Origin of the sequence: Microbacterium phyllosphaerae, from assembly GCF_017876435.1 — a bacterium.
In the GTDB taxonomy this organism is placed as follows: domain Bacteria; phylum Actinomycetota; class Actinomycetes; order Actinomycetales; family Microbacteriaceae; genus Microbacterium; species Microbacterium phyllosphaerae.
Genome location: NZ_JAGIOA010000001.1, coordinates 962,067 through 1,075,449, shown reverse-complemented (window position 1 = coordinate 1,075,449; position 113,383 = coordinate 962,067). Strand labels below are relative to the sequence as shown.

Here is a 113,383-nt window from a genome sequence, read left to right as displayed (position 1 = left end):
CCCGCGCCGCTGAGAAGCGTACGCAGGAGGGTGGTCGCGGCATCCGCGCGGTTCACGATGTCGGCCATCTCAGTGGGTCGATGCCTTGCGCTCGTCGGCGAGGATCGGCTCCCACTCCTTCTCGAGCTCGCGCTCGGCGGGGCTCGGCAGGAACCCGGCCGGGGCGAACCGCCGGGAGGCGACCGGAGTCTCCTCGGTGTTCTCGCCGCCCCCGTTGCGGATCGCCTTGATCGTCACGACGACAGCGGCGACCATCACGATGATGGCGAGCGTCACGAAGATGATCGACAGGGTGCCCTGCACGGCCGTGTTGCGGATGACCGCGTCGAGCACCTCGGGCGCTCCGAGCGAGGTGTCGCCGCTGTCGCGGGCCTCGACGTAGCGGAAGTGGTTCGCCCAGTAGCCGATGGCCGGCATGGGCGAGGCGATCTTGTACAGCGACGCGGTGATCGTGACGACCGCCGTGAACGCGAGCGGCAGACCGATGATCCACAGCCACTTGACGTAGCTGCGTCCTCTCTTGGCCACGATCGCCATCACCACGGCGAGCGCGATCGCCGCGAGCAGCTGGTTCGCGATGCCGAACAGCGGGAAGAAGGTGTTGATGCCGCCGAGCGGGTCGGTGACGCCGAGGATGAGGATCGCTCCCCAGCCGGCCACCATGATCGCGGTGCAGATCCACACACCTGGGCGCCACGAGACGTCACGGAACTTGGGGAACCAGGCGCCGATCGAGTCCTGCAGCATGAAACGGGCGACGCGGGTGCCCGCATCCACCGCGGTGAGGATGAACAGAGCCTCGAACATGATCGCGAAGTGGTACCAGAACGCCATGAGCGCCTGCCCGCCGAGGGCCTGCTGCATGATGTGCGCGAGGCCCAGGGCCAGCGTCGGCGCACCGCCGGTGCGGGAGACGATCGACTCCTCGCCGACGGCCTGCGCTGTACCGGTGAGTATCTCGGGCGTCAGATTCACCCCCGTCAGCCCCAGCGAGTTGACGAAGGCGACGGCCCCTTCGACCGTGCCCCCTGTCGCCGCCGTCGGCGCATTCATGGCGAAGTAGATGCCCTGGTCGATCGAGATCGCGGCGACGAGCGCCATGATCGCGACGAACGACTCCATGAGCATGCCGCCGTAGCCGATGAAGCGCGTCTGGCGCTCCTTCTCGATGAGCTTCGGTGTGGTGCCTGACGCGATCAGGGCATGGAACCCAGACAGCGCGCCGCACGCGATCGTCACGAACAGGAACGGGAAGAGGGGACCCGCGAACACCGGTCCCATCCCGTTCTCGCCGAAGATGCTGACGGCGGGAACCGTGATCTCGGGGCGCACGAGGATGATCGCACCGGCGAGCATGACGATCACGCCGATCTTCATGAAGGTCGACAGGTAGTCGCGCGGAGCGAGCAGCAGCCAGACCGGCAGCACCGCGGCGATGAAGCCGTAGATGATGATGCCCCATGCGATCGTGGTGCGGTCGAGGTGGAAGATCGCCTGACCCCAGTCGGTGCTGGCCACCCAGCCGCCGCCGATGATCGCGGCCATCAGCAGCACGAAGCCGATGATCGAGACCTCGGTGACCTTTCCGGGGCGCAGGAACCGCAGGTAGATGCCCATGAAGATGGCGATCGGGATGGTCATCGCGACCGAGAACACGCCCCAGGGGCTCTCGCCGAGAGCGTTGACCACGACGAGGGCGAGGATCGCGACGATGATCAGCATGATGAGCAGCGAGGCGACGATCGCCGCCGTGCCGCCGATGCGTCCGAGTTCCTGCCGCGCCATCTGGCCGATCGTGCGGCCGCCGCGGCGCATGGAGAAGAAGAGCACCGTGTAGTCCTGCACAGCGCCGGCGAGCACGACGCCGACGATGATCCAGATCGTTCCGGGCAGGTATCCCATCTGCGCGGCGAGCACCGGGCCGACGAGCGGTCCGGCACCGGCGATGGCGGCGAAGTGGTGACCGTAGAGCACGCGGCGGTCGGTGGGGACGTAGTCCTTGCCGTCCTGCTTGACCTCGGCCGGGGTCGCGCGGCGGTCGTCGGGGCGGGTGATGTACTTCTCGATCACCTTGGAGTAGAACCGGTAGCCGATCAGATACGTGCAGACGGCGGCGAACACGAACCAGATCGCGTTCACGGTCTCGCCCCGCACGATCGCGAGCATCGTCCAGGCGACGGCACCCAGCAGGGCGATCGCCGACCAGATGAGGATCTTCGGCCAGGTCCAGCGGTTCGCCTTCTCGTGGTGCTCGTCGCTCAGGGCGACGGGGGGAAGAGAGGGGTCGGTGGTGATCACCGGTTCGTCGAGTCCGGTGCGATCGCGGCCGGTCCCGTCGCGGCGATGCGACGAAGGTGCAGTCATGGGGGTCTCCTCGGGGTGCGCGTCTTTGCGTTCACCCACGCTAGAAAGCATCCGAGTGACCGGCGGGTGCATCTCGGGATGGATGCGACGAACGGCGCAGACCACGCGACGAACGGATGCCGGAGAGGCTGTTTTGCACGGCGACCGACCGCATCCGGTCGACCGGTGCGCAAGTAGGCTGGAAGGGTGGCATCCTCCCCCGTCCTGACGACTCGCGTGCTGCTCGTCTGCGCTGCGATCGGCGTCGCCACCGGCATCCTCGGGGGTATCGCCGGGCTCATCACGCCGGGCGTGCTGCTGCTCACTCCCTATCTCTACGGACTCGTGCTCGGCTCGCACGTGCTGCCGGGCATCATCGCGCAGGAGGTGCTGCGCCGACCGCTCGTCGCGCTCGTCACGCACGTCATCGCCGCCCTCATCTCGAGCGCGTTCAATCCGGCGTGGGCGCTGCGCTTCATCGGCACCGCACTGCTGTTCGGCGCCATCCAGGAGGGCATCGCCGCCCTCACCCGCTACCGGTCGTGGGGCGCCTGGCGGTTCTTCCTCTCCGCCGGCGTGATCGGCGTGATCGTGGCGGTCGTCGTGTTCTTCGCCGCCCACCTGGCGGTGCTGCCCCTGTGGGCGCAGATCGCGTACCTGGTGATCTCGGTGCTCGGCCCCATCGCCTGGACCGCCGTGGGCCTCGCGATCGGCTCGGCACTCAGCCGCGCCGGCGTCGCCCGGCGCTGATCCGGCGCCTATCCCACCCCGATCCCACCCCGATCCCGCGAATGCGGATCAGGTAAGGCTCAGCTAAGTTAGAGCTGTACCGATCCGCCGAAACCCGGGGTTATGCCGTGCGCTCATCTGCGCCTCTCCTCCGCGTGCGTGACCTCTCGATCACGCACGCCGATGCCGCGCGCCCCTCCCCCGACGACGTCACCTTCGACATCCGTCCCGGCGAGGTCGTGCTGCTGCTGGGTCCGTCGGGTTCGGGCAAATCGACCCTGACGCTCGCGCTCAACGGACTCATCCCGCACGCCGTACCGGCGACCATGACGGGGTCGGTCGAGGCCGGCGGGCTCGACACCGCCGACACCCCCACCGCCTCGCTGAGCACGCACGTCGCGATGGTGTTCCAAGACCCGGATGCGCAGATCGTCACCGGCACGGTCTACGACGAGGTGGCGTTCGGCCCCGAGAATCTGCTGCTGCCGCTCGCGGAGGTGCGCACGCGCACCGAAGACGCTCTGCGTCGAGTCGCGTTGTGGGAGCGACGCGACGAGAACCCCGACCGGCTCTCGGGCGGCGGCCGCCAACGCCTCGCGATCGCCTGCGCCCTGGCCATGGGCTCGCTCCTGATCGTGCTCGACGAGCCGACCGCCAACCTCGACCCGCAGGGCATCGACGACGTCTACGCCGCGCTGACCGACGTCGTCGCCGCCGGCGACCGCGCCATCCTGCTGGTGGAGCACAACCTCGACGCGGCGATGGGGTTCCTCACCCGCACGATCGTGCTCGACCGCGCGGGACGCGTGGCGTTCGACGGTCCGCCCGCCGAGATCATCCGCACGCACGCCGCCGACCTCGTGGCGATGGGCGTCTGGCTGCCGGGCGCGACCCTGGCCGCACTGCGGATGCAGGATTCGGGTACGCACTTCGCCGAGCTGCCCCTCACGCCGGACGAGCTCGCCGCGGCGCTGGCCGCAGCCACGAGTCACCACGTTTCGACTCGCTCCGCTCGCTCGACGGCCGAGGAGCGCAACGACGAGAGCACCCGCTCGACGCCCGACGACGGCAGCCGCTCGTTGAGCGACGAGCGCAGCGACGAGACGAAACGCTCCGGCACCCCGATCATCACCGCTCGCGGCCTGACCGTGCGCCGCCACCGCACCGAGATCCTGCACGGCATCGACCTCGACATCGCCCCCGGCTCCCTCACCGCGATCGTCGGCACGAACGGCGCGGGCAAGACCACGCTGCTGCAGTCGCTCGCCGGCGTCGTTCCGCCACCGAAGCGGCAGGTGACGGTCGACGGCATCGATCCGGGGTCGGCGTCGCCGCGCGAGCTCGCGAACCGCATCGGCTTCGTGTTCCAGAACCCCGAGCACCAGTTCATCGCCCACACGGTCTTCGACGAGCTCGCGCACGGGCTGCGGCTGCGGCACACCCCGGATGCCGAGATCACCGAACGCGTCGATGCGATGCTCACCCGGTTCGGGCTCGAGGCCAAGGCAGAGGTGCATCCGTTCCTGCTCTCCGGCGGCGAGAAGCGCCGCCTCTCGGTCGGCACGGCGCTGATCACCCGCCCGCGGGTGCTCGCGCTCGACGAGCCGACGTTCGGGCAGGACCGCGCCCGAGCATCCGAGCTCCTCGCGCTGCTGCACGATCTGCGCGACGAGGGCACGACGATCCTCATCGTGACCCACGACCTGCAGCTGGTCGCCGAGCATGCCTCGCACACCGTGATCCTCGCCGACGGTCGCGTGCACGCCGCCGACCGCACCGAGTCGCTGTTGCGTGATGAGACGGTCTTCGTCGAGGCCGGGCTGCGGCTTCCGGCGCTCCAGCGCGTGCTCGCCGCGGCAGGACGGGCGATCGCATGACCGCGCAGACGTTCGATCCGTACGCGGCGGTCACGGCATCCTCACCCCGTCAGTTCCTCTACGCCCTGAACCCGCTCGCGAAGGTCGCCGGCGTCGCCCCGGCCATGGTGGTGCTGATCTTCGTGCGCGACCTCGCGACCCCTGCCGCCTTCCTGGTGCTGTCGCTCGTGCTGATCGTCGTGGGGGCGCGACTCACTGTCCGCTCCGCCGCGCTGCTGTTCCTCGCACTGCCGGTGGGCATGCTCGCGATCGGTCTCGGGTTCTCGCTGTGGGTCGATGCCGCGCTCGTCGGCGACACCCCGCCCGCGGTGCAGCTCGGCGACTGGACGCTGTACCAGGGCGCTCTCGCGATCGGCTTCGCCACCGCCCTCCGTCTCGGCGCGATCATCTCCCTGGCGCTCATCGGCGGACTCACGACCACCGGCCCCGACCTCGTGCGCGCCGGCGTGCAGCAGCTGCGGGTGCCGTACCGCATCGGCTACACGGCGCTCGCGGCCTTCCGCTTCGTGCCGCGCTTCGGGCATGAGCTGGCGGTGATCCGCGCCGCGCATCGGGTGCGCGGCCACCACGGCGGCAGCGGACCGTTCGCGCGGATCGCCCGCGGGTGGGGCTACATCGTGCCGCTGCTCGCCGGAGCGATCCGTCACGCCGAGCGTGTCGCCCTCGCCATGGACTCCCGCGCGTTCGGCGCCCACCCCACACGCACCGAACGTCACCTCGTGCCGTTCCGCGTGCGCGACACCGTCTTCATTGTCGCCTCGATCGCCGCATCCGCCGTGATCTTCGTGGTCTTCTTCCCCTGGCAGCTGCCCTGAAAGGCGCCCGCATGGCATTCAGCAAACTGGTCAAGCCCGAGTCGTCCGAGCTCATCCACCTCAGCGTGCTCCGCACGGAACGGCTCTCCGAGCACTGGATGCGGGTCACGCTCGGCGGAGGCGAGATCGAGAGGTTCCGCCCGATGGGCTTCGACCAGTGGTTCCGGCTGTTCCTGCCGATCGGCGGGGACGCCGGACTCGAGCGGGTGCCGGCGAAGGCGAACAAGATGTTCGGATACCTCAAGTTCCTCCGCATCCCCGACGGCGAGCGCCCGGTCATGCGCAACTACAGCGTGCGAGCGCATCGCCCCGCGACCGCCGAGACCGGCGCCGAGATCGATGTCGACTTCGTGCTGCACGGGTCGGCGGCCGACGGCACGGCCGGCCCCGCGTCGCGGTGGGCTGAGACGTGCGCACCCGGCGAGCACGTGCTGATCATCGACGAGGGACTCACCTTCAACCCGCAGCGTGGCACCGACCGGGTCGTGCTCGTGGGCGACGAGACGGCGCTGCCGGCGATCGCCTCGATCTGCGCCTCCCTCCCCGCGCATGCCACGGGCACCGCGCTCATCGAAGTGCCCAGCGAGGAGGATGCGCTGGAATTCCCGCATCCCGCCGGCGTCGACATCGTCTGGCTCGTGCGTCCGCATGAGTTCCCGCCGGGTTCATTCGCCCTCGCACGACTGCGCGACCTCGCTCTTCCCGAGGCGCCGTTCCACGCGTACGCGGCGGGTGAGCAGTCGCTCGCCTCGGGCGCCCGCAAGCACCTCGTCGGCGAGCGCGGCATCGACAAGAACGCCGTCAGCTTCTGCGGCTACTGGAAGATCGGCGCCTCCTCTCCGTCGTCGAAGGCCGCCCGCGACGCCGCGGCGGAGCCCCTCGCATGAGCGGGGCGGATGCTGTGAGCGGGGCGGATGCCGTGGGTCGGGCGGATGCCGTGGGCGCGAACCCCTATGCGGAGTCGTCCCCTGCCGCAGTCTCATCGGCCGGTGCGGGGCCAGAAACGCATCCCGCGCCCGGTGCGGGGTCAGAAACGCATCCGACATCGCCTCCTGAGATGCAGAATCGACCACGCACCGGCGGCGGACGCTCGCGCTTCCGATTCCCGACGGCGATCCTCCTGACCTGTGCCGCACTCGGCGTCGCCGGCGGCATCCTGCTGGCTCCCGCCAACTGGATCTCGACGCTCCTGTTCCTCGGCCTGCCGTTCGTCAGCGTGGGCCTGGCCGGGCTGTGGCTGCTGCCCTCGGTGGTCGCCCTGCGCCTGCTGCGACGCCCCCTGGTCGGCCTGCTGGTGGGACTCCTCGCCGGACTCGTGATCGTCCCGTTCTCGGGCTACGGCTTCAGCAGCGTGGCCACCAATCTCTGGTGGGCGGCGTTCACCGAGCTGCCGTTCCTGTTCGTCCTCTGGCGCTATTGGGGAACCTGGTTGCACTACCTCGGCGCGGCGATCGTCGGCGTCGTCTACCCGATCCTCGCGTGGACGTCGTTCAACCTCGGCACGTTCGACCTGAGCCTGCAGATCACGTTCTTCGCGATCACGCTCGCGAGCTGCCTCGGAGGCACCGCCCTCGGCATCCTGATCGCCGACAGGCTGCGCCGCGCCGGTGTCGGTGGGCGTCTGCCTCGCTGAGCGGCGCAGGACCGGCCCTGACTCGCGCCCTGCTGTCTCTCAGAGCGAGAGGTGCAGGCGAAGGGCTTCATCGACCGCCGCGACGAGTTCGGCCGGAGCCCAACCGACCGGACGCACGATCCGACTGACGGCGATGGTGCGCACCTGCTCGGCCTGCGCCTTCGAATCGCGATCGAGGCCCGTGGCGTCAGCGGGAAGCAGTACTTGGAACGGCAACACCCGCGCGATGTTGGACGTGACCGGCACCACAGTCACCGTGGCTCGCGGTGATCGCATCGCCGCGGCATTCGCCGCATTGTTGCTCACGAGCATGGCGGGCCTGGTCTTGCCCGCTTCGGACCCGACCGCAGGATCCAACGAGGCGAGCACGATCTGTCCTCGGCGCAAGAGCGGGATGGACGAGTCAGTCATGCGGATGCGAGGCCATCGGCGTCAGCGGCATCCCACGCGTCGTCGTACCCCTCGGCGAACGCCTCTGCATAGGCATCAGCGAGCCGGCTCTCGCGCAGAAGTCGGACGGCATCCTGCACCGCAGCAGAGCGAGAGGCGTACCTGCCGCTCAGCGTCTCGAGATCGAGGAACGCGACATCACCTTCGCTCAAGCTCAGACTGACTTTGGCGTTTGTCATGCATCGATGCTACTCGAGTAGCAAGGCTTCTCCTACTGTCTGCACAGCGAGAAGGGCCCCGGATGCCGGCATCCGGGGCCCTTCTGCAGCTGATGCGTCAGCGCTTGCCGACGATCTGACGGCCGACGAGGTCGCGCATGATCTCGTTCGTGCCGCCGTAGATGCGGTGCACCCGGGCATCGGTGAAGGCGCGGGCGATCGGATACTCCATGATGTAGCCGTAGCCGCCGTGCAGCTGCACGCCCGTGTCGAGCACCTCCCACTCGCGCTCGGTCGCCCAGAACTTGACCTTCGCGGCATCCTCCGCGGTGAGCGTGCTGTTCTTGTAGGCGAGCAGCGCGCGGTCGATGTACGCCCACATCGCGTCGGTCGTGGCCGCCATGTCGGCGAGGCGGAAGCGGGTGTTCTGGAAGTCGGCGATGCGCTCGCCGAACGCCTCGCGGTCCTTCGTGTAGGCGACGGTCCAGTCGAGGGCGGCCTGAGCGGCGGCGGCCGCGGCGACGCCGATCGAGAGACGCTCGAGCGGCAGGTTCAGCATCAGCTGGATGAACCCCTGACCCTCTTTGCCGCTGATGAGGTTCTCGTCGGGGATGAACACGTCGGTGAAGCTGAGCTCAGCGGTGTCCCAGCCGTGGAAGCCCATCTTGCTGAGCTTCTTGCCCTGGTCGAACCCCTCCATGCCCTTCTCGACGAGCAGCAGGCTGAACGCGTCGGGACGATTGCCCTCGCCGGTCTTGACGAAGGTCACGACGACGTCGGCCGTCGTGCCCGACGAGATGAATGTCTTCGCGCCGTTGAGGATGTACCCGCCGTCGACCTTCTTGGCGTTGGTCTTGATGCCGCGAAGGTCAGACCCCGCACCGGGGTCGGTCATGGCGAGCGCGCCGAGCACCTCGCCCGTCGCCATGCGCGGGAGCCACTTCTCCTTCTGCTCCTGCGTTCCCATGTGCACGAGGTACGGCACGGCCAGATCGTCCTGGATGCCGAAGGCACCGGCGAGCGACCCCGCGCCCGAGGCGATGACCTCTTCCATCACGATGGTGCGGAAGCGGTAGTCCTGCAGCATCCCCGCGCCGCCGAACTCCTCGGGGACGGAGAGTCCGATCAGGCCCGCCTCGCCGGCGGCCAGCATGGTCGCGCGGTCGATCTCGCCCGCGGCATCCCACCGCTCGATCGCCTCGTTGCTCACGTGGCGCTTGACGAAGTCCTTGACGAGGTCGCGGAATGCCTCGTGATCCTCTTCGTAGATGTCGCGTTCCATTGCGTCCTCCCGAACGTTCGTGCGTCTTTGCTCCGGCGATTCTATGCCGGGTCACCGACACGAAGACAGCCCGTTGTGAGAATGCATCCCACAATCGGTGGGACTGGGTACCGCGATTGTCGGATGCCGCAATACGGTCGATGACGCGTGCGCCCGCAGGCGCTCAGTGCGCGCTCAGCGCGTGCTCGATACGCGGTCAGTGCGCGTAATCGGGGGCCGCGGGGAGCCCGAAGAACTCCTCGAGCGTGTGGTACCCGCCGTGGTGATACGCGGCCGCGAGGTCTCGCCCGAGGTAGCGCAGATGCCAGGGCTCCGGCTTGTAGCCGGTGATCCCGGACCCGACCTGCTCGTAGCGCACGATGAATCCGTATTCCCAGGCGTTGGCGGCGATCCACTCCCCCTGCGCGGTGGCGCCGAACGACTCGATCGCTCCGCATCGTGAATCGCACGCCACGAGATCGATCGCGAGACCGGTCTGATGCTCGCTGTGGCCGGCGCGCGCCGAGGACGCGTCCGCGTGCGCCTGCCCACTGCTGCGCACGTGCGAGGCATGCGTCGCGACCTGCAGGTCGTACGAGCGGTAGCCGTTGTTCGCCCCGATGCGCCCTGCCCCCTCGGCCGCAGCCGCGTCGGCCATCTCACCCGCCGCTGACGCGACATCGGCTCGCGCCTGACCGGACGAGGTGGTCATCTGCAGGGGGATGTCGGCGAGCGACCCCGGAGCGAAATCGATCGGAGCGAGCGGGCGCGCCTTGTTCACGACGACCCACACGTGAGCCGGGTCAGCGAGCGCCACGCAGGGTGCGTTTCCGGCGATGACCGCCGCGCGGAAGCTCTCGGCGCCGCCGAAGCCCGCGATGATCGCGTCGTCATCGGCGGCCGTGATCGCCTCGATCACGCTCGGCTCGGAACAGGGGTCTGCGGCTGTGGTCGCGCCGACCTCGACAGCGGGCACGTCCTGCACCACGAGCGGCTGCGGCATCGCCAGCTCATCCCGGCCCGCATCGGCGATGGGCGCGCCCGCCAGCGACAGCAGGATGCCGACGGCGGTCACCGCGAGTCCGAAGGGCAGCGCGGGGCCGCGGATCGGGGAACGCGGCGCCGCATGCTGAGGCTGCGGCGCGAAGGACATCCTCCCATTGTCCCTTAAGTCGACTAGAACACATGTACCCTTCGGGTTGACCTCAGGGTCGTTCATATGTTCGAATATCTGTCATGAGGTGGCAGGGACAGAAGCTCGGCGATGTCGATGACGCTGCCCTGCCCGGTCTCGAAGATCGCTCGAACGTCCTCCGCACGGTGACGACCCCCGAATTCGCGGGCATGACGTTCCACGAGGTGCTGTCGAAGTCCGCGCTCAACCACGTGCCGGGCGCGTCGCGCATGCCGTTCGCCTGGACCATCAATCCGTACCGCGGATGCAGCCATGCCTGCGTGTACTGTCTATCTCCCGACACATTGATCCTCTGCGCCGATGGTCGCCAGCGGCCGCTGAGTACCCTCGAGATCGGTGACGAGATCATCGGCACCGAGCGGCAAGGCAGCTACCGCCGTTACGTCCGCACCACGATTCGGGCGAAGTGGGCGACGCGGAAACAGGCGCACCGGGTCACGCTCGCCGACGGGACCGAACTCGTCGCGAGCGGGGACCATCGGTTCCTCACTGAGCGCGGGTGGAAGCATGTCGCGGATGCCGATTCCGGGCAGCGCCCACATCTCACGACGAACAATCGGCTCATGGGGTTCGGAATCGGATCCGCCGGGTCATCGATCGATGCGCTATCCGCCGGATACCGTCGGGGTTACCTCGCGGGGATGATCCGCGGCGATGCGATGATCTTCCACGGCACGTACCCGAGCGAGACCCGAACCCGCGAGATACACAGCTTCCGCCTTGCACTGATCGATGACGAAGCCCTCGAGCGAACTCGGCGATTCCTCGAAGTTGAAGGCGTGCCGACCAGGACCCGCCCCTTCGCGGTCGCCACCGATACGCGCAGCGCCGCGGACGCGATCCATACTGCGGCCAGGCGTCATGTCGAGACCATCGAGTCGCTCGTCGACACGCCCGATGCTCCGGACGCTGACTGGTACGCGGGGTTCCTCGCCGGCATCTTCGACGCGGAGGGAAGCTGCTCGCGGGGCGTCCTGCGGATCTCGAACAAGGACGCAGAGATCATCGCGTTGATCGAACGGGGCTTGCGGCTTTTCGGGCTTCCGCATGTCGTCGAGGACCCGCGCCCCAACGGCGTTCGGAGCGTCCGTGTCGTCGGCGGCCTCCCCAGCCGCCAGCGATTCTTCGCGATCTGCTCACCGGCGATCACCCGCAAGCTCTCCATCGATGGGACCGCGGTGAAGAGCATCGCCGATCTGAGGGTCACCGAGATCACGCCGATCCCTGAAGAGCAGGATCTGCTCGACATCACGACCGGCACAGGAGACTTCATCGCCAACGGGGTCATCAGCCACAACTGCTTCGCTCGTGGAACCCACGAGTATCTCGACCTCGACGGCGGAGCGGACTTCGACTCGCAGATCGTCGTGAAGGTCAACGTCGTCGAGGTGCTGCAGAAGGAGCTGCGCAAGGGCAGCTGGGAGCACGAGACCGTCGCGCTCGGCACGAACACGGATCCGTATCAGCGCGCAGAGGGGCGCTACAAGCTGATGCCGGGCATCATCGACGCCCTCGCCGCATCGGGCACGCCGATGTCGATCCTCACGAAGGGCACGCTGATCAGGCGCGACATCCCCCTGCTGGTGAAGGCCGCGCAGCGAGTGCCCGTCGACATCCAGATGTCGATCGCGATGTACGACGACGAGCTGCAGAAGGCGATCGAGCCGGGAACGCCGACGACCCAGGCCCGGCTCGACACCGTGCGCGCGCTGCGAGACGCCGGGTTCCGGGTCACGGTGTTCCTGATGCCGATCATGCCTCACATGACCGACTCGGTCGACGCGATCGACACCGCACTGCGGCGCATCAAAGAGGCCGGGGCGAATCGCGTGATCTACGGCGCCCTGCACCTGCGGGCCGGCGTGAAGCCGTGGTTCATGCAGTGGCTCGGCGAGTTCCGCCCGGACCTCGTCTCGTCGTATCGGGGGCTCTACCCGGGCGTCTCGGCCGAGGCCCCGAAGGGGTACCGCCAATGGCTCGCGAAGCGCGCACGGCCGCTGATCCGGCTGCACGGCCTCGACGGGCAGCACGAAGACGACTACCCCGTGCGCGGCATGCGATCGTCCGCGCCGCACGGGCGGCCGGCACCCGCGTTCACCCCCTCGCCCGCCGCTGCGCAGCCGATGCTGTTCTGAGACTGGGCCGGGGGACGACTTGCCGTCTGACGACAGCTGAGCCACCACGACCGCACGTTCCCCGCGCCTGCTGAGGACCCGCATTAGGTTGGACAGCATGTTCCGCGGATACGTCGCCCTGTTGTTCCTCGCCGGTCTCGCCGCCGCTGTCTACGGCACCCTGCTGCCCGGGGGCGGTGGCACGACGCTGGCGATGGTGGGCGCAGCATCCCTGGGCGCATCACTCGTGCTGATCGGGATCGTCCTGCTGCGCGAGGGCGAGCAGGATCTGAAGCAGGCGCGGGCGAGGTCCGACGCCGGGCGCTGACCGTCACGGCGCCCCGGCCAGGGCGCGTAGGCTCGGAAGCTATGGCTACCGGCTCCACGATGCACACCTTCGACGTCCAGCTCGCCGATATGGATCGCGGCGTCTACGACGACTTCTCGCTGCGCGTCGCACGGCATCCGTCCGAGACCGACGCGTACATGCTGACCCGGGTGCTCGCCTACGGGTTGGAGTTCACCGAGGGGATCACGTTCGGCGGCGGCATCTCGCAGACCGATGAGCCCGCCGTGCTCGTGCGCGACCTCACCGGTCAGACCACCGCGTGGATCGAGGTCGGAGCCCCCGACGCCGAGCGTCTGCACTACGGCAGCAGGCTCGCCGAGCGCACGGTCGTCTACACGCACCGCGATCCGGTGAAGGTCATGGCGCCCTGGGCCGACAAGCGCATCCACCGCTCCGAGGACCTCCGCGTCTACAGTTTCGACGCCGGCTTCATCGACTCGGCCGCTCCTCTCATCGAGCGCCGCAACACCATGACCCTGACCGTGACCGAGCAGGTGCTGTACCTCGACCTCAACGGCACAACCCTGACGACGGCGATCCACGAGCACGAGCTCGGCTGAATCGAGCACGCCGCCCGGCGGCATCCGCAGCCCCGCAGCATCGGCAGCATCGGCAGCCCCGCACCCCGCACCCCGGCGGCATCCGGAGCACCGCAGCATCCGCAGCATCCGCAGCCCCGCACCCCGCACCCCGGCGGCATCCGGAGCACCGCAGCATCCGCCGCGTGGCGGCATCCACATCCACGGCCCACAGCCCGGCGGCATCCGCCGCGTCCACAGCCGCGGCGCCGCAGCATCCACTGCCTTGCTGCATCCGCGCCCCACGGTCGCTCATTGAGCGCTCCCCGCATCGCTGCGGGAGGAGGACTGCGCCTCGGGAGGAGATTCCACCCCGAATTCTCCTCCTGAAGAGCAGATCTCCTCCCGGGAGGTGTCGCACTCCGCGCGCGCTCTGATGGAGATCTCACGCTCCGAAGAAGCAATCGGATGCATCCGTCCTTCGGAGCGAGAGATCTCCTTCGCACCGCACCAAGCCCATCCGACGCCACACCATCCCACGCCAGAACGCCGAAGGCCCCGCCCCCGCGATGCAGGGACAGGGCCTTCGAGCGTGACGGATCAGGCCGTGAGGTCTGCCGCGGTCGGCACGCGACCCGCGATCTCCTCGATCAGGTCGTCGTCGATGCGGGCGTTCTCGAACGGGGCATCGATCTCGGCGCGCTCCAGCAGCTCGGTCATGCGGCGCTGACGCTGACGCGTGATCAGCGTGACGACGCGGCCCGAACGACCGGCGCGGCCCGTGCGGCCCGAGCGGTGCAGGTACGTCTTGTACTCGTCGGGGGCATCGGCCTGGACGACCAGGTCGATGTCGTCGACGTGGATGCCGCGGGCGGCGACGTCCGTCGCGACGAGCACGTTGACGCGACCAGAGGTCAGACGCTCGAGGTTGCGCGTGCGCTTGGCCTGGTTGAGGTCACCGTGCAGCGAGACGGCAGGGATGCCGGCGTCGTCGAACTGCTCGGCGAGCATGTCGGCGTACGCGCGGGTGCGGGCGAAGACGAGCGTCTTGCCCTCGCGGTCGACGAGCGAGGTGAGGATGTCGGCCTTGTCACGGTGCTCGATCACGAGCACGCGGTGCTCGATCGTGCTCGAGTCCTGGTCTTCACCGGCGACCTCGTAGACGGCCGGGTCGACGAGGAACTCGTCGACGAGAGCCGCGACCTCGCGGTCGAGCGTCGCCGAGAAGAGCAGCTTCTGGCTGCCGTCGGCGGTGTGACGCAGGATGCGCTGCACGGGCTCGACGAAGCCGAGCTCGCACATGTGGTCGGCCTCGTCGAGCACCGCGATGCGGCAGTCCGAGAGGTCGAGCTTGCCCTGGTTGATGAGGTCTTCGATGCGTCCGGGCGTGCCGATGACGATGTCGACGCCCTTCTTGAGCGCACCCACCTGACGGCCCTGGGGCACGCCACCGTAGATCTGCGTGGTGAAGAGACCGACGCTGCGCGCGATCGGCTGGATCGTGCGGTCGATCTGCAGTGCGAGCTCGCGGGTCGGGGCGAGGATGATCGCGCGCGGCGACCGACCGAACTCACGACGCTTGCCGGCCTGCGACTGCAGCACGCGCTCGACGAGCGGAGCGCCGAAGGCGATGGTCTTGCCGGAGCCGGTGCGGCCACGGGCGAGGACATCGCGTCCCTCGAGAACTGCCGGGATGCTGGCCGCCTGAATCGGGAACGGCGTCGCCGCGCCCATGCCGACGAGGGTTTCGACGATGTTGGATCCGAGACCGAGGTCGCCGAAGGTCACACCATCGACCTCGACGGCAGCGACGGACTTGGCCTCGAGGCGCTCGTGCACGACGTCATCCGTCGGCTCGAACTTCTTGGCGGGTGCCGCGCTCGACGTGGCGTTCCAGTCGTTACGGCTGGGGCGCTCGTTGCGCGACGGCCGCCCGCGGGTGTCCGACGTCAGCGGGCGCGGACGCTCGGTGCGGTACGCGCCACCGGTCGAGGGACGCGAACGCTCGTCGCGGCCACCCTCGATCGAACGCTGAGTGCGGTCACGGTCGAAGGCACGACGCGCACGGTCGGCGTCGTAGGAGCGCTCGGCGCCGCCACGGTCATCACGACGGGGGCCTGCGCCACGGTCGTCGCGACGAGGACGCTCGTCACGGTCGAAGCGCGGACGCTCGGATGCTGCGCGATCGAAGCGCGGACGCTCGAAGCGGTCGCCCGAGCGAGCAGGACGGTCGTCGCGGTTGAAGCGCGGACGCTCGGACGCGCCGCGGTCGTCACGCTGCGGGCGGTCGTCGCGCGAGAAGCGCTGGCCACCGCGATCGTCGCGGAAGCCTCCGGAACGCTGGTCACGGCGGTCGTCACGACCCGGACGTCCGCCATCGCGGTGATCGTTGTCGCGGAAGCCCTGGCGCTGCGTGCCCGCACCGCGGTCGTCGCGGCGCGGACGCTCGTCACGCTGGCCGCCGCGCTCATCGCGGTAGGTGCCGGGACCGGTCGGACGCTGGCCGGCGCGGTCGTTGTAGCGCGGACGATCGAAGCCCGCGGAGGAGCGGTCGTTGTAGCGCGGACGGTCGTCGCGGTTGTGCGGCGCCTCGCGGCGACCCGACTCTGCACGGTTGCGGATGCCGCGCGACTCGTCGCGACCCGCGCGCTCCTGCGCGCTCCAGCGCTGCTTGGGAGCGCCCTCTTCGGCCGGACGGTATCCACGGTGACCGGCGCTGCGGCTGCCGGGGCGGCGGTCGAAACCGGCCGATGCGGTGCGGCGGTCGCCGGCATCCGCGCGTCCGCCGCGAGCATCGCGGGAATCACGCGTGTCGCGACCTGCGTCGCGGCCGCCGGCGTGGCGGTCGTGGAACGAGGTCTTGTTCGCGCCGTAGCGCGGCTCGAAGTTGGCGGCGGGGCGTCCGCCGCGGGGCTTCTTGTTCTTGGGCATGGGTGTGTCCTTCTGAGTTCTCGCACGAGAACAGCGCCGCGCACACGCGCGTGCACCCTGCGCCCGATCGGATGCGATCGAGCAGGGTTCCGGACTGTCAGCGGCCGGGGCCATTCATGTGATGGTTGATCAAGCGTCGAGCGACGCTCACCATCGGCCCCTGGACTCACACTTCTTACACAAAAACGTCCGCGCACTGCGCGGGTGTCCGAAGCCGACCCCTCAAGTGTAGCGGTCGCTCCTGAAAAACCGCCCAGTCCCCCTCGCACTCATCGCTCCCCATACGATTGCGGGGTGAACTCCGCATCCCCCACCGGCACCCAGGTGCACCTCCAGCTCGGCGACGTCAGCGCACAGATCGCTCAGGTCGGCGCTTCGCTCCGCTCGCTTCGCATCGGCTCCGTCGACCTGATCGCGCCCTACCCGCTGGAGTCCCCGACGCCCTCGTGCTCGGGGGTCGTGCTCGCGCCCTGGCCCAACCGGGTCCGCGACGGCCGATGGGACGACGAGGGCACGGCGCGACAGCTCGCGATCACCGAGCCGAAGTTCGCCAATGCGAGCCACGGACTGCTTCGCTTCACGGCCTACGACGTCAAGGAGTCGGCCTCGGCGACGACGCTGAGCGCGACGATCTTCCCGCAGACCGGGTATCCGTACCTGATCGAGACGAGCGTGACCTACGCCCTGCGCGCCGACGGCATCGACGTCACGCACGCGCTGACCAATCGTTCGGCGACCGCAGCGCCGGTCGCGCTCGGCACCCACCCCTTCGTCACGATCGGAGATGTCGACCCGCACGACCTCGTCCTGACCGTGCCGGCTCGCACCGCCTTCGACACGGACGAGCGGATGCTACCCACGGGCACTCGCCCCGCCGATGCCGTTCTTCGCGACGGAGTGCGCCTGGGCGACGTGAGCCTCGACACCGGTTTCACCGACCTCGATCGCGATGCCGACGGACTCGTGCGGCACTCGCTCACCGCGCCGGACGGACGCCGCCTCACACTCTGGCAGAGCGCCGGCTTCGACGTCGTGCAGGTCTACACGACCGACAAATACCCCGGACAGTCGCTCGCCGTCGCGATCGAACCCATGACCGCGCCGGCCGACGCCCTGAACAGCGGCCTCGGCATCCGTCGCCTCGCCCCCGGCGAGACCTGGACGCTGCAGTGGGGCATCACGCTCGACTGATCCCGACGCCACTCGGCCGCGACGGTCGCGTACGCGACTCCGCACGAGACGACCGATGCCCGCCCGGGAAGAGATTCCGGGCGGGCATCGGGCTCAGCGCTGCTGAATCGTGAACGTCGGCTGAGGCTACTCGCCGCGCTCGCGCAGCTCGCGGCGGGTCAGCTGCGGGGCGTGCGGCAGGTCGGAACCGGCACCGCCGGCACCCGCACCCGTACCCGCTCCGGCGAGCACCAGCCCGTCCGCGGGCGCAGGCCCGTCCGACGGGTCAGACCCGTCGACCGGCGCGGATCCGTCGTCGCCCGAGCCCGCCTTGCGGGCCCGGCGCCGCTCCTTCGCACCCTCGACGAGGTTGTAGAGCGTCGGCAGCACGATCAGCGTCAGCACGGTCGACGAGATGAGTCCGCCGATCACGACGATCGCGAGCGGCTGCGAGATGAACCCGCCGTGTCCGGTGATGCCGAGCGCCATCGGCGTCAGCGCGAAGATCGTCGCGAGCGCCGTCATGAGGATCGGCCGCAGACGCTTCTCGCCACCGGCCTTCACTGCGTCGATGGTCGACAGCCCCTTCTCGCGGTACTGGTTCACGAGGTCGATCAGCACGATGGCGTTCGTGACCACGATGCCGATGAGCATCAGCACACCGATCAGCGAGGCGACACCGAGCGGCACACCCGTGACGATCTGGAGGAGGATCGCACCGGTCGCCGCGAACGGCACCGACACGAGCAGCAGCAGCGGCTGACGCAGCGACTTGAACGTCGCCACCATCACGACGTACACGATCAGGATCGCGGCGAGCATCGCGAGCCCGAGCTGCGAGAACGAGTCGGCCTGCTGCGAGGCGACGCCGCCGACCTCGGCGGACGCACCGTCGGGCAGATCGACGGCTGCGAGAGCGTCGGTGACCGACTGGGTCGCCACGGCGAGGTTGTCGGATGCCGGCGGCACGGTGACCGTCGCGGTGCGTCGCCCCTGCTCGGTGGTGATCGAGGTCGGACCGTTGCGCTCCTCGACGGTGGCGATGTCCTGCAGCTGCACGACGCCGGCCGCGGTCGGGATCGCCAGCTCGCGCAGCGCCTGCGCGGTGGTCGGCGGCTCGGGTGCCGCGAGGTACACGGTCAGCGCCGTGTCGTCGATCTCGACGGTGCCGACCTGCTCGGGTCGCATCGTGTTCGACACGATGGATCCGACGGCGACCTCGGAGAGCCCGCGCTGCGCCGCGGCGTCACGGTCGACGACCACCGCGAGGTAGGGCAGAGCCGCCGCGAGGTTGTCGGTGACCTGGCCGACGCCGTCGCGGCCGTCGAGCTCATCGACCACGGCGGTGGTGGCGGTCTGGAGGTCATCGGCGTTCGACGCCGTGATCGTGATCTCGATGTCGCTCGAGCCGAGGCCGGCGGATGCCGCGACCGACACCTCGCCCACGTCGGTGAGGTCTTCGATCGCCTTCTGCACATCGGCCCGGAGCTTCTCCTGGTCGGCGTCGGCGTCGGTGAGCACCGAGTAGGTCACGCCGGCTCCGCCCGAGAACGCATCGCGCAGGGCCGACCCGCTCGATCCGATCGAGGCCTGCACAGTGGTGACGCCGTCGATGTCGAGAAGTGCGTCCTCGACGGCGACCGCCGCCTCCGACTTGGTCTCGAGGCTCGCGGTCGGACCGAGGTCCTGGGTGACCGTCATGGTGTTCTGACCCGAGTCGCTGAGGAAGTTGATCTTCATCAGCGGAGCCGCGGCGAGCGTGGCACCGAGCACGACGACCGCGAGGATGACGGTCACACCCGAGTGCTTGAGCGTCCAGCCGAGGATCGGACGGTAGGCGCGCTGCAGCGGCGTCGGCGGAGCCGCCGGGTCTTCGGGATCGATCTGCACGCCGTTCTCGTCGAGCAGCGGCTTGCCCGGTCGGAGGAACCAGTACGCGAGCACGGGCACGATGGTCAGCGACACGAGCAGTGAGGCCACCATGGCGATCGACACCGTCATCGCGAACGGCCGGAACAGCTCGCCGACCATGTCGCCGACGAACACGATCGGCAGGAACACCGCGACCGTGGTGATGGTCGACGAGGTGACCGCCATCGCCACCTCGCGCACGGCGAGACGGATCGCGTCTCCCTTGTCGGCGTCGCCGACGTAGTGCCTCTTGATGTTCTCGATCACGACGATCGAGTCGTCGACCACGCGACCGATCGCGATCGTGAGCGCGCCGAGGGTGAGGATGTTGAGCGAGTACCCGAATGCCTGCAGGCCGATGAAGGTGATGAGCACGCTCGTCGGGATCGAGATGGCGGTCACCAGCGTCGAGCGGATCGACAGCAGGAAGATGAGGATGACGATCACGGCGAAGGCGAGGCCGAGCAGCCCCTCGGTCGCGAGCGTCTCGATCGACTGCTGGATGAACGGCGCCTGATCGAACACAATGGTGAACTTCGCGTCGGGGAAGGCCTCGCCGATCGTGTCGAGCGCGGCGATCACGCCCTGCGACACCTCGACGGTGTTGGCGGCCGGCAGCTTGGTGATCGAGATCGAGAGCGCGTCCTTGCCGTCGACGCGGGAGATCGACGAGATCGGGTCGGCCTCCTGCACGACGGTGGCGACGTCGCCGACCGTCTCGTTCGTGCCGACGAGCGGGAGCGCGGCGATCTCCTCGACCGAGGTGATCTTCGCGCCGGTCTGCACCGTGAGCGTCTGGCCATCCTCGGTGATGTCGCCACCGGGGAACAGCGTGCCGTTCTGCTGCAGTGCGGTCTTGATCGCCTGAGAGCTCTGTCCGGCTGCCGCGAGCTTGCCGTTGTCGGGCGTGATCGTGATGCGCTGGCCGACGCCACCGATGATCTCGGCGGCGTTGACCCCGTCGACGTCCTCGAGCTCGGGGATGGCCACGCTCTGCAGTTCGGCCTGCGCGTTCTCGGCGTCATCGAAGCCGGTCACCGCGACCTGGATCACCGGGAAATCGTCGATCGATACGGTCAGCACCTGAGGGCTGACGTCGTCGGGCAGCTGGCCTGAGATGCGGTTGATCGCCTGCTGGATCTTCTGCTCGGCGGTCGCCAGGTTCGTGCCGTACGCGAAGGTCGCCTGCACGATCGAGGCGTTGGTCGTGCTGGTGGCCGTGGTGCCCTCGAGCCCCGGAACGCCCTGGATCGCCGACTCGATGGGCGTCGAGACGTCGTTCTCGACGACCTCGGGCGACGCACCGGGGTACGTCGTCATGACCATGAGGTTGGGCAGCTCGAGCGACGGGATGAGCTCCTGCTTGAGGTTCGTCAGCGCGAGTCCGCCGAACACGGCGGCGACGATCGTGATCAGCGCGATCAGTGCGCGGTTCTTGAGACTCAGGACGGCGAGGTTCGACAAGGCGGGTTCTCTCTCGGTCGGATCAGGCGGATGCTGCGGCGGTGGATGCGGAAGGGGACGCCGGAGAGGGAGTGAGGATCCCGGCGAGGGCGTCGCGGATGAGCTCTTCGTCGAGCGGCTCGTCGTGGATCTGAGAGTGCCAGAGTACGCCGTCGATGAAGACGGCGGCCGCTCTGGCCCTGTCGAGTCCGTGCACGGGGGCGATGAACCCGACGATCTCGTCGGACCACTGCCGGGCGAAGGCGCGCACCCGGGGGTCGTGCACGGCTGCGGTGACCACGGCACGGTCGGCCTGGATCGCGCGGGCGTCCGTGAGTCCCTGATGCACGAGCTTCGCCAGGCCCGCGGGGGTCACACCCTCGACCACGACAGCGCGCCGGGTCTCGTCGATGCGGGCCTCGACCTCGGCTGCGAGCGCGCCGATGGCGGCGTCTCGGAGGTCGTCGAGTGTGGCGAAGTACTGCGTGGTCGCCCCGAGCGGCACGCCCGCGCGGGCGGCCACCTTGCGGTGGGTGAGCGCGTCGACGCCGATCTCGACGATCAGCTCGGCGGCCGCGGCGACGATCTCGCGACGGCGCGCCTCAGGGTCGCGGCGGCGACGCGATCCTTCGGCCATGCATACACCCCTCGAACATCCGTACATGTACGTTTGTACATTTTCGGATTGTGAGGATGCTGGGAGGCCGTCACTCAGCTCTCCGCCGGCGCGACCTGGAGCTTCATCCGGATCACGGCGAGCATCCCCGCGAGGGTGAGCGTGATGCCCACGACCTGCAGCGGCCCGGGCAACGCCGAGAGACCGACTGCGGCAGATGCGACACCGACGAGCGGAGGGACCGCCAGTCCCAGGAGTGCCGCAAAGGAGGGTCCGGCGGACAGGATGATGCGGTGCTGCACCAGGTAGGCGGGCACGTAGATGCCGAGGCCGAGCAGAGCGAGGACCCCGATGGTGACGAGTTCGACCCCTTCGCCGGCGCTGACCTCGACGACGGCCCATAGCATCAGCGGGGCGCTCCCCAGGGCGAAGATCGGCAGGATCCGCGGTGCCATCGGTCCGCGGCGGCCCCTGTTGCCGTGAGCGAAGAGCAGTCCGTACGCCGCCATCGACAGCATCGCGCCGACCGCCGCGAGAACACCCCAGGCGGTGCTCGACCCGGGCGCCCCGACTGGGCGGGGAACGACGTAGAGCACGGCGCCGACGATCGCCACGACCGTCGCGACGAGCACGACGGGTCGCACGCGAGCCTTCGTCAGGGCGCTCTCGAGCACCAGGACCACGACCGGAGAGAGCGCGAGGATCAGGCTCGGGACGGCAGGACCCGCGAGCGCGATCGCTACGGTCGAGAGCAAGGTGTATCCCGCGACTCCGGTGACCGACAGCACGGCCAGCTGCCACCGGGGAAGGCGGCGGACCGAGGCGGGCGGATCGGATCGTCCTCCGCCCCGGCTCGAAAGCAGCACCAGGAGGAGGAGTCCGAGCGCGGCGAAGCCCGCGCGCCCGGCCGACACTACGCCGACACCTGCACCCTGCACGGCGATTCCTGCGATCACCCAGGTCGCGGCGAGCAGCACCACGAGCGCGAGCGATTCCCCTACGAGCCGCACGCCGCCCATCCCCGACGCGACCGAGACCGCGGCGACCCGCGAGGGAGTCACACCGATGCGACCTCGACCTGGCCGCGCTCGAAATAGGCGACGAGATCGGCATCCAGTTCGGGGATGGTGATGGCCGAACCGTCTCCGCGCAGCGATTCGGTCGCGAGGATGCCGGCGGCGACCGCCTCACGAGCGGCCACGGGAGACGTCTCGGTGACTCCCCCGTCGCGCACGAACCGCAGGAACTCCGCGACGAGGAGCGCATCAGCCCCGTCGTGGCCCGCACCCTCCGCCTCGGGGACGATGAACGTCTCGTCGGCGTCGGCCGCGCCGCGGTGACGGCGGTTCCACAGTCTGACCTCGCTGCCGGCGGTGTCGCCGACGTTCTCGATGCGCCCCTCGGTGCCGATCACCGTGTAGTTGCGCCAGTAGTCGGGCGTGAAGTGGCACTGCTGGTACGACGCGAGGATGCCACCAGACAGGCGCATGTTGACCATCGAGATGTCCTCGACGTCGATCACGGGATTCAGCCCCGTGAGCGACGTGGGCGGCCAGTTGTCGACGCTGAACCAGTCGGGCATCCGCTCGCCCGTGCGATCACGGCGGTCGGTGATGTCGCCGTAGACGCTGAGCTCGCCCATCGCCGCGACCTGCTCGGTGTAGGCGCCCGCGAGCCAGTGGATGATGTCGATGTCGTGCGCGCCCTTCTGCAGGAGCAGCCCGGTCGTGCGGCGCCGGTCGGCGTGCCAGTCCTTGAAGTAGTAGTCGCCTCCGTGCCCGACGAAATGGCGCACCCACACGGCTTTGACGTCGCCGATCCGACCGTCCTGGATCAGCTGGCGCATCAGGGTGATCACCGGCATGTGGCGCATGTTGTGGCCGATGTAGAGGCGGCTGCCGGTGCGGCGGGCCGTCTCGAGCATGGCGTCGGCGTCGGCGAGGTCGATGGCGAGGGGCTTCTCGCAGAACACCGCGACCCCCGCCTCGAGGGCGCGGATGCTGAGCGCGGCGTGCGTGTCATCGGGCGTCAGCACCATGACGGCGTCGATGCCCGAGGCCAGCAGCTCGTCGAGGGAGTCGGTGACGAAGGCGTCAGGGAGCAGACGCCGGGCGTCGTCTCGCGCCCGCTCCGACGGGTCGCAGATCGCCGTGATGCGCGAGCCGTGACCGGGTCGATGCACCTCCTCGCGCAGTGTGGCGCGCGCGCCGAAGCCGATGATTCCGATGGTGAGGTCCACGGGTGTCCTTCTGAGAGTCGAATCGTGTGTGCGCGGACGCCTGCGTCAGCGTGCGTGAGTGGTGGGTGCGTCGAGGTCGGTCGACGCACCGGGGAACAGCGACCAGGCGAACTCGTGCAGGCGACCAGGGGAGTCGTCTGCGGCGAGCGCGCGGTCGATGATGATGCGCGCCTGCCGGTCGTAGAAGTCGGTCGGGCCGACCGTGGTCAGGGTGGGTGCGATGAGCTGCGCGTCCGGGGTGTTGCCGACGCCGATCACCGCGACGTCGTGGGGCACACGGAGCCCGAGCATGTGCGCCGCATTGATCGCCGCGATGGCCGCGAAGTCCGTCGTCGCGTAGATCGCATCCGGCCGGTCGTCGCGTGAGAGCAGCTGCACGGCCGCGGCGAAGGCGCTCGCCTGGCCCTCGGTGTACGTGACCGTCCACTCGGGGTCGACCTCGAGTCCGGCATCAGCCATCTTCTCGAGGTACGGCGTGTAGCGGGTGACCTGGGTCGGCGCGAGACGCACGGCGCCCTCGGCCGCCAGGCATCCGATGCGCACGTGCCGTTCGAGCAGGTGGTCCATCGCGAGCTCGCACCCGGGGATCGCGTCCGAGCGCACGACGTCGAATCCGGCGGGTTCGAGGTGCTCCGAGAACACCACGAGCCGCTGGCCGCGCTGCACGAGGTCGGCGAGCTTGCGCTCGGCATCCTCGTCGATCCCCACGCCGTCGAGGTAGGCGACATCGCTCTCGACCCGGTCGAGGGCCGCGTGCCAGTCTCCGTCGGCGAGGATGAGCGTCGTGAGGCCGTGCCTGTTGGCCTCGACGTTCACGGCATCCGCCACGGCGAGCGACCACGGGTCGCTGAGCATGTGCAGAGAGAGCTGCACCATGCCGCTGCGACCGGTGCGGATCGTCCGCGCCGCGATGTTGGGCCGATAGTTGAGCTCGTCGGCGGCGGCGAGCACTCGGGCGGCGGTGGCCTCGGCGACGCCCGCCCCCGACGCCGCACCCGAGCGACCCGAGAACACGTACGACACCGTGGCGGTCGAGACGCCCGCGCGCTCTGCGACCATCCTCAGGGTCGGGCGCCGTGAGGTCGTCGACTGCTGCCTGCGCTCTGCCATGGTTCAGCCCTTCGATCCGCTGAAGGCGATGCCCTGGATGAACTGCCGCTGCAGGATCATGAAGGTCACCAGCATCGGCAGGGTCGCGAGCAGCGCTCCGGCCATCAGCACCGGGTAGTCGGTGCCGTGGATGCCGACGAGCTGCGAAAGCCCGACCGACAGCGGCATCTTGGCGGGGTCGGTCGTCACGATCAACGGCCAGAGCAGATCGTTCCAGGACCACAGCACAGTGAACACCACGAGAGCGATGATGCCAGGCTTCGCGAGCGGAACCATGATCCGCCAGAAGGTCTGCCACGGATTCGCACCGTCGATGCGGGCCGCCTCTTCGAGTTCGGCGGGCATCGACATGAAGAACTGACGCATCAGGAACGTGCCGAACGCGCTGAAGATGCCGGGCACGATCAGGGCCTGCAGGGTGTTCAGCCAGCCCAGCGACTGGATGATCTCGTACTGCGGCAGCAGGTACAGCTGCGACGGCACCATCAGCACCGAGAGGAAGACGACGAACAGCGCGTTGCGGCCGGGGAACGGGATGCGGGCGAAGGCGTAGCCGGCCATGGTGCACAGCACGACCTGACCGACCGTGCGTCCGACCGTGAGCAGCACCGAGTTGGCGAACATCTGCGCGAACGGCATCGAGTCGAACACCTCGGCGAAGTTCGTGAACACCCACTCGCGCGGCAACAGGCTCGGCGGCACCTGCACCGAGTCGGACAGCGTCTTGAACGACGTCAGCAGCTGCCAGATGAACGGGAAGACCATGAGGATCGCGCCGACGAGCAGCACGGCGTGGACGATCCAGATCGCCCGGTTGCGGGGCTTGCCGGGTGCGCCGGTCGAGCGGCCGGTCGGGGCGCCGACGATGGCGCGCGTGTCGAGCGAGACGTCACTCATAGTGCACCCACTTCTTCTGCAGACGGAACTGCACGACCGTGAGCACGAGGATGATCACGAGCAGCAGGAAGGCGACGGCGGCGGCGTAGCCCCGGTCGTTGTCGAGGAACCCCGCTTCGTAGAACAGGTAGACGACCGTGCGGGTGTTGGGCATGGCGGGGTTGCTGCGTCCGAGCATCATGTAGATGAGGTCGAACACCTGCAGGGCGCCGATCACGCTGATCACGCTGACGAAGAAGATCGACGGCGACAGCAGCGGGATCGTGATGGAGAAGAACTTGCGTACGGGCCCGGCTCCGTCGAGGTCGGCCGCCTCCATGATCGTGTCGGGGATGCCCTGGAGCCCGGCGAGGAAGATGACGATGTTGGTGCCGAGCCCCGCCCAGATGCCCACGACCGCGATGGCCACGAGCGCCGTGTTCGGATCGGTGAGCCAGCTGCGGCCCTCGATGCCGATCGTGCCGAGGGCGGCGTTGAGCACGCCGTAGTCGCCGTTGTAGATCATGCGCCAGACCAGCGCGATCGCGGCGGGCATCGTGACGACGGGGATGAAGTAGAGCGTGCGGTAGGCGCTGCGCCCTTTGAGCCCTGCGGTGTTCAGCAGAGCGGCGATGCCGACGGCGAGCGGGATGCCGATGAGGGCGATGACCGTGTAGATCGCGGTGTTGCGCAGCGCTCCGATCAGCTCGGGATCCTGGAACAGGCGAGCATAGTTCTCGATGCCCACCCACTCGGAGCCTCCGAAGGGCCCCGACTTGGTGAACGAGATGATGAGCGTGCGCACGGTCGGCCACAGGTAGAAGACGGCGATGCCGAGGGCTGTGGGGCCGATGAAGACGAGAGCCCACCAGGGGGAAGCCCCCGGGTTGCGCCGGCGGCGGCGGATGCCGGGGCTGGGCGCCGCCGGCATCCGCTCTGCCTGCACGCGCGTGGGTGACGCGGTGACGGTCATGAGTGACTACTCCTGCTCGGCATCCAGCGCGGTCTGCATCTGCTCGGCGAGGTCCTCGAGCCCCGCCTCGGGGGCGACGGCACCCGACCAGACCTGCGAGAGCACCTCGCTCTCGATGCTCGTCCACGCCGACGTGTTCTTCGAGACCGGGTACGGCACGGCGGTGTCGAGGGCGTCGATGTAGACCTGCAGGTCGTACTGCGGAAGGGCATCGACCCACGCCTGCTGGGTGCCGTTGAACGCGGGGATCACGGTGCCGGTCTCGGCCTGGATCTCTGCGGCCTGCTTGCCGCTCGCGAAGGCGGCGAACGCCTTCGCCTCGGCGACATGAGGACTCTTCGCGTTGGCGACGTTGCCGACACCGTGGATGACGCTCTGGTTGCCCTCGGGCCCCTCGGGAAGAGGTGCCACGTTCACCGTGTCGGCGATGTCGGCGTTGTCTCCGTAGGCGATGGCCGCCCACGAGCCGTTCTGGAACATCGCGACCTTGCCCGAGAGGAAGAAGTCCTCGGGGTTGGTGTCGGTCATCTGCTGCGCCGTCGGCGACGAACCGGCCTCGATGAGATCCGTCCACAGCTCGATGCCGGCGAGCGCCTCGGGCGAACCGTAGCCACTCTCGGTGCCGTCGGCCGAGATGACCTCGCCGCCGGCCTGCGCGATCGAGTTGTAGAAGTTCTCCTGGCCGTACTGGCTGGCGGCGACGCCGAACTGGCCCTTCGCCGGGTCGGTGAGAGCCGCGGCCGCGGCGGTGAAGTCATCCCACGTCCAGCCGGCGGTCGGGTAGTCGACACCGGCCTCGTCGAAGAGCGCCTTGTTGTACCAGAGGGCGACCGTGTCGAAGTCCTTGGGAGCGCCGTAGAGCTTCCCGTCGAACGTGTACAGATCGATGAGACCCTGCGGGTAGTCGGCGGCATCCACACCGGCGTCGTCGAGCGGCGCGAGCTGGCCGTTCGAGGCATACAGCTGGAAGTTCGGGCCGTTCATCCAGAACACGTCCGCGGCGGACCCTCCGATGGCGGCGGTCTGCAGCTTGGTGAAGTACTCCTTGTAGGGCGTCACCTGGATGTCGATCGTGACGTTCGGGTTCTCCTTCTCGAACGCCGCGGCGATCTCCTCCATGGCCGGTTTCTGGTTCTCGTCCCAGATGGCATAGCTGAGGGTGACGTCGCCTCCGGACGAGCTCTCGCCCCCGGTCGATGACGAACAGGCGCTCAGCGCGAGGACGGCTGCCGCCGAGGTGGCGAGGGCGCCGAGGGCGCGGCGGGAAGTACGGGGCATCGGTGTCTCCTTTGACGGGTGCAGGGGATCGGATCGGGCGGAATCGTGGTGTTAAACGATTAGCAGTTAAACGATTAGCAAGGAGACTAACCCGCTGGATGCACGCTGCGCAAGCACCGATCTGCGCGAGTGCGTGCGCACCGATCTGCGCGAGTGCGCGATCCGAGCTCAGCGCCGGATCAGAGCGCGGAACCGAGCGCCAGCCCGAGGCCGGCGGCGAGCAGACCAAGCAGCAGCATCCCGACCGCATCGAACGCGGATGCCGCGCGCTCGCCGTCTCGCCACAGAGCGACGGCGTCGAGCATGGCGGTGCTGAAGGTCGTGTATCCGCCGAGGAGGCCCGCCCCCAGCAGGAATGCCTCGGCGGGCAGGGCGGTGGTCACGAGGCCCAGTGCGAACGAGCCACTGAGGTTGACGACGAGAATGCCCCACGGGAAGCGACGGCCGGCGAATCTCGCGACTCCGAGGTCGACCAGGTAGCGCAGCACGGCGCCCAGTCCTCCGGCGAGCGCGGCACCCACGAACAGCAGCGGGGTCACGAGGCGGCCTCCGCGACAGGATGCGTCGCCCGCGGTCGGCCGAGCCGCAGGCCCAGCGCCGCGGCACCGAGGCCGAGCACGAGACTGCCTGCCGCGTAGACGAACGCGAGCAGCGGAGCATCCGCCCAGAGTGCGACAGTACCCGTCATGAAGGCGCTGTAGGTCGTGAACCCGCCGAGCACGCCCGTGCCGAGGAACACGCGCAGACCCGTGGTCTGCGGCAGCCTCGCGGCGAGGATGCCGATCAGCAGTGCCCCGAGCACGTTGACCGCGAGGGTCGCGAACGGGAAGCCCCCGGCATCCGGCATCCAGAGTCCGACCGCGAGTCGCACTGCCGTGCCGATGCTGCCGCCCGCGAAGACGAGGAGCAGGCGGCGAGCGGTCACGCCGCCACTCTATCCGCGCCGTCGCTGTGCAACCGTCGATTGTCAACCCGGTGTGAGTCGGCCGCTCCGAGGCGAAGACTGTCGCCATGAAGCCACTGTGGAAGCTCGACCGGACCCCGCCGACCGGCACGCCGTTCGACCCGGGAGCACGACACGACGTCATCATCGTCGGGGCGGGCCTCACCGGTCTGAGCACCGCGGTCATGCTCACCCGAGCCGGGCTCGACGTCGCGGTGATCGAGTCGGGTGAGGTCGCCGAGCTCGCGACCGGCGCCAACACCGGCAAGCTGACACTGCTGCAGGGCAAGCGGCTGGCCGAGATCCGCAAGCATCACCCCGCGGCGCTCGTGCAGGCATACGTCGAGGGCAACCGCGAGGGCATGGACTGGCTGCTCGCCTTCGCCGACCATGCGGGCGTCTCGTACGAGCGGCGCGTCGACCACTCGTACGCGCAGGATCCGGGCGGTCTCGACATGGTCCGCGAGGTGCATGACGCGGCACAGGAGGCCGGGCTGCCGACCAGGATGCTCTCGCGCGACGAGCTGTCGTCGATGGCGTTCCCCGTCTTCGGCGCCGTCGCGCTCGACGAACAGGTGACGATCGACCCGGCGCTGGTGACGCACGCGCTCGCCGCCGAACTGCTCGCCGAGGGCGGCACCCTGCACACCGGCGTGCGGGTGACGGCGACCCATGTGCTCCCGGAGCCTCGCGTCGAGACCCCGGTCGGCCCCCTGTTCGCCGAGCACATCGTCATCGCGACAGGCTCTCCGATCCTCGACCGAGGGCTGTACTTCGCCAAGATGCGGGCCTTCCGCTCGTACTGCGTCTCGTTCCGCGTCAGCGGCGACCTCCCCACGTCGACGTTCATCTCGGTCGATGGATCCACACGGTCGATCCGCCCCGTCTCCGACGCCGACGGACCGGGCGGCGATGCACGGCTCGTCGTGGGCGGCAACGGGCATCCGGTCGGGCGCTCCGACAGTGAGGCGGCCGCGGTCGACGATCTCATCGAGTGGACGAGGCAGTACTTCCCCGATGCCGAAGAGACCCACCGCTGGTCAGCCCAGGACTACGAGTCGCACAACCAGATCCCGTTCGTCGGGGCGATGCCGCGCGGACTCGGCAGCATCCGCTTCGCGACCGGTTATGCGAAGTGGGGGCTCTCGAACGCTCCCGCCGCCGCGCTGCGTCTGACCGCCGAGATCCTCGGCGCGAGCTGGCACGATCGACCGTCGTGGATGGTCAAGATCGGCACCAGACTGACCGTGCCCGCCGATCTCGCCCGAGGCGCCGTCGAGGGCGCGAAGGTCGCCGCTGCTGCGACGAGCGGATGGGTGGAGGCCGAGCGGACGCCGGTTCCCGTACCGAAGCCGACCGAGGGCGAAGGCGTCGTCGCGAACCGCAGCGGTCGCCCCGTGGCCATCTCGACCGTTGGCGGGGTCACGCGTGCCGTGTCGGCCGTGTGCCCGCATCTCGGCGGCGTGCTCGCCTGGAACGACGCCGATTGCACGTGGGACTGCCCGCTGCACGCCTCGCGCTTCGAGGCCGACGGCACCCGGATCGAGGGCCCGGCGGTCGAGGATCTGAAGGTGCTGCCCCGCAAGAGCGGCGGCTGAGCGTCAGCGCCGTGTCTGCGCCGAGGGCGGGCTGTGTCAGTCCACGTCGAGCATCGTGCAGGTCGTGAGGAAGGCCACGAGGCGGGTGCCGTCATCGGTGCGGAAGAGCTCGTCGAGCGCGACGTTGAACTCCTCCTGTCGCGCGAACGGGATGTTCACCGGCTCGAAGCCTGACCGGATCAGTGCGCCCGTCATCATGATGCGCGCTGTGCGCTTGTTCCCGTCGAAGTAGAACTGCGAACGAGTCGCCGAGGCGAAATACAGCAGCGCGCGGGCTCGCTGGTCGTCGAGCGAGCCGAGCGCGGCGAGCAGGTTGCTGTAGTCCGCCTGCAGCTGTTCGCCTCCCGGTCCGGTCGGATCGCCGTCCACAGTGCCACCGGCGGCGAGGCGCACAGAGCCGCCACCGTTGACGGCGCCTTCACCTCGGAAGCTCCCCGACTCGATCGCCTCGTGCTTTGCCACCGCTCCGTGGACCCGGTCGCTCATCTCCTTGTTCAGCGAGAACGACCGATCGCGCACGGCTCGGATCATCAGACCCATGCCTTCGCTCAGGGCGAGGATCTGCTCCGCTTCCTCGATTCTCTTCCCGCCGACGGTCACGCCGTCGAGCAGCGTCTGCACCTGGGGCAGCGTGAAAGTGTTCCCTTCGAGAGCCGCAGCGTTCCACACCAGTTCCGGCAGCGACTTCTCCAGCCGGAAGAGTGCGCGCTCCACGGTGGACGGCCTGATGAGGTCGAAGTCGACTGCCCCCGGCCGCCAGGTGATCCTCCACGTGCGGAGTTGACGCAGAGAGTCGCCACCGAAGGGGTCACGGGTGCTCGGCGCCGTCCGGTGACGCGCCCTGTTCGCGGCTGCACGCGCGGCGAATTCCGACGACGTCATGCCCCACTTCTCGTCGGGACCCTGATCCTCAGCCGGCTCGATCATCCTGAGTCACCACCCTTCCGTGATCTCGTCAGCCAATTCGGTGTACCCCAGACCGTAGAAGTCGATCGCCGCCTGAATCGGCGAGACGATCCGGTGGCGCCAGGCCGGAGGCATCGTCATGTCGACCAGGTACGGACGCATCGTCGGAGCCAGGAGCACGCCCGCCGGTTGATACTCACCGGTCTCGCGCAGTGTCGCGGCCAACCGATCCGCCACAGCATCCGTCTCGATCGACCACACGACGATCGGTCCCGGATCCGGTGCGTGGCCGAGGTAGACCCCCGCAGCGGCGACACCCGAGAGAGCTCCGCCAGCTCGTCCGATCGCGCCGTCGGCCACCTCTACGAGCTGCTCCTGACTGATCCCCGGCCTCGGTGCGAAGAACCGTGCACCCTTTCGATGCTGCGGCGCCGAAGAGCGGCCGGCGAGTTCCAGCAGCCTCCTCCGGTCATCCGGCGCTTGGCGCTCGAGACGGGAGACCCACTGCGCGATGGCCGGGACCTCGTTCGAGTCGACCATCTCCCACCCCTCGAGATCCTCGATCCTCGGCGTCGCAGGATCGAGGATCACCCGAGCCGCGACCGCAGCCGCCGGATCGCTCGCAGGTACCAGGGTCAGATCGATGTCGTATCCGGCCGCCAGCGCGAGCTCGCGCAGGGTCTCCATCGTCGGCGACGACTTCCCGTCGCGCACGCGCTGGATGGTCGAGCGTGCGAGTCCCGTCGCGCGCGCCGATGCACTCGGGGTGCTGCCGAGTGCATCGAGGAGAGCAGGGATGTCCATGCCCAAATGGTAGCGAGGATGCTACAGGTGTCGCAAGGATGCTCCACATGGAGCGGAGATGCGGCCGATCCTATTCGTGAGAAGCCGCCGGCGGCGCATCCCACCCCTGCTGGGGCTGGTCGCAGTTCTCGCGGAACACGTACTGCGACGCGAGCTTGCGCTGGTGGCTCGACCAGTCGATGGCGGGGCGGCGCTGCTCGGGCGGCAGGTAGCCGAGGCGATACACGGCCATGAGCTCGAGGTCGTCGGGCACATGGAGCAGGTCGATGATCTCCTCCCACCGCCCGGGGACCTCCATCGGGAACGAGATGAACTGGATGCCCATGCCGAGCTCGACCGTCGTCAGCCAGACGTTCTCCATCGCCGCGCCCATGCTGAACACCGAGTAGAACGACGAGAGCTGGCCCGGTCGGTACTCGCTGCGATCGAGCATCACGCCGAGCAGCAGCGGCGAGCCGCCGACGAGCTTGTGGTTCTCCTCGCCCAGCGTCTTGGGCACACCGAACGTGTTCATCAGCTTCTGACCGCGCTTCGTGAACACCTGGCTGGTGAACGGGCGGAGAGCCGCGGGGAGCTTGTCGAACAGCATCCCGCTGCGCTTCTCCTCCATCTCGGCCTGACTGAAGCGGAAGTACGGCTTGTAGCGCTCGAAGAACGTGCCGTTCGACATCGCCTCGGTCATGCTCTCGCCCGAGATCCGCGCGATCCTGTCGATCGTGTCGCGGTTCTCGATGACCACGAACCGCCACGGCTGACTGTTCAGCTGCGACGGCGCACGGCCGGCCGCCTCGAGCAGGATGCGCTGATGCTCCTCCGACACCGGGTCGGGCAGGAACGGCCCGTTCGTGGTCTTGCGGCGGCGGATGGCGTCGAGCAGTTCCATGCGTTCACTTCCGGTCGGTGGAGAGGCGCGAGCAGATGAGGCCCGCGACGATGAAGGGGGCCGCGGCGAGCGCGACGAGCGGATGCCGTCGGCCGTGCGTGCCGAGGTACGGGATGGCGGCGAGAGGGGCGGCGGCCGGTGCGATCGCGAAGGCGGCGCGACGGCTGGCATGTTTCGGCCGGCCCCAGAGGATGGCCGAGAACGCGGCGGCCGAGCTCACGCATGTGGCGATGTAGATCGCGTGGTGCAGCCATCGGAAGTTGCTCGTGTCGATGAGCCTGGTCGCGACGGCCGTGCCGAGGGCGACGTTCGCACCGTAGGCGACGGCGGCTGTCGCGAAGAGCGGCGCGGCGTCGGTGCGTCTGCGGCGGGGGGCCATGACCCGACCCTACGCCCACCCCCGGCATCCGATCTCGGTCTTGCCGTGGTGTCTCGATCTGTGCAAAGCGGGGCGAGTCGTCGCGCCCCGGCACCTCCCGCACCGTGCGGGGTCAAAAGCGCACCTCCCACACCGTGCGGGGTCAAAAGCGCACCTGAAACGAGCGGTTCGGGTGCGTTATTGACCCCGCAGTGGCGGTGGGCGAACGCGGATGTGGATGCGGACGCGGATGCCGGCTACAGGTTGCCGTCCGCGTAGATGCGGAGCGCGTCGCGGACGAACTCCGCGCCCTCCGTGCCGCCGGCCGACGTCGCGTAGTTCGCGCCGAAGCGCGGGTCTGCGACGTACATCTCACCGAGTCCGATCACGTATCCCTTCACGTCACCGCCCGGAACGGCCGCGGGGGTCCCCGGGATGCCGGTGAGCCACTCGACGTGGCGACGAGCGACGTCCTGAGCCTCGGCGGATGCCGGGTCGATGCCGCTCTCGGCGGCGGCGATCCAGTCGCGACCGAGGTCGGAGACACGCTGCTGCCAGTCGGCGCGCTCGGTGTCGGTCATCCCGCGCCACCAGCGGTCGCTGTCGGCGTAGGTCTTGCGACCCCAACGCTCTTCGACCTCCTCCTTGTACTGGGTGTGGTCGAAACCGTCGAACATGTTCTCTGCCATGAGTTCTTCACCTCCTCTCAATGCGTTGATGGTGTTCTCGACCGACGCGATCTGCCGCGCCAGCCGGTTCTGCTCCTCGCGCAGAAGCGCAAGGTGTGTCTCGAGAGCGGACTCCTCGCTCTGCCGCGGGGTCACCGGGTTCAGCACCTCGGCGATCTGCGGCAGACCGAGTCCGAGCTCGCGCAGCAGCAGGATGCGCTGCAGACGCACGAGCGCGGCCTCGTCGTAGTGGCGATAGCCGTTGTGCGCGATGCGCGACGGCGCCAGCAGGCCGACGTCGTCGTAGTGACGCAGCGTTCTGCTGGTGGTGCCCGCGAGTCGGGCGATCTCCTGGATCGACCAATCACGACCGGTCATCGCGTCCTCCTTCCGTGGATCCGTTCTTCGATAACTCCACGGTAGAAGTTGACGCTGCGTCAAGGTCAAGCTGTCATCCCAACCGATATTCTTCATCCGCCCGTCACACGAATCGGCCCGGCGCTCGCTACGGTCGTCACGTGCCCGAATCACACTCCTCCCTGCATCCGCTCGCCCTCGCTCCCGTGATCGCTCCGCCGAGCACCGCGGATGAGTTCGTGGAGCGCTTCCTGCACAACCTCAACTTCGACCGCGGCGTCGCGCTGTCGGCATCCAGCGCGAATGATCGCTACCTCGCCCTCGCCCACACCGTGCGGGACTACCTGATGGCGCGATGGCTCGAAGATGTGCGGCACCAGAAGGAGGTGCAGGCGAAGGGCGTCTGCTACCTCTCGGCCGAGTATCTGCTGGGACGCCAGCTCGACAACAACCTGCTCGCGGCCGACCTCACCGAGGTCGCGACCGAGGCCCTGGCATCGTGTGGCATCGACCTCGATGAGCTGCGCGCGCACGAGGTCGAACCGGGCCTCGGCAACGGCGGACTCGGACGCCTCGCGGCCTGCTTCATCGACTCGCTCGCCACGATGGCGGTGCCGAGCATCGGCTACGGCATCCGCTACGAATACGGGATCTTCCGGCAGACGTTCGTCGACGGCCAGCAGGTCGAGCAGCCCGACGCCTGGCTCGCGCTCGGCTCGCCGTGGGAGTTCGCCCGACCCGAAGACGCGCAGACGATCGCGTTCGGCGGCCACACCGAGAAGTACGACGACGAGGGCGTCACCCGCAGCCGATGGGTGCCCGCGTGGAACGTGCAGGCCGTGCCCTACAACTACATGGTCCCCGGATTCCAGAACGGCCGCGTCAACACACTGCGCCTGTGGAGCGCCGTGGCGACGAGCGCCTTCGACCTGCGCATCTTCAACTCGGGCGACTATGAAGAAGCCGTGCGCGCGCAGACCTACGCCGAGAACATCTCGAAGGTGCTGTACCCCGAAGACTCCACCCCGCAGGGCAAGGAGCTGCGCCTCCAGCAGCAGTACTTCTTCGTCGCGGCATCCATCCACGACTTCCTCGACAACATGCTCGCCGACGGCTTCGACCTCGCGAACCTGCCCGAGCGCGTGATCTTCCAGCTCAACGACACCCATCCGGTGATCGCGGTGCCCGAGTTCATGCGCGTGCTCATCGACGAGAGGCACCTCGAGTGGGATGCCGCGTGGGCGATCACCCGGCAGTGCTTCGCGTACACGTGCCACACGCTGCTCCCCGAAGCCCTCGAGGTGTGGCCGGTCGAACTGCTCGGGCGCCTGCTGCCCCGCCACCTCGAGATCATCTACCGCATCAACGACGAGTTCCTCGTGGCGGTGCGCGAGCGCTTCGGCGACGACGAGATGCTCGTGCGCAACATGTCGATCATCGCCGAGCATCCGGTGCGCTCCGTGCGCATGGCGTACCTCGCGACCGTCGCAGGAGCGAAGGTCAACGGCGTCGCCGAGCTGCACTCGCAGCTGCTGCGCGACAAGGTGCTCCACGACTTCGACGCGTTCTTCCCCGGCAAGTTCACCAACGTCACGAACGGCGTCACACCTCGCAGGTTCCTGCGCCTGGCGAACCCCGAGCTCTCGTCGCTCATCACCGCGGCCATCGGAGACGGCTGGGCCACCGACCTCGAACGCCTGCGCGAGCTCGAACCCTTCGCCGAGGATGCCGAGTTCCGCACCGCGTTCGCCGGCGTGAAGGCGGTGAACAAGCGCCGCCTGAGCGAGGTGCTGCGCGAACGCGACGGCGTCGAGATCAGCGACGGCCACATGCTCGACGTCATGGTCAAGCGCCTGCACGAATACAAGCGGCAGCTGCTCAAGGTGCTGCACATCGTCACGACTTACGAGGGCGTCATCTCGGGGCGCATCGCCGTGTCGGATGTCGTTCCCCGCACCGCGATCTTCGGGGCGAAGGCGGCCCCCGGCTATGCGATGGCGAAGCGCATCATCCACCTCATCAACGCCGTCGGCGAAGTCGTCAACACCGACCCTCGTCTCGAGGGTCGGCTGAAGGTCGTCTTCCCGCCGAACTACAACGTGACCCTTGCCGAGCGCGTGATCCCCGCCGCCGACCTGTCGGAGCAGATCTCGCTCGCCGGCAAGGAGGCCTCAGGCACCGGCAATATGAAGTTCGCCCTGAACGGGGCGCTCACGATCGGCACGGATGACGGGGCGAACGTCGAGATCCGCGAACTCGTGGGGGACGACCACTTCTACCTCTTCGGCATGAGCGAGCCCGAGGTGTCGGAGCTGTCGGCCCGTGGTTACCGCCCGCAGGACTTCTACCAGGCCGATGAGGGTCTGCGCCGGGCGATCGACCTGATCGCATCCGGAGCCTTCTCGCGCGGCGACCGCTCGGTGTTCGAGCCCGTCGTCTCGAACCTGCTCTACGAGGACCGTTTCATGGTGCTCGCCGACTACGCGTCGTATGTCGCGGCACAGGAACGAGTGGATGCCGCCTACGCCGACCAGGAGGCGTGGACCCGATCCGCGATCCTCAACGTCGCCCGTACCGGCTTCTTCTCGTCGGACCGCTCGATCCGCGACTACATCGACCGCATCTGGCACACCCCGCCCCTCGTCTGAGGCGCACCGGCGGCGTTCCGGTCGCAGTTCGTGCCGCCCACCCAACCATCCACGGCGTTCCGGTCGCAGTTCGTGCCGCCCATCAGAGGTTCAGACGGCCGCAACTGCGACCGGAGCCGGATCGAGGGGCCACAACTGCGACCGCGAGCCCACCCTCTTGACAAAGTCGAGATATATCGTGTTACTCTGTCGGAACACGATATATCGTGTTCACTCAACACAGGAGAAGCAGACATGACCGAGAAGTGGCTCATCGCCCCCGGTGAAGAACGTGTGATCGACATCGAGAACGTCACCCGGCTGAAGATCGGTCTGGTCGGCGGCCAGGTCGACGTCATCGCGCACGACGAACCCGGCATCCGCATCGAAGTGCACGGCGTCACCACGAAAGACCTCCGTATCGAGTCGAACGACGGCGAGGTCGAGATCGACCACCCGCAGCTCGGCTGGGACAACTTCCTCGAAGTGTTCCGCAACTTCGGCTCGGGCGGTCCTAAGGCCGAGGTCAGCGTCGCCGTCCCCCGTTCGATCGCCCTCAACCTCGGCGTCGTCAGCGCCGGCGCGCTCATCTCGGGCATCCGCAACGACGCCCGCCTCAACACCGTCTCGGGCGACCTCATCGTCGACACCCTCATCGGCGACCTGACCGTCAACTCGGTCTCGGGTGACGTGCAGGTGCGCGGGCTCACCGGATCGATCAGCGCGAACAGCGTCTCGGGCGACGTCGCCGTCACCGGCACGATCCGCCGCGCGACCGTCGACATCGTGTCGGGCTCGACGCTCGTCGACGCCGCGGGCGACGTCAACACCATCAACGTCAACTCGGTCTCGGGCGGCACGACCGTGCGCCTCGATGAGTCGCTTGCCGCGAACTACGTCATCCGTTCACTCAGCGGCCGCCTGCTGATCGACGGCATCGAGCGCGGCTCGTCCGGCATCAACAACTACACCGGCTCGACCGGCGAGCTCGCCGGACGCTTCGTCGACCTGCGCGCCAACTCGGTCTCGGGTGGCGTGACCGTTCTGCGCCGCTCGCCCGAGTCGATCACGAATGATGCGGAGTGGGAAGCATGAGTCCCGCAGTCTTCTCGCACGGCGACCTGAGGCTCTACCTGCTCTCGCTGCTCGCCGAGGCCCCGCAGCACGGATATGGGATCATCCAGGCGCTGACCGACCGCACCGGCGGCACGTACACGCCGAGCGCCGGCACCATCTACCCCCGACTCGCCAAGCTCGAGGAAGAGGGACTGGTCACGAAGACAGTCGACGGCCGCACCACGATCTATGCGATCACGGATGCCGGACGCGCCGAGCTCGCATCACGCGAGGGCGACCTGGCCGGCATCGAGGCAGGGCTCACCGACTCGGTGCGCCTGATCGCCAACGAGGTTCGCCAGAGCGTGCAGGAGGCGATGAAGAGCCTCCGCGCCGACCTCGCCACCGCCGAGAAGGACGACCGCGCGGCATCCAAGTCCCGCCCCCGCACCGCGGGCGACGACGAGCGCATCATCACGCGCGAAGAGATGCACAGGGCGGATGCCGTCATCAACGCCTTCCGCGCACGCGTGCGCACCGACCTGCGTACTCACATCGCGAAGGGCGGCACTCTGCCGGCATCCGTGGTCTCGCAGCTGGAGGACGGACTGGATGCCGCAGCCCGCGGCATCACGACCGCACTGGCGTCACTCGGGCGCTGACGTCACCCCTCACGCGATCCGAAGTCCCTCCCGTCACGCGACGAGAGGGACTTCGGCGTTTCAGGTGGCTGATGATTCCCCGGCGGGCGGGGCCGTCCGATCGACGTGATCAGCCGAACGGGAATCGACCAGCCATCCGCACCGACGACGCGCGGAACCTACTCGGTCCAGATCTCGGGCTGCGAGTCGGGTACCGGCTCTTCGAGCGGCACGACCAGGACCGAGCGATGCTGACGGTGCGCGAGCCGAGCCGCGACGGATCCGGTGAAGAACTCCCGGATGGACTCGCCGATGCCGCGCTTGCGCGTGCCGACCACGATCAGCTGGGCATCGAGCTTGTTGGCGAGCGCCTTGATGGCGAGCGCCGGATCGCCGACCAGCTGACGCGCCGTCCACGTCAACCCCGTGCCGTCGAGAGCAGCGGCCGCTTCGGACTGCACAGCCTCGAACTCGGCAGTACCGGCCTCGAAGTTGATGTCGATGGGCGCCGAGTGCACGTACCCGTCCGGATCCTCATACGTCACGAAGCGCGTGACGTCGACGTGCGCCACGACGAGCGGCACGCGAAGGAGCCGGGCGAAACGCGCCGCTTCGTCGATCACTCGTCTGGCCTGCCCCGGCTGCATCCCGACGATGACTGCTTTCTGCAGTGTCGCGTTCTGCGCGGCCTCATCGGAGGGCGTGGAGGTGTTGTCGGTCATGATGATCGCTCCCTTCACCAGCGGGCAACGGGCCAGTGCGGTCTAGCCGCGTGCTATTCTGAATGCTACTCTTACCGGCCTTCAGCCGGTGTCGTGAATGACTCGGGCGCTGGTCGCCCGCAGCTTAACTCGTGAGGGGGTCTCAGGCATGGGCCGTGGCCGTCAAAAGGCGAAACACACCAAGATCGCCCGCGAACTGAAGTCGTTCAGTCCGTCGGTGAACTACTCGGCGCTCGAGCGCGAACTCGCGCACCCGAGCGACTCTGAAGACGCATACGTCGACAAGTGGGCCGACGAGTATGCGGACGAAGACGAGGACGAACTCGAAAAGGCCTGACCGCCCTTTCGTTCGTCGTCGACTCCCCCGTGTGACGCACGGGGGTTTCGTCGTGCCCAGAATCCTGGAACACCGCGACGTCATCTCCCACCGACCGCCGCTCCGTTCGCGACCCAGTTGAGAGAATCACCCCATGGCTCACGTCGTCTCGCTCTACCGTCATCCGATCAAGGGCTTCACGGCCGAGTCCGTCGACTCGCTCACCGTGCAGGCCGACGGGAGGATCGCGGGTGATCGCGTCCTGGCGTTCCGCTTCGCGGATGCGACGACCCCGGAAGACCGTGACGGCCTCGACTACTGGCCCAAGGCGAAGGGGCTCTCGCTGCAGGATTTCCCGGCCCTCGCGGCGCTCCGCACCGACTACGACGACGAGCGACTCCGTGTGCGCATCGAGCACGCCGGCTCGATCCTCGTGGAAGCGGGACTCGACGACGCCGGACGGATCGAACTGGCCGACGCCGTGACCGACTTCGTCCTCGGTACCGCCGAAGGCCGCCGCATCCAGCGACCCGGACGGCTGCCGCTCACCCTCGTCGGCGACGGGGTGACGTCGCGGTTCCAGGATCGGGAACGCGGTTATGTCTCCGTGCACACCCGCAGCAGCGTGAACGCCCTGGGCCATGCTCTCGGCATGGACGTCGACGACCGCCGGTTCCGCTCGAACATCGTCGTCGGCGACGCCGACGCCTGGTCGGAACTCGACTGGACCGGAGAGGTGACCGTCGGAGACATCGCGTTCGACACCGCGGGTCCGATCGTGCGTTGCCTGGCGACGCACGCGAATCCCGACACCGGGGTGCGCGACGCCAAGGTGTTGAAGACGCTCACCGCCTCGTTCGCGCAGGACGAGCCCACCCTCGGCCGGTTGCTTCTTCCCGGCGCCTCACCGGCCGACGCATCCGGCCCGTGGGCCGGCGGCAGCATCCGTATCGGCGACGAGGTCCGCAGCCGCTGACTCGTCAGGCCGGCACCGCGCACGCGTCACCAGCGGCCGTACCGGCGCTCCCAGTCCTCTTCGATCGTGCGGCGCCGCCCGGCAATCCATCCGGCGGGGATCACCGCGACCAACACTCCGACGAGCAGCCACAGCGGGATCAGCCAGCTGTCGGTCGCGTCGTGCAGCAGACCGATCAGCAGCGGGAAGACGGCGGCGACCGCATAGCCGATGCTCTGCACGAACCCGCTGAGCGCGACGGCGCTCTCGGGCGTGCGAGCGCGGATGCTGAGCAGCACCAGAGCGAGCGGGAACAGCGCCGGCGCGAGGCCGAACAGCGCGACCCACAGCGGCAGTGCCACAGTGGGCAGGAACAGGATGCCGGCCAGGCCGACGAGTCCCGCAGCGATCGCGATGAAGAAGACGGGGCGTGTCGCCTGGAACCGCACGATGAGGATCGGCACCAGCAGCGAGCACGGCAGACCCATGAGGCCGAACAGCGACAGCAGCAGTCCGGCGTTCGACGGCGAGACCCCGCCCACATCGATCATGATCGTCGGCAGCCACGAGAACGACACGTAGGCCATGGTCGACGACGCACCGAACACGAGAGCGATCGACCAGGCCATCGGCAGACGCCACAGCCGCCCGAAGACACGAGGGTTCGCCGGCGTCGTGACGATCGGGCCGGTCGCCATGGACGCGGCGTCGTACTCCTCGGCCGCCGCCTCAGATGACGCCTGCTCGGCTCGCGAAGGCGCAGCCGCGACGGCATCCGTCCGATGCGCGACGAGCATCGCCACCCAGGGAATGAGAGCGATCGCGGCGAAGACGCCCCACAGGCCGAGCGACACGCGCCATCCCGCCGTGTCGGCGATCGGCACGGCGACCAGCGGCGGCACGAAGGTCGACACTGCCATCGTGGTCGAGTAGACGGTCATCATCAGACCGAGGCGATCGGGGAAGTACTTCTTGACCAGTGGGGGCAGCAGCACGTTGCCCGAGCCGACGCCCCCGAACACCACGGCGGTCGCGGCGAGCAGCGACGTCGAATCGACGGCGAGGCTGCGCAGCAGCAGACCGGCGGCGATCAGGGCGATCGCGACGACGGCCACCCGTTCGAGGCCGAACCGCCGCTCGAACAGCGGCGTCAGCAGGCCGAACACGGCGAAGCACACGGGAGGTGCTGCGCCGATGAGGCCGACGACGACCGACGAGACGGGGAAGTCCTCGGCGATGTGGTCGATCACCGGAGACAGCGAAGCGACGGCGGATCGCAGCGAGAACGCGACCAGCACGATGCCGACCAACGCGAGCGCGCGTCCGCGCCAGAGCGGCTGCGCAGCTGAGGTCACGAGGTCTGCGACCCCTCCACCCACGCGAGGTACTCGTCGGAGACGGTGCCGGTGACGTACCGGCCGTCGAAGCAGCTCATGTCGAGGTCGCTGAGCACGGATCCCTCGATGATCGCCGCCTTGAGGTCTTCGACCTCCTGGTAGACGAGGTGGTCACAGCCCAGTTCCTCGGCGATCTCGGGGATCGTCCTGCCGTGGGCGATGAGCTCGTGACGCGACGGCATGTTGATGCCGTAGACATGCGGATGCCGCACGGGCGGCGCCGCCGAGGCGAACGTGACCGAGGTGGCTCCGGCATCCCGTGCCATCTGGATGATCTGCTTCGACGTCGTGCCTCGGACGATCGAGTCGTCGATCAGCAGCACGTTCTTGCCCTGGAACTCGGTGGACATCGCGTTGAGCTTCTGACGCACGCTCTTCTTGCGCACGGCCTGGCCGGGCATGATGAAGGTGCGACCGACGTAACGGTTCTTGTAGAAGCCCTCGCGGTACTCGATGCCGAGCTTGCGGGCGACCTCCATGGCGGCGGGGCGCGCGGAGTCGGGGATCGGCATGACGACGTCGATCTTGTCCATCGGCACGTGCTTCGCGATCGTGTCGGCGAGCCTGTCGCCCATGCGCAGACGCGACTCGTAGACCGAGACGCCGTTCATGACCGAGTCAGGACGCGCGAGGTACACGTACTCGAACGCGCACGGCGCGAGCGTGGTCTCGGTGGCGCACTGCTTGGCGTGCAGCTCGCCCTCGCTCGTGATGAAGATCGCCTCGCCGGGCTCGACCTCGCGCACGACCTCGTAGTCGGCGTTCTCGAGCACGAGCGACTCGCTGGCCACGACCCACTCATCACGGCCTTCGGCGCCGGCGACCGTCGAGGGACGGCGACCGAGGATCAGGGGGCGGATGCCGAACGGGTCGCGGAACGCGAGCAGACCGTATCCGGCGATCACCGCGATGACCGCGTAGGCGCCTTCGATGCGCTCGTGCGTGCGCTCGACGGCTTCGAAGATGCGCTCCGCGTCGAGGTCGACCGTCGAGGTCGTGTTCTGCAGCTCACCGGCGAGCACGTTGAGCAGCAGCTCGGTGTCACTCGAGGAGTTGAGGTGACGGCGGTCGCGCTTGGCCATGTCGGCGGTGAGCTCACGCGTGTTCGTGAGGTTGCCGTTGTGGATGAGGATGATGCCGTACGGCGCGTTCACGTAGAACGGCTGCATCTCCTCTTCGTTCGAGGCCGTGCCCTTCGTCGCGTAGCGCACATGACCGAGCCCGACGTTGCCGAGCAGTCCCCGCATGTCGCGGGTGCGGAACGCCTCGCGGACCATGCCCTGCGCCTTGGCGTTGTGCATGACGCCGTTCGCCTCAGCTGTGGCGATTCCCGTCGCATCCTGGCCGCGGTGCTGCAGCAGCAGGAGGGCGTCGTAGATGTCCTGATTGACCGGGGCAGAGCCCACCATTCCGACGATGCCGCACATGGGCTCTTACTTCGCTCCGTCCGCGTAGGCGCCGACCAGGCGCACTGCTCCACCGTCGACGCCCTTGGCGCCCTGTTCGAACTCTCCGGACGGGCGCGCGCCCAAGCCCACGGTTCCGACCTGCCACGCGGGCATGCCCTCGGCCGCGAGGGCCGCGATCGCGGCATCCTTCTTGTCGGCCGCGATGATCGCGAGGAATCCGATGCCGAGGTTCCAGGTGCCCTCGGCCGACTCCAGCGTGGAGCCTGCGATGTCGCTGAGCACGCGGAAGACCGGGCTCGGCGACCAGGTGCTGCGGTCGACCTCGGCCCAGCTGCCCTGCGGAAGCACGCGCGCGAGGTTGGCCGCGATGCCACCGCCGGTCACGTGGCTGAGCGAGTGCACTCCCCCGCCGAGCTGCTCGATCAGGCGCAGCAGCGGCAGCGTGTAGAGGCGCGTCGGCTCGAGAAGAGCCTCGCCCCAGGTCTTGCCGAAGTCGGCGGCGTTGTCGCCGTAGCCGATTCCGGCGTTCGTGACGATGTGACGCACGAGCGAGTAGCCGTTGGAGTGCAGTCCGCTGGACTCGACGGCGATCACGACGTCGCCGTCCTGCACGCGGTCGGCACCGAGGATGCCGTCGGCCTCGACGACACCGGTCGCGGCCCCTGCCACGTCGTAGTCGCGCGGGCCGAGGAGTCCGGGGTGCTCGGCGGTCTCGCCGCCGATGAGCGCGGTGCCGGTGGCGGTGCACGCCTCGGCGATGCCGCGCACGATGTCGGCGATGCGCTGCGGGAAGACCTTGCCGCACGCGATGTAGTCGGTCATGAAGAGCGGCTTGGCGCCCACCACGACGATGTCGTCGACGACCATGCCGACCAGGTCCTGGCCGATCGTGTCGTGCTTGTCGATGGCCTGCGCGATGGCGACCTTCGTGCCGACACCGTCTGTGCTGGTCGCGAGCAGTGGGCGACGGAAGTCGCGCAGTGCACTCGCGTCGAACAGCCCGGCGAATCCGCCGACACCGCCCAGCACTTCAGGGCCGTGCGTCGCGCGCACGGAGGACTTCATCAGCTCGACGGCGAGATCGCCTGCAGCGGTATCGACGCCGGCTTCGGAATAGGGATTGGTGGGGGAGGCAGCCACCCGTCAAGCCTACCGCCCGCCGAGCCCTCCTCTCCCCTCCCTCGATCTCCTACGATGGGGCCATGGCCGACAAGCCGCAGTGGTTGATCCGCGAGGACGCGAGCGTTCCGGTGCTCGTCGCGCTCGCGCTGCGGCAATCGCTCGGCATCCGGGCCCCCGAAGACCTGCCGAGCCTGCGGGATCTGCCCGTCAGAGCGCCCGACGCCACCGAGGTCACTCCCGACCTCGAGAAGCAGTGGCGGGAGTACTGGGACATGACGGTCGAGCCCCGCGCCCACCCGTCGGACGTTCCGCTCGAGCTCGTCGAGGGCTTCGACACGCTCGTCGCGCTGCCGGCATCCGGGTCGGAGCAGCTGACCGAGGCGATCACACCGCACGCGGCATCCACCCTGCACTACGCCCGCGTCGCGCACGACCGCTACGTGTCATCGATCCGCAGTTCGATGGCGAGCCGGTCGGGCAACGGCACGATCGGTGGCGAGGCGTATCGCGCCTACGCGTCGGCGATCGCCGAGTTCGAGCGCGACATCGGACGCCGCGCGCACTCGTTCGAACTCAACGTGCAGGTGCTGCCGTTCTCGCAGCGCGGCATCTGGTGGATCGGCGCCTTGACGGTGGCGGTCACCGACGGCCTGCGACGCGACGTCGTGTCGTTCGACGCGGCCATCCGGCCGATCATCGCCGAACTGGCGTAGCGACGGAGCGTCGCGGTCAGTCGTTCTCGATGATCGTCTCATGCTCGACGTGCACGACGCGGTCGTGGCGCCGTGCGGTGCGCTCGAGGATGAGGGCGACGATGCTCGCGAGCGCGAAGCCGATCGGCACCGTCCACAGCAGCAGGAATCCGAAGACCTGGCCGGGAGGGTAGACGACGTTGACGGCGTCGGACGGCTCGTAGCTGCCCACCATGGTGAGGATGCCTGCGGCGATGATCCCGAGCACGACTCCGATGCCCATGAACACGCCGAACCGAGGCACGCGTCGGACGGTCGCCTCGACCGTCTGGGAGGAATCATGAGAGGACATGCATCCATTGTCCCACCGTTGGCTGTGGGTCGCTCCCCCGTCTGCGCAGAGCATCGCCCTCCCCGCGTCCGCTGCGGGGAGGGCGATGCAGTTCTGAAGCGGATCAGACCTCGGTGGTCGTGACCTCGGCGCTCTCGGGCGTCGCCCTGGTGCGGCGTCCGATCAGGACACCCCCGCCGACGGCGAGCACCACGATCACGAGGCCTCCGACGATCCAGGGCCACACCGGTGCGCCCTCCGAGTCGGTGACAGCCGTGACGGATGCCGCAGCTGCCGTGCCCTCGGACTCGGCGGGCTCGTCCTCCTCGGGCGCCGCGACGCCGCAGTCCTCGGCGACCGGGACCTGCGCGGTGACAGGATCGAGCTCCTCGCCGGCGGCGTAGGTGCCGAATGCGGCAGCACCCGCCTCGGTGAGGGTCGTCGGGATCGCGTCGAGCGAGAGCGCTCCGTCGACGACGGCCGCGTCTCCGAGAGCGAACTCGGCCAGGCGGACCGCCTTCTGATCGACGCTCTGGCCGTCCTGCGTGGTGCCGAGCACGTCGAACACGAGGTATCCCGTGTCGCCGGCGAGCTCGACCCGTGCGTTCGCCAGGGTCGTGTTCAGCGCGCCGCCGTGACCGGTGAAGGTGATGCTGCCTCCGAACGTGACGAGCCCGGTGAGGGTCTCGTCGTCGAACGAGCCGGTGCCGCTCTCCCAGACGTAGTCCGGGTACTGGTACGCGACATCGGTGAGCGTCCAGCCGCCTGCGGCGATGCCCTCGATGTAGGTGCGGAACGACTCCTTGTAGCCCCAGTGGAGCGTGGCGCCGTCGACGGTGCACGCACCGATCGCCGCGGTCTCCCGGGCCAGGGTGAATTCGAGTCCCCGAGTGACCGAGCCCTGCAGGGTCAGCGTGTGCGCGCCGTCCTCCAGGCTCGCGGGCAGCGTTCCCGTCCAGGTCGCGACGCCGGCGGCATCCGCCGAGACAGTGTCGAGCAGCACGGGGGTCGAGTAGACGACGACCTTGATGCCCGTCTCGTTCGGCTGGAACCCGGATGCCGAGAATGTCGCGGTCTTGCCGGACTGCAGTGCCTCGAGCTCGCTCTCGGCGATCTCGATGCCGGTGGTCGCCGGCGGAGTCGACGGGAGCGTCGCCTTGGCCTTCACCACGGCCGCGGCGACGGTTCCGGTCGTGCCCGAGGGCGCTGCCGCCACCGAGCCGATCGTGAAGGACACCGGATCGAGGTTCGTCGAGAAGCCCGACAGCACCGTGCTGCGGCCTTCCGCCGTGAGAGCGGCGGGAGCACCCGAGTAGGTGACCGCGCCGTTCGCCTTCGTCACCGTCGCACGGGAGAGGTCGAGCGTCGCGAACGCGACCCGCGATCCGGCGTGGGTGACGTACAGCGTCGCCGCACTCGTGGACGTGACGCTGATCTGCGGGTTCGAGACCGTGACGTCGAGCACGCCGGCATGACCGGTGAAGCGCACAGAACCGCGGTAGACGACGCTGCCGAGACCGGTCGACGCGTTGTAGTCGCCGCCGACGGTCTGGCCGAACTGGAAGAGCCCGCCCGAGCGCGTCGCTCCACCCGACACGTCGATCGCGCCCTTCGCGATGTCGCCGACGACGTACTTCGTGAACGACGACGAGATCGCCCAGCGCAGCGAGCCACCGGGCACGGTGGCCGCAGGCTTGGTCGGAGTGGTCACCGGGGGCTTCGGCGTCGGAGGCTTCGTGCCGAACAGCGCGTCCCACTGCGCATCGGTGATGGCGACGGTCGAGCGTGCCTGGATCGTGTCGGCCGTGGGCAGCGTGTGCTGCTGCCACGCGATGACCTCGTAGGTCTTCGTGCGATCGAGCGTCGCCGCCGCCGTGTTGAGGTCGACCGTGAAGGCCCCCCACGTGATGTCACGGACGTACTGCATCGCGAGGAAGCCGCCTCCGGCCGTGACGTCGGCCTCGGTGCCCTTCTCGATCAGAGCCACATACGCACCCGTGATCTCGCCGAGCTTCGAGCCGGCAGCAGTGACCGTCAGACCGTCAGCGGCGGTCGCCGTCTTGACCGTGGTCTTCACGGTCGGAGCATCCGGGGATCCGAGCAGGGCGGTCCACTGTCCGTCCGTGATCTTCACGGTCGAGCGGGCGTAGATCGTGGTCGCCGTCGGCAGGGTGTGCTGCTGCCACACGATGACCTCGTAGGTCTTGGTGCGGTCGAGCGTCGCCGCGGGCGTGTTCAGATCGACGGTGAACGAGCCACCCTTGATACCCCGCACGAACTCCATGGCGAGGAAGCCGCCACCGGCCGTGACGTCGACCTCGGTGCCCTTCTCGATCAGCGCGACGTACGCACCGGTGATGTCACCGAGCTTCGACCCCGCAGCGGTGACCGTCAGGCCCTCGGTCGCGGTGGCGCTCTTGACCGCCGAAGTCACCGCGGCCGTGAGTCCGTAGTTGAGCGCGACGCTCTGCTCCTGGGCCGCGTTGGTCACGCCACCGGCGCCGTAGGTGTAGACGCCGTACGAGCCGGGGGTCGCGGCGGAATCCTTCAGCGTCAGCGTCGCCTGGAACGTGCCGTCGGCGGCGATGTCGACCCACTGCGAGCGGATCGCGGCCTGGTACTGCGACGGCACCTGGTTCAGGACTTCCTCCGAGAGCGCCCACATCTGCGAGCCCACCGAACGCGTCGAACCGGCGGCTCCCGTCGAGGGCTGCCACGTCGAGGCGAAGTTGCCGAACACGACATACGTGCCCTGCGGAAGGTTCGCCGGGATCGGCACTCCGCGTCCGCCCACGTTCGCCGTCGGGTCGTAGCCGGCCCCCTTCACCACGACCTTGTCGCCCGCCTTCAGAGCGGTCGTCGCCGCAGGCGTCGTGCCATCCGCGAGGAAGACCTGGATCGAGGGAGCCGCGGGCTCGACCTCGCCCGGGTCGGTACCCGGATCCGTGCCCGGGTCCGTGCCGGGGTCAGTGCCGGGATCGGTGCCGGGGTCCGTGCCCGGGTCAGTGCCGGGGTCGGTTCCCGGGTCCGTGCCCGGGTCGGTTCCCGGGTCCGTACCGGGGTCGGTTCCCGGGTCCGTGCCCGGGTCGGTTCCCGGGTCGGTTCCCGGGTCCGTCGTCTCGGCGCCGAACACGGCATCCCACTGCGCGCCCGAGATGGCGACGTCGCCGCGGGCGTAGATCGTGTCGGCGTTGGGCACCGAGTGCTGCTGCCAGATGAGCACCTCGTAGACCTCGGTGCGGTCGAGGGATCCGGCCGGAGCGGTCAGCGTGAACGAGCTCGCCCCCGCGGCGACCGCCGGGAACGGCTGCGCGAACGCGGCGTAGCCACCACCGGGGCCGGAGAGTCCGCTCTCGGTGCCCTTCACGATCAGCGCGGCGTAGACGCTCGCGACCTCGGGAAGACCCGAGGCGTCGACCTGCACCGTGACGCCGGTGGTGCTCGCAGAGGTCACGGAGGCGGCGACGGATCCGCCCGCCGCGTGCGCGGGCGGGACGATCACCGCGCCCGCCGCGATCAGGAGGAAGGAGACGAGGGCGGCGACCAGCACGCGTATGCGGCTGCTCCCCGTGGATGCTGTGGCTGTGGCGTTCACGATTCTCCAGACGGCTGCGGGCACGCGAACGAGCGCGCGCCGGCGGTGCCGCTATGCAGTCGGGCGAGAGGGTGATTGTTGGTTAGGCTTAGCTAAGTAAGCTCCATTCCTGAGATTAGAGGCGGCCGCAAGGTCCAGTCAAGTTTTAGGATAGCCTTGCCTAATGCGACGCGTTTCAGCCCTCCTTCTCGCTGCCGCTCTGGCCGTCGGACTCTCCGCGTGCGCAGACCCCGGGGCGTCCGCCGCACCACAGCGGACCGACGCCGTCGACGCCTGCCCCCAGGCATCCGTCCCCCTCGCCGATCTGGACCTCGTCGACGACGTACGCGGCGCGACCGGCGGATCCACGGCCTGCCTCTCGAGCCATGCGATCGAGCCCGTCACCGACGACACAGCGCCGGAGCTCCCCGTGACCGTCACCGACAGCGAGGGTCGCGAGGTGGAGATCACCGATGTCGACCGCATCCTGCCGATCGACATCTCGGGCACCATCGCCTCGACCGTCTTCGCGCTCGGCCTCGGCGACCAGGTCGTCGGGCGCGACTCGTCGACGATGTTCGCCGGCACCGAAGACCTGCCTGTGGTCACGAAGTCGGGCCACACACTGAACGCGGAAGCGATCCTCGAACTCGCCCCCACCGTCATCCTCACCGACACCACGATCGGCCCCAAGGAGATCCGTCAGCAGCTGCGCGATGCCGGCATCGCGATCGTCGTGATCTCGAGCGACCGACGCCTCGACACCACCGACGAGCTGGTCACCGAGATCGCCACGGCCCTCGGCGTGCCCTCGCGCGGTGCCGCCCTGATCGAGCGCCTGGACGCCGATCTCGACGACGCGCTGGCAGAGATCGCCGCGGTCGTGCCGACGGATGTCGCAGACCGGGCACGGATGCTGTTCCTCTACGTGCGAGGCAACGCGAACATCTACTACATCTTCGGCGAGGACTCGGGAGCCGACTCTCTGATCGACGCGGTCGGAGGGGTCGACGTCGCGGCCGAGATCGGCTGGGAGGGGATGAAGCCGATGACCGCCGAGGCGCTCGTCGCCGCGAAGCCCGACGTGCTCGTGATGATGACCGACGGGCTCGAGTCGGTCGACGGCATCGACGGCCTGATCGAGCGCATCCCCGCGATCGCCGAGACTCCGGCAGGCGCCAACCGTCGCGTGATCGACATGGCCGACAGTGAGATCCTCAGCTTCGGCCCCCGCTCGGCCGACGTGATCGGAGCGATCGCCCGCGCGCTCTACGCCCCCGAGTCCGCGACATCCGAGTCCGCGAAGTGAGCGGCGAGGTCGTCACCCGCACGCCTTCGGGACACCGCGGGTTGCGCTTCACACTCGTCATCATCGGGCTGCTCGCCGCTCTCCTCGTCACCTGCATCGTGTCGATCACGAGCGGACAGTATTCGCTCTCCCCGACCGACCTCATCGGGGTGCTGCTGCGCGGCATCAGCATCGACACCGCCTGGGCCCCGACCGAGGCGACCGACTACGGCGTGATCTACAACCTGCGCCTGCCCCGCCTCGTACTCGGACTGCTCGTCGGCGCGGCCCTCGCCGTGTCGGGTGTGCTCATGCAGGCGATCTTCGGCAACCCGCTGGCGGATGCCGGTGTCGTGGGTGTCTCGTCGGGCGCGGCGCTCGGCGCCGCCGCGAGCATCACGCTCGGCCTCGCCTCATTCGGTATGTGGACCACCCCGGCATTCGCGTTCCTCGGAGGGCTCGTGGCCGTGCTCGCGGTCTACTTCATCAGTCGCTCGGGTGGCCGAACGGAGGTCGTCACCCTGCTCCTCACGGGCATCGCGATCAACGCGATCGCGGGCGCCGGCATGGCCTTCCTCACCTTTCTCGGCACGACGTCGACGCGCGAGCAGATCGTCTTCTGGCAGCTCGGCTCGCTCAACGGGGCGCTGTGGTCGAACGTCGCCCTGGTCGCTCCGCTCGTGGCGATCGGCATCGTCGTGGCGCTGGTCGTGTCGCCCCAGCTCGACCTCTTCGCCCTCGGCGAGCGCACCGCTCGTCATCTCGGCGTCAACGTAGAGCTGCTGCGCATGGTCGTGATCGTCACGGTCGCGGTGCTGGTCTGCGCCGCCGTCGCCTTCGCCGGCATCATCGGCTTCGCGGGTCTCGTCGTGCCGCACCTGATGCGCATGATCATCGGCCCCGCGCATCTGCCGCTCATGATCGCCTCGGCGTTCGGCGGCGCGCTGCTGATCGCGGTCGCCGACCTCGTCGCCCGCACGGCGGTTCCGCTGGCCGATCTACCCATCGGCATGATCACCTCGCTCGTCGGCGGACCGTTCTTCCTCTGGCTGCTCGTGCGCACGCGGCGTCGGTCGGGAGGATGGGCATGAGCGTCGCCGACACCGCCGTCCGACTGCAGGCGACCGGCGTCACCGTGCTCGTCGGCGGCGAGCGCGCGATCCTCGACGACGCATCGATCGAGGTCAGGGCGGGCGAGATCCACGCGCTGGTCGGCCCCAACGGCGCAGGCAAGTCGACGCTGTTCGGCGTGCTCGCGGGCGAGGTGAGCCCGTCATCCGGCGAGGTCGCACTCGATGGGGCGCCGATCGGCGGCATCCGCGCGCAGGACATGGCGAGAGCCCGAGCGGTGCTGCTGCAGGAGAATGCGGTGTCGTTCCCGTTCAGCGCCGAACAGGTCGTGCGCATGGGTCGGGCACCGTGGGCGCGCACGGGCGCGGCCGATGACGACGACGAGATCGTGTCCGCGGCGATGGCGTCGACCGAGGTGCTGTCACTGTCGTCGCGTGCGGTGACGTCACTGTCCGGCGGAGAGCGCGCCCGTGTCGCACTGGCCCGCGTCATCGCGCAGAGCACCGGCATCCTGCTGCTCGACGAGCCGACCGCCGCGCTCGACCTGAAGCACCACGAAGACGTCATGCGGCTGATCCGCGGGCAAGCGGATGCGGGCATCGCCGTCGCGATCGTGCTGCACGACCTCAACGCGGCGCTCGCCCATGCCGACCGGGTCACGCTGCTGTCGGAGGGCCGGGTCGCCGCGACGGGGTCGGCCGCCGACGTGCTCACGGCCGAGCGGATCGAGGCCGTCTACGGACAGCCGGTCGACGTGTTCCCGCATCCGGTGACGGGTGTGCGGCTGGTGGTCGCTCGCCGCGGACTCTGACGCCGTCGCTGCCGCAGCCGCCGTTGCTGCCGCTTTCGAATCGCGCACTTTGCAATTTCCAGACGTCGGAAGTTGCAAAGTGCGCGACTCGAAGGCCGGTCAGGGGCGCAGCGGCAGCACGTCGGAGAGGTCGGCGCGCGTGCCCGAGGCACTGATACGACCGGATGCCGCGGCATCCGACCAGTGCTCCGTGCCCGTGGAGACGGCGATCCAGGTCGCTGCGTCCATCTCGACGACGTTCGGCGGGGTCCCCCGCGTGTGCCGAGGCCCCTGGATCACCTGCACCGCGCCGAACGGCGGCACCCGCACCTCGACGCTGTTGCCCGGGGCCTTCTCGTCGAGCAGCTGCAGCAGGTACCGCACGGCGGTCGCGAGATCGGTGCGCTGCGGCTTCTCGCCGGCGGCATCCGCTCGCCGCACCGCATCGAGGGCCGCGCGTCCGTCGATGATGTCGATCTTCCTGGAGGGCATGGGATCAGGCTACGCCCGGCTCATCGGAAGGCACCGCCCCGAGCCGTCCGCCCTCACGACTCTGCACGGGCATAGGCTCGAGGCGATGAGCCAGAATCCCGATACCCTGCACGGCGCGAGAGCCGAGCTGCTCGCGGCGACGCAGCGGCACGAGGCCTGGGCGAGGCCGTTCCCGCCCGTCGTGGGCACCGCCCATCCGGCATCCGTGCTCGTGCTGTTCGGCCGGCTCGACAGCATTCCGGCTCAGAGCGACGAGGCGACCGTCGCGGCCGACCTCGATGTGCTGCTGCAGCGCCGCGCAGCGACCCTGTCGTCGCATCCGGGACAGGTGTCGTTCCCCGGCGGCCGAGTGGAGCCCGCGGACGACGACTCCGTCGCCACCGCCCTGCGCGAAGCCGAGGAGGAGACCGGACTCGACCCCTCAGGTGTCGAGGTCTTGGCCACCCTGCCCGAGATCCCCCTCGCCGCGAGCAACCACCTGGTCACCCCGGTGCTCGCCTGGTGGCGCTCCCCCTCGCGCGTCGCGGCCGTCGACCACGCCGAGACGGTCGACGTGTTCCGGGTTCCGGTCGCGCAGCTGCTCGACCCGGAGACCCGGTTCACCTCGACGATCCACCGCATGGGGCGCACCTGGCGCGGCCCCGCGTTCGACGTCGACGGCACGATCGTGTGGGGGTTCACCGCGATGGTGCTCGACGCCCTGTTCGACGCGACCGGCTGGACCTCGGACTGGGATCCGTCGATCGAGCGCCCGATCGAACTCTGAGCCTGTGCGGGCGGAACGCAACCCGCCGAAACCCGCGCGCCCGCCTCGGTAGTCTGGACGGGTGAAGATTCTCGTCCTCGGTTCCGGTGCCCGTGAGCACGCGATCATCCTCGCTCTGCGAGCAGAGAAGGCGGAGCACGAGATCTTCGTCGCCCCCGGCAACGCCGGTATCGCGCAGGATGCGACCCCCGTCTCGGTCGACATGCTCGACGGCGCCGCGGTGACCGCGTTCGCGAACGAGCACGCCATCGACCTCGTGGTCGTCGGCCCCGAGGCGCCGCTGGTCGCGGGAGTCGCCGATGTGCTGCGTGCGCACGGCATCCCGGTATTCGGCCCCGGCAAGGCCGCCGCGCAGCTCGAGGGATCCAAGTCGTTCGCGAAGCGGATCATGGATGCCGCGGGCGTGCCCACCGGTCGCGCGGTGCGCGCCACCACCACCGCCGAGGTCGAGGCCGCGTTCGACGACCTCGGTGCGCCGTACGTGGTCAAGGCCGACGGGCTCGCAGCGGGCAAGGGCGTCATCGTGACGTCCGAGCGCAGCGACGCCCTCGCCCACGCCGCGCACTACCTGCCGTCCGGCCCGGTGCTGATCGAGGAGTTCCTCTCGGGCCCCGAGGTGTCGCTGTTCTTCCTCAGCGACGGCGACACCGTGCGCGCCCTCAGCCCCGCGCAGGACTTCAAGCGCGCACTCGACGGCGACGAGGGTCCGAACACCGGCGGCATGGGCGCGTACTCGCCGCTGCCCTGGCTCGCAGACCAGTTCGGCAGCGAGCAGGCCTTCGTCGAGGAGGTCACGCGCGACGTGGCGCTCCCCGTCATCCGCCAGCTCGACAGCGAGGGCACGCCGTTCATCGGCCTGCTCTACGCCGGCCTCATCCTCACGCCCGCCGGCGTGCGCGTGATCGAGTTCAACGCTCGCTTCGGCGACCCCGAGACCCAGATCGTGCTGCCGCGTCTCGTGACGCCGCTCTCGGAGCTGCTGCTCGCCGCGGCATCCGGCACTCTCGAAGATCAGCCGGAGCCGGTCTTCAGCGACGACGTCGCGATCACCGTCGTGCTTGCGAGCGAGGGGTACCCCGAGGCCCCGCAGACCGGTCGTCCCATCGAGGGCCTCGCCGACGCCGCGGCGGTCGAGGGCGTCCGTCTCGTGCACGCCGCGACCGCGAGCCCTGACGCCCCCGGTGGATCCCTCGTCGCGACGGGCGGCCGTGTACTGAACGTCGTCGCCGTGGCATCCGATTTCCGCACCGCTCGCGACCGCGCCTACGAGGCGATCGGCCGCATCCGCCTCGACGGTTCGCACTTCCGCACCGACATCGCGGCCCGCGTCGCGGAGTAGTCCTGGTCGTCGGAGCCCTCAGGCTCGTCGCATTCCTGCCGATTCGAGCAGGGATTCCGCCATACCCTTCGACAACTCTTGACTCTGCCGACTTTCTTCAAGAAAGTTGACGGATGCCGCTCCGCTCAGACTGGTCGACCGCCACGTGTCCGATCGCCCGCGCCGCCGATGTGCTCGCCGACCCGTGGGTGCTGCTGATCCTGCGCGAGATGTTCTCGGGCCGCACGCGCTTCGATCAGCTGCGGGATGCCACCGGAGCCGCCGACTCCGTGCTCGCTCGACGCCTCGCGTCGATGACCGAGGCCGGCCTCGTCGCGCAGGGCGACCCCGGTTACCGTCTCACCCACGCCGGCCGCGAGACCCTGCCGATCCTGCACGCCCACGCGCGGTTCTCGCGCATGACCGACCCCGACGGGCCCTGGGGACTCACGGTCAGCTGCGCACGCTGCGGCGAGGTCGCGGCATCCTCCGACTGGTGCTCGCAGTGCGCCGCACCCCTCGATGCCGACAGCACCCGCTGGTCGCGGCGAAGCATGGGCGGCGAGCCGTTCGACCTCATCACCGGCAGCGCGGCATGACCGCCGAATCGGTCGACGAGCCTGCGGAGTTGTCCGCAACAGCTCCCGGACAGCGACCGCGCCGAATCCACCCGGCCTGGATCGTCGCTCTCGTCGCCCTGATCGCCCTGATCGGTGCCGCCGGATTCCGTGCCGCACCGGGCGTGCTCATGCTGCCCCTGCAGGACGAGTTCGGCTGGACCACCGCCGAGCTCTCCCTCGCCGTGACCGTCAACCTGCTGCTGTTTGGGCTCACCGCACCGTTCGCAGCCGCCCTGATGCAGCGCTTCGGCATCCGGTCCGTCACCGTCACCGCACTGTTCGTGATCGGAGCCGGTGCCGCGCTGAGCGTCTTCGTCGCCACCCCGGCACAGCTCATCCTGACGTGGGGCGTGCTGATCGGTCTCGGCACCGGGTCGATGGCACTGGTGTTCGCGGCGACCATCACCGACACGTGGTTCGCGACGCGGCGAGGCCTGGTCTCGGGCTGGCTGACCGACCGGGTGAATCCCCGCATCCTGCTCGCCGCGTACTACGCGCTGCGCGGGGTGAGCCTGCTGTTCCTGCCGAGCCTCCTGTCAGCCGAGGTGCAGCCGAGCATCGTCGTCTTCATCGTGATCTACGGCCTCGACTGGGTCGCCACCGTGCCGCCGACCATCGCGCTCTGCCGTGAGGTCTTCGGCGACCGCGGGCCACTCGTGTTCGGCTGGGTGTTCGCGTCGCACCAGATCGGTGCCGGCATCGCGTCGGTCCTCGCCGGACTGGTGCGCGACCACACCGGGCAGTACACGGTGGCCTGGTTCGCGGCCGCCGGCCTCTGCGCGGTCGCCGCTCTCGTCAGCGCGACGATCCGTCGGCATCCGGCCTCGGTCGTACCCGACTGACCCGCTGCACGACGAAGGCCCCCACCCGATACCGGATGGGGGCCTTCGACACGGGGTGACCGCTCAGAGCACCTTCGACAGGAAGTCCTTCAGTCGCTCGTTCTTCGGAGCACCGAACAGCTCGGCCGGCGGCGCCTCCTCGACGACGACTCCGCCGTCCATGAACACCGTGCGGCCCGAGACCTCGCGAGCGAAGCCCATCTCGTGCGTCACGAGCACCATCGTCATGCCGCCGGATGCCAGGTCGCGGATGACCTGCAGCACCTCGCCGACCATCTCGGGGTCGAGAGCGCTGGTCGCCTCGTCGAAGAGCATGATCTCCGGGTCCATCGCGAGCGCGCGGGCGATCGCCACGCGCTGCTTCTGACCGCCCGAGAGCGATGCCGGCTTCGCATCCGCCTTCTCGGCCAGGCCCACGCGATCGAGCAGCGCGAGCGCCCGCTCCTTCGCCTCGGCTTTCGACAGCTTGCCGAGCTCGATCGGCGCCAGCGTGATGTTCTCGAGCACGGTCATGTGCGGGAACAGGTTGAAGTGCTGGAACACCATGCCGATGCGCTGGCGCACCTCGTCGAGCTTGACGCTCTTGTCGGTCAGGTCGACGCCGTCGACGATGACGTGACCCGACGTCGGCTCCTCGAGCTTGTTGAGGCAGCGCAGCAGAGTCGACTTGCCCGAACCGGACGGACCGATGACCGCGATGACCTCGCCGTCGTCGACCGTCAGGTCGATCCCCTTGAGCACGTGGTTGTCGGCGAACGACTTGTGCAGGCCTTTGACCTCGATCTTGCTCATGCGTTGAACTTCCTCTCCAGGCGGTTCGCGAGCAGCGTGAGAAGCGTGATCACGACGAAGTAGATGATGGCGACGATCGTCAGCACCTGCGCCGACAGGTACGTCGAAGCGATGATCTGGCGCGACACGAACGTGAGCTCGGCGAGACCGATCACGCTGATCAGCGACGTGTCCTTGAGGGTGATGATGCCCTGGTTCACGAACGACGGGATCATGATGCGGAACGCCTGCGGCAGCACGACCTTCTGCATGGTCTTCCAGTGGCCGAGGCCCAGCGAGCGCGACGCCTCGGATTGGCCGGGGTCGACGGCCTGGATGCCTCCGCGGATGATCTCGGTCATGTACGCACCCGTGTTCAGCGAGAGCGTGATCGCACCCGCGACGAACGGGTTGAACGTGAGCCCGGGGAACAGCTGCGGGATGGCGAAGAACACGAAGAACGCCTGCACGAGGATCGGTGTGCCACGGAAGACGTAGACGTACGCCGTAGCGACCCAGCGGAACGGCGCGAAGGCCGAGACGCGACCGAAGCCGAAGATGAGGCCGAGGATGAAGGCGGCGACGATCGCGACGAGGGTCGCGAGGATCGTGAGCCAGAGCCCCTCCATGAGAGCGGGCCAGTACTTCACGGCGACGGAGAAGATGTCGGTGGCCTGCGTGGTCTCCTCACCGCCGGAGAGGTAGCTGTCGACGATCTTGTCGTACTCGCCGGACGCCTGGAGGTTCTTCAGTCCCTCGTTGAACATCTCGATGAGCTCGGGGTTCTGCCCCTTGTTGACCGCGAAGCCGTACTCGCCGCCGAGCTCCGGCTCTCCGATCAGGCGGAAGCCCGATCCCTGCTGGATGCCGTAGGCGAGCACCGGGAAGTCCTCGAAGTAGCCGACGGCCTGGCCGGCCTTCACGGCATCCACCATGTCGGTGGTGTCCTGGTACGGCGTGATGCGGAAGCCGTACTCGTCCTTGTTCTCCTCGGCGAAGGTCTGGCCCTGCGTGCCGGTCTTGACCGCCACCGCCTCACCGTCGAGGTCGTCGAGCGACTGGATGTCGCTCGAGTCGAGCACGCCCAGCTGGATGCCGCTGGTGAAGTACGGGTCGCTGAAGTCGAACGTCTTCTCGCGCTCGTCGGTGATCGACATGCCCGCCATGACGGCGTCGACCTGGTTGGCCTGAAGGGCCTGCACCGCGGCGTCGAATCCGAGCTGTCGGATCTCGACCTCGAAGCCCTGGTCCTTCGCGATCGCTCGGAGCAGATCCATGTCGATGCCGACGAGCTCGCCGCTCTCATCGGTGAACTCGAACGGCGCGAACGTCGTGTCGGTGCCGATGACGTACTTCTCGGTGTCGTCGGCGGCGGTCGCGGCGGAGGCTCCGCCGAGCAGCGCGCCGGCCGCGATGAACGCCGTGAGCGCCATCGCCCCGACGGTGCGTCCGAGCGTGCGCAGACGCGCAGACGCGGAAGAAGGATGTGGGATCACGACGGATTCTCCTCGGATCGGATGGGCGACAGGATGCTGCCACCGGGATGGTCGTCGAGAATCCACCCTAACCGGCGACGGCGTGTCGCCGTGTTCCGAGGGCGCTGCGCAGGCTCCCCGCTACAGCGTGATCCAGTAGCGGCGCACCGGTGCGTCTCCGTGCTCGGGCCGCACACGGACGTCCTGCAGCACGCCTCCCGCCCCCTCGATCGTCCGGAAGGAGCCGACGTTGTCGTCGTCGCAGCTCACCATGATCCGATCGAGTCCGATCTCGCGCGCACGGTCGAGGCCGAGACGCAGGGCAGCCGAGGCATAGCCCCGACGACGACGTGATTCCCGCACGGCGTAGCCGATGTGGCCGCCGACCTCACGCAGGTAGTCGTTGAGCTCGTGCCGGAACGAGAGGAAGCCGACGACCTCTCCGTCGTCGACGACCCAGTACAGGTCGTTGTGCACGGCATCCTCGGGCAACTGCGCGGTGGTGTCGGAGAGCAGCTCTGACTTCTCGATCAGGGCATCGAGCGTCGCGTGATCCGGGGTGACGGGCGCCTGGAGACCCGACCCGTCGATGTGGCTCTCGCCGAATTCGGCGACGGCTGCCGCCCAGGAGTCGAACAGGTCGGTGGTGGGCCTCGTGAGCTCGATCGTCATCGCCCGATGACATCACACCGACGCGGCCTCCGCAAACCGCTCAGCGGAGCTGCAGGAGTCCTGCGATCGAGACGTCCTCGTCGAGCCGGTTCCAGTGGATGCCCTCCCCGGACCCGATCAGTCGCCACTCCGCCCGATCTTCGACGCTCGCCCGCGCAAGACGAGGGAACCGCTCGAGGGAAGCACTGATCGTCCGCCCATCCCTGATGCGCACGTGCATCTCGTGGTCGTCGATCGTCACGTCGACCGCGACCGCGTCATCCACCGAAATGCTCATGCCACGCCTCCTCGAAACGGACTTCATGACGCTCGATGAGACGCTGCAGAGCGCGCAGTTCATCATCACTGAACCTCGATCTTGACGCCGAGCTTACGGGCGAAAGCCAGAACTTGGCAGTCATTCCGGAATGCTCTACGTGCACATGCGGAGGCTCCGATCCTTCGTTGCTGTAGAAGAAGAATCGGTATCCGCGAATGCGCATGACCGTCGGCACGGACCGACGGTAGCCAGCGTCATGCCCCGATCGAGTCGGGTTGGTGACGGCCTCCCGGGGAGTGGTGAAAGCCGGGCCCTCCGCACGATTGTGCAGAAGACCCGGCTCGTGGTCAGGCGTGGGTCACGCCGCGGGAGCGGGCGCCTCCGCCGGCGCGGATGCCGTGGCATCCGCCTTGTCGTACCGCCCGAGGAACAGGGAGGCGACGAGTGCGACGACCATCACGCACGCGGGCAGCAGGATCGCCTGCGACATGCCGGCAGCGAACCCCTCCGCGACCTGCGGAGGAAGGCTTCCGCCGCTGATGCCCGACGGAGCATCGGCGAGACCCGGAAGGTTCGCCTCGAGACGCGACTGCATGAAGGCGGCGATGGATGCCGAGCCGATGACCGATCCGATGGTGCGGGTCGTGTTGTAGATGCCCGCACCGGCGCCGGCCTGACGCGGCGGCAGCTTGCGGGTCGCGGTGGTCGCGAGCGGACCCCACATGCCCGCGTTGCCGATGCCCATGAGGGCCGAGGGCAGCAGGAACATCCAGATCGGGGTGTCCATGTTGATCAGCGCCGAGTACCAGATCAGGGCGACGACCACGCAGAGCAGGCCCGGGATGAGGATGATGCGCGGGTCGACGCGGTCGAGCAGCTTGCCCGCGAACGGGGCGAGCACGCCCGAGAGCACCGCCATCGGGATGAGCAGCAGCGCCGCCTCGGTCGGGGTGAGCCCGCGCGCCGTCTGCAGGAAGAACATCATCGGCAGCGACATGCTCGTCACCGTGAAGCCGACCGCTGCGATCGCGACGTTGGCTCCCGAGAAGTTGCGGTCGCGGAACAGCGCGAGCGGCACCAGCGCCTCGCTGCGGGTGCGCGCCTGCTGCACGATGAACAGCGCGAGCACGACCAGTCCGGTGATGATCAGGCTCCACACCGAGATCGGCCCCCAGATGACGCCCCAGTCGAACTTCTCGCCCTCCTGCAGCCCGAAGACGATGAGGAACAGCGCGACGGCACTGAGGATCACGCCGAGGATGTCGAAGCGGTGCGGGCTGGTCTGCAGCTTCGGCACGAGACGCCAGGCGAGCACGAACGCGACGATGCCGACCGGGATGTTGACGAAGAAGATCCACTCCCAGCCGAAGCCGTCGACGAGCAGGCCTCCGACGAGCGGGCCGACGAGCGTCGCGACACCGGCCGTCGCGCCCCACAGGCCCATGGCTGCGCCGCGGCGCTCGGGCGGGAAGGTGCGGGTGATCACGGCCATCGTCTGCGGCGTCATGAACGCGGCACCGAGACCCTGCACGGCGCGGGCGACGATCAGCATCTCGAGCGAGTTCGACAGGCCGCACCACAGCGAGGCGAGCGTGAAGATCGCGAGGCCGATGAGGTAGATGTTCTTGGGGCCGAAGCGGTCGCCGAGGCGGCCGGTGATCAGCAGCGGCACCGCGTAGGCGAGCAGATAGGCGCTCGTGACCCACACGACGTTGTCGAGGTTGTTGGTCGTCGGGTCGAGGGCCGCCTTGATCGCGGGGTTCGCGACCGAGACGATCGTGGTGTCGACGAGGATCATGAAGAAGCCGATGACCAGCGCCCAGAGGGCGGGCCAGGGGCTCGCGGGGCGGTGCCCTGCGGCGAATGTTCCGGTCGAGGGACCGGACGACGAGGATGCCACGGGCGGGCGTCCTGTCGAGGAGGAATCGGTCATTGCTGTGCAGCCTTTCGCTGAGCGAGGTAGCGGTCTGTGTTCTCGAAAGCAGTGGGACCCCAGCCGAACTCCTCGGCTTCGAGGCGAGCGAGCAGAGAGTCGAGCCAGCGCAGCTCGGCCTCGAGCAGCACCTCCTGGCGCTCGAACTCGACGAGCACCTGCTCGGGAACGGCCCTGGCGCGCGCGCCGATCAGTCCATCGCGATGCTGCACATGGCCCTCGTCGAGAGCCGCACGCCGAGAGCGGAGGCAGTCGATCACGTCGGGGCGCTCGAGGTTGTGCGCCTCGGCGAGCGCGATGCGGAACTCGGCCGGATGATCGATGGTCGACAGCTCGCGTCGCAGCCAGTCGATCAAGGCATCCGTTCCCGCATCCGTGAGCGTGTAGGTGGTGCGCTCCGGGCGGTTGCCGTCGCGGTCGATGCCGACCTCGTCGATCAGGCCCTCCCGCTGCAGTCGACCGACCGTGTGATAGAGCGTGCCGTTGGTGATGGCCAACAGGCGCTCGTCGCGGCGCGAGCGCATCAGACGCACCATCTCGTAGGGATGCATGTCGCCCTCGCGCAGCAGCGCGAGCACCATGACGCCCATCGGGGTCAACCGCTCCACAGGATCCTTCGACACGTGCTCCACCTCAATTAGTCCATGTGGACTATACGCCTCTTCTGACGGCTCGACAACGCCGAGGACGGCAGATCGCTCTACTGCAGAGCAGCCCCGAGCTGAGCCGACGTGAGCGGCCGATCCGCGTAGACGAGCCTGATCACCGAAGGGTCGGGATTGCCGGCATCCGGCGCACGATGCACGAGTTCGAGGCCCAGCTTCTCGGCGACGCGAGCGGAGGCGCTGTTGTGCTCCACGAGGTAGGCGATCACGGGGCGCTCCGGCGCGATCTCCCGCGCCCGCGCGACACCCGCTCGCGCCAGCTCGGTGGCGAGCCCGCGGCCGTGGTGCTCAGCCGAGATCCGGTAGCCGATGTTCCATACCTCGCCGCCGAGCAGGGTGCAGCCACCGTTGCCGACGACCGCGCCGGTGTCCCGCAGACGGGCGACCCAGGATCCGAGACCGGCCTCCGTCCAGCTGCGACCCCACCGCTCCATCATCTCGACGGTCTGGGCGGGGTCGGTGTGCCGGAGGCTCGGGTAGTGCGTCCACACCCGCGGATCGCTCTGGATCGCGAAGACCTCATCGAGGTCGGAGGGGACAGCCCGCGTCAGTCGCAGCCGGTCGGTGAGGAGATCGTCGTTCACGGGTCCAGGCTAGGCACCCCCGCCGACACCCGGCGCGGCGAACCGGGATAATGGGCGGGTGAGCACACCTTCGGACAGCAACGCGCAGACCATCCCCGGCTGGCGCCACATCTACTCGGGCAAGGTCCGCGACCTGTACGCCTCGGATGACGCCGCCGACACCCGCATCCTCGTGGTCGCCTCCGACCGCGTGAGCGCGTTCGACTTCGTGCTCTCGCCGGGCATCCCCGAGAAGGGTGCACTGCTGACGCGCCTGAGCCGCTGGTGGTTCAGCGAGCTCGCCGACGTCCCGAACCACCTTGCTGAGGGCGAGATCCCCGCGAGCGTCGCCGATCGTGCCATGCTCGCGCAGTCGCTCGAGATGCTCCCGGTCGAATGCGTCGTGCGCGGATACATCACCGGCTCCGGCTGGGCCGAGTACACCGAGAGCGGCACCGTCTGCGGCATCCCGCTGCCCGCCGGCCTGCAGAACGGCGACCGCCTGCCCGAGCCGCTGTTCACCCCCGCCTACAAGGCGCCGATGGGCGAGCACGACGAGAACATCACCTTCGAGCAGACGGTCGAGCTGGTCGGCGCCGAGCGCGCCACCGAGCTGCGCGACGTCTCGCTGGCGCTCTACACGCGCGCCGCCGCGATCGCCGAGGAGAAGGGCCTGATCCTCGCCGACACCAAGTTCGAGTTCGGAACGGATGCCGAGGGCATCCTGCACCTGGCCGACGAGGTGCTCACGAGTGACTCGTCGCGGTACTGGGATGCCGAAGCGTGGCGCACCGGCTCGACGCCGAGCGAGCGCATGGCGAGCTTCGACAAGCAGATCGTGCGCGACTGGCTCGCCGCCAACTGGGACAAGCAGGGCGAGCCGCCCGTGCTGCCCGCAGACATCGTCGAGCGCACCGCCGCCCGCTACCGCGAGTTGATCGAGCGCCTCGGGGCCTGACCCCGCGCGCTCTCGGGAGGAGAACTGCTTCTCGGGAGGAGAGATCCTCCAGATTCCTCCTCCCGAAGCGCAGAAGTCCGCCCCAGGCGTCGGGCCGGCCCCGCACCCAGGGAACACTCAGGAATCGGTAGTGTTGCTCCAGCACTCCCCCTCCCCCGATACTGAGGAGCCCGCATGCCCCTGTGGAAGACCCACGGAAACGGCCGCACGGTCGAACCCGGCGCCGTCGTCAAGCCCGATGAGCGCCTGAACTGGCCGGCCACGATCGCGATCGGTGCCCAGCACGTGGTTGCGATGTTCGGCGCCACGTTCCTCGTGCCGACGCTGACCGGCTTCCCGGTCTCGACCACCCTGCTCTTCAGCGGTCTCGGCACCCTGATCTTCCTGCTGATCACCAAGAACCAGCTGCCGAGCTACCTGGGCTCGTCGTTCGCGTTCATCGCGCCGATCACGGCTGCCGTCGCGGCGGGTGGCACCGGCTCGGCTCTGGCCGGAGTCGTCGCGGTCGGCATCCTGCTCACCGTGGTCGGTCTGGTCGTGCAGTTCGCCGGCCTCCGCTGGGTCGACGCGCTCATGCCCCCGGTCGTCGCCGGAGCGATCGTCGCGCTGATCGGCTTCAACCTCGCGCCGACCGCGTGGAACAACTTCCAGCTCGACCCGGTCACCGCGACCATCACGCTCGTCGCGATCATCCTGTTCGCGGTGCTGTTCCGCGGCTTCCTCGGCCGCATCTCGATCTTCCTCGGCGTCGCGGTGGGCTTCATCTACGCCGCCTTCACCGGCTCGTTCGAGGTGCCCAACGCCCTGCGCGGAGGCAAGACCCCCGCCGAGCTCATCGCGGACGCTCCCTGGGTCGGCCTGCCCGAGTTCCAGCTCCCCGACTTCGTCGCGCCGGGCACCTGGTCGACGATCGCGATGTTCCTCCCCGTCGTCCTGGTGCTCGTCGCCGAGAACGTCGGACACGTGCGCGGCGTCGCGACCATGACCGAAGACCCCGCGATCAACAAGCACACGGGTCGCGCGCTCATCGCCGACGGTGTCGCCACGACGATCGCCGGTGGCTTCGGCGGATCCGGCACCACCACATACGGCGAGAACATCGGCGTCATGGCCGCCACCCGCGTCTACTCGACCGCGGTGTACTGGGTCGCCGGCCTGTTCGCGATCCTGCTGGCGTTCTCACCCAAGGTCGGCGAGGTCTTCAACTCGATCCCCGCCGGCGTGCTCGGTGGCGCGACCACCGCGCTGTACGGCCTGATCGGCATCATCGGCATCAAGATCTGGGTCGACAGCAAGGTCGACTTCTCGCGTCCGGTGAACCAGTACACCGCAGCCGTCTCGCTCGTGATCGGCATCGCCGGCTTCTCGATGCAGCTCGGCGACTTCGCCTTCGGCGGCATCGTGCTCGGCACGGTCGCGGCACTGCTGATCTACCACCTGGGCAACCTCATCGCCCGCGCGCGCAAGACCGGCGCCGACGACCCGAAGCCGCTCGAGCCTGTCGGTCCGCTGGGCGGCGACCCCGCGTAACTCCAGAATCTGAGACAGATCCCGGATGCTGCAGCGGCGGCATCCGGGATCTTCGCGTGCAGTGATTCAGAGCTCGGGGCGGAGCGCTCCGGACGCCCTGGTCCTGGCGTCCGGATCGCGCGGGGCGAGCTGCAACGGCAGCGGCGTCACCGGCTCAGGCAGGCCGTAGAGCCGGTGCACCCAGCGACGCGCATCCTCGAGCGGGAACGTGTCGCCGTACACCGCGAACTTCATGAAGATCCCCTCGAGCGTGCTGCGGAGCATGATCTCCTCGAGCGGCGGGTCGGCAGCCCCACGCTCCCGGAAGATCTCGCGCACGATGTTCTCCGAGAGTCTCGCCTGCTCGGCATGCCGCTCCTCCGCCTCGGCGTACAGGCGGTGTGTACCGGGCTGCTGCTGCATCGCGAACACCGCTCGCTGCACCGGCAGCGCGTACCCGGTGGCGGTGAGTGCGCCGTCGATGATGCCGGCCAGACGCGCGTCGGCGGGCCCCTCGACCTGGGGGATGCCGAACAGGACATCGAACCAGCTGTCGAGGACGGCTGCGATCAGCTGCTCCTTGCCGCCGAAGTGGTAGTTCGCCAAACCCTGCGCCACCCCCGCCCGACGCGTGATCTCGGCGATGCTCGCACCCGAGACACCACGCTCTGCGAAGAGGTCGATCGCAGCCTGCAGGATGACCTGGCGGGAGCGCTCCCGCGCGACGCGATTCAATTCATCGTTACGCGTCATGCATGTCCACCTCCCCAGGATTGGACGACTCGGAAAAAGGCTCCGAAACCTATATATTACTGACTGAACAGCTATTCAAGCTTTGCGTGTCGTCGATGCCGCGTCGGAAGGAGTGCGATGCATCCCCTCTCGTGGGTCCTGCCTGCACCAAGGGTCACGACGTCGAGCAGCCACTCCACGGACGATGCCGCAGCGAGTGAGATCGCTCTGGGATACCTCCAGATCCGCACCATGCCGTCGGGCCCGTGGAACGATCCGACCGCGCCGGAACTCGGCGAGGACGAGGGTCGGATGCTCGCCGAGCAGTGGGGGATCCACTCCCGAACGGACTGGCTCGGCATGATCGATCACCTGTGCACCGTGCGACGTCGCCGCCATGCGTGGATGCTCCACCTGGGCGTCCGCAACGATCTTGCCACCGCGCTGGGACGCGTGCCGACGACGCGGGAGTGGCTCGACGCCATCGCTGCGGACGGCGGTGACGAGCACGACGCGCATCCGTTCGTCGTCGGCATCGAGCACATCGAGCGGGAGGTGCGCAAGCGCGTCGGCAGGGAGGTCGTCACGCCCGACCTCTTCGTCCGCACGCTCGACGCCTATGCCCTCGGCCAGGCCGTGGCGTTGACGACGTGGGGTGTCGCGCTCGGGTATGCCGACGTCGCCGAGGCCCGCCTGATCATCCACCGCATCAGCATCAAAGCCCGACCGTCGTTCGTGTCGTGGGCGGACTTCGGGCTCAGCTACCTCGCAGGACGCATCATGCACTGGAGCGACGGCGCTCTCGACGACGAATCGTTCGCGAAGTTCGGAGACGGGTGGAGCGACTTCAAGGAAGCGACGTCGACGAAGCGCAACGGACCGTGGGCGATGCTGCCCTGGCCGGCGCCGATCGAACTCAGGTCGGCCCAACGCATCGGCTGACCGCACAGGATCACGGATGCGGACCCACCTGGAGGGGCGTCGGGTCCGCATCCGTGTCGCCCTTCCCCGTCAGATGCAGGGGTGAGGGCGAGGCTACGACGAGGCGCGCACCACGAGCTCGGTCGGCAGGATCGTGGTGTGCTCGGGGTCGCGTCCGGCCAGCCGCGACAGCAGCACCCCTGCCATCGCCTCGCCCTGCGCGTACATCGGCTGCCGCATGGTCGTGAGCTGCGGATCGGTGCTCAGCGCGACCGACGAGTCGTCGAACCCGACCAGCGCCACGTCTTCCGGCACCCGGATGCCGGCAGCGCGCAGCGCCGTCAACGCTCCTCGCGCCATGAGGTCGCTGGCGACGAAGATCGCGTCGGGGCGCCCCGCCGCGAGGATGCGACGTGCGGCATCCGCTCCGCTCGCCTCGCTGTAGTCGCCGGCCTCCGCCGCGAACGGCGTCAGCCCCGCATCCGCCAACGCCGCCCGGAAGCCCTGCACACGGTCGACCGACGACACCATGGTCATGGGCCCCGAGATCGTCGCGATGCGGGTGCGTCCGGTCTCGATCAGGTGCTCGGTCGCCGTGCGCGCGCCGGCGACGTTGTCGACATCGACCACGTAGTCGCCCTCGCGCAGGCGCACCGGACGGCCACCCCACACGACGGGGACCGCGTCGGCGACACGCTCGATGAAGGCGTCACTGGTGTGGTGCGACACGATGAGCGCACCGTCGACTCCGCCGTTGCGGACGAAGCTGGTCATCTTGTCGCCGGGGTCGTCACTCGCGATGAGCAGGTTGAGGAGGTAGTCGGAGCCGCGGAGCGCCCCCGTGATGCCCGCCACGATCGCCGCGAAGAACGGGTCGCCGAAGAAGCGGGTGGTGTCTTCGGGCACGATCAGGGCGATCGCGTGAGTCTGCTTCGAGGCCAGCGATCGCGCCGCGCGGTTGGGCACGTAGCTGAGCTCCTCGATGGCCCGCTGCACCGCGACGAGCGCCTCCGGACTCACCGCCGTCGATCCGTTCACGACGCGCGACACCGTCGATCGCGAGACTCCGGCGGCGGACGCCACCTCTTCGATGGTCGCTCGTATCGACACGACTCTCCCTCCGTCCGACAGCGAAGTCGGATGCTCCCATGTGCCGCCGTCCGGCGTCAGAGAGCGCGAGCGGCGATGATGCGAGCGTACTCCCGACCGGAGTCCTTCAGACTCCGCTCCTGGGTGTCGTAGTCGACGCGCACGATGCCGAAGCGCTTGTCGTAGCCCCAGGCCCACTCGAAGTTGTCGAACATCGACCAGTAGAAGTAGCCGCGCACGTCGACTCCCGCGTCCGCTGCGTCGAGCACAGCGCCGAGGTGCAGGCGCAGGAACTCGGTGCGATCCTCGTCGTGCACGCGGGTCTCACCGTCTTCGACGACCGCGACGTCCTCGTAGGCGGCGCCGTTCTCGGTCATGTACAGCACGGTGCCCGCCGGTTCGGCGTACTCGGTCCACACGCGCTGCAGTAGGCGGGTGAGCCCCTCGGGCTGCACCTCCCAGTTCTGCGCGGTGCGCGGGAGGCCGCGCTCGACCGAGTGGATGCCGTCGCTCGACGGGTACGGACTGCGACCGGGACGATCCGTCGCGGGTCCGCCGCTGACCGGTGCGACCTCGGGCGCCGTGCCCGACACGAAGTCACCGTGGTAGTAGTTCACGCCCTGCGTGTCGATGTGCTGCGCGATCGTCGCGAGGTCTCCGTCGTGCACCGCGTCCTCGAAGCGGGCCACGGCCTCGGCATCCACCGCCCTGATGTCCTCGACGATGTCGGCGGGATACTCGGCGCGGTAGATCGGATCGAGGAACCAGCGGTTGAACTGGCCGTCGACGCGGCGAGCGGCGTCGACGTCGGCGGAGTTCGTGGGGTCTGCCGGGTCGGCGACCGTGTGGTTCAGGGTGATGCCGAGGTTCAGGCTCGCGTCGCGTCCACGCAGCTCGCGCACCGTCTCGCCGTGCGCGAGCAGCAGGTGGTGCGCTGCGAGCAGGCCCTCGGCGACGCTCGTATGCCCGGGGGCGTGCTCGCCTCCCGTGTAGGAGAGGAAAGACGAGCACCACGGCTCGTTCAGCGTCGTCCACACGTTCACCCGGTCGCCCAGCGCGTCGTGCATCGTGCCCGCGTATTCGAGGAAGCGTCCGACGGTGTCGCGGTTCGTCCACCCACCGGTCTCCTGCAGCGCCTGCGGCATGTCCCAGTGGTACAGCGTCAGCCAGGGCAGGATGTCGTTCGCGAGCAGCTCGTCGACGAGGCGCTCGTAGAAGTCGACGCCCTTCGCGTTGACCGCTCCGCCGTCGGGTCGCACCCGCGACCACGACGTCGAGAAGCGGTAGGTCTGCAGGCCGAGCTCCTTCATGAGGGCCACGTCCTGCGGGTAGCGGTGGTAGTGGTCGCACGCCACGTCGCCGTTGTCGCCCAGGATCACCGCTCCCGGCTCGCGGCTGAAGGCGTCCCAGATCGATGCGGTGCGCCCGTCTTCGAAAGCCGCCCCCTCGATCTGATACGCCGCTGTCGCGGCTCCGAAGAGGAAGTTCTCGGGGAAGGCGCGGGTCATACGGGTCATCCTTTCACCGCGCCCGCCATGATGCCACTGACGAGCTGGCGTCCGGCCACGACGAACAGGACGAGCAGCGGGAGGGTGGCGAGCACGGCTCCGGCGAGCACGATCGAGTAGTCGATGTAGTAACCCGACTGCAGCTGGCTCAGCGCCGTCTGCAGGGTCGGGTTCTGCGGGGAGAGCACGATCAGCGGCCAGAGGTAGTCGGTCCAGGCCGTCATGAAGGTGAAGAGCCCGAGGATGGCCATCGCGGGCCGGGCGGCCGGGATGCCGACGGTGAGGAACGTGCGGAACTGATTCGCACCGTCCATGCGCGCGGCCTCGATGAGCTCATCGGGGATCACGTCGACGAGATACTGCCGCATGAAGAAGACGCCGAACGCCGTGACCAGCGTCGGCACGATGACCGCACCGATCGAGCCGGTCCAGCCGAGTTCGCGCATCAGCATGAACAACGGGATGATGCCGAGCTGCGTCGGGATCGCCATGGTCGCGATCACGAAGATCATCAGACCGTCGCGACCCTTGAAGCGCAGCTTCGCGAACGCGTAGCCGGCGAGCGTCGAGAACGTCACGACCGAGAGCGTGATGATCGCCGAGATGAGGAACGAGTTTCCGAGAGCGAGCCAGAAGGGGATCGCGTCGAACACCTTGGCGGCGTTGGCGAAGAAGTTGCCGCCGGGGATCAGCGGCAGGGTCTCACCGCGGGTCGCGTTGGTGCCGCTCGCCACGACCACCGACCACCACAGCGGGTAGACGCTGCCGATGATGAACGCGGCGAGCAGGCCGTAGGTGAGGAAGCCGGGGCGACTGCCGATTCCGGCGTTTCCGCCGACGACTCCGCGACGCCGACGGATCTTCTCGGGCACGCTGAGTGCCTGGGTGGCGGTCATCGCGCGTTCTCCTCGGTCGTGGTGGCGATCGTCGTGCCGGCGGCTGCCGCAGCCATGGCCGTGCGTGCACGCCGGCGAGCGGCGCGGTTCTTGGGAGCATCCCCGGTCGAGATCCGTCTCGAGATGAGGAAGTTGATGACGCCGATGCCGACGATGAGCAGGAAGAGCAGGATCGCGACGGCGGATGCCTCACCGAGGTCTCGACGGAAGAACGCGAGCTCCCACAGGAACAGCACCGTCGTCTGGAACTGCCGGTCGCTGCCGCCGATGCCGCCGGCGGTCGACACGTCGAACAGGCGAGGCTCGGCGAAGATCTGCAGACCGCCGATCGTCGCGGTGATGATGACGAAGATCAGCGTGGGACGGATCGTGGGGATCGTGATCGAGAAGAAGCGACGCGCGGCACCGGCACCGTCGAGCGCGGCCGACTCGTAGAGGTCGCGCGGCACCGCCTGCATCGCGGCGAGCAGGATGAGGGCGTTGTACCCGGTCCAGCGGAAGTTGACCATGACGGCGATCGCGAGGTGCGAGAGAGCCGTGTTGTGCTTCCACTCCTGGTCGGCGATGCCGATCAGGTTCAGCAGGTTGTTGGCGAGGCCGTCGGCCTCGTTGAAGATGCTCGAGAAGATGATGGCGACGGCCACGGGCGTCACGACGAACGGGATGAGCACGCTCATGCGCCAGAACGTCGGAGCGCGAAGGCCTCGGTCGAGGAGATAGGCGATCACCAGGGCGACGGCCAGCTGCGGGATCGCCGAGAGCAGGAAGATGCTCAGGGTGTTGAAGATCGAGTTCCAGAACATGGCATCACCGAGGATCTCGATGAAGTTACCCGCTCCGACGAACTCCCCCTGCCCCTTGAGCAGGTCCCACTCGTGCACGGCCACCCACACCGTGTAGATCAGGGGGAACAGACCGACCAGGCCGAACAGCAGGAAGAACGGCGAGATGTAGAAGTACGGCGACGCGTTCTGGTCGAACCGCGAGAGGCGGTGTCGCCAGGGGCGCCTTCCGGCGGCATCCGGCTTCGGCTGTTCGGATGCCGTCTCGCGGCGTTCCGCTGTGAGGGTCATGAGGGTTCTTTCGTCTGAGTCGCGTGTCGGCTCGTCCGGTTCCGGTCGCAGTCCGTGCCGCCCCCGCAGAGGAGGCGCGGCACGAACTGCGACCGGAGTGGAGGCAGTGGCTGGGTCAGTCGACCAGCTCGTTCAGGAGCTTGATCGCGGCATCCCAGGCGCCCTGGGTGTCGGTCTCGCCGCGGTCGAGCCCGCTGAGGGCCGGACCGAAGACGTTCTCCTGGATGACCGAGTCATCGGCACCCTTGAACTGGGCGACGACACCCTTCGCGCGCTCGGCGAGGATCGCTCCGGTCGGCGCGTCGTTGAAGAACGCGTTCGGCGTCGCCTCGGATGACAGGGTCTCCTGCGCCTTGATCGTCGACGGGAAGTTGCCGGCCGCAGCGGACTGCTTGACCTGCTGCTCGGGCTGCGTCAGCCAGTCGGCGAGCTCCGCCGCGGCTTCCTTGTGCTGCGAGCTCTCGGGGATCGAGAGGAACGCGCCGCCCCAGTTGGCTGCTCCGCCGGGGAACACGTCGGCGAAGTCCCAACCGGTGGATGCGTCGCCGCCGCCGGCCTCGACCTGACCCTGGACGACGCCCAGCATCCAGCCGGGGCAGACGAAGGTCGCGAAGGTGCCGTCGACGAACGACTTGCCGCCGTTCCAGTCCCAGGCCGTCTGTGCGGCAGACTGGCCGCCCTCGGTGGCTGCTCCGAGCAGTTCGAAGCGCTCCTTGAGCTCGGCGTTGTCCTCGACGTTCAGCTCGCCGTCAGAGGTGTAGTAGCCCTCGTCGAGCTGGTTGACCATGGCGTTCCAGACGAAGCCGGAGTGGTCGTACCAGGCCTTGCCGGTCTTCTCGGTGTACTCGGCGCCGACGGTGAAGTAGTTCTCCCAGTCGCCGTTGAGGAGTTCGGCGACCGACTCGCGGTCGCTGGGCAGCCCCGCAGCCTCGAAGGCTGCGCCGTTGTAGCAGATGCCGCTCGGGCCGATGTCGGTGCCGTAGCCGATCACGCGGCCGTCGGCATCCGTCGCCTGGCCGTACTTCCAGTCGACCCAGTCGCCCTTGCGGTCTTCGATGCCGTAGTCGCGCAGGTCGACGAAGGTGTCGGAGACGTCCATGATGGCTCCGAGCCAGCCCTCTTCGATCGCGACGACGTCGCTCAGGCCCGAGCCTGCGGCGATCTTCGTGAAGGCGTCGGTGCGGGCGTTGCCGCCGGTGTCGATGTTGGTCGCCTCGATCGTGACGTTCGGGTGCGCCTTCTCGTATTCGTCGTAGAGGTCTTCGTAACCGAAGGTTCCGAAGGTCGTGACGGTCAGCGTGACGTCCTCGTCGCCGGCGGCGCCGTCGCCGCCGTCCGCGCCGGTGGAGGCGCAGCCGGCGAGGGCCAGGACGGAGACGGATGCCGCGGCTGCTGCCGTGAGGATCCGGGTGCGGGCACGTGTGTTCACAGTTCACTCCTTTGTGGTGGGTCGTGCGGTGGTGCTGGTGCTTTCGGGGGATGCAGGGATGCTCGTGGGAGCGCTCCCATGCACTGAAGAGTGACTCTATGGGAGCGCTCCCACGAAAGTCAAGCCCCACCGGTGGCGTACCCTTGACCGGTGCCCGACACCGAACTCTCCCCCGCCCTCGTCCGCGCCGAATCGCTGATCCGCAGCATCCCGGACTACCCCGAGGCGGGGATCATCTTCCGCGACATCACCCCGCTGCTCGCCGACGCCGAGGCCCTCCAGGCCACCACTGAGGCGATCATCGCGCCGTTCGCGGGCCAGTTCGACGTCGTCGCAGGCATCGAGGCACGCGGCTTCATCCTGGCCGGGGCGGCCGCGATCGCCGCGGGCGTGGGCCTGATCCCGATCCGCAAAGCGGGCAAGCTGCCTCGCCCCGCAGCATCCGTCGACTACGCCCTCGAGTACGGCACTGCGACGATCGAGATGCACGACGACCTGCCCGCCGGATCCCGCGTGCTGCTGATCGACGACGTCCTCGCCACGGGCGGAACCCTGGCCGCCGGACGCGAGCTGGTCGAGCGCCTCGGCAGCCACGTCGTCGGGATCTCGGTGCTCTTCGAGATCGACGGACTCGGCGGCCGCGACGCCATCGGAGACCTGCACACCGTCTTCCACGCCTGACGCTCGCGCTCCGGGATTCGAGTCAGTCCCGAGCCGGTAGACTGAGCACGCCCGTCCGCCCGCGACTTCCGGAGCCGTTCATGCCCACCATCGTCGTCGACGTCATGCCCAAGCCCGAACTGCTCGACCCGCAGGGGAAGGCCGTGTCCGGCGCATTCGCGCGTCTGGGCGTCGAGGGCTTCTCCGATGTCCGCATCGGCAAGCGCTTCGAGCTCACCGTCGAGGGCGAGGTCACCGACGAGATCCTCGCCGAGGCCCGCCGCATCGCCGACGAGGTGCTCTCCAACTCCGTGATCGAGGACGTCGTCGGCATCGAGGTCGCCGAGTGACCACGCGCATCGGGGTCATCACCTTCCCCGGCTCGCTCGACGACCGCGACGCGCAGCGCGCCGTGCGCATCGCCGGCGCCGAGCCCGTCGCCCTGTGGCACGGCTCGCACGATCTCGAAGGCGTCGACGCCCTCGTCCTCCCCGGTGGCTTCAGCTACGGCGACTACCTGCGCGCCGGTGCGATCGCCGCGCTCTCGCCGATCATGGCCGAGGTCAAGGACGCAGCGGCCAAGGGCATGCCGATCCTCGGCATCTGCAACGGCTTCCAGATGCTCGTCGAGGCGCACCTGCTGCCCGGCGGCCTGATCCGCAACGACCACCAGCACTTCGTGCGTCGCGACCAGAAGCTCATCGTCGAGAACTCCGACACGGCGTGGACCAACAGGTTCCGCACCGGCCAGGAGATCACGATCCCGCTGAAGAACGCCGACGGCGGATACATCGCCGACGAAGAGACCCTCGACCGTCTCGAGGGCGAGGGCCTCGTCGCGTTCCGCTATGCGGGCGTGAACCCGAACGGGTCGCTGCGCGACATCGCCGGACTCACCAACGAGGCGGGCAACGTCGTGGGGCTCATGCCGCACCCCGAGCACGCCACCGAGGCGGGCTTCGGCCCCGACACCGCCGCGGCCATGCGCTCGGGCATCGACGGACTCGACTTCTTCACCAGCGCGATCGCCGCGGTCGCACGCGTCGCCGCGTAGGCCGCGGCACAGCGAGAGAACCGGCGGTCTGCGGAGAGCATCCGCATCGGGCCGCGATCAGCGGATGCCGAGCTCCTCGGCGACCACCAGCGCGGTACCGCCGAGCAGGACGATGTCGTCGCCGCGCACCGCCACACGGATCTCGAAGTCGTCGGTCACGATCGCCAGCGCCTCGTGCTCGATCGCCGCGCGCGTCTCGTCGAGGAAGACCCCGCCGACGATGTCGAGGGGTCCGGACAGCACGACCTGCTCGAGGCCGAGAGCGGCGACGACCGGGGTGAGCACACGCCCGAGAGCTCGCCCTGCGCGAGTCAGGATCTCGTCGGCGGATGCGTCGGGCTCCGCGAGCAGGCGACGCACGTAGGGCACCGCGGCCACGACCTCGAGGCAGCCGCGTCGGCCGCATCGGCACACCTCGCCGCCCTCGTCGACGAGCACGTGGCCGATCTCGCCGGCCGTGAAGCGGTCGCCGGTGACGAGCGCGCCACCCACGATCACGCCGCTGCCGATCCCCTGGCCGATCCGCACGAGCGCCAGGTTGTCGACGCCCGGCTGACCGTAGGTTCGCGCGGCGAGAGCGGCGGCATTGGCGTCGTTCGCGATGTGAACGGGCACGGAGACCGCGGCCGAGAGCGCCGCACCGAGATCGAGCCCGTGCCAGTCGAAGGCCACGGCCTCGAGGACGACACCCTCGGTGTTGACGACACCGGGAGAGCCGATGCCCACACCGAGGACCCGCACGGTCGACCGCTTGACCAGCACCGAGGCCAGCGCGCAGACCTTGTCGACCAGCGCGGCGCCCCGAGCGCCGTCGGTGGGCACGCTCGTCGAATGCACCACCTCGCCGTCGAGGTTCATGATCGCCCCGCTCAGCTCCGCGTAGGCCGAGAGGTCGAGTGTGACCACGTGATAGGAATCGGGGTTCAACGCGATGAGGGTGCTCGGCTTGCCGACCCTCCCCTCGGGGCTCGGCCCGCTCTCGCGCACGACCCCTTCGGCCGCGAGGTGATCGACGATGCGCGACACGCTCACCCTGGTGAGTCCGGTCGCTCTGGCGAGGTCCGCTCGACTCATCGCATCACTGCGGAAGAGCGTGCGCAGGATCAGGGAGCGGTTGACCTGCCGGGTGTGCTCCGGCAGGGCCTTCTCGGTGCCGCGGTTCGTCACGAGATGCCCAATTCCGCCGAGAGCACCGCGACCAGGGGGCCCTGCAGCGCGAGCAGTCCGCCGTCCGAGCCGATCTCGACGCCGATCGTGCTGGTCGTCGACGGAAGCGTGCGGTCGGTCAGACACCGCTGGGTCCGCTGCGCGAACGTCTCGTCGAGGATGTCCTCCGGGCCGACGAGCACGATGCGGGTCGCACCCAGCATCGAGATGATCGGAGCCACGGCAGCGGCGAGCGCGTCCGCCGCGTCGTCCATGACCTCGTCGCGGTTCTCACCGGCGTCGAGGCGCGCGCGCAGCGCCGGTACCGCGACGATCGCGTCGAGGCATCCGGGGCGTCCGCACAGACAGGTGGTGTCGCGTGTCGGATCCACCACCACGTGGCCGATCTCGCCCGCCATGAAGTCGACGCCGTCGATCAGCGTCTCGCCGATGATCAGCCCCGCCCCCGCTCCACGCTGGATGGTCAGGATCAGGATGCTGCGGCCGTCGTCGTTCTCGCGGAAGGTGTGCACCGCGAGAGCCATGCCGTTGGCGTCGTTGACGATGTGCACCGGCAGACCGAAGCGCTCCTTCAGAGACCCACGCAGGTCAGCGCCGAACCAGCCGAGATGGGGCGCGAAGCGCACGACGCCGTCACGGTCGACCACGCCGGGGCTGCCGACGCCGATCCCGAGGACGGGAGCGGATGCCTCGGCGAGCAGCTCCTCGATCATCGCGATGACGCGCGCGATCGCGTCGTCGCCGCGCTCGGTGAGCGCATCGACTCGGCGCTCGTGCGACACCTCCCCGCGCAGATTCATGACCGCGCCCCGGAACGACTGCGCGTCGGAGAGGTCGAGGCTGATGATCGAGCGGGAGTCGTCGTCGAGGGCGACCAGCGTCGCCGGCTTTCCCACGCGGCCCTCCGCCGCATGCCCCGCCTCGACGAGGATGCCCTGATCGATCAGCTCGCCGACGATGGTCGAGACGGTGACCTTGTTGAGCCCCGATCCGCGGGCGATGTCCGCCCGACTGCGCGGCCCCTCGTGGAACAGCGTCTGCAGCAGCATCGCGCGATTGCGCACGCGATTGTGCTCGGGGAGCGCCTTGGTCGTGATGCGGAGATCGGCCACAGCCCATTGTCTCCCGCCCGACCCGGGATCGGCATCACCTCGCGGCATGACGACGTCGCAGCAGGGTCACCCCGACGAGGAGCGCGAACCCGCCGATGCCGATCGCGACGACAGGGGCCTCGGAGCCGCTCTCGGCCAGGACATCGTCGGATGCGTCGGCGATCGGCGCGACGCCTTCGCCCTCGCCCTCGGGACTCGGGACCGTCGGCGTCTCGGGATCCACCGCGAGGCGGAACGGGTTGTACCCCGTGACCGCGAGGAGGTACCACGCGGTCGCTCCGGTGTGGAGGCTCGAGTAGTAGAGGTCGCCGAACCCGGTGTCGAGTCCGTCGCTCGACGACGCGACGATCCCTCGGCCGTCGCCGTTCGCGGCCTGCCGCTGAGCGAGCTCCGCCGAAGCGAGGATCGACTGCGTGTAGTCCGCGTCACCGGCGGAGTCGCGGGTGCGCAGGGCGAGAGCCAGCTGCCCCGACCCCTCGAACCAGACCTTCGACACATCGGCGCTGCTGAACGCGGGCCCCGCGTACGGACCGTCGGTCGCATGCAGGTTCTCGACCGTCCATGCCAGCGCGGACGCATATCGGTCGTCGAGCGTCGCGAGGTAGCTCCAGGTCTGAGGGTCCTCGGGGATCGGGTAATAGTTCGTCGAGACGCCATCCGGATGGGTCCCCGTCCACAGGTGGCCGTCCTCGGTCTGCATCGCGGCGACGAAGCCCGCGGCGACGGCCGCCCGATCCGCCCACACCGCATCGCCGGTGAGCGCAGACATCTGCGTGAAGAAGGCGGCGACATCGATGTTGTGCTCGGTCGACTTGAACGTGAACGGGTTGCCGTCGGCATCCTGTCCGCCGGTGTAGCCGAAGGGCGCCTGCTCGGTGTCGGCCGTGTTCTGCTGGATCCAGTCGGCCAACCGCAGGGCTCCGTCGAGGTACTTCCGTTCGCCGGTGACGTCGAAGAGACGGGCGAGCGCCATCCCCACCCACGCCTGATTGCCGGTGTTCGACGCCGAGGATCCGATCTCGACAGCGCCGGCACGGAGGCTCGCAGGCTGATACGACGCCCTGGTGCGCCCGTCGGAGAAGTCCGGGTCGTTCTGCTGCACGAACAGCAGCGCGTCGCCGATCGACTGCGCCCGACGGATGTCGTCGGGAAGCCCCCTCGCCGCATAGGCCATGACGATCAGCGCGTCGTCGTACACGAACGACGACGTGAACTCCCAGTCGGGGGTCGAGAAGAACCCGCCCTGGTAGCTCCGCGGCAGGCACATGCCGTCTGCGCTGCAGTACTCGTCGACCCGGTCGTCGAGGAACTCGTAGGCCAGCGCCGCCGAGTGCTCGTAGTCGACCGTTCCGTCGGGCGCGACGTACCAGTCCACGGTCCCCGCAGCCCCGGCCGCCGCGGTTCCCGCCGAGGAGGGTGCGGCGAGTGCCGGCTGCACACCGGCGCCGATCGTCGCCAGGATCATCAGGGTCGCTGCGGTGGTCAGGACGACCGCCTTCGTCTTCGGCCGATCGCGGCCGTTCGTCGCAGACATCGGTCAGCCCTTCACGGCGCCGGCGGACATGCCGGTCACCAGGTTGCGTTGGATGATCATGAAGAAGACGACGACAGGGAGAGCGAACAGCGTCGCTGCGGCCATCTGCCCGCCGTAGTCCGTGCCCATCTCGCCGCCGACCGAGACGGTGAAGGAGTTCAACCACACGGGCAGCGTGTAATTCGCCTGATCCTTCATGAACGTGAACGCGACGATGTAGTCGTTCCAGGCGGCGATGAACGCGAACACGCTGCTCGAGATGATGCCGGGCATCACGAGCGGGAACAGCACCCGGGTGAGCACCTGCCACGTCGTGGCGCCGTCGATGCGGGCGGCCTCGTCGAGCTCGATCGGGATGGCGAGGAAGAACCCGCGCATCACCCAGATCGAGAACGGGAGCACGCTCGCGACGTACGAGAGGATCAGGCCCCAGTAGGTCCCCAGGAGTCCCATCGAGTTGAAGATCAGGAACTGCGGGATGAGCAGCGCTGTGCCCGGCAGCATCTGGACGATGAGGATGAGCACCAGGATGGGCCGACGGCCGCGGAACCGGAACCGCGACAGCGCGGCCGCCGCGAACAGGCCGAGCACGATCGCGAACACCACCGCACCGGTGACGACGATCACGGAGTTCTGCAGATAGATGTGGAACTGGCCCTTGCCGATCGCCGTGAAGAAGTTGTCGAGCGTGGGCGATTCGGGGAGGAAGTGCGGCGTGCTGCTGAGCATCTCCGACCGCGGCTTGAACGCGGTGTTGATCATCCAGTACACCGGGAACGCCCACACGATGCAGAAGAGGATCGCGATGCTGCTGCTGACCCAGGGGGTGCGGCGTCGGCGTCGCCTGCGTCCGGTGGCGGTCGTCGTGGTCGTGGTCGCCGCGGGAGCCGGGGCGGTGGTCGTCGTGGTCATCAGAGGTCCTCTCCCGACCGCACGAGGTGTCGGATGTACACGGCGCTGAGCGCCGCGAGGATGACGGTCGAGGCCACGGCGATCGCCGACCCCGCCCCGATCTGCAGGTTGCCGGAGAACGCCGTCGTGTAGGTGAAGACGCCGAGTGTCGAGGTCGCCCCGTCGGGACCGCCCTCGGAGATGAGCCAGATCTGGTTGAAGACGTTGAAGTCCCAGATGATCGAGAGCATCGTCACGAGCAGGATCGTCGGTGCGATCGAGGGCAGCACGACGACGCGATAGATGCGCCATTCGGATGCTCCGTCGAGCCGGGCGGCCTCCTTCAGCTCGACCGCGACCTGCGTCTCGGCGGCGTACAGGGTCAGCGCGATGAAGGGGACGGCCTGCCAGACGACGAGCATCCAGATGCAGACCCACGCGAGCACCGGATCGGACGACCAGTCCTTGCTGGTCATGTCGCCGAAGATGCCGAGCTGCGTGAGCATCCAGTTGATCACGCCGTACTGCGGCTGGAAGAGCCACGACCAGACGATCGACGAGGCGACGTTCGGCATGGCCCAGGCCAGGATCAGCACGACGGTGGTGAGATAACGGATGCCGGAGGGCAGGCGCGTCATGAGATGCGACATCCCCGCGCCGATCGCCACACTGCCCACGACCAGAGCCGCCGTGAAGACGATCGTGCGCGTGAGGGACAGCCAGAACTCCCGGTCGGCCAGCACCGCGGCGTACTGATCCAGACCGACGAAGTCGAAGGCTCCCGTGAAAAGCGTCCGCTGGTTGTAGTTCGTGAAGGACGTGAAGACGAGGAAGCCGATCGGCAGCAGGGTGACGAACAGGATCATCAGGCCCGCCGGCGTCAAGAGCCAGAACGGGGCCGTGCTCCGGCGGCTGCTCGCCGTGCGCCGAGCGCGGGGCGACGGGGGACGAGGTGTTCGCGTCTTCACTGACGGCGGTGACACGACGGGTGTGGTGACCACGGGTTCGCCTTTCGGTGGTCGGGGCACCGCCGGTTCACGGGGCCGAGGAAGTACTGGGTGGGAGGATGCCGCACGTCCGCGATGCGCGGGCGCGCGGCATCCGAGGTGCTACTTGGTGTTGAGCGTCTTGTCGGCCGCGTCGTCGAAGGCGGTCGCCGCCTCGTCGACGGACTTCGAGCCCGAGGCGATCGAGGAGAACAGGTTGTTGATGTCCTTGTTGCTCTCGATCGTGGTCCAGTTGGCGTTGGCCGGCGTGGCCTTCGACCGGAGTGCGGCGGTGAAGAAGCTCACCTTGACGTCATCCAGCGTCTCCTGCGCGAACTCGATGCCCTCCGTGCTGTTCGGGATCCACCCGTCGACGCCGAACACGAAGTCCTTCTGAACCTCGGGGCTGGCGGCGATCTTGACCCAGTTCAGGGCGAGATCAGAGTTCTGCGACTTCACCGGGATCGCCCAGTCGGAGCCTCCGAGCATGACCGGCTGAGCCTCGCCCGAGAGGCCGGGGAACGGGAAGGACCCGAGGTCCGGCTCGAGATCCGGGTTGATCTTCAGGATCGCACCGGTGTTCGTGTTGAGGATCGCCGAGGTCTTGCCGTCAGCGAAGATCTGACCCTGATTCGGCTCGAAGGTGTCGAGAGTCGCGGATGCCGCGGTGGAGTACATGTTCTGGAACTCCTTGAACGCCTCGAGGCCCTCGAGGGCCTCGTCCGAGCCGAAGCCCGAGGTCCACTCGCCGCCCTTCTCGGATGCGATGTCCCCACCGGCGTCCCAGACGAACTGCATTCCCGCGTAGAAGTACTGACCAGGCAGGTAGAACGGTGAGAAGTCGGGCGTCTGCGCGTTGGCTGCCGCGACCTTGTCGAGGGCCGCCGTCAGCTCGTCATACGTGGTCGGGACCTCGGTGACGCCCGCTTCCGCCCACATCTTCTTGTTGTAGATCACGGCGCGAGCACCGGCGAATCCGGGTACCCCGTAGAGGCTGCCATCGATCGTCGCGGGGTCGACGAGTCCGTCGAGCCAGGTCTGGCCCTGGGCCAGGTCATCCTTGTACGCCGTGAGGTCGAGCAGTCCGCCGTTCGCGGCGTAGCTCGCGATCTGCGTATTGCCCATGTCGATCACATCGGGCGGGGTGTCGGTGGCGAGCGCCGTCGTGACCTTCGTGGTGATGCCGTCCCAGGTCTGCTTCTGGAGGTTCACCTCCGCGCCGGTCTCCTCGGTGAAGCGCTTGTTGATCTCGTCGAGCGTGTCGGGCGTGTAGTCGCCGTCCATGACCCAGACCGTGAGCGTCTCGCCCGATCCGTCGACCTCGGGGACCTTTCCGTCGCTGGGGGCACCGGCGTTGCCGGCACCGGCCGAACCGGAACATGCGCTGAGGGCGAGAGCGGAGACGATGCCGATGGCACCGAACGTCGCCAACTTCTTGATTGCCACTGAATTCTCCTTGGTGGGTGGGATACCGCGAACGGATACGTCGATGTTTCGTTCGTGAAAGTTAGTACACATCTGTTGCATATCCGTTGTCAATCATTATGTTGGCATTTATAGATCTGTTAGGTTTCAGCGTTATGACGGCATTGTTTCGCTTCCGGCGACAATCTTGGCCGTTGAATTAGGTCACTTTATTTACTAACTATTAGGGCATGTAACCAACTAATTCCTGCCCACCCGAAACAATCAGGGAGTTCGCCCGAATGTCGACCCTTCTTCCTCGACCCACGACCCAGATCACGTCGCCCGGCGAGTTCGAGCTCACCGCGGATGCCGCGATCTCGAGCCACCCCGACCTCGCCCAGCCGGCCCTGAGACTGCAGGAGCGACTGCGGGCGGCGACCGGGTTCGTGCTTCCGCTGAGCGTGTCCGACACCGCAGCGCGCGACGCCGTGAGCATCCGTCTGGATGTCGATCGGTCGCTCGCCGACGAGGCCTTCGATCTCGAGACCACACCGGCGTCGGTCCGGCTCGCCGCGTCGACCGAGCGAGGCGGACACTGGGCCGTCCAGGCCCTGCTGCAGCTGTTCCCGGCTGCCGTGTATCGGCGGTCCCCGGGCACGACCGTGCGCTGGACCACCCCCGCCACGCGCGTGCAGGACGCCCCGAAGTTCCCCTGGCGTGGAGCCATGCTCGACGTCGTCCGCCACTTCGCACCGACACGTGACGTCCTGCGGTTCATCGACCTGCTGGCGATGCACCGCCTCAACACCCTGCATCTGCACCTCACCGACGACCAGGGCTGGCGGGTCGAGATCACCAGGTACCCCCGCCTCACCGAGGTGGGCGGCTGGCGCCCCGAGACCCAGCTCGGAGCAGAGCACGGATCCGACACCGACGGGCGACCGCACGGCGGCTTCTACACGCAGGACGACATCCGCGAGATCGTGGCGTACGCGACCGCACGCGGGATCACCGTGGTGCCCGAGATCGAGCTCCCGGGCCATGCGCAGGCGGCCGTGGCCGCGTATCCCGAGCTGGGTGTCGGCGACGCCGACGGCGCACCGACCACCCCATGGACCCGCTGGGGCATCAATCCGGTGATCTTCAACGTCGAGGAGTCGACCATCCGGTTCCTGTCGGACGTGCTCGACGAGATCGTCGACCTGTTCCCCTCGGAGTACATCTGCATCGGCGGAGACGAGTGCCCCAAGATCCAGTGGGTCGAGGACGAGCGGACCCAGGATCGGATGCGGGAGCTCGGCCTGCACGACGAGGAGGAGCTGCAGAGCTGGTTCGTCAGCCGTATCGGCCAGCACCTGGCGTCGCGCGGGCGCAAGCTGCTCGGCTGGGACGAGATCCTCGAGGGAGGGCTCGCCGACGGTGCGACCGTGCTCTCCTGGCGCGGCAATGTCGGCGCTCTCACCGCTGCCCGCTCGGGGCACGACGTGGTCGCCTGCCCGGAAGACACGGTGTACCTCGACTATCGCGAGTCCGATCTCGACTCGGAGCCGATCCCGACCGGCACCGTGACGACGGTCGAGAAGGCGTACTCCTTCGATCCCGTGCCCGCGGAGCTCGACGCCGCCGAGGCGCGACACGTGCTCGGCGGCCAGGCGAACCTCTGGACCGAGCACATCGACTCGATGCGGGGTCTCGACTACCGCGCGTTCCCGCGTCTGTCAGCCGTGGCCGAAGCGCTGTGGACCACGGGTGACCGCGACTACGCCGAGTTCGCTCCACGGTTGACCGAGCACCTGGCCCGCCTGGATGCGGCCGGTGTCGAGTACCGGCGTGCAGACGGCCCGCTGCCCTGGCAGGAGCGCCCGGGAGTAAGCGGACGCACCCGGTCGGCCGAGGAGGCGGCTGCGCATCTGGCCCGGATCACCGCGAACATCGGCTGATCGCTCTCCGCACCTGTTCGGGCGAAACCCTCGCCCACGGGAGGAACTCCGACCCTCGGGAGGGGGGATCCTCGAGATCTCTCCTCCCGAAGACGAGTTCTCCTCCCGAGATACCGCGGGCGCGGAGCGCCGGTCAGTCGACCGGAAGGCTGAACGGGTTGTCGCCGGCGGCGGCGAGCAGGTACCAGGCCGTCGCACCGGTGTGCAGGCTCGCGTAGTAGAGGTCACCGAAACCCGAGTCGAGGCCGTCGGTCGAGGTCGCGACGATGCCCTTGCCGTCACCGTTCGCCGCATCGCGCTGCCCGAGGCGGATGCTGTCGAGCAACGCCTCGGCGCGATCCGCGTCGCCCGCACCATTCCGCAGCTTGAGGGCCAGCGCCAGGTGGCCACTGCCCTCGAACCACACCTTCGACACGTCGGTGTCGCTGATCGACGGCCCCTGGTACTGACCGTCGGTGGCGATGAGGTTCGCGAGGGTCCAGTCGAGTGCCGCGTCGTATCGGGCGTCGCCGGTCGCGAGCGAGGTCCAGGTCTGCGAGTCCAGGGGCACCGGGTGGGTGTTCACGGTGGAGCCGTCCAGGAGCGTCCCCGTGTCGACGTGGCCGTCCGCGCTCTGCATCGCGGCGACGAAGTCGGTGGCGACCGCAGCACGGTCAGCCCAGACGGGGTCACCGGTGAGCTGCGCGAGCTGGGTGAAGAATCCGGAGATGTCGCTGTTGTGCTCGGTCGACTTCCACACGAGCGAGGTGCCGTCTTCGAGCTGCCCGCCCGTGTAGCCGTAGGGGGCACGGCTCATGTCGGCGGTGTTCCTCTGGATCCACTGCGCGATCCGCACCGCGCCGTCGAGGTACTTCTGCTCTCCCGTCGCGTGGAAGAGCCGCGTGAGTGCCATGCCCACCCAGGCCTGGTTGCCGGTGAAGGTGCCGGGGCCGGTGATCTCGACCCGCCCCTGCCGGATGCCGTGCGGTTCGTACGAGGTGCGCACGCGCCCGTCGCCGATCGGGTCCTCGTCCTGCACGAACAGCAGGGTGTCGCCGACCGCCTGCGCGCGGCGGATGTCGTCGGGAAGGCCCCGAGCCGTGTACGCGATGACGACGAGAGCGTCGTCGTAGACGAAGGAGGGCGTGAAGTCCCAGGTCGGCAGGTCGGTGAAGAACCCGCCCTGGTAGCTGCGAGGCAGGCAGTGGCCCGCGCCGTCGCAGAACTCGTCGACACGCGCGTCGAGGAACTCGTAGGCCAGCGAGACCGACAGCGTGGGATCGGGGGCGGCACCTGCCGCGGTCGGGTCGTCCGGCGTCGCATCGCCGGATGCAGCGGATGCAGCGCCGGCGACCAGCGCCGCTGCGACGAGTGCGGCAGCGATCACCCACGGAGCCGAACGGCGCGTGGAACCCGACATGCTGACCCCCTCGGTCTGAACAGCGGTCCGAGTGCGGGCCCCGCAGGCGACCAGGAGGTCACGAGCAAAATGCTGGCATACCAGGAAGTCTCTTCGGAAGTGGCAAAGGTCTAGATCTTGCCGCTTCTGCGATGTCCGGCATCGCGGGTAGCATCCGGCCATGCCCATCACACTGGAGAACGTCGGCATCGCCGTGCGCGACCTCGAGGCGACCATCGCCTTCTTCACCGACCTCGGCCTCACGGTCATGGGGCGCGACGAGGTGAGCGGCGAGTGGGCCGACACCGCCGTCGGGCTCGACGGCAACCACGCCAGGATCGCCGTGCTGCAGACCCCCGACGGGCACGGTCAGCTCGAGCTCTTCGAGTACATCCACCCCGAGGCGATCGAGACCGAGCCGACGCTGCCGAACGAGATCGGGATGCACCGGGTCGCGTTCTCGGTCGACGACATCGACGAGTCGCTCGCCATCGCCGCCCGGCACGGCTGCCGTCCCCTCCGCGGCGTCGCGAACTACCAGGGCGTCTACAAGCTCACGTACCTGCGCGGACCCAGCGGCATCCTCGTGATGCTCGCGCAGGATCTGACGAAGAACCCGGGGATCTAGCCGAGTGCCGGCGGCCACACCCCGATGAGCACCGCCATGACCACGATCGTGACGAGCTCGTGCGCGATGTTCATCGTGGTCAGTGCCGTCGGGCGCCCCTCGAACGCGTCGTGCGTGATGAAACGGGCCGCCGTGAACCCTGCCCACAGCAGCACGCCCGTCACCACCGCCGCCCAGAAGAACGAGCCCTCGTAGAAGTGCCAGGCGATGGCGGATGCCCCGGCGAGCACCCACGACGTGATGAAGCTCACGATCACGGTCGTGATGATCGCCATGGTCGCGCTCGAACCCGGGCGATCCATGTCGACGTTCGCGAGCTTCGACCAGCGTGTGCCGAACACCTTCGGCGAGTACCAGACCGTGCCGACGATCATGCTCGACGCCGTGGCGATGAGGACCGCCCAGTAGTTGATCTCGGGAACCATGACAGCCTCCAGTGCTCGGATGCCCGAAGCATACTCCCGGGCTGCAAGGCGGCCTGAAGCGCCGCGGAATATCGCTTCCCCGAATCGATTCGATTCCGGCCCTGGCAATCATGTAAGCGTTTGCACTAATCTGTTGCCATGGCACAGCTTGAGCAGATCGCAGCCCCCGGTTCCGAGTGGTGGCGCAGCGCGGTCATCTACCAGATCTACCCCCGTTCGTTCGCCGACGCCTCGGGCGACGGCATCGGCGACCTGCCCGGCATCACCAGCCGACTCGACTCCCTCAAGGAGCTCGGCGTCGATGCGATCTGGCTGAGCCCGTTCATGACGAGCCCGCAGCGCGACGCCGGCTACGACGTGGCCGACTACCGCGACGTCGACCCGCTCTTCGGCACGCTCGACGACTTCGACACGATGCTGAACGAGGCGCACACGCGCGGCATCCGCGTCGTGGTCGACCTGGTCCCGAACCACTCGTCGGCGCAGCACGCCTGGTTCCAGGAGGCCCTGAAGGCAGCCCCCGGCAGCCCTGAGCGCGCGCGGTACATCTTCCGCGACGGCAAGGGGAAGAACGGAGAGCTGCCCCCGAACAACTGGGAGTCTGTCTTCGGCGGCGGCATGTGGGAGCGCATCACGGAGGCCGACGGCACCCCCGGCCAGTGGTACCTGCACATCTTCGACCCCACGCAGCCCGACTTCGACTGGAACAACGAAGAGGTCCGCGAGGAGTTCCGCTCGATCCTGCGCTTCTGGCTCGACCGCGGTGTCGACGGCTTCCGCGTCGACGTGGCGCACGGCATGATCAAGGCCGACGGCCTGCCCGACTACACCCCGCCGGCAGACGCCGACTCGATGGGTGGCGGCGAGGCGAACGTGCCGTACTGGGGCCAGGACGGCGTGCACGAGATCTACCGCGACTGGCACCGGGTGCTCGCCGAGTACGACGGCGATCGCGCCCTGTGCGGCGAGGCGTGGATGCCGACGCTGAAGCAGACCGCCCTCTGGGTGCGCCCCGACGAGATGCACCAGACCTTCAACTTCCCGTACCTGATGACGGAGTGGGATGCGAAGGCCCTGGGCGACGTCATCCGCGAGTCGCTCGACGCGTTCGGTGCCGTCGGCGCTCCCAGCACCTGGGTGCTGTCGAACCACGATGTCGTGCGTCACGCCTCCCGCCTCGCGCTGACCGACGACAACCCGCAGGGTGAGGGCATCGGCCCGAACACCCCGCACAAGCCCGACACTGCGATCGGCCTCGCCCGCGCCCGCGCGGCGACGACAGTGATGCTCGCGCTCCCCGGATCCGCGTACCTGTACCAGGGTGAGGAGCTGGGCCTGCCCGAGGCGATGGAGATCCCCGACGCGTTCCGTCAGGACCCGACCTGGTTCCGCACCAACGGCGAGCGCTACGGGCGCGACGGATGCCGCGTGCCGCTGCCCTGGGAGGCCGACGCTCCGGCGTTCGGCTTCAACGAGACCGGCGCTTCGTGGCTGCCGCAGCCGGCCGACTGGGCGTCGTACTCGCGTGACGTCGAGGAGGTCGACCCCGCGTCGACGCTCGCGCTCTACAAGCGCCTGCTCGCCGGACGCCGCGAATACGGCTTCGGCAGCGGATCGCTGGTGTGGGAAGACGCGGGAGCGGATGCGGTGGCATTCCGCCGAGGCGACGTGCACGTGCTCGCGAACCTGGGCACCGAGCCGCTGCCGCTGCCGGCCAACGCGTTCGTGATCCTGCAGAGCCAAGCGTTCGACGGCGGCGCCGTTCCCGTCGACACCGCTGTCTGGTACACCACGGCGTAACGTCGCACCCCGTTCCGGTCGCAGTTCGCCCCGCCCACGGCACAGCCAGACGGCACGAACTGCGACCGGAGCGACCCAGAGAGGAATCGCATGGCGAGCATCGACGAGGTCGCCCGGCTCGCCGGGGTGTCGACGGCCACGGTCTCGCGCGCGCTGAGCGGACGAGGCCATGTGTCGGAGTCCGCGCGCCTGCGAGTGCAGGAGGCCGCAACGGCGCTCGGCTACGTGGTGTCGTCTCGGGCCTCGAGCCTGGCATCCGGCCGCACGCGCAACATCGGCGTGGTGGTGCCCTTCCTCGACCGCTGGTTCTTCAGCACCGTGCTGTCGGGGGTGTCGGCCGCGCTGATGCGCGAGGGCTACGACATCACGCTCTACAACATCACCGCCGACAAAGACGTGCGCCGGCACGTGTTCGACACCTTCCTCCGTCGCCAGCGGGTGGACGCCGTGATCGCGGTGTCGATCGAGCTCGACGACGACGAGACGCAGTACCTGCTCGACCTGGGCCTGCCGGTGATCGCGATCGGCGGACCGAACCCGAAGCTCGACACCCTCACGGTCGACGACGTCGCCGTCGCCCAGCTCGCCACGGAGCACCTGATCAGCCTGGGCCACCACGACATCGCGCACATCGGGGCGAACCCCGAGTTCGACATCGACTTCCACATCCCGACGAACCGTCGTCTGGGTTTCGAGAAGGCGCTGGCGAAGGCCGGCATCCCGCTGAATCCCGCCTTCCTCGAACCCGCCGACTTCACGGTCGAGGGCGGCTACCGCGCCGCGAAACAGCTGCTCGGCCGCCCCGGCCCTCGGCCCACCGCCGTGTTCGCCGCATCCGACGAGATGGCCATCGGCGCCCTGCTCGCCGCGCGCGACCTCGGCTTCGCTGTGCCCGAAGACCTTTCGATCGTCGGCATCGACGGCCATGAGCTCGGTGAGTTCTTCCGCCTCACGACCGTCGACCAGTTCCCTCTCGGGCAGGGCGAGCGGGCAGCGGATGCCGTGCTCGCCAAGCTCGCCGAGGGTGACGCCGCCGGCATCCCCGCGGCACTCCCCTACGAACTGAACGTGCGAGGAACGACCGCGCGGCTGGTTCCCTGACCCTCGACGATCAGATGCTGCGTCCGCGCGGGCTGCGTTACGAGCGACGAGAACGGGAACTGCGCCTCGCGAGCATCGCTCCGCCGATCACCGCCGCGATGAGGGATCCCAGGAGCACGCCGATCTTGACGTGCTCATCGGCGACGGAACTCGACCCGTAGGCGAGTTCTCCGACCAGCAGCGAGACGGTGAACCCGATTCCGGCGACGAAGGCCATGCCCGTCAGGTCGGGCCACCGCAGAGTCTCGTCGAGTCGAAGGGCGGGCACTCGGCTCAGCACGAAGGTCGTCGCCAGGATCCCGATCGGCTTGCCGGCGACGAGTCCGACGATGATCCCGATCGCGATCGGGTCGGTCAGGGCGGATCCCAGCCCCTCCAGCCCGCCGATCGTCACGCCGGCGGCGAAGAAGGCGAACACCGGAACCGCGAACAGCGTCGCGACGACACCCCACCGATCGGCGAAGTGCGGTGCGAGGCCGTCGTACAGCGGCTGGCCCTCGGCATCCTCTCCGGCGGGCACGCGCGCGCGCTCCGTGGGCACGACGGGAACGACGAAGCCGAGCAGCACACCCGCGACGGTGGCGTGGATGCCGGCGGCATGGATGCACACCCACACGGCAACGGCGAGTGGCAGCAGGATCCACCACGCGCGCACGCCCTTCTGGACGAGGAACGCGAACCCGGCGAGCGGCAACAGCGCGAGAGCGAGCCACGGAAAGCTGATCGAATCGGTGTAGAACGTCGCGATGATGGTGATCGCGATCAGATCATCGATGATCGCCAGCGTCAGCAGGAAGACACGGAGGGCGGGAGGCAGGAACTTGCCGACGACGGCGATCACGGCGACGGCGAAGGCGATGTCCGTCGCCGTCGGAATCGCCCATCCGCGCAGTGCGTCGCCGTCGCCCATGTTGATCACCGCGAAGATGACGGCGGGCACGATGACACCGCCGACAGCCGCAGCGATCGGCAGCGCCGCCTGACGCGGATCGCGCAAGCGGCCGGTGACGAACTCCTCTTTCAGCTCGAGGCCGACGACGAAGAAGAAGATCGCCAATAGGCCGTCGGCCGCCCAGGCTCCGACGCTGAGTTCGAGGTGCAGCTCGGGAATCCCGAAGATGAAGTCGCGCACGGACTCGTACCAGGACACCGCGGGGGTGTTGGCGAGGATCAGGGCCGCGACGGTGGCGGCGAGCAGGAGCGATCCGCCGAGGACATCACTGCGGGCGTTGGAGCGGATGCCCCGCCACAGCTCGTGCGGAGCCAGACGGAGGCGGGGACGGGTAGGAGAAGTGGACACGGCAAGACCTCACGCGGAAGAAGGGGTGGATGGCGCAGGAGACCACCGCCCCGAGTGAGGCGTGGTCTAGCCGCGTGGCGGCGGGCAGCCCGCGATCTCGCCGTGCGAGAGGGTGCCCCACACACTGGTCCAGCCGTTCGTGCCCGGGTGCATCACGACGCGCATCCATTCCTTCATCGGCGTCGCCGAGCGCAGCTCATGCGGAGCGCGCGCCGAACCGGCGATCGAGAGGAGGGCCATGGGACCAGCGTATCCGGCACCACCTGAGGAATTCAGACGCCGCGCAACGCCTCTCCTGCCGCGTCGAGCGCGCCGTCCGCCAGGGCGAAGTAGGCCCACTTGCCGCGCTGCTCGCGAGTGACGAGGCCGGCGTCGGCCAGCAGCTTCATGTGGTGAGACACGGTTCCCTGCGAGAGACCGACCGGGTCGGTGAGATCGCAGATGCAGGCCTCGCCGCCGTCGGCCGACGAGATCAGCGAGAGCAGGCGGATGCGCGTCGGGTCACCGAGAGCTTTGAACAGCCGGGCGATGCGCTCAGCCTCGGCGAGGGGCAGAGCGGATGCCGTGCGCGGCGCGCAGCAGGCCGTGTCTGCGAGGGTCACCGGAAGCGTCATGCCGACATCCTCTCACGTATTGACAATCTTCGATACGTATCAGATGCTTCATATTGACGTTCATCGATTCGAGGAGAAATGATGCCAGACCTTCCTGTCGTCGTCATCGGAGCGGGGCCCCAAGGTCTCGCGGCAGCAGCTCACCTGGTCGAACGCGACATGGATGTCGTCGTGGTCGAACGGGGCGCCGCTGCAGGTACGGCTGTCTCGGAATGGGGACACATCCGACTCTTCTCCGCGTGGCCCGAGCTGATCGACTCCGCCTCCCGGCGCCTCCTCGAACCGACCGGGTGGGCCGCCCCATCCACCGGCTATCCGACCGGGAGCGCCTGGGTGTCGGGCTACCTCGCCCCACTCGCCGAGGCTCTCGGCGGTCGGGTGCGGTTCGACACCACGGTGACGGGGGTGGCGAGGCAGGGCCGAGACAAGGTCGTCGACAGCGGTCGGCGAGGCCGACCCTTCGTCGTACACACACGCGACCGCCACGGAGCCGAAGGGCGGGTCCTCGCGAGTGCCGTCATCGATGCCAGCGGCACCTGGGGAACACCGAACCCGGCCGGCGCCGACGGCTACCCCGCGGTCGGCGAGAGCACGGCATCCGACCTCATCTCGTACCGGGTGCCGGACGACGTCTCGTCCCTCGCCGGGTCGCACGTCGTGGTCGTCGGCGCCGGGCACTCCGCGACGCACGCCGTGCTTCGGCTCACGGATCTGGCCCGACGCTCTCCCGGCACCCGGGTGACCTGGTTGCTGCGCCGCGGCAGTGCGGCCTCGGCGCTCGGCGGCGGAGCCGGAGACGGACTGCCGGAGCGCGCAGCACTCGGCACACGGGCACGGCGAGCGATCGATGCCGGGAGTGTCGACGTGGTCACGGGGTTCCGTGTGTCGGAGTTCCGACGCGACCCTGACAGCCTGGTGGTCATCGCGGAGGACGGGCGCGAGATCGACGGCGTATCGCGCGTGTTCGCACTGACAGGATTCCGCCCCGACACCGAGATCCTGCGTGAACTGCGCATCGACCTCGACGCGACGCTGGAGGCGGTCGCCGGGATCGCGTCCGAGATCGACCCGAACATCCACTCGTGCGGATCCGTCGGCGCGACGGGTGCGCGACAGCTCTCCCAGCCCGAGCAGGGATTCTTCATCGTCGGAGTGAAGTCGTACGGACGCGCGCCGACGTTCCTCGCGTTGACCGGATTCGAGCAGGTGCGCAGCGTCGTCGCGCATCTCGCCGGCGATCACGAAGCCGCCTCACGCAACGAACTCGTCCTGCCCGAGACGGGGGTCTGCGGCGGGTCGGGCGACTTCGACACGGCATCCTCCGGCGCAGGATGCTGCGCGGCACCGTCGGCCCTGCAGATCAGCAGGACACCCACCGCGCTCGACCCCGCTCGCTCGCTTACCCTGGAGATCATGACCGACAGCATCCCCTCCGTCCTGTTCGTGTGCGTGCACAACGCGGGGCGCTCGCAGATGGCCGCAGGCTTCCTGCGCGAGTTCGCGGGCGACCGCATCGAGGTGCGATCGGCCGGTTCCATGCCCGCCGATCAGATCAACCCGATCGCGGTCGAGGCGATGAGCGAGCTCGGCATCGACATCACCGCCGAGGCGCCCAAGGTGCTGACGACCGAGGCCGTGCAGGCATCCGATGTCGTGATCACGATGGGATGCGGCGACGCCTGCCCGTTCTTCCCCGGCAAGCGGTACGAGGACTGGGAGCTCGACGACCCTGCCGGGCAGGGCATCGACGCCGTGCGCCCGATCCGCGACGACATCCGCCGCCGCATCGAAGCACTCGCGGGCGAGCTTCTCGCCTGACGCGGCCGGCGCCGGCGCCGGCATACACGGCACGAATGGCTGGGGATTCCCCGCTGGGCCGGTCGATGCCGTGGCATCCGCCGGCCCAGCGGGATTCCGTCAGCCGCATGAACAGCCGACCGGGCGCGAGAGGATCAGCGGGCGACGATGAGCCCTGCGGTCTTCTCCTGCACGGCCTGGAAGCGGCGCTGCACGTCGGACCAGTTGACCAGCTCCCAGAACGCCTTGACGTAGTCGGCGCGCACGTTGAGGTAGTCGAGGTAGTACGCGTGCTCCCAGACGTCGAGCTGCAGCAGCGGCGTGACACCGAGCGGCGCGTTGCCCTGCTGGTCGAACAGCTGGAAGATCACCGGGCGGGCACCGACGCTGTCCCAGGCGAGCACGGCCCAGCCGGAGCCCTGCACACCGAGCGCGGTCGCCGTGAAGTGCGCGCGGAAGGCGTCGATCGAGCCGAACGCGTCGGTCAGCGCCGCCTCGAGCTCTCCTTCGGGGTTTCCGCCGCCGTCGGGCGACAGGTTCTCCCAGAACACCGAGTGGTTGATGTGCCCGCCGAGGTTGAAGGCGAGGTCCTTCTCGAGCTTGTTCACCGCGGCGAAGTCACCGGAGTCGCGGGCCGCGGCCAGCTGCTCGAGGGCCGTGTTGGCGCCGGTCACGTAGGCCTGGTGGTGCTTCGAGTGGTGCAGCTCCATGATCTTGCCGGAGATGTGGGGGGCGAGAGCCGAGTAGTCGTAGGGCAGCTCGGGGAGGGTGTACGGAGAGGTCATGCGTGTTCCTTTCATCGGACTTCAGTTCTGGGTGCGTTCAATTCTCGTCGTGCGGCAGCGTGTGGAATCGGCGGTCGAGGTAGACGAGCGGTCGACCCGGCCGCCCGAGCAGCACCTCGTCGATCTCGGCGACCACGACCGTCGATGAGCCGACCGCGACCGTCGACATCGTGTGGCCGCGCATCGCCGCGCGCGCCTCGGCGAGGTACGGCTCACCTGTCGGAAGGGTGCTCCACCCCTGTTCGGGGGTGAAGCGGTCGGCCCCGCTCACCGCGAAGCTCTGCGCCAGAGCCGAATGCTCGTCGTCGATCAGGTGCACGACGAACGACTCGGCGTTGAGGATCGAGCCCGCGCTGCCGGTGGCCCTGGTCACCGAGAACACGATCGCTGCCGGGTCGACCGCGACGGATGCGACGCTCGACGCCGTGAGGCCGACGGGGCCGGCGGGCGTCATCGCGGTGATGATCGCGACTCCGGCCGGATGCGCGCGGAAGGCGGCCTTGAGCCCCTCACCGACCTCGGAGGGGACCGGCGCTGCGGGATGCTGCTCACTGCTCATTCGGGTGTCTCCTGGGGCGGAAGTGCGGTGATGATCGGGTGGTCGCGTTCGATGATGCCGAGCTTCGCCGCGCCACCGGGCGAGCCGAGCTCGTCGAAGAACTCGACATTGGCCTTGTAGTAGTCCCGCCACTCGTCGGGCAGGTCGTCTTCGTAGTAGATCGCCTCGACGGGGCACACCGGTTCGCACGCGCCGCAGTCGACGCATTCGTCCGGGTGGATGTACAGCGAGCGTTCACCCTCATAGATGCAGTCAACCGGGCACTCATCGATGCACGCACGGTCCTTGACATCGACGCACGGAAGAGCGATCACGTAGGTCATCTGTCAGTTCCTGTCGCAGTCACATGTTCCACGGTAAGACCTCAAGTACGCTTGAGGTCAAATCGAGGGGAGATCTCCGTGACCGCAGAGGCAGATTCCGAACGAGCCGTGCACGGACCCGACGAACCACTGACGATCGGTGAGATGAGCAGGCGCACCGGCGTCGCGCCCTCGGCCCTGCACTTCTACGAGAGCCTCGGACTCATCGCCTCGACGCGCACCGCCGGCAATCAGCGTCGTTACGCCCGCCACATGCTGCGACGGGTTTCGCTCATCACGGTGGCGAAGCGCCTCGGCATCCCCCTCGCCGACGTGCAGCACGCGTTCTCCGACGTGCCCCTGACCCAGACGCCGAGCCATGCCGACTGGCAGCGGGCGTCGAGGCGCTGGAAGCGCGAGCTCGAGAAGCGCCGCGAGGGGATCGAACGTCTCGAACGCGAACTCACCGGATGCATAGGCTGCGGGTGCCTGTCGATGAAGGCGTGCGGGTTGCTCAACCCCGACGACGCCCTCGGCAGTCAGGGCGCGGGCCCGCAGCGCCTGCGCCCCGAAGACGACGACTGAGGCGTACATCAACGCATGTTGACGGGCTTCGCTACGAGGAGATCGGTCAGTGGACGGAGCGGCCGGAGATCCTAATCGGTCGCCAGGATTTTGTCTGTCGGCCAGACGCCCTACAGACACGGAGCGAACGAATCCGAGATGCTGAGGCTTCCGGTTCTTCAAGGAGATAAATAATGACAAAGAAGTTCTTGACGGCATTCTCAGGCGGGGCTATGGCGGTGGTGGGCCAGGGCGATCATCAGAAGCATCGAACCCCAGATCACGCAGCACCGCCCAATCCCGATGACCGAGCCGGAAGTGATACATTCCATTTATGATGGTGTGGATCGTGTACTTGGAAAATACTCCTGGTTTCATCGGCGTGTTCGACGTTGAGGATGACGCGTACGAATTCCAAGAGAAGTACGCAGCTGACAGCGGCCTCTCAGTTCTGCTCACCCCTGTCACAGTGCCCTATCGGGCCGCAGGAACAAATGCAACTCTCTACTCACAGTAGACGCCAAGAGTGCAACGCGATTCAATCGGATCGACTATCTTGAAACAATTTCGACTGATCAGAATAAGGTATTCAAAGATGAGGTACCTTCACGACCGCAAAGTCGGTCTGCTTATCACCGGATCGCTGATCCTCGGGATCATAGCGGCGGGCAACCCGGCCTACGCGGACTCCTCGGGGAGCGATAAGCTCGATCTCCCGTCGCTCACAGCGACAAGTTCGGAGGACGTCCCGGACGAGTATCTCGTTTACCCAGATGGAACGCCACTTCCGGCTGATGCTTCGGTAATGACGGACGCGGAGATGGATGCGCTCGGATCAGACACGAAGATCAGCACTCCTGATTCGACGCCAGGCGCGACTGCGAAAGCGACGGTCGTGGGAAACTGCCATTTCGCGGTGGGAAATATGTGGAAACGATCCTCCGCAAAGGGGCTGCCCTACGGCGGAGCGGGCGCGAAGCCAGCTATTTCTAGTTGTTGGGGAGCGGTCACCAAGACGTACATCAGGTCAATCGTGTTCATGCATAATGGGTGGCTTTGGGTTCCCGTGACCAATGCTTTCGAGAGTTTTGGCACCTGGAACATGGAGCAGAAAAGTGTCCTTTATGCATGCAATGGGACGGGTCAGCATACGTTCCGCGTTGTCTCGTACTTCAAAGCCTCCGGGGCGAAGGATGTCATCGCTGCGGAAGCTCAGCTCAGCTCAGGCGATTACAAGCTCCAGTGCGGTTAGAGGACTACTCGACTTTATGACGCGTTGAGAAATTGCCGCACAGAACCGGGGTCATTGAACGACAGGTGCGACCCGGGCGTCGTCACCGGACGTAGAGCACAGAACGCCGGGGGCCCTCACGGGTCCTCGGCGTTCTGGGTTTCCCGGCTTCCGCCTGATGAGGTGCACTACGCCGGCACTCGATGCGAGAAGCGCAGCGGCAGAAAGGAGGCGCATGGATGGCGGCATATCCGGCAGCGGGCGTCGGCAGTCAGGGAGCAGGGCCTCAACGCCTCCGTGACGAGGACGCCTGAGCGCCCTCGTCACGGTACTTCGCGGGCGAGCGGTCAGGCGACGGTGAACGCGGCGCTCAGCAGCGCGTCATCCCGCGAGCTCGGGCCGACGAGCAGCTCGAACGCACCCGACTCCACGAGGCGGATGCCGGCGGCATCGACGATCGAGCACTCTGCGACCGGCAGCTCGAGGCGCACACGCACCGACTCGCCCGGTGCGACGTCGACCTGGTGGTAGGTCTTGAGCTCCTTGTCTGCCCAACTCACGCTGGTGACGGAGTCGCGCACGTAGACCTGCACGGTCTCGCGCGCAGGGCGCGAGCCGGTGTTCGTGACAGTCACCTCGGCGACGATCGTGTCGCCGTGACCGAGCACCTCGGTCACCAGCGACAGGTCCGAGTACGAGACCGTCGAGTACGACAGACCCTCGCCGAACGCCCAGGCCGGAGACTGGGTGAGGTCGGCATAGCGGTCGCCGTGCTGTCCGCGGATCTGGTTGTAGTAGGTCGGCTGCTGGCCGACGTGGCGGGCGAACGAGATCGGCAGGCGCCCTGAGGGCTCGACGGCCCCCGAGATGATCTCGGCGAGTGCGCGGCCTCCCTGCATGCCCGGGTTCGCCGCCCAGATGACGGCGGCGGCCTGCGAGGCCGATGCCGGGAGCACGAGCGGCTTCGAGGCCAGCAGCACGACGACCACAGGCTTGCCCGTCGCGATCAGCGCATCGAGCAGAGCGTTCTGCCCGCCGATCAGCTCGAGCGTCGCGGTCGAGCGCCCCTCGCCGACGAGCTCGATGCGGTCTCCGACCACGGCGACGACGACATCGGATGCCGCAGCAGCCGCCACCGCTTCGGCGATGAGCGCGTCGTCAACCGGCGCCGGCACGACGACCGAGGGCCGCGGCTGTCCGTCGGGGAACTTCGCGCCGCGGGGGTCGTCTTCCAGTGTGAGGATCTCGGCGCCGCGGGCATGGGTGACCGACCATCCGTCGACGCCCGCGAGGCCGTCGAGCACGGTCGTGATCATCTCGCGCGGCTGTCCGTCGAGCCAGCCGGCCTGACCCGAGCCACCCGCCCAGTCACCGAGCTGCGTCTGGGCGTCGTCGGCGAGCGGGCCCACCACGGCGACCTTCAGGGGAGCCGCGGCGTCGAGCGGCAGCACACCGTCGTTCTCGAGCAGCACGATCGAGCGGCGAGCGGTCTCGAGGTTGAGCTCCGCGTGCGCGGCGCTGCCGACCACGGCATCCAGCTCGTCCTGCGGCAGACGGGGGTTCTCGAACAGGCCCAGCTCGAACTTCAGGGTCAGGATGCGCGCGACAGCGTCGTCGAAGGCGTCCTCGGCGAGCAGCCCGTTCGATACGGCCTCGAGCGCTCCTGCGAAGAAGCCCGGGGTGTTCATGACCATGTCGTTACCGGCCGTCACGGCCGCGGCCGAGGCGTGCGCGTAGTCGGGCTGCACGTGCTGTTCCCACACCATGCGGCCGACGTTGTCCCAGTCCGTGATGAGCGTGCCGGTGTAGCCCCACTCGCCCCGAAGCACGTCGCTGAGCAGCCAGTCGTTGACCGTGATCGGCACACCGTCGGTGGTCTGGTAGCCGAGCATGAACGTGCGGCACCCTTCGCGAGCCACGCGCTCGAACGGCGGAAGGAACCAGCTGCGTAGCTTGCGCCGCGAGATGTCAGCCTCGCTCGCGTCGCGCCCGCCCTGCGTCTCGGAGTACCCGGCGAAGTGCTTGGCCGTCGCGAGGATCGCGGTCGGGTCATCGAGCCCCTCGCCCTGGTAACCGCGCACCATGGCCGCGGCGAGTTCACCGATGAGGAACGGGTCTTCGCCGAACGTCTCGTCGATGCGGCCCCAGCGCAGGTCGCGCGCGATGCACAGCACCGGTGAGAAGGTCCAGTGGATGCCGGTCGCCGCGACCTCGACCGCGGTGGCCCTCGCCACCTTCTCGACCAGCTCGGCGTCCCACGTCGCGGCCATGCCGAGCTGGGTCGGATAGATCGTCGCGCCCGGCCAGAACGAGTGGCCGTGGATGCAGTCCTCGCCGACGAGCAGCGGGATGCGCAGCCGAGTCTGGGAGGTCAGCTCGTTCGCCCGGATGATGCGCTCGGGCGAGGTGTGCAGGATCGAGCCGACGTGCTTTCCCAGGACGTGGTCGTCGAGGTCGTCGCGGGCGTCGAGCTGCAGCATCTGCCCGACCTTCTCCTCGACCGTCATGCGATCGAGGAGGTCGGCGACGCGTGCCGCGATCGGCAGTTCGGGGTCGAGGTAGGGCAGGGATTCGGTCAGGGTCTGAGAGGTCATCACTCGGCGTTCTGTGTCTTCGTATCGGTCTTCGTCTGGGTCGTCGTCGCTGTCGCCGCGCTCTGCACGGTACCCGAGTCGGTTGTCGGCACGCTGCGCACCGCCGTCACCGGGTCGTTCACGTTGAGGCCCTTCTTCTTCATCGCGCGGGCGCGCTCCCCCGCCGATCGAAGCCTCGGGTTGACGTACTCGTCGATGCCGAAGTTGATGAGCGACAGGGCGACGCCGATGATCGCGATGCAGAGACCTGCGGGCACGTACCACCACCAGAGCCGAGGGAACGCGCCGTTCTGCTGCGCCCAGAACAGGATCGTGCCCCAGTTGAGGTTGCTCACCGGGATCACGCCGATGAAGGCGAGGGTCGTGAGACCGAGGATCGCCGCGGTGACGGTGCCGACGAAGCTCGACGCGATCAGCGCCATGAGGTTCGGCAGCATCTCGACCGTGATGATGCGGTGCAGCGGTTCACCGTTGGCTCGGGCGGCCTGGATGAAGTCGCGGTTGCGCAACGACATGGTCTGCGCCCGCAGCACGCGCGCACCCCACGCCCAGCCGGTGAGACCCAGCACCGCGGCGATCACGATGAGCGGCGGGTTCTCGAACTGCGAGGCCACGATGATGATCAACGGGATACCGGGGATCACGAGGAATACGTTCGTGAGAGCCGACAGAGACTCGCTCTTCCACCCGCGCACGTAGCCGGCGATGACGCCGATCGTGATGGCGATGACCGTGGCGATGATCGCCGAGAGGAATCCGACGACGACCACGCCGCGGGTGCCGAAGATCAGCTGGCTCAGCACGTCCTCACCCATGTGGGTGGTGCCGAGCCAGTGATCGAACGACGGCGGCTGCCGCAGAGCCGTGCGGTCCTTCTGCGTGGCTCCGTACGGCGCGAGCAGCGGCGCGAAGATCGCGATCAGCACGAACACCCCGAGGATGATCAGGCCGGCGATCGACTTGGGGTTGCGGAACATCGCGAAGGACTGCGCGAGCTGCGACCAGAAGGTCTTGCGCGCAGGCGTCGCGTCGCCGGCGGTGCGGAACGTCGCGGTCCTCTGCATCCCGGTGGGGATCGTGCTGCCGTCGGGTGCCGTGGTGTCGGTCGAGGTGGGAACGCTCATGTCAGGCCTCCGTCTGGCGCGTGCGCGGGTCGAGGTATGCGTAGACGATGTCCGCCAGGATGTTGGCGACCAGCACTGACAGGGTGATCACCAGGAACACTCCCTGCATCAGGGCGAAGTCCTTCGCGTTGGTGGCGTCGAGCAGCAGCTTGCCGACGCCCGGGTAGCTGAAGACCATCTCCATGACGATCGTGCCGCCGACGATGAAGCCGATCGAGAGCGCGAAGCTCTGGATCTGCGGCAGCACGGCATTGCGGGCGGCGTACGCCCAGAGCACCCGCTTGTTCGGCATGCCCTTGGCCTGTGCGACGGTGATGTAGTCCTCGTCGAGCACCGTGAGCATCATGTTGCGCATACCCAGCATCCAGCCGCCGAGCGAGGCGATGATGATCGTCAGCGCCGGTAGCGTGCCGTGGACGATCACCTGGCCGATGAAGTCGAAGCTCCACTCGGGCGACTGGCCCTTGTCGTAGGCGTGCGACGACGGGAACCACTTGAGCGTCGACGAGAAGATCGCGATCGCGATGAGCCCGAGCCAGAAGTACGGGATGGTGTTGAAGAACGTCGTGATCGGGATCAGCGCGTCGAGCCGGCTGCCGCGCTTCCAACCGACGATCGCGCCGCCGACCGTGCCGAGGGCGAACGAGATGATCGTCGCGAGGCCGACGAGACCGAGCGTCCACGGGAGGGCGGATGCCAGCACCTCGGCGACCGGGCGCAGGCCGTGCAGGGTCGAGATGCCGAGGTCACCGCGGAACAGCATCGCCCAGTAGTCGATGTACTGCTGCCACATCGACTTGTCGGTGTCGATGCCGAGCAGGATGCGCAGCGAATCGGCCGCCTCCGGGCTGATGTTGCGGTTGCGGGCGAGGTACGAACTGACCGCATCGCCCTTCAAGAAGCGCGGCAGGAAGAAGTTGATCGTGATGGCGGCCCACAGGGTGAACAGGTAGAAGCCCGCCCGCCCGGCGAAGAAGCGCCACGGCACGATCGCGCGGCCCTTCTGCGCGGCGGTCGCCGTGGTACCGACCTCGAGCGCGTCGTGGTTCTCCTGGTCGATCTGACCCAGATCGGGGGATGCGGTGGTCACTGTGCACCTCCGTGCGAGCCGGCCGTCGCGAAGTGCTTGTCGGGGTCGGGAGAAGCCGCCCGCAGTTCGCGCGTGTAGGGGTCCTGAGGGTTGAGGATGACGTCGTCGGCGTCGCCGTACTCGACGACCCGCCCCTGGTTGAGCACCATGATCTTGTCGCTGAAGTGGCGAGCGGTGGCGAGATCGTGGGTGATGTAGAGCACGCCGAGGCCCTCTTCGCGCTGCAGATCGGCGAGCAGGTTCAGCACGCCCAGGCGGATCGACACGTCGAGCATCGACACCGGCTCGTCGGCGACGAGCAGAGACGGGCGCGAGGCGAGAGCACGGGCGATGGCCACGCGCTGACGCTGACCGCCGGAGAGCTCGTGCGGGCGGCGGTCGATGACGGCATCCGCGTCGAGCCGCACGCGCGCGAGCAGGCGGCGCACCTCGGCCTCGGTCTCCTTCTTCGGCACGACGTCGTCGAGACGGATCGGACGCTCGAGGTGGTACCTGATCGAGTGGTACGGGTTGAGCGAGGCGAACGGGTCCTGGAACACCATCCGCAGCTGCTGGCGATACCTGCGCAGGCCTCTGCCCCGGCGCGGGATGGGCTTGCCGTCGAGCAGCACCTCTCCGGTCGTCGGCGTCTCGAGTTGGGTGAGGATCTTCGCGATGGTCGACTTGCCGCTGCCCGACTGTCCGACGAGGCCGATGGTCTGGCCTGAGTTCAGGGTGAAGCTGACGTCGTCGAGCGCCTTGAGCTGGCCGGCTCCGCGGACGTTGTAGACCTTGCTGACGTGGGAGAACTCGAGAGTGGTCATCGGGTCAGCACTCCTCGCGCGCCGGTGAGACGGGGGAACGACGACAGCAGCGTCTTCGTGTAGTCGTTCTGCGGATTCGTCCAGATCTGCTCGGCCGACGCGAGCTCGACGATCTCGCCCTCGCGCATGATCGCGATGCGGTCGCTGATCTCGAGCAGCAGGGGGAGGTCATGGGTGATGAAGATCACTGAGAAGCCGAACTCATGCCGCAGTTGCGAGATCTGCTTGAGGATCTCGCGCTGCACGAGCACGTCGAGCGCCGTGGTGGGCTCGTCCATGACCATCAGCTGCGGGCGCAGGGCCAGCGCCATCGCGATCATGACGCGCTGGCGCATGCCGCCCGACAGCTCGTGCGGGAAGGAGCGGGTGCGCTGACGCCCCACCTTGACGATCTCGAGCAGCTCCTCGGCCTCGGCGCGACGCTGCCGCCGAGTCATGTCCGGGCGGTGGATCTCGAAGACGTCCTCGAGCTGCGAGCCGATCGTGGCGACCGGGTTGAGCGCGTTCATCGCCCCCTGGAACACCATCGAGACCTTGTCCCAGCGGAACTTCTGCATCGCATCGACGTCGAGGGCGTTGATGTCGACGTCGACACCGGATGCATCGTGGAACGTCACGCTGCCGCCGGCGATCACGGCGGGTGCTCGAAGCAGGCGCTGCACTCCGTAGGCGAGTGTGGTCTTGCCGCATCCGCTCTCTCCGGCGAGGCCGAGGATCTCGCCTCGCTGCAGTTCGAGCGTCACGTTCTTCACCGCCTCGACGGGCGGATCGACGTCGTACACGACGGAGAAGTCGCGCACGCTGAGCAGGGGTTCTGACATGAGGGGTCCTTCGTCGGTCGGGAGGTCGGTGGGAGGGGCGGATGCGGTCGCATCCGCCCCTCCGTGGACTGCTTACTCGGCCGGCTTCAGCTTCGTGAGGATCATCACGATGTTCTGCTGCGTCGGGTCACCCGAGGCGTAGGGGTCGTCCTCGGACGGCCATCCCACGTAGTTGCGGGTGTTGTACTCGCCGAGCAGCGGGTGGGCGCCGAGCGGGATCGCCGGCACCTGGTCGACGAAGATCTGCTCCAGCGTCGTGATCGCCTCGGTGCGCACGTCGTCGGACGACGCGTTCGCGTAGGCGTTCAGCGCCTCGGTGGCAGCAGGGTCTTCGAAGCGTCCGAAGTTGAACCCGGCGATGCCCTCGGGCGAGATCCAGCGGGGGTCCATCGTCGAGGTGTAGAGGCCGTAGGCCGTGCCGCTGTCCTCGAGCCAGTGGATGATGGCCGAGAAGCTGCCGTCATCGCGGGGCCCTGCCCAGCCGCCCCAGTCGGGCATGTCGATCTTGACCTCGGCGCCGATCGACTCGGTGATGTCCTCGGCGATGAGCTCCTGCGCGGTGTTCCAGTCGCTCCAGCCCGAGGGCACCGAGAGCGTGAAGGAGACCGGAGTGCCGTCGGGGTCGACCAGCGCGTCGTCCTTCCAGGTGTAGCCGGCGTCTTCGAGGATGCCGCGGGCCTTCTCGGCATCGACCGAGTAGTCCTCGCCCTCGAACTCGGGCTGGATCTCGTCCTCGAGGATCGACGACAGACCTGTCACCGACCAGACGGGCTCGCTGGCACCCTCACGCGCGATGTCGACGTAGGCGTCGCGGTCGATCACCCAGGAGAGAGCCTTGCGGAACGCGACGTCGTCGAACGGCTTCTGCTGCAGGTTCATGAACAGCGTGGCAGAGCCGGTGGTCGGCGCGACGAAGAACTTGTTGTGCTCGGGGTCGGCGTCGAGGAACTGCTCCTGGATCTGCGGGATGAACGCCTGCGCCCAGTCCGCCTCGCCCTGGGCGAGAGCGGTGGTGAGAGCCGTGTTGTCGCCGTACGAGACGTAGTGCAGCTCGGGGACTGCGAGGTCGCCGCCCCAGTAGTCGTCGCGGGCTTCGAGCGTGACCGACTCGGTCGACCAGTTCGAGAGCGCGTAGGGGCCGGTGCCGACCAGGTCGTCGCCCTTGACGGGGTCGGTCGCGGGCGAGTCGAACTTCTCCCAGATGTGCTTCGGCACGATCGGCACGTGCAGCACGCGGGCCTGGTTGACGTACTTCGACTCACCGAAGGTGAGGGTGACCGCGTCGCCGTCGACCGTCGCGCCCTCGAACTTGAGGCCGGCGGTGTCGAGCTCGGGCGTGGAGACCAGCTCGTAGGTGAAGACGATGTCGTCGGCGGTGAACGGCTCTCCGTCGCTCCAGGTGACGTCCTTGCGGGGCACGACGGTGACGGCGGTGTAATCGTCGTTCCACTCGATGCTCTCGGCGAGCCAGGGCGTGACCTCGCGGTCGCCGGTCTGGTTCACGAGGCCGAGCGTCTCGAAGATGACCTTGCCGTAGCCGTACTTCGACGCCGACGAGTCGCCGACATACGGGTTGTTCGACTCGGTGGTGATCGCACCGTCGGGCTTGGCGATGGTCAGGGCTGCACCGCTGCCTCCGCCGTCACCCTCATCGGATCCACCGGCGGCGCAGCCGGCGAGGGCCGAGATGCTGAGGGCGGAGATCGCCGCGACAGCGATCAAAGACTTTCTGAGCTTCATTGCTTCTCCTTGGGCACGGGTCATTGTGCTGTGTGGTCGTCGGCTGCTCGGGCATCCGACCTGTTTTAACTTACTGGCGAGAAAGTAAGCTGGTGCGAGGTTACTCGTTGGTAAGTAGAGTTGGCAAGTACGATCCAGTGCAGGATTCCGTGCAGGAGAGGAGGGACCATGGCGAAGGATGCCGTCGCGCACGCGACCGTCCGCCCCGCGACACGTGAGAAGCGGGAGCAGATCCTCAAGGCCGCCGTCGAGATCTTCGGCAACAAGGGCTCGACCAACGGCACCCTCGCCGATGTCGCCGAGCAGGTCGGCATCACGCACGCGGGCGTGCTCCACCATTTCGGCTCGAAGCAGAAGCTGCTGCTCGAGGTGCTCGCCTACCGCGACCAGGCCGACGTGGCCGAGCTCGCCGAGAAGCACATCCCCGGCGGGCCAGAGCTCTTCCTGCACCTCGTGCGCACGGCGATCGCGAACGAGCGGCGCCCCGGCATCGTGCAGGCGTACACCGTGCTGTCATCCGAGTCCGTGACCGACAACCACCCCGGGCGGGAGTACTTCGAGGAGCGCTACACGACGCTGCGCCGAGAGGTCACGGATGCATTCACCCTGCTGTGCGCGCAGGAGGGCGTGACGGACACCGGCACGATCGCGATGGCCGCGGCCAGCATCCTCGCCGTGATGGACGGCCTGCAGCTGCAGTGGCTGCTGCACCGCGACGTCTTCGACCTGGGCGAGGCGAGCGAGTTCGCGATCCGCGCGATCGTGAACAGCGTCCTGAACCCGGGCCCCGCGCTGGAGTCGTACCGCCGCGACTAGGCTCGGGGCCATGACGATCGACCTCGAAGCGCTCTACATCGACCTGCACCAGCACCCGGAGCTCTCGTTCCAGGAGACGCGCACCGCCGGCATCGCCGCCGGCCACCTGCGTGACCTCGGCCTCGAGGTGCACGAGGGCGTCGGAGTCACCGGCGTGGTCGGAGTTCTGAAGAACGGCGACGGACCCGTCGTATGGGTACGCGCGGACATGGATGCGCTGCCCGTCGGCGAGGAGACCGGCCTCGCCTATGCGAGCACCGCGACCGGCATCGACCCCGCAGGCAACACGGTTCCCGTCATGCACGCGTGCGGTCACGACATGCACGTCACCGCGATGATCGGCGCCGTGGAGAAGCTCGTCGCCGAGAAGGCGGACTGGTCGGGCACCGTGGTCGTGCTGATCCAGCCGGCCGAGGAGTACGGCGCCGGATCCCGCGCGATGCTCGACGACGGACTTCGCGACCTCGTGCCGCACCCCGACATCGTGCTCGGACAGCACGTCACCCCTCTTCCCGCCGGCACGATCGGCGTCCGACCCGGCACGCAGATGGCGGCATCCGACGGCCTGACCGTCACCCTTCACGGCCGCGGCGGACACGGCTCGCGCCCGCACTCGACGATCGACCCGGTGGTCATGGCCGCGGCGACCGTCATGCGCCTGCAGACCATCGCCTCCCGCGAGGTCGACCCCCGCGACGTCGCGGTCGTGACCGTCGGCTCGATCCACGCCGGCCTCAAGAACAACATCATCCCCGCCGAGGCGAAGCTCGAGCTGAGCCTGCGCTACCCGAACGACGAGATGCGCGACAAGGTGCTCGCGAGCGTCGAGCGCATCGTGCGCGCCGAGGCCGCGGCGTCCGGCGCCGAGCGCGAGCCCGAGATCCGCACCGACCACACCCTGCCGCCCACGATCAACGACGCGGATGCCACGGCACGCGTCACGTCGGCGCTGCAGCGTGCATTGGGCGAGGCGTCGGTGATCGACCCCGGCATGTTCACCGGCAGTGAGGACGTCTCGTGGTTCGCGCGCGACACCGGAGCGCCGCTCGTCTTCTGGTTCTGGGGCGGGGTGGACGCGGCGACCTTCGCGGCATCGGCCGCCGCGGGGACGCTCGACAAGGACATCCCCACGAACCACTCGCCGTTCTTCGCGCCCGTGATCCACCCGACCATCGAGGTCGGCGTCACCGCGCTGTCGTCGGCCGCGCGGGAGTTCCTCGGCTGAGCCTCAGCCGCCGATGGCGTTCATGCCGCGGGCGGGCTGCAGGAACGACGGGTCGTTGATGGCGTGGCCCGGCAGCTTGCCGTGCACGCATGAGCGCAGCATGGCACCGATCCCCTCGGCACGCTGATCAGCATCGGATGCCTCGTCGCCGCGAAGCACGTCGATCAGGTCATATTCGGCGTTGGAGAACAGGCAGTTGCGCAGCTGTCCGTCGGCGGTCAGGCGCAGTCGGTCGCACGCGCCGCAGAAGGGGGCGGTGACCGAGGCGATGACGCCGACCTCGTGGGGCCCGCCGTCGATGCGCCACTTCTCGGCCGGCGCACCGCCGCGACCGGGAACGGGCTCGAGGCTCCACCGCGCGCTGAGCTTCTCGAGGATCTCCTCGCGCGTGACCATCGAGGCGCGGTCCCACGTGTGGCCGGCGTCGAGCGGCATCTGCTCGATGAAGCGCAGCTGTGCGCCGACCTCCATCGCGAAGGCGACCAGGTCGGGCAGCTCGTCGTCGTTCACGCCGCGCATGGCGACGGTGTTCAGCTTGAGCGGGCGCAGTTCGGATGCCGCCGCTGCCGCGATGCCCTCGAACACGTCGTCGATGCGGTCGCGGCGGGTGAGGTCGGCGAAGCGCTGACGGTCGACCGTGTCGATGCTGATGTTCAGTCGGGTGAGGCCCGCGTCGATCAGCGCGGGCAGATGCTTCGCGAGCGTGATGCCGTTCGTCGTCATCGCGACCTCGACGGGGCCCTCGTCACCCTCGATCGCCGAGACACGGCGCACGACGTCGACGATGTCGGCGCGCAGCAGCGGCTCCCCACCCGTGAGACGGAAGGTGCGGATGCCGAGCGATGCGGCGGCCTGTGCCACTTCGACGATCTCGTCGGTCGACAGGATGCTCGTGCGAGCGAGCCATTCGTTGCCCTGCTCGGGCATGCAGTAGGTGCAGCGCAGCGAGCAGCGGTCGGTCAGCGAGATGCGCAGGTCGCGGTGCACGCGACCGTGGGTGTCGACGAGTCCCTGCGACGCGGGCGCGGCGGCTTCGAGGACTGCGGCGCTCGGCGCTCGCATCCCGATCACGACCGGCACAGCCGTCATCGCTCGTTCCCTCTCCCCGACATGTTCCGAGACTACCCGCGCCTCCGGCACCGAGGCTCATGCAGGCACGACGACCGGCATATTGCCAGGTCACTGAGCCGGTCGGCTCCGGCGGGACCGGTTGGCTGAGATTCCCCCGCCTGGCGGCATCCTCCGCCGCATCCGATCAGCCATCCGGGATCCCGCCAGCCATCCGGTACGGAGGGTGGACTAGCCGACCCCGACGAACCGCACCAGCGCCGGGTCCACTCGCAATCGGATCCTGTCGCCGACCGCGAGCCCCCGCGCAGCGGCCAGCGACAGGTCGACCACCCCTGCGTCAGTGTGCACGCGCACACCGACGAGGGTGGGCTCGATGCGCGTCACCACGGCTCCCCATGTGTCCGCGGCGGCCCCCGACGCATCGAGCCGCGCATCGCCCGGCCGGAAGACTGCGGCAAGCGCTGCCCCGTCCGTCGCTGCGAGCGCACGCGACGCCGGATCGGCGCTGGTCAGCAGCACCTCACCGCTGCGCCACGCGCCTCCGCTCGCCACACCCACCAGCCGATTCACCCCGGCGATCGAGGCCACGAAACCGGATGCCGGTGCGGCGAGCACGTCGCGCACCGGCCCCTCCTGCGTCACGCGGCCAGCCTCGACGACGATCAACCGATCGGCGAGCGCGACGGCATCCGCGGCATCGTGCGTGACCGCGACGGTGGTGGTCGAGACGAGCTGGTCGCGCAGCATCCGCCTGATGTCTCCGGTCGTCTCGGGGTCGAGGGCCACGAGCGGCTCGTCGAGCAGCACGACGCGAGGGGATGCGGCGAGCGCACGAGCGACCGCGACACGCTGCTGCTCACCTCCGGACAGCTCGTGCGGCATCCGCCCTCCCGAGCCCGGGAGCCCGACCCGCGCGAGCCAGTCGTCGGCGCCAGCTCGCGCCGTGCGAGCCTCGACGCCGGCCGCTCGCGGCCCGAACGCCACGTTCTCGCGCGCCGACAGGTGGGGGAACAGCCGCGGCTTCTGCCCCAGCAGCACGACACCGCGGCGCATCGGTTCGGTGCGCACCCGTGGCTTCGCGACGCGGTCGACGACTCGACCTTCGACCGAGATCTCTCCCCCGCCCAGCGGCTCGAGCCCGGCGAGCGCCTGCAGCAGCGTCGACTTGCCCGCACCGCTCGGCCCCATCACCGCGACCGTCTCCCCCGCCTGCACCTGCAGCGAGACATCGACCGTGAAGTGCTCCCGAGGCACGACCACGTGGGCGCGCAGGCCCTCGACGGCGCTCATCGAGCAGCCCCCGGCCGCCATCCGCGCACGAGCAGCAGCACGAGGATCGCCGTGGCCAGCAGCAGCAGTGCGAGGGCGACCGCGGCGCCCTGCGTGACGCCTGCACCGTTGAACGCGGTGTAGATCGCCAGCGGCATGGTCTGCGTGACGCCGGGGCGGTTACCGGCGAAGAGTGCCGTGGCCCCGAATTCACCGATCGCCCGCGCGAAGCACAGCACCACGCCGGCCACGATCCCCGGGGCGGCCAATGGCAGGGTGATGCGGCGCAGGATCGTCCAGCGGCCGGCGCCGAGTGCGGCGGCGGTGCGCTCGTACTCGACCCCCGAGGTGCGCACGGCACCCTCGACCGCCAGCACCAGGAACGGCAGCGCCACGAAGGTCTGCGCGAGGATGACCGCCGGAGTGCTGAACGAGAGCCCGAGTCCGCCGAACCACCCCGCCCGCCCGAACAGGTAGAGCAGGGCGACGCCGCCGACCATGGGCGGCAGCACCAGCGGAACCGTGACCGCCGCGCGCAGCACGGCTGCCAGCCGCGGCCCTGAGCGGGCGATCGTCAGCGCCAGGGGCACGCCGATCACGATGCACAGCAGCGTGGCGATGAGACCCGTGCCGAGCGAGAGCAGCAGCGCCGATCGTGCGGCCTCCGACGTCACATCGGCGATGAACGTCGACCACTCGACACGGGCGACCAGAGCCGCCAACGGAAGGATGAGGAACGCGAGACCGATCAGGGCGGGGATGGCCAGTGCGCGCGGCGCGTATCCGCGCGCTCCGGCCGCACTCACGGTGCTCCGAACCCGAAGTCGGCCAGGATGCTCTGGCCCTCGTCTGAGAGCACGAACGCGACGAACGCCGCGGCGGCCGCCGAGTTCGGAGCCTCCGACAGGGCCGCGATCGGATAGTGGTTCACGACCTCGTCGGCACCATCGGGGACGATCACCTCGACGTCGTCCCGACCGATCACATCGGTGGCGTACACCAGTCCGGCGTCCGCCTCGGAGGCGGCGACCTTGGTCAGCACCGCGGTCACGTTCTGCTCGAGGCTGGCCGCCTCGACCGTGACGCCCGCGTTCGAGAGCAGCGTGGCGGATGCCGCACCGCACGGCACCTCGGGGGCGCACAGCACCGTGGTGACGTCGGCCAGGTCGTCGAGGGTCTTCACGCCGCCGGGGTTGCCCGTCGGCACGGCGATCACGAGAGTGTTGGAGGCGAACAGAGTCGGATCGACCGCGGCATCCTCGAGCTTGTCCATGTTGGCCTCGTCGGCTGAGGCGAACACGTCAGCCGGGGCGCCCTCGAGCAGCTGGGTGACCAGCGTCGACGATCCGTCGTACACGCCGCTGACCTCCACGTCGGGGTTCGCCTCGGTGAAGGCCGCGCCGATCTCGTCGAAGGCCGTGGAGAGCGAGGCGGCCGCGTAGACCGTGAGCTCACCGCTCAGAGAGCTCTCGGCCGCATCGTCGGTGGCGGTCGGCGCCGGGGACTCCGCGCCGGCAGCGCACCCGGTGAGGGCGAGCGCTGCGGCGGTCAGAGCGATCGTGACGGTGCGGCGGAGGGTGCGGTTCATGTGTCAGTCCTTCGGTACTTCGACCACGACGTTGGTCGCCTTGACGGATGCGCTGGCGAGCGAGCCCACCTCGAGCTGCAGCTCACGGGCGGCTTCGGCCGACATCAGCGAGACGACGCGGTGGGGGCCGGACTGCAGGTCGACCTGCGCCATCACTCCGTCGATCTGCACGCGGGTGACGATGCCGACGAAACGGTTGCGGGCGCTCGAGAGCGCGTGATTCGACTCCTGCGCCTCCTCGGCGAGTTCCACAGCACGGGCGGCGAGCGCGTCGCCGGGGATCTCAGCGGGCACGGCGTCGGTCGTGGGCAGCAGCCCCTGATCGATCCATCGCCGCACGGTGTCGTCGCTCACCCCGAGCAACTGAGCGGCGCGGGAGATCCGAAAGCTCTGCATGAGGGAACATTACCGCAGATGCGGATGCTCGAACAGGAAAAAACCGCATCAGCGGAAGTGCGATGCTCGCCGAGCATCCGCCGCCTCCGAACTCCCAGCGAATCTCCGTGCGTCCGCCGTAACGGCGAGCCCGGGGCATAGCCTGGTGCCATGCAGCCGCTCGTCGCTCCCATACCCGCTCTCGACCCGGCCGAACTCGTCCGTACCGCCAGGCACGCGGTGCTCGCCGGCATCGGCGAGGAGGGGCAGCGTCGCCTGGCGGCGGCCCACGTCGCCGTCGTCGGCGCCGGCGGCCTCGGCTCGCCCGCGCTGCTCGCACTGGCCGCGGCAGGAGTCGGCAGCATCACCGTGATCGACGACGACATCGTCGAGCTGACGAACCTGCAGCGTCAGCTCGCGCATCGCGTCGAAGACATCGGCAGGCCCAAGACGGCGTCGGCAGAGCGCGCGATCCTGGCGCTGTCGCCCGGAGCAAACGTCGTGACGGCGGCCGAGCGACTCGACTCCGAGAACGCCGAGCGCCTGTTCGCGGGCGCCGACATCGTGGTCGACACCAGCGACTCCTTCGCGACCCGTCGAGATGTCGCCGACGCAGCGGAGGCGCTCGGCATTCCTCTGGTCTGGGGCGCCGTGCAGGAATGGCACGCGCAGGCGACCGTGTTCTGGTCGAATCCGCCCCAGGGCCACGCCCCGGTCGTGCTGGCAGACCTGTTCCCCCTCGGCACCGAGGGCGAGCCGCCGAGCTGCGCGCAGGTCGGGGTCCTGGGTGCGCTGTGCGTGCAGGTCGGCGGGATGCTGGCGGGCGAGGTCGTGAAGCTCATCACCGGCGCCGGAGATCCGCTGCTCGGTCGCCTCGCCATGATCGACGGGCTCTCCGCGCGACAGCACGAGATCGCGATCCGATCGGCGGTGGCGGCATGAGCGGCGCGGGCGCGAACCGCCGGACGGTCGAGGAGCAGCTCGCGCTCGTCCTCGACGCCGTGCGCACCCTCCCGGCCGAGAGCCGCGCGATCCGCGACGCCGCCCACCGCACCCTCGCGGAGCCCGCGGCGGCAGCCCACGACATCCCGCTCTTCGACAACTCCGCGATGGACGGCTTCGCGGTGCGATTCGCCGATGTCGCTGCGGCATCCGCAGACGACCCGGTGGTGCTGCGCGTGGTCGCCGACCTGCCCGCCGGAGTGTCGGACGACCCTCCCCTCGCCCCCGGCGAAGCGGCCCGCATCATGACCGGTTCACCGGCCCCGACGGATGCAGATGCGATCGTGCCCTTCGAAGACACCGCGGGCGGCCTCGCCGACTCGCTCGGCGAGGTGCAGGTACTGCGGGCCCCGGCGACACCGGGAGCATTCGTCCGCCGTCGCGGCGCCGACCTGCATGCGGGGGATGCCGTCGTGCACGCCGGCGAACGCCTCGGCGCGTTCCAGCTCGCGGCCGCCGTCGCCGCGGGTGTGGAGACCGTCTCGGTGACCCGTGCGCCGCGCGTCGCCGTGGTCTCGACGGGCAGCGAGCTGCTGTCACCGGGTGAGCCGGCCGCGCGTGGCCGCATCCCCGACTCGAACGGTCCGCTGCTCGAACTCCTCGTCGCGGATGCCGATGCCGAGGTCGTTCTCGTGGCGCGCGTCACGGACGATGCCGAGGCCGTGCGCACCGTCACCGCGACCGCGGTCGAGCGCGGCGCCGATGTGATCGTGTTCACGGGTGGCGTCAGCGCGGGGGCCTATGAGCCGGTCCGTGGCGCGTTCGACGGGCGAGGAGCCGTCGAGTTCGCGAGCGTCGCGATGCAGCCCGGCAAACCTCAGGCGTTCGGCGCTCTCGACTCCGGCGCCCTCGTGTTCGGGCTGCCGGGAAACCCGGTCAGCGTCGCGGTCTCGTTCGAGGTCTTCGTGCGGCCGGCGCTGCTTGCCCTGCAGGGTCGCTCCGAGATCCACCGCGCTCGTGCATCCTTCACGGCGGATGCTGCGTGGACGACCCCGCCCGGACGCCGCCAGTACCTCCCCGCCGTCGTCGACCTCACGGCCGGCACGGTGCGCCCCGCGACGGCCGGAGGCTCGGGGTCGCATCTGGCCGGTGGTCTCGCGCGGGCACGCGCGTTCGCGATCGTCCCCGCCGAGGTCGAGGCCGTCGCCGTGGGCGATGCGATCGATGTCATGCTGGTCGAATGAGTTTCACGCACCTCGACTCGGCCGGCCACGCGCGCATGGTCGACGTGACCGCCAAGCAGCCGACCGTCCGCACCGCGACCGCTCGGGGCTTCGTGCGCTGCAGCCCCGAGACCATCGCGGCGCTGCGTGACGGCACGGCGCCGAAGGGCGACGTGCTCGCGGTCGCCCGCATCGCCGGCATCCAGGCCGCCAAGTCGACCCCCACGCTGCTGCCCCTCGCCCACGTGATCGGCGTGCACCGAGCGAGCGTCGAGCTCGACATCGTCGACGACGGTGTGCACGTCGAGGCGACCGTCGGCACCGCCGATCGCACGGGCGTCGAGATGGAGGCGCTCACGGCCGTCTCGGTGAGCGCGCTCGCGATCGTCGACATGATCAAGGGCATCGACCGCTCTGTCGTCATCGAAGACGTGCGCATCGTCGCGAAGTCGGGCGGACGCTCGGGCGACTGGGTGCGC

The 113,383-nt window shown here is 68.6% G+C and carries 109 protein-coding genes and 1 pseudogene (2 of these 110 only partly in view); 42 read left to right on the top strand and 68 right to left on the bottom strand.

All coding sequences use genetic code 11. The features are described from left to right. Positions 1-68, bottom strand: the start of a protein-coding gene (locus JOF42_RS05130; protein ID WP_210096877.1) for a YbdD/YjiX family protein. It extends 178 nt beyond the left edge of the window; 68 of the gene's 246 nt are visible here — the first part of the coding sequence; the start codon lies at positions 66-68; its stop codon lies beyond the left edge, outside the window. A 1-nt stretch (position 69) separates the two neighbouring features. Continuing rightward, the gene (locus JOF42_RS05125) at positions 70-2,364 is read right to left on the bottom strand and encodes a carbon starvation CstA family protein (protein WP_210096876.1); all 2,295 of its coding nucleotides are present in this window, start codon (positions 2,362-2,364) and stop codon (positions 70-72) included. 186 nt (positions 2,365-2,550) lie between these two features. Between JOF42_RS05125 and JOF42_RS05120 the strand changes: the two genes are divergently transcribed. The 5 genes from JOF42_RS05120 to JOF42_RS05100 all read left to right on the top strand — a co-directional run bounded on the left by JOF42_RS05120 (position 2,551) and on the right by JOF42_RS05100 (position 7,397). Then, entirely contained in the window at positions 2,551-3,093 is a 543-nt protein-coding gene (locus JOF42_RS05120; RefSeq protein ID WP_210096875.1) for an ECF transporter S component, read from the top strand. A gap of 107 nt (positions 3,094-3,200) precedes the next feature. Beyond that, positions 3,201-4,949: an ABC transporter ATP-binding protein gene (locus tag JOF42_RS05115; RefSeq protein ID WP_210096874.1), complete on the top strand. Its 1,749-nt coding sequence runs from the start codon at positions 3,201-3,203 to the stop codon at positions 4,947-4,949. After that, the gene (locus JOF42_RS05110) at positions 4,946-5,764 is read left to right on the top strand and encodes an energy-coupling factor transporter transmembrane component T (protein WP_210096873.1); all 819 of its coding nucleotides are present in this window, start codon (positions 4,946-4,948) and stop codon (positions 5,762-5,764) included. The genes JOF42_RS05115 and JOF42_RS05110 overlap by 4 nt, the downstream gene beginning before the upstream one ends. An 11-nt stretch (positions 5,765-5,775) precedes the next feature. Then, complete coding sequence (locus JOF42_RS05105) at positions 5,776-6,651, top strand: siderophore-interacting protein (RefSeq protein ID WP_210096872.1); 876 nt, start codon at positions 5,776-5,778, stop codon at positions 6,649-6,651. A gap of 170 nt (positions 6,652-6,821) precedes the next feature. Beyond that, positions 6,822-7,397 carry an ECF transporter S component gene (locus tag JOF42_RS05100; RefSeq protein WP_210096871.1) on the top strand — a complete coding sequence of 192 codons (576 nt, stop codon included), beginning with the start codon at positions 6,822-6,824 and terminating at the stop codon, positions 7,395-7,397. A gap of 39 nt (positions 7,398-7,436) precedes the next feature. Here JOF42_RS05100 and JOF42_RS05095 read toward each other — a convergent pair whose 3' ends face one another. The 4 genes from JOF42_RS05095 to JOF42_RS05080 all read right to left on the bottom strand — a co-directional run bounded on the left by JOF42_RS05095 (position 7,437) and on the right by JOF42_RS05080 (position 10,419). Then, entirely contained in the window at positions 7,437-7,808 is a 372-nt protein-coding gene (locus tag JOF42_RS05095; RefSeq protein WP_210096870.1) for a type II toxin-antitoxin system PemK/MazF family toxin, read from the bottom strand. After that, positions 7,805-8,026, bottom strand: coding sequence for a ribbon-helix-helix domain-containing protein (locus JOF42_RS05090; RefSeq protein ID WP_210096869.1), 222 nt, complete (start codon positions 8,024-8,026; stop codon positions 7,805-7,807). The genes JOF42_RS05095 and JOF42_RS05090 overlap by 4 nt, the downstream gene beginning before the upstream one ends. A gap of 97 nt (positions 8,027-8,123) precedes the next feature. Next, positions 8,124-9,287 (bottom strand): acyl-CoA dehydrogenase family protein, encoded by a 1,164-nt coding sequence (locus tag JOF42_RS05085; protein WP_210096868.1) that lies wholly within the window; start codon positions 9,285-9,287, stop codon positions 8,124-8,126. A 196-nt stretch (positions 9,288-9,483) separates the two neighbouring features. After that, positions 9,484-10,419: a M15 family metallopeptidase gene (locus tag JOF42_RS05080; protein WP_210096867.1), complete on the bottom strand. Its 936-nt coding sequence runs from the start codon at positions 10,417-10,419 to the stop codon at positions 9,484-9,486. Between the two features lie 83 nt (positions 10,420-10,502). Between JOF42_RS05080 and JOF42_RS05075 the strand changes: the two genes are divergently transcribed. The 3 genes from JOF42_RS05075 to JOF42_RS05065 all read left to right on the top strand — a co-directional run bounded on the left by JOF42_RS05075 (position 10,503) and on the right by JOF42_RS05065 (position 13,484). Next, a complete protein-coding gene (locus JOF42_RS05075; protein ID WP_210096866.1) occupies positions 10,503-12,596 on the top strand; it encodes an intein-containing Rv2578c family radical SAM protein in 2,094 nt (697 codons plus the stop codon). 97 nt (positions 12,597-12,693) lie between these two features. After that, positions 12,694-12,903, top strand: coding sequence for a hypothetical protein (locus tag JOF42_RS05070; RefSeq protein WP_210096865.1), 210 nt, complete (start codon positions 12,694-12,696; stop codon positions 12,901-12,903). Positions 12,904-12,944: 41 nt separating this feature from the next. Continuing rightward, positions 12,945-13,484, top strand: a complete 540-nt coding sequence (locus tag JOF42_RS05065; RefSeq protein ID WP_210096864.1) for a YaeQ family protein — start codon at positions 12,945-12,947, stop codon at positions 13,482-13,484. 558 nt (positions 13,485-14,042) lie between these two features. Here JOF42_RS05065 and JOF42_RS05060 read toward each other — a convergent pair. Next, a complete protein-coding gene (locus JOF42_RS05060) occupies positions 14,043-16,373 on the bottom strand; it encodes a DEAD/DEAH box helicase (RefSeq protein WP_210096863.1) in 2,331 nt (776 codons plus the stop codon). A gap of 294 nt (positions 16,374-16,667) precedes the next feature. Between JOF42_RS05060 and JOF42_RS05055 the strand changes: the two genes are divergently transcribed. Beyond that, on the top strand, positions 16,668-17,564 hold the full coding sequence (locus JOF42_RS05055; RefSeq protein WP_210096862.1) for an aldose 1-epimerase family protein: 897 nt from the start codon (positions 16,668-16,670) through the stop codon (positions 17,562-17,564). Positions 17,565-17,690: 126 nt separating this feature from the next. On the opposite strand, the gene JOF42_RS05050 is transcribed toward JOF42_RS05055, so the two are convergent. From JOF42_RS05050 to JOF42_RS05005, 10 genes are all read right to left on the bottom strand, one after another. Then, positions 17,691-20,918: an efflux RND transporter permease subunit gene (locus JOF42_RS05050; RefSeq protein ID WP_210096861.1), complete on the bottom strand. Its 3,228-nt coding sequence runs from the start codon at positions 20,916-20,918 to the stop codon at positions 17,691-17,693. A gap of 22 nt (positions 20,919-20,940) precedes the next feature. Further along, positions 20,941-21,534: a TetR/AcrR family transcriptional regulator gene (locus tag JOF42_RS05045; protein ID WP_210096860.1), complete on the bottom strand. Its 594-nt coding sequence runs from the start codon at positions 21,532-21,534 to the stop codon at positions 20,941-20,943. 74 nt (positions 21,535-21,608) lie between these two features. Continuing rightward, positions 21,609-22,574, bottom strand: coding sequence for a DMT family transporter (locus JOF42_RS05040; RefSeq protein WP_210096859.1), 966 nt, complete (start codon positions 22,572-22,574; stop codon positions 21,609-21,611). Next, positions 22,571-23,752: a Gfo/Idh/MocA family protein gene (locus JOF42_RS05035; RefSeq protein WP_210096858.1), complete on the bottom strand. Its 1,182-nt coding sequence runs from the start codon at positions 23,750-23,752 to the stop codon at positions 22,571-22,573. Before JOF42_RS05035 ends, JOF42_RS05040 begins: the two co-directional genes overlap by 4 nt. A 45-nt stretch (positions 23,753-23,797) precedes the next feature. Continuing rightward, complete coding sequence (locus tag JOF42_RS05030) at positions 23,798-24,862, bottom strand: LacI family DNA-binding transcriptional regulator (RefSeq protein WP_210096857.1); 1,065 nt, start codon at positions 24,860-24,862, stop codon at positions 23,798-23,800. A gap of 3 nt (positions 24,863-24,865) precedes the next feature. Continuing rightward, the gene (locus tag JOF42_RS05025; RefSeq protein WP_210096856.1) at positions 24,866-25,759 is read right to left on the bottom strand and encodes a carbohydrate ABC transporter permease; all 894 of its coding nucleotides are present in this window, start codon (positions 25,757-25,759) and stop codon (positions 24,866-24,868) included. Further along, complete coding sequence (locus JOF42_RS05020; protein ID WP_210096855.1) at positions 25,752-26,711, bottom strand: carbohydrate ABC transporter permease; 960 nt, start codon at positions 26,709-26,711, stop codon at positions 25,752-25,754. The genes JOF42_RS05025 and JOF42_RS05020 overlap by 8 nt, the downstream gene beginning before the upstream one ends. A gap of 6 nt (positions 26,712-26,717) precedes the next feature. Beyond that, complete coding sequence (locus tag JOF42_RS05015; protein WP_210096854.1) at positions 26,718-27,989, bottom strand: ABC transporter substrate-binding protein; 1,272 nt, start codon at positions 27,987-27,989, stop codon at positions 26,718-26,720. Positions 27,990-28,168: 179 nt separating this feature from the next. Continuing rightward, a complete protein-coding gene (locus tag JOF42_RS05010) occupies positions 28,169-28,528 on the bottom strand; it encodes a fluoride efflux transporter FluC (protein ID WP_210096853.1) in 360 nt (119 codons plus the stop codon). Next, a complete protein-coding gene (locus tag JOF42_RS05005) occupies positions 28,525-28,914 on the bottom strand; it encodes a fluoride efflux transporter FluC (RefSeq protein ID WP_210096852.1) in 390 nt (129 codons plus the stop codon). Before JOF42_RS05005 ends, JOF42_RS05010 begins: the two co-directional genes overlap by 4 nt. Before the next feature lie 86 nt (positions 28,915-29,000). On the opposite strand from JOF42_RS05005, the gene JOF42_RS05000 reads away from it, so the two are divergent. Further along, a complete protein-coding gene (locus JOF42_RS05000) occupies positions 29,001-30,530 on the top strand; it encodes an FAD-dependent oxidoreductase (protein WP_210096851.1) in 1,530 nt (509 codons plus the stop codon). Between the two features lie 36 nt (positions 30,531-30,566). On the opposite strand, the gene JOF42_RS04995 is transcribed toward JOF42_RS05000, so the two are convergent. The 5 genes from JOF42_RS04995 to JOF42_RS04975 all read right to left on the bottom strand — a co-directional run bounded on the left by JOF42_RS04995 (position 30,567) and on the right by JOF42_RS04975 (position 34,527). Beyond that, complete coding sequence (locus JOF42_RS04995; RefSeq protein WP_210096850.1) at positions 30,567-31,457, bottom strand: Fic family protein; 891 nt, start codon at positions 31,455-31,457, stop codon at positions 30,567-30,569. Positions 31,458-31,463: 6 nt separating this feature from the next. Then, positions 31,464-32,240, bottom strand: a complete 777-nt coding sequence (locus JOF42_RS04990) for a helix-turn-helix domain-containing protein (RefSeq protein WP_210096849.1) — start codon at positions 32,238-32,240, stop codon at positions 31,464-31,466. A gap of 70 nt (positions 32,241-32,310) precedes the next feature. Beyond that, entirely contained in the window at positions 32,311-33,123 is an 813-nt protein-coding gene (locus JOF42_RS04985) for a nitroreductase family protein (protein WP_210096848.1), read from the bottom strand. 4 nt (positions 33,124-33,127) lie between these two features. Next, complete coding sequence (locus tag JOF42_RS04980; RefSeq protein ID WP_210096847.1) at positions 33,128-33,502, bottom strand: hypothetical protein; 375 nt, start codon at positions 33,500-33,502, stop codon at positions 33,128-33,130. A 236-nt stretch (positions 33,503-33,738) separates the two neighbouring features. Then, positions 33,739-34,527, bottom strand: a complete 789-nt coding sequence (locus JOF42_RS04975; RefSeq protein WP_210096846.1) for a MerR family transcriptional regulator — start codon at positions 34,525-34,527, stop codon at positions 33,739-33,741. A 140-nt stretch (positions 34,528-34,667) separates the two neighbouring features. On the opposite strand from JOF42_RS04975, the gene JOF42_RS04970 reads away from it, so the two are divergent. The 3 genes from JOF42_RS04970 to JOF42_RS04960 all read left to right on the top strand — a co-directional run bounded on the left by JOF42_RS04970 (position 34,668) and on the right by JOF42_RS04960 (position 38,851). Further along, on the top strand, positions 34,668-37,154 hold the full coding sequence (locus tag JOF42_RS04970) for a glycogen/starch/alpha-glucan phosphorylase (RefSeq protein WP_307803547.1): 2,487 nt from the start codon (positions 34,668-34,670) through the stop codon (positions 37,152-37,154). A 234-nt stretch (positions 37,155-37,388) separates the two neighbouring features. Beyond that, the gene (locus JOF42_RS04965; protein WP_210096845.1) at positions 37,389-38,228 is read left to right on the top strand and encodes a DUF4097 family beta strand repeat-containing protein; all 840 of its coding nucleotides are present in this window, start codon (positions 37,389-37,391) and stop codon (positions 38,226-38,228) included. After that, positions 38,225-38,851: a PadR family transcriptional regulator gene (locus tag JOF42_RS04960; protein ID WP_210096844.1), complete on the top strand. Its 627-nt coding sequence runs from the start codon at positions 38,225-38,227 to the stop codon at positions 38,849-38,851. The genes JOF42_RS04965 and JOF42_RS04960 overlap by 4 nt, the downstream gene beginning before the upstream one ends. A 158-nt stretch (positions 38,852-39,009) precedes the next feature. Here the strand turns inward: JOF42_RS04960 and JOF42_RS04955 are convergent, their stop codons facing one another. Continuing rightward, the gene (locus JOF42_RS04955) at positions 39,010-39,552 is read right to left on the bottom strand and encodes a universal stress protein (protein WP_210096843.1); all 543 of its coding nucleotides are present in this window, start codon (positions 39,550-39,552) and stop codon (positions 39,010-39,012) included. 148 nt (positions 39,553-39,700) lie between these two features. Between JOF42_RS04955 and JOF42_RS04950 the strand changes: the two genes are divergently transcribed. After that, positions 39,701-39,889, top strand: a complete 189-nt coding sequence (locus JOF42_RS04950; protein WP_045254362.1) for a DUF3073 domain-containing protein — start codon at positions 39,701-39,703, stop codon at positions 39,887-39,889. Between the two features lie 133 nt (positions 39,890-40,022). Then, complete coding sequence (locus JOF42_RS04945) at positions 40,023-40,844, top strand: MOSC domain-containing protein (RefSeq protein WP_210096842.1); 822 nt, start codon at positions 40,023-40,025, stop codon at positions 40,842-40,844. Between the two features lie 26 nt (positions 40,845-40,870). On the opposite strand, the gene JOF42_RS04940 is transcribed toward JOF42_RS04945, so the two are convergent. The 3 genes from JOF42_RS04940 to purM are packed head-to-tail and all read right to left on the bottom strand — an operon-like array spanning position 40,871 to position 44,769. Beyond that, positions 40,871-42,178 (bottom strand): MFS transporter, encoded by a 1,308-nt coding sequence (locus tag JOF42_RS04940; RefSeq protein ID WP_210096841.1) that lies wholly within the window; start codon positions 42,176-42,178, stop codon positions 40,871-40,873. Further along, on the bottom strand, positions 42,175-43,647 hold the full coding sequence (purF, locus tag JOF42_RS04935) for an amidophosphoribosyltransferase (RefSeq protein ID WP_210096840.1): 1,473 nt from the start codon (positions 43,645-43,647) through the stop codon (positions 42,175-42,177). The genes JOF42_RS04940 and purF overlap by 4 nt, the downstream gene beginning before the upstream one ends. 6 nt (positions 43,648-43,653) lie before the next feature. Next, a complete protein-coding gene (gene purM / locus JOF42_RS04930) occupies positions 43,654-44,769 on the bottom strand; it encodes a phosphoribosylformylglycinamidine cyclo-ligase (RefSeq protein WP_210096839.1) in 1,116 nt (371 codons plus the stop codon). Between the two features lie 62 nt (positions 44,770-44,831). On the opposite strand from purM, the gene JOF42_RS04925 reads away from it, so the two are divergent. Next, on the top strand, positions 44,832-45,464 hold the full coding sequence (locus JOF42_RS04925; protein ID WP_210096838.1) for a zinc-binding alcohol dehydrogenase: 633 nt from the start codon (positions 44,832-44,834) through the stop codon (positions 45,462-45,464). 16 nt (positions 45,465-45,480) lie between these two features. On the opposite strand, the gene JOF42_RS04920 is transcribed toward JOF42_RS04925, so the two are convergent. Beyond that, the gene (locus JOF42_RS04920; RefSeq protein WP_210096837.1) at positions 45,481-45,795 is read right to left on the bottom strand and encodes a potassium transporter Trk; all 315 of its coding nucleotides are present in this window, start codon (positions 45,793-45,795) and stop codon (positions 45,481-45,483) included. Positions 45,796-45,898: 103 nt separating this feature from the next. After that, the gene (locus tag JOF42_RS18175; RefSeq protein ID WP_210096836.1) at positions 45,899-49,369 is read right to left on the bottom strand and encodes an HtaA domain-containing protein; all 3,471 of its coding nucleotides are present in this window, start codon (positions 49,367-49,369) and stop codon (positions 45,899-45,901) included. A gap of 163 nt (positions 49,370-49,532) precedes the next feature. Here JOF42_RS18175 and JOF42_RS04910 point away from each other — a divergent pair, with 163 nt between their 5' ends. The 3 genes from JOF42_RS04910 to JOF42_RS04900 are packed head-to-tail and all read left to right on the top strand — an operon-like array spanning position 49,533 to position 52,518. After that, positions 49,533-50,657 carry a heme/hemin ABC transporter substrate-binding protein gene (locus JOF42_RS04910; RefSeq protein WP_210096835.1) on the top strand — a complete coding sequence of 375 codons (1,125 nt, stop codon included), beginning with the start codon at positions 49,533-49,535 and terminating at the stop codon, positions 50,655-50,657. Continuing rightward, positions 50,654-51,727: a FecCD family ABC transporter permease gene (locus JOF42_RS04905; protein ID WP_210096834.1), complete on the top strand. Its 1,074-nt coding sequence runs from the start codon at positions 50,654-50,656 to the stop codon at positions 51,725-51,727. Before JOF42_RS04910 ends, JOF42_RS04905 begins: the two co-directional genes overlap by 4 nt. Continuing rightward, on the top strand, positions 51,724-52,518 hold the full coding sequence (locus JOF42_RS04900) for a heme ABC transporter ATP-binding protein (protein WP_210096833.1): 795 nt from the start codon (positions 51,724-51,726) through the stop codon (positions 52,516-52,518). Before JOF42_RS04905 ends, JOF42_RS04900 begins: the two co-directional genes overlap by 4 nt. Positions 52,519-52,617: 99 nt before the next feature. On the opposite strand, the gene JOF42_RS04895 is transcribed toward JOF42_RS04900, so the two are convergent. After that, positions 52,618-52,989, bottom strand: coding sequence for a sterol carrier family protein (locus tag JOF42_RS04895; RefSeq protein ID WP_210096832.1), 372 nt, complete (start codon positions 52,987-52,989; stop codon positions 52,618-52,620). 85 nt (positions 52,990-53,074) lie between these two features. Here JOF42_RS04895 and JOF42_RS04890 point away from each other — a divergent pair, with 85 nt between their 5' ends. From JOF42_RS04890 to JOF42_RS04875, 4 genes are all read left to right on the top strand, one after another. Continuing rightward, positions 53,075-53,755 carry an NUDIX hydrolase gene (locus JOF42_RS04890; protein ID WP_210096831.1) on the top strand — a complete coding sequence of 227 codons (681 nt, stop codon included), beginning with the start codon at positions 53,075-53,077 and terminating at the stop codon, positions 53,753-53,755. Between the two features lie 61 nt (positions 53,756-53,816). Next, on the top strand, positions 53,817-55,094 hold the full coding sequence (purD, locus tag JOF42_RS04885) for a phosphoribosylamine--glycine ligase (protein ID WP_210096830.1): 1,278 nt from the start codon (positions 53,817-53,819) through the stop codon (positions 55,092-55,094). Positions 55,095-55,207: 113 nt separating this feature from the next. Then, complete coding sequence (locus JOF42_RS04880) at positions 55,208-55,672, top strand: winged helix-turn-helix transcriptional regulator (protein WP_210096829.1); 465 nt, start codon at positions 55,208-55,210, stop codon at positions 55,670-55,672. Next, positions 55,669-56,535 carry an MFS transporter gene (locus JOF42_RS04875; RefSeq protein WP_210096828.1) on the top strand — a complete coding sequence of 289 codons (867 nt, stop codon included), beginning with the start codon at positions 55,669-55,671 and terminating at the stop codon, positions 56,533-56,535. The genes JOF42_RS04880 and JOF42_RS04875 overlap by 4 nt, the downstream gene beginning before the upstream one ends. Positions 56,536-56,598: 63 nt before the next feature. Here the strand turns inward: JOF42_RS04875 and JOF42_RS04870 are convergent, their stop codons facing one another. The 8 genes from JOF42_RS04870 to JOF42_RS04835 form a co-directional block, all read right to left on the bottom strand. Then, positions 56,599-57,327, bottom strand: coding sequence for an amino acid ABC transporter ATP-binding protein (locus tag JOF42_RS04870; RefSeq protein WP_210096827.1), 729 nt, complete (start codon positions 57,325-57,327; stop codon positions 56,599-56,601). Beyond that, positions 57,324-58,802: an amino acid ABC transporter substrate-binding protein/permease gene (locus tag JOF42_RS04865; protein WP_210096826.1), complete on the bottom strand. Its 1,479-nt coding sequence runs from the start codon at positions 58,800-58,802 to the stop codon at positions 57,324-57,326. Before JOF42_RS04865 ends, JOF42_RS04870 begins: the two co-directional genes overlap by 4 nt. A gap of 120 nt (positions 58,803-58,922) precedes the next feature. Then, the gene (locus JOF42_RS04860) at positions 58,923-59,453 is read right to left on the bottom strand and encodes a GNAT family N-acetyltransferase (RefSeq protein ID WP_210096825.1); all 531 of its coding nucleotides are present in this window, start codon (positions 59,451-59,453) and stop codon (positions 58,923-58,925) included. A 40-nt stretch (positions 59,454-59,493) separates the two neighbouring features. Further along, the gene (locus JOF42_RS04855) at positions 59,494-59,730 is read right to left on the bottom strand and encodes a DUF2442 domain-containing protein (protein WP_245340725.1); all 237 of its coding nucleotides are present in this window, start codon (positions 59,728-59,730) and stop codon (positions 59,494-59,496) included. After that, on the bottom strand, positions 59,711-59,935 hold the full coding sequence (locus JOF42_RS04850; RefSeq protein ID WP_210099082.1) for a DUF4160 domain-containing protein: 225 nt from the start codon (positions 59,933-59,935) through the stop codon (positions 59,711-59,713). Before JOF42_RS04850 ends, JOF42_RS04855 begins: the two co-directional genes overlap by 20 nt. Before the next feature lie 135 nt (positions 59,936-60,070). After that, positions 60,071-61,645, bottom strand: coding sequence for a DHA2 family efflux MFS transporter permease subunit (locus tag JOF42_RS04845; protein ID WP_210096824.1), 1,575 nt, complete (start codon positions 61,643-61,645; stop codon positions 60,071-60,073). After that, entirely contained in the window at positions 61,642-62,268 is a 627-nt protein-coding gene (locus JOF42_RS04840; protein WP_210096823.1) for a PadR family transcriptional regulator, read from the bottom strand. The genes JOF42_RS04845 and JOF42_RS04840 overlap by 4 nt, the downstream gene beginning before the upstream one ends. Before the next feature lie 77 nt (positions 62,269-62,345). Then, the gene (locus JOF42_RS04835; protein WP_210096822.1) at positions 62,346-62,894 is read right to left on the bottom strand and encodes a GNAT family N-acetyltransferase; all 549 of its coding nucleotides are present in this window, start codon (positions 62,892-62,894) and stop codon (positions 62,346-62,348) included. 58 nt (positions 62,895-62,952) lie between these two features. Between JOF42_RS04835 and JOF42_RS04830 the strand changes: the two genes are divergently transcribed. Beyond that, positions 62,953-63,831: a phosphoribosylaminoimidazolesuccinocarboxamide synthase gene (locus JOF42_RS04830; protein WP_210096821.1), complete on the top strand. Its 879-nt coding sequence runs from the start codon at positions 62,953-62,955 to the stop codon at positions 63,829-63,831. 174 nt (positions 63,832-64,005) lie between these two features. Beyond that, complete coding sequence (locus JOF42_RS04825; RefSeq protein WP_210096820.1) at positions 64,006-65,361, top strand: uracil-xanthine permease family protein; 1,356 nt, start codon at positions 64,006-64,008, stop codon at positions 65,359-65,361. 66 nt (positions 65,362-65,427) lie between these two features. On the opposite strand, the gene JOF42_RS04820 is transcribed toward JOF42_RS04825, so the two are convergent. Next, positions 65,428-66,093: a TetR/AcrR family transcriptional regulator gene (locus JOF42_RS04820; RefSeq protein WP_210096819.1), complete on the bottom strand. Its 666-nt coding sequence runs from the start codon at positions 66,091-66,093 to the stop codon at positions 65,428-65,430. Positions 66,094-66,210: 117 nt separating this feature from the next. On the opposite strand from JOF42_RS04820, the gene JOF42_RS04815 reads away from it, so the two are divergent. After that, positions 66,211-67,014, top strand: coding sequence for a DUF1266 domain-containing protein (locus JOF42_RS04815; protein ID WP_210096818.1), 804 nt, complete (start codon positions 66,211-66,213; stop codon positions 67,012-67,014). Between the two features lie 93 nt (positions 67,015-67,107). Here the strand turns inward: JOF42_RS04815 and JOF42_RS04810 are convergent, their stop codons facing one another. The 5 genes from JOF42_RS04810 to JOF42_RS04790 all read right to left on the bottom strand — a co-directional run bounded on the left by JOF42_RS04810 (position 67,108) and on the right by JOF42_RS04790 (position 72,988). Next, positions 67,108-68,103: a LacI family DNA-binding transcriptional regulator gene (locus JOF42_RS04810; protein WP_210096817.1), complete on the bottom strand. Its 996-nt coding sequence runs from the start codon at positions 68,101-68,103 to the stop codon at positions 67,108-67,110. A 56-nt stretch (positions 68,104-68,159) separates the two neighbouring features. Next, on the bottom strand, positions 68,160-69,590 hold the full coding sequence (locus tag JOF42_RS04805; RefSeq protein WP_210096816.1) for a glycoside hydrolase family 1 protein: 1,431 nt from the start codon (positions 69,588-69,590) through the stop codon (positions 68,160-68,162). A gap of 5 nt (positions 69,591-69,595) precedes the next feature. Next, positions 69,596-70,486, bottom strand: a complete 891-nt coding sequence (locus JOF42_RS04800; RefSeq protein WP_210096815.1) for a carbohydrate ABC transporter permease — start codon at positions 70,484-70,486, stop codon at positions 69,596-69,598. Beyond that, positions 70,483-71,559, bottom strand: coding sequence for a carbohydrate ABC transporter permease (locus JOF42_RS04795; protein WP_210096814.1), 1,077 nt, complete (start codon positions 71,557-71,559; stop codon positions 70,483-70,485). The genes JOF42_RS04800 and JOF42_RS04795 overlap by 4 nt, the downstream gene beginning before the upstream one ends. Before the next feature lie 115 nt (positions 71,560-71,674). After that, complete coding sequence (locus JOF42_RS04790) at positions 71,675-72,988, bottom strand: ABC transporter substrate-binding protein (protein WP_210096813.1); 1,314 nt, start codon at positions 72,986-72,988, stop codon at positions 71,675-71,677. Positions 72,989-73,138: 150 nt separating this feature from the next. Here JOF42_RS04790 and JOF42_RS04785 point away from each other — a divergent pair, with 150 nt between their 5' ends. From JOF42_RS04785 to purQ, 3 genes are all read left to right on the top strand, one after another. Beyond that, on the top strand, positions 73,139-73,669 hold the full coding sequence (locus JOF42_RS04785) for an adenine phosphoribosyltransferase (RefSeq protein ID WP_120494995.1): 531 nt from the start codon (positions 73,139-73,141) through the stop codon (positions 73,667-73,669). An 80-nt stretch (positions 73,670-73,749) separates the two neighbouring features. Further along, positions 73,750-73,998, top strand: a complete 249-nt coding sequence (gene purS, locus JOF42_RS04780; protein WP_120494994.1) for a phosphoribosylformylglycinamidine synthase subunit PurS — start codon at positions 73,750-73,752, stop codon at positions 73,996-73,998. Continuing rightward, positions 73,995-74,702, top strand: coding sequence for a phosphoribosylformylglycinamidine synthase subunit PurQ (gene purQ / locus JOF42_RS04775; RefSeq protein WP_210096812.1), 708 nt, complete (start codon positions 73,995-73,997; stop codon positions 74,700-74,702). The genes purS and purQ overlap by 4 nt, the downstream gene beginning before the upstream one ends. Positions 74,703-74,759: 57 nt before the next feature. Here the strand turns inward: purQ and JOF42_RS04770 are convergent, their stop codons facing one another. From JOF42_RS04770 to JOF42_RS04745, 6 genes are all read right to left on the bottom strand, one after another. Then, complete coding sequence (locus tag JOF42_RS04770) at positions 74,760-75,869, bottom strand: ROK family transcriptional regulator (protein WP_210096811.1); 1,110 nt, start codon at positions 75,867-75,869, stop codon at positions 74,760-74,762. Further along, positions 75,866-76,981: an ROK family transcriptional regulator gene (locus JOF42_RS04765; protein ID WP_210096810.1), complete on the bottom strand. Its 1,116-nt coding sequence runs from the start codon at positions 76,979-76,981 to the stop codon at positions 75,866-75,868. Before JOF42_RS04765 ends, JOF42_RS04770 begins: the two co-directional genes overlap by 4 nt. 34 nt (positions 76,982-77,015) lie before the next feature. Then, a complete protein-coding gene (locus JOF42_RS04760; protein WP_210096809.1) occupies positions 77,016-78,515 on the bottom strand; it encodes a hypothetical protein in 1,500 nt (499 codons plus the stop codon). A gap of 3 nt (positions 78,516-78,518) precedes the next feature. Beyond that, positions 78,519-79,427 (bottom strand): carbohydrate ABC transporter permease, encoded by a 909-nt coding sequence (locus JOF42_RS04755; RefSeq protein WP_210096808.1) that lies wholly within the window; start codon positions 79,425-79,427, stop codon positions 78,519-78,521. Then, on the bottom strand, positions 79,427-80,272 hold the full coding sequence (locus tag JOF42_RS04750) for a carbohydrate ABC transporter permease (RefSeq protein WP_210096807.1): 846 nt from the start codon (positions 80,270-80,272) through the stop codon (positions 79,427-79,429). The genes JOF42_RS04755 and JOF42_RS04750 overlap by 1 nt, the downstream gene beginning before the upstream one ends. 243 nt (positions 80,273-80,515) lie before the next feature. Beyond that, a complete protein-coding gene (locus JOF42_RS04745) occupies positions 80,516-81,838 on the bottom strand; it encodes an extracellular solute-binding protein (RefSeq protein ID WP_210096806.1) in 1,323 nt (440 codons plus the stop codon). A gap of 260 nt (positions 81,839-82,098) precedes the next feature. Here JOF42_RS04745 and JOF42_RS04740 point away from each other — a divergent pair, with 260 nt between their 5' ends. Continuing rightward, entirely contained in the window at positions 82,099-83,739 is a 1,641-nt protein-coding gene (locus tag JOF42_RS04740) for a beta-N-acetylhexosaminidase (protein WP_210096805.1), read from the top strand. 133 nt (positions 83,740-83,872) lie between these two features. On the opposite strand, the gene JOF42_RS04735 is transcribed toward JOF42_RS04740, so the two are convergent. After that, positions 83,873-85,138 carry a YyaL domain-containing protein gene (locus tag JOF42_RS04735; protein WP_210096804.1) on the bottom strand — a complete coding sequence of 422 codons (1,266 nt, stop codon included), beginning with the start codon at positions 85,136-85,138 and terminating at the stop codon, positions 83,873-83,875. A gap of 160 nt (positions 85,139-85,298) precedes the next feature. Here JOF42_RS04735 and JOF42_RS04730 point away from each other — a divergent pair, with 160 nt between their 5' ends. After that, the gene (locus JOF42_RS04730; protein ID WP_210096803.1) at positions 85,299-85,745 is read left to right on the top strand and encodes a VOC family protein; all 447 of its coding nucleotides are present in this window, start codon (positions 85,299-85,301) and stop codon (positions 85,743-85,745) included. Here JOF42_RS04730 and JOF42_RS04725 read toward each other — a convergent pair. Then, entirely contained in the window at positions 85,742-86,170 is a 429-nt protein-coding gene (locus tag JOF42_RS04725; RefSeq protein ID WP_210096802.1) for a DUF1761 domain-containing protein, read from the bottom strand. The genes JOF42_RS04730 and JOF42_RS04725 overlap by 4 nt on opposite strands. A 138-nt stretch (positions 86,171-86,308) precedes the next feature. Here JOF42_RS04725 and JOF42_RS04720 point away from each other — a divergent pair, with 138 nt between their 5' ends. Both JOF42_RS04720 and JOF42_RS04715 read left to right on the top strand, forming a co-directional pair. Beyond that, on the top strand, positions 86,309-87,970 hold the full coding sequence (locus JOF42_RS04720; protein ID WP_210096801.1) for a glycoside hydrolase family 13 protein: 1,662 nt from the start codon (positions 86,309-86,311) through the stop codon (positions 87,968-87,970). A 90-nt stretch (positions 87,971-88,060) separates the two neighbouring features. Next, positions 88,061-89,071, top strand: a complete 1,011-nt coding sequence (locus tag JOF42_RS04715) for a LacI family DNA-binding transcriptional regulator (protein WP_210096800.1) — start codon at positions 88,061-88,063, stop codon at positions 89,069-89,071. Between the two features lie 37 nt (positions 89,072-89,108). Here JOF42_RS04715 and nhaA read toward each other — a convergent pair whose 3' ends face one another. From nhaA to JOF42_RS04700, 3 genes are all read right to left on the bottom strand, one after another. Further along, on the bottom strand, positions 89,109-90,371 hold the full coding sequence (gene nhaA / locus JOF42_RS04710; protein WP_307803546.1) for a Na+/H+ antiporter NhaA: 1,263 nt from the start codon (positions 90,369-90,371) through the stop codon (positions 89,109-89,111). A gap of 66 nt (positions 90,372-90,437) precedes the next feature. After that, positions 90,438-90,611 (bottom strand): hypothetical protein, encoded by a 174-nt coding sequence (locus tag JOF42_RS04705; RefSeq protein WP_188042437.1) that lies wholly within the window; start codon positions 90,609-90,611, stop codon positions 90,438-90,440. Between the two features lie 32 nt (positions 90,612-90,643). After that, positions 90,644-90,985, bottom strand: a complete 342-nt coding sequence (locus tag JOF42_RS04700) for an ArsR/SmtB family transcription factor (protein ID WP_210096799.1) — start codon at positions 90,983-90,985, stop codon at positions 90,644-90,646. Between the two features lie 81 nt (positions 90,986-91,066). Here JOF42_RS04700 and JOF42_RS04695 point away from each other — a divergent pair. Beyond that, a pseudogene (locus tag JOF42_RS04695) lies at positions 91,067-92,365 on the top strand (FAD-dependent oxidoreductase); the annotation flags it as partial. A gap of 33 nt (positions 92,366-92,398) precedes the next feature. Then, the gene (locus JOF42_RS04690; protein WP_210099080.1) at positions 92,399-92,803 is read left to right on the top strand and encodes an arsenate reductase ArsC; all 405 of its coding nucleotides are present in this window, start codon (positions 92,399-92,401) and stop codon (positions 92,801-92,803) included. Positions 92,804-92,937: 134 nt separating this feature from the next. On the opposite strand, the gene JOF42_RS04685 is transcribed toward JOF42_RS04690, so the two are convergent. The 3 genes from JOF42_RS04685 to fdxA are packed head-to-tail and all read right to left on the bottom strand — an operon-like array spanning position 92,938 to position 94,449. Beyond that, positions 92,938-93,567, bottom strand: a complete 630-nt coding sequence (locus JOF42_RS04685; RefSeq protein ID WP_210096798.1) for a superoxide dismutase — start codon at positions 93,565-93,567, stop codon at positions 92,938-92,940. Between the two features lie 37 nt (positions 93,568-93,604). Then, complete coding sequence (locus tag JOF42_RS04680) at positions 93,605-94,126, bottom strand: flavin reductase family protein (RefSeq protein ID WP_210096797.1); 522 nt, start codon at positions 94,124-94,126, stop codon at positions 93,605-93,607. Further along, positions 94,123-94,449: a ferredoxin gene (gene fdxA, locus JOF42_RS04675; RefSeq protein WP_210096796.1), complete on the bottom strand. Its 327-nt coding sequence runs from the start codon at positions 94,447-94,449 to the stop codon at positions 94,123-94,125. Before fdxA ends, JOF42_RS04680 begins: the two co-directional genes overlap by 4 nt. Before the next feature lie 78 nt (positions 94,450-94,527). Between fdxA and soxR the strand changes: the two genes are divergently transcribed. Together soxR and JOF42_RS04665 are read left to right on the top strand one after the other, a co-directional pair. Further along, on the top strand, positions 94,528-95,013 hold the full coding sequence (gene soxR / locus JOF42_RS04670) for a redox-sensitive transcriptional activator SoxR (protein ID WP_307803545.1): 486 nt from the start codon (positions 94,528-94,530) through the stop codon (positions 95,011-95,013). A gap of 574 nt (positions 95,014-95,587) precedes the next feature. Continuing rightward, entirely contained in the window at positions 95,588-96,244 is a 657-nt protein-coding gene (locus JOF42_RS04665; protein ID WP_210096795.1) for a hypothetical protein, read from the top strand. Between the two features lie 326 nt (positions 96,245-96,570). Here JOF42_RS04665 and JOF42_RS04660 read toward each other — a convergent pair whose 3' ends face one another. The 6 genes from JOF42_RS04660 to JOF42_RS04635 all read right to left on the bottom strand — a co-directional run bounded on the left by JOF42_RS04660 (position 96,571) and on the right by JOF42_RS04635 (position 104,395). Further along, entirely contained in the window at positions 96,571-98,817 is a 2,247-nt protein-coding gene (locus JOF42_RS04660) for an exo-beta-d-1,3/1,6-glucosidase (protein WP_210096794.1), read from the bottom strand. Next, positions 98,817-99,941 (bottom strand): ABC transporter permease, encoded by a 1,125-nt coding sequence (locus JOF42_RS04655; protein WP_210096793.1) that lies wholly within the window; start codon positions 99,939-99,941, stop codon positions 98,817-98,819. Before JOF42_RS04655 ends, JOF42_RS04660 begins: the two co-directional genes overlap by 1 nt. Position 99,942: 1 nt before the next feature. Next, positions 99,943-101,031 carry an ABC transporter permease gene (locus tag JOF42_RS04650; RefSeq protein WP_307803544.1) on the bottom strand — a complete coding sequence of 363 codons (1,089 nt, stop codon included), beginning with the start codon at positions 101,029-101,031 and terminating at the stop codon, positions 99,943-99,945. Further along, positions 101,028-101,834 carry an ABC transporter ATP-binding protein gene (locus JOF42_RS04645; RefSeq protein ID WP_210096792.1) on the bottom strand — a complete coding sequence of 269 codons (807 nt, stop codon included), beginning with the start codon at positions 101,832-101,834 and terminating at the stop codon, positions 101,028-101,030. The genes JOF42_RS04650 and JOF42_RS04645 overlap by 4 nt, the downstream gene beginning before the upstream one ends. After that, on the bottom strand, positions 101,831-102,655 hold the full coding sequence (locus JOF42_RS04640; protein WP_056310222.1) for an ABC transporter ATP-binding protein: 825 nt from the start codon (positions 102,653-102,655) through the stop codon (positions 101,831-101,833). Before JOF42_RS04640 ends, JOF42_RS04645 begins: the two co-directional genes overlap by 4 nt. Before the next feature lie 72 nt (positions 102,656-102,727). Then, positions 102,728-104,395 carry an ABC transporter substrate-binding protein gene (locus tag JOF42_RS04635; protein WP_210096791.1) on the bottom strand — a complete coding sequence of 556 codons (1,668 nt, stop codon included), beginning with the start codon at positions 104,393-104,395 and terminating at the stop codon, positions 102,728-102,730. A 168-nt stretch (positions 104,396-104,563) separates the two neighbouring features. Between JOF42_RS04635 and JOF42_RS04630 the strand changes: the two genes are divergently transcribed. Beyond that, positions 104,564-105,211, top strand: a complete 648-nt coding sequence (locus JOF42_RS04630; protein ID WP_210096790.1) for a TetR/AcrR family transcriptional regulator — start codon at positions 104,564-104,566, stop codon at positions 105,209-105,211. Positions 105,212-105,221: 10 nt separating this feature from the next. Beyond that, entirely contained in the window at positions 105,222-106,436 is a 1,215-nt protein-coding gene (locus JOF42_RS04625) for an amidohydrolase (RefSeq protein WP_210096789.1), read from the top strand. Positions 106,437-106,439: 3 nt separating this feature from the next. On the opposite strand, the gene moaA is transcribed toward JOF42_RS04625, so the two are convergent. The 5 genes from moaA to JOF42_RS04600 all read right to left on the bottom strand — a co-directional run bounded on the left by moaA (position 106,440) and on the right by JOF42_RS04600 (position 110,760). Continuing rightward, positions 106,440-107,525 (bottom strand): GTP 3',8-cyclase MoaA, encoded by a 1,086-nt coding sequence (gene moaA, locus JOF42_RS04620; protein WP_210096788.1) that lies wholly within the window; start codon positions 107,523-107,525, stop codon positions 106,440-106,442. 210 nt (positions 107,526-107,735) lie between these two features. Then, complete coding sequence (locus JOF42_RS04615; RefSeq protein WP_245340724.1) at positions 107,736-108,797, bottom strand: sulfate/molybdate ABC transporter ATP-binding protein; 1,062 nt, start codon at positions 108,795-108,797, stop codon at positions 107,736-107,738. Continuing rightward, positions 108,794-109,582, bottom strand: a complete 789-nt coding sequence (modB, locus tag JOF42_RS04610; RefSeq protein ID WP_210096786.1) for a molybdate ABC transporter permease subunit — start codon at positions 109,580-109,582, stop codon at positions 108,794-108,796. The genes JOF42_RS04615 and modB overlap by 4 nt, the downstream gene beginning before the upstream one ends. Then, positions 109,579-110,364 (bottom strand): molybdate ABC transporter substrate-binding protein, encoded by a 786-nt coding sequence (gene modA, locus JOF42_RS04605; protein ID WP_210096785.1) that lies wholly within the window; start codon positions 110,362-110,364, stop codon positions 109,579-109,581. The genes modB and modA overlap by 4 nt, the downstream gene beginning before the upstream one ends. Positions 110,365-110,367: 3 nt before the next feature. Next, on the bottom strand, positions 110,368-110,760 hold the full coding sequence (locus tag JOF42_RS04600) for a TOBE domain-containing protein (RefSeq protein ID WP_210096784.1): 393 nt from the start codon (positions 110,758-110,760) through the stop codon (positions 110,368-110,370). A gap of 150 nt (positions 110,761-110,910) precedes the next feature. On the opposite strand from JOF42_RS04600, the gene JOF42_RS04595 reads away from it, so the two are divergent. The 3 genes in view from JOF42_RS04595 to moaC are tightly spaced (each overlapping or abutting the next) and all read left to right on the top strand, a layout consistent with a single transcriptional unit that may run on beyond the window. Continuing rightward, positions 110,911-111,681, top strand: coding sequence for a HesA/MoeB/ThiF family protein (locus JOF42_RS04595; protein ID WP_210096783.1), 771 nt, complete (start codon positions 110,911-110,913; stop codon positions 111,679-111,681). Then, a complete protein-coding gene (locus tag JOF42_RS04590) occupies positions 111,678-112,925 on the top strand; it encodes a molybdopterin molybdotransferase MoeA (RefSeq protein ID WP_210096782.1) in 1,248 nt (415 codons plus the stop codon). The genes JOF42_RS04595 and JOF42_RS04590 overlap by 4 nt, the downstream gene beginning before the upstream one ends. Continuing rightward, a protein-coding gene (gene moaC, locus JOF42_RS04585; RefSeq protein WP_210096781.1) for a cyclic pyranopterin monophosphate synthase MoaC crosses the window boundary here: on the top strand, positions 112,922-113,383 show its 5' portion. 18 nt of this gene lie beyond the right edge of the window; 462 of the gene's 480 nt are visible here — the first part of the coding sequence; its start codon is at positions 112,922-112,924; its stop codon lies off the right edge, out of view. The genes JOF42_RS04590 and moaC overlap by 4 nt, the downstream gene beginning before the upstream one ends.

Coding starts and splice junctions, on each gene's coding strand:
- JOF42_RS05015 (WP_210096854.1), bottom strand. CDS start 27,989: ATGCCCCGTACTTCCCGCCGCGCCCTCGGCGCCCTCGCCACCTCGGCG.
- JOF42_RS04980 (WP_210096847.1), bottom strand. CDS start 33,502: ATGGCCCCCCGCCGCAGACGCACCGACGCCGCGCCGCTCTTCGCGACA.
- fdxA (WP_210096796.1), bottom strand. CDS start 94,449: ATGACCTACGTGATCGCTCTTCCGTGCGTCGATGTCAAGGACCGTGCG.
- JOF42_RS04595 (WP_210096783.1), top strand. CDS start 110,911: ATGCAGCCGCTCGTCGCTCCCATACCCGCTCTCGACCCGGCCGAACTC.
- JOF42_RS04640 (WP_056310222.1), bottom strand. CDS start 102,655: ATGTCAGAACCCCTGCTCAGCGTGCGCGACTTCTCCGTCGTGTACGAC.
- JOF42_RS05100 (WP_210096871.1), top strand. CDS start 6,822: ATGCAGAATCGACCACGCACCGGCGGCGGACGCTCGCGCTTCCGATTC.
- JOF42_RS04815 (WP_210096818.1), top strand. CDS start 66,211: ATGCATCCCCTCTCGTGGGTCCTGCCTGCACCAAGGGTCACGACGTCG.
- JOF42_RS05025 (WP_210096856.1), bottom strand. CDS start 25,759: ATGAGTGACGTCTCGCTCGACACGCGCGCCATCGTCGGCGCCCCGACC.
- JOF42_RS04850 (WP_210099082.1), bottom strand. CDS start 59,935: ATGCGCATTCGCGGATACCGATTCTTCTTCTACAGCAACGAAGGATCG.
- JOF42_RS05070 (WP_210096865.1), top strand. CDS start 12,694: ATGTTCCGCGGATACGTCGCCCTGTTGTTCCTCGCCGGTCTCGCCGCC.
- JOF42_RS05065 (WP_210096864.1), top strand. CDS start 12,945: ATGGCTACCGGCTCCACGATGCACACCTTCGACGTCCAGCTCGCCGAT.
- JOF42_RS04965 (WP_210096845.1), top strand. CDS start 37,389: ATGACCGAGAAGTGGCTCATCGCCCCCGGTGAAGAACGTGTGATCGAC.
- JOF42_RS04925 (WP_210096838.1), top strand. CDS start 44,832: ATGGCCGACAAGCCGCAGTGGTTGATCCGCGAGGACGCGAGCGTTCCG.
- JOF42_RS04860 (WP_210096825.1), bottom strand. CDS start 59,453: ATGACGATCGAGCTCACGAGGCCCACCACCGACCTGTTCGACTCCTGG.
- moaA (WP_210096788.1), bottom strand. CDS start 107,525: ATGACGGCTGTGCCGGTCGTGATCGGGATGCGAGCGCCGAGCGCCGCA.
- JOF42_RS04655 (WP_210096793.1), bottom strand. CDS start 99,941: ATGAGCGTTCCCACCTCGACCGACACCACGGCACCCGACGGCAGCACG.
- JOF42_RS05030 (WP_210096857.1), bottom strand. CDS start 24,862: ATGGCAGAGCGCAGGCAGCAGTCGACGACCTCACGGCGCCCGACCCTG.
- modA (WP_210096785.1), bottom strand. CDS start 110,364: ATGAACCGCACCCTCCGCCGCACCGTCACGATCGCTCTGACCGCCGCA.
- JOF42_RS04590 (WP_210096782.1), top strand. CDS start 111,678: ATGAGCGGCGCGGGCGCGAACCGCCGGACGGTCGAGGAGCAGCTCGCG.
- JOF42_RS04625 (WP_210096789.1), top strand. CDS start 105,222: ATGACGATCGACCTCGAAGCGCTCTACATCGACCTGCACCAGCACCCG.
- JOF42_RS05085 (WP_210096868.1), bottom strand. CDS start 9,287: ATGGAACGCGACATCTACGAAGAGGATCACGAGGCATTCCGCGACCTC.
- JOF42_RS05060 (WP_210096863.1), bottom strand. CDS start 16,373: ATGCCCAAGAACAAGAAGCCCCGCGGCGGACGCCCCGCCGCCAACTTC.
- JOF42_RS04750 (WP_210096807.1), bottom strand. CDS start 80,272: ATGATCCTGTTCGTCACCCTGCTGCCGATCGGCTTCCTCGTCTTCACG.
- JOF42_RS04825 (WP_210096820.1), top strand. CDS start 64,006: ATGCCCCTGTGGAAGACCCACGGAAACGGCCGCACGGTCGAACCCGGC.
- JOF42_RS04715 (WP_210096800.1), top strand. CDS start 88,061: ATGGCGAGCATCGACGAGGTCGCCCGGCTCGCCGGGGTGTCGACGGCC.
- JOF42_RS04630 (WP_210096790.1), top strand. CDS start 104,564: ATGGCGAAGGATGCCGTCGCGCACGCGACCGTCCGCCCCGCGACACGT.
- JOF42_RS04600 (WP_210096784.1), bottom strand. CDS start 110,760: ATGCAGAGCTTTCGGATCTCCCGCGCCGCTCAGTTGCTCGGGGTGAGC.
- JOF42_RS05125 (WP_210096876.1), bottom strand. CDS start 2,364: ATGACTGCACCTTCGTCGCATCGCCGCGACGGGACCGGCCGCGATCGC.
- JOF42_RS04870 (WP_210096827.1), bottom strand. CDS start 57,327: ATGAGCAAGATCGAGGTCAAAGGCCTGCACAAGTCGTTCGCCGACAAC.
- JOF42_RS04945 (WP_210096842.1), top strand. CDS start 40,023: ATGGCTCACGTCGTCTCGCTCTACCGTCATCCGATCAAGGGCTTCACG.
- JOF42_RS04890 (WP_210096831.1), top strand. CDS start 53,075: ATGAGCCAGAATCCCGATACCCTGCACGGCGCGAGAGCCGAGCTGCTC.
- JOF42_RS04910 (WP_210096835.1), top strand. CDS start 49,533: ATGCGACGCGTTTCAGCCCTCCTTCTCGCTGCCGCTCTGGCCGTCGGA.
- JOF42_RS04985 (WP_210096848.1), bottom strand. CDS start 33,123: ATGGAACTGCTCGACGCCATCCGCCGCCGCAAGACCACGAACGGGCCG.
- JOF42_RS04900 (WP_210096833.1), top strand. CDS start 51,724: ATGAGCGTCGCCGACACCGCCGTCCGACTGCAGGCGACCGGCGTCACC.
- purF (WP_210096840.1), bottom strand. CDS start 43,647: ATGTGCGGCATCGTCGGAATGGTGGGCTCTGCCCCGGTCAATCAGGAC.
- JOF42_RS04895 (WP_210096832.1), bottom strand. CDS start 52,989: ATGCCCTCCAGGAAGATCGACATCATCGACGGACGCGCGGCCCTCGAT.
- JOF42_RS04740 (WP_210096805.1), top strand. CDS start 82,099: ATGTCGACCCTTCTTCCTCGACCCACGACCCAGATCACGTCGCCCGGC.
- JOF42_RS04645 (WP_210096792.1), bottom strand. CDS start 101,834: ATGACCACTCTCGAGTTCTCCCACGTCAGCAAGGTCTACAACGTCCGC.
- JOF42_RS04950 (WP_045254362.1), top strand. CDS start 39,701: ATGGGCCGTGGCCGTCAAAAGGCGAAACACACCAAGATCGCCCGCGAA.
- JOF42_RS04685 (WP_210096798.1), bottom strand. CDS start 93,567: ATGACCTCTCCGTACACCCTCCCCGAGCTGCCCTACGACTACTCGGCT.
- JOF42_RS04615 (WP_245340724.1), bottom strand. CDS start 108,797: ATGAGCGCCGTCGAGGGCCTGCGCGCCCACGTGGTCGTGCCTCGGGAG.
- JOF42_RS04690 (WP_210099080.1), top strand. CDS start 92,399: ATGACCGACAGCATCCCCTCCGTCCTGTTCGTGTGCGTGCACAACGCG.
- JOF42_RS04845 (WP_210096824.1), bottom strand. CDS start 61,645: ATGACCGATTCCTCCTCGACAGGACGCCCGCCCGTGGCATCCTCGTCG.
- JOF42_RS05110 (WP_210096873.1), top strand. CDS start 4,946: ATGACCGCGCAGACGTTCGATCCGTACGCGGCGGTCACGGCATCCTCA.
- JOF42_RS05090 (WP_210096869.1), bottom strand. CDS start 8,026: ATGACAAACGCCAAAGTCAGTCTGAGCTTGAGCGAAGGTGATGTCGCG.
- JOF42_RS05095 (WP_210096870.1), bottom strand. CDS start 7,808: ATGACTGACTCGTCCATCCCGCTCTTGCGCCGAGGACAGATCGTGCTC.
- JOF42_RS04805 (WP_210096816.1), bottom strand. CDS start 69,590: ATGACCCGCGCCTTCCCCGAGAACTTCCTCTTCGGAGCCGCGACAGCG.
- JOF42_RS04995 (WP_210096850.1), bottom strand. CDS start 31,457: ATGATCGAGCCGGCTGAGGATCAGGGTCCCGACGAGAAGTGGGGCATG.
- JOF42_RS04855 (WP_245340725.1), bottom strand. CDS start 59,730: ATGAGCATTTCGGTGGATGACGCGGTCGCGGTCGACGTGACGATCGAC.
- JOF42_RS04725 (WP_210096802.1), bottom strand. CDS start 86,170: ATGGTTCCCGAGATCAACTACTGGGCGGTCCTCATCGCCACGGCGTCG.
- JOF42_RS05020 (WP_210096855.1), bottom strand. CDS start 26,711: ATGACCGTCACCGCGTCACCCACGCGCGTGCAGGCAGAGCGGATGCCG.
- JOF42_RS04960 (WP_210096844.1), top strand. CDS start 38,225: ATGAGTCCCGCAGTCTTCTCGCACGGCGACCTGAGGCTCTACCTGCTC.
- JOF42_RS04875 (WP_210096828.1), top strand. CDS start 55,669: ATGACCGCCGAATCGGTCGACGAGCCTGCGGAGTTGTCCGCAACAGCT.
- purS (WP_120494994.1), top strand. CDS start 73,750: ATGCCCACCATCGTCGTCGACGTCATGCCCAAGCCCGAACTGCTCGAC.
- JOF42_RS04920 (WP_210096837.1), bottom strand. CDS start 45,795: ATGTCCTCTCATGATTCCTCCCAGACGGTCGAGGCGACCGTCCGACGC.
- JOF42_RS05000 (WP_210096851.1), top strand. CDS start 29,001: ATGAAGCCACTGTGGAAGCTCGACCGGACCCCGCCGACCGGCACGCCG.
- JOF42_RS04730 (WP_210096803.1), top strand. CDS start 85,299: ATGCCCATCACACTGGAGAACGTCGGCATCGCCGTGCGCGACCTCGAG.
- JOF42_RS04635 (WP_210096791.1), bottom strand. CDS start 104,395: ATGAAGCTCAGAAAGTCTTTGATCGCTGTCGCGGCGATCTCCGCCCTC.
- JOF42_RS04700 (WP_210096799.1), bottom strand. CDS start 90,985: ATGACGCTTCCGGTGACCCTCGCAGACACGGCCTGCTGCGCGCCGCGC.
- JOF42_RS04795 (WP_210096814.1), bottom strand. CDS start 71,559: ATGACCCTCACAGCGGAACGCCGCGAGACGGCATCCGAACAGCCGAAG.
- JOF42_RS04990 (WP_210096849.1), bottom strand. CDS start 32,240: ATGGACATCCCTGCTCTCCTCGATGCACTCGGCAGCACCCCGAGTGCA.
- JOF42_RS04660 (WP_210096794.1), bottom strand. CDS start 98,817: ATGACCTCTCAGACCCTGACCGAATCCCTGCCCTACCTCGACCCCGAA.
- JOF42_RS04820 (WP_210096819.1), bottom strand. CDS start 66,093: ATGACGCGTAACGATGAATTGAATCGCGTCGCGCGGGAGCGCTCCCGC.
- JOF42_RS04705 (WP_188042437.1), bottom strand. CDS start 90,611: ATGGCCCTCCTCTCGATCGCCGGTTCGGCGCGCGCTCCGCATGAGCTG.
- JOF42_RS04955 (WP_210096843.1), bottom strand. CDS start 39,552: ATGACCGACAACACCTCCACGCCCTCCGATGAGGCCGCGCAGAACGCG.
- JOF42_RS04665 (WP_210096795.1), top strand. CDS start 95,588: ATGAGGTACCTTCACGACCGCAAAGTCGGTCTGCTTATCACCGGATCG.
- JOF42_RS04760 (WP_210096809.1), bottom strand. CDS start 78,515: ATGTCTGCGACGAACGGCCGCGATCGGCCGAAGACGAAGGCGGTCGTC.
- JOF42_RS04975 (WP_210096846.1), bottom strand. CDS start 34,527: ATGACCGGTCGTGATTGGTCGATCCAGGAGATCGCCCGACTCGCGGGC.
- JOF42_RS05045 (WP_210096860.1), bottom strand. CDS start 21,534: ATGGCCGAAGGATCGCGTCGCCGCCGCGACCCTGAGGCGCGCCGTCGC.
- JOF42_RS04755 (WP_210096808.1), bottom strand. CDS start 79,427: ATGACCACGACGACCACCGCCCCGGCTCCCGCGGCGACCACGACCACG.
- JOF42_RS04800 (WP_210096815.1), bottom strand. CDS start 70,486: ATGACCGCCACCCAGGCACTCAGCGTGCCCGAGAAGATCCGTCGGCGT.
- JOF42_RS05105 (WP_210096872.1), top strand. CDS start 5,776: ATGGCATTCAGCAAACTGGTCAAGCCCGAGTCGTCCGAGCTCATCCAC.
- JOF42_RS05080 (WP_210096867.1), bottom strand. CDS start 10,419: ATGTCCTTCGCGCCGCAGCCTCAGCATGCGGCGCCGCGTTCCCCGATC.
- JOF42_RS04880 (WP_210096829.1), top strand. CDS start 55,208: ATGCCGCTCCGCTCAGACTGGTCGACCGCCACGTGTCCGATCGCCCGC.
- JOF42_RS04680 (WP_210096797.1), bottom strand. CDS start 94,126: ATGAGCAGTGAGCAGCATCCCGCAGCGCCGGTCCCCTCCGAGGTCGGT.
- JOF42_RS04735 (WP_210096804.1), bottom strand. CDS start 85,138: ATGTCGGGTTCCACGCGCCGTTCGGCTCCGTGGGTGATCGCTGCCGCA.
- JOF42_RS05075 (WP_210096866.1), top strand. CDS start 10,503: ATGAGGTGGCAGGGACAGAAGCTCGGCGATGTCGATGACGCTGCCCTG.
- JOF42_RS04720 (WP_210096801.1), top strand. CDS start 86,309: ATGGCACAGCTTGAGCAGATCGCAGCCCCCGGTTCCGAGTGGTGGCGC.